The following is a 114481-nucleotide window of genomic DNA, read 5'->3' on the forward strand; positions in this document are numbered from 1 at the left end:
TAGGACAATCCGCCTAGCGACTCCGAGCGATGGCCGGAGCCGGTGGAGGGCCGGGTCATGGAGCGCGCCCGGCCAACCTCGGGCCAGGTGGCCCGCTTGTCGGTCTGGCCAGGCGCGTTTTTGCAGGTCAGTGGCTTGCAGCTGTGACACCTGGACCGGTCTTGAAAACCGTCGTGGCGCGAGTCACCGTGGGTTCAAATCCCACACCCACCGCAGCGCGCAGAGTCCCCTGACCAGGCGATACGGTCGGGGGACTTCGCCATTCCCGGCCCTGCCCCGGCCCCTGGCTCGCCGCCCCACCGGACACGGAAGGGGCACGCGGCTAGATGCTGAGCGGTCCCCAGCTCGCTGCGACGCAACGGCCGGCCTGGTCTTCGCCCACCCGTCCGCTCCTTGACCGGAGCCGGCATGGTCGTGCCCGGCACGGGGCAGTTCGTCTTGTCCGTAGCGCTGCCGCATCGTCAGCGAGCCGTTCCGTGACTACCCATGTACGCGTCGGGACGGGCGGGTTGCGGTCTCGCTGTATGGATGTCAGAGCCTTGCAACAGGGAGGGAGGAGTGCCTCGTGGCTGGCCTACTGTGCACAGCAGTCCCACCAGCAACAAACAGGAGATGTCGAGTGCGAAACTCTTCGCGTGCGAAGCGGTTCATAGCCGTCGGAGTCACCGGTGCCGCCCTGCTGGCCATGAGCGGTACGGCCCACGCCGCGTCCACCGGCGGCGTCCAGGCGAGTGCCGCGGCCCCCACGTGCGTCAAGGTCAACGTCGACACGGGAACCATCTCGAAGACGGCCTATGTGACGAACAAGTGCTCCACGACGAAGCGGGTCAAGGTCGTGTGGTCCTTCGCCCCCGATTCCGACTGCAACACCCTCAAGCCTGGTCAGAAGTTCAAGACCAAGCGTGGTCTCGCGCCGCAGTTCGACGGGTTGGCCCTGTGCTGAGCGTTTCCTGCCCGATGCCGGCTCTCTGCGAGCAGCTGGGGGTCGTTCCTTCCGCCTCGGTGCGGTGAGGGAAAACAGCGCTCAGGGCGGCAGGGGGAGTCCGTAGGATGACGGCGGGCAGAGCTGTAGCGCAGAGGTCGTCGCGCGCGGTCTCCAAAACCGCGAGGACGCCGGTTCGAATCCGGCCGGTTCTGCCTTCCCGCCCGCGGCGGCCCCGGCAGGGGCCTCGGATAGCCCGTCCCGGCGGGCCGCCCGGTGCTGTCAGTCCTCGCGCCAGACATCGTCGAGCGCTTCCCTGACCTCCTCGGTGCGGGTGACCCGGAAGCGGGAGACCAGCAGGTTCTCCCCGGCGTAGACGGAGTGCAATCCGCCGGCGAGGGGGTCCAGTGTCTCGGCGTCGATGTAGGGGTCGTCGTCCTCGTCGCTGTCGGGGGATGCGAGGCCGGCGGCCCGGAGGAGTTCCGAGAGGCTGCCGGTGGTGTCCTGGTCGTCCCAGCCGTCCGCGGAGAGGCGGGGCAGGCCCGGGACCTGGGCGAGGTACTTGCCGTAGCTCTCCGCCGAGTACATCTCGCAGACCGCGGTGATACGGGCCTCGGGGTGGGCGGCGACCTGGGCCGTGAAGGCCGCGTCGAGGTTCGAGGAGAGGACGCCGTCCTCGCCGAAGGCCGGGTCGCTGATCTGCACGATGCCGCCCCAGCATCCGACGGTGACGAGGTCGAGCTCGTCCGTGTACCGCGGGCCGGTGTCGTCCCGGCGCAGCACGGGTTCGAGTTCCTCGGCGACGGACGCGACCGTGGAGAGTCCGGCGACGACCGCGCGGGCGCGGACCGGGTCGTGCGCCGGTGCGGCATGGACCGTGTGCTGGTCGTAGGGGGCGGGGACGGGCGGGTGGACGCGGATGATCCGGAGGGTGGACTGCCGCCAGGCGACGCGCAGGCGAGGGCTCATGGGGGGAGCCTAGGGTCTCCCGGGCAGGACACCATCAGGAAACATTCGGCGTGTCGCGCCCCAAAAGGCTTGCTGCGCAACGGAGTTGCCGCCCTAGTGTGAGTTGTTGGCGGTGTCATGTCACGGGGGCTCACACCGCCCCGCTCCTGTCCCCAGCCCCCCATGAGCAGGGACGACAACCGTGAAAGCGATACGTTTACGTGTGAGGGCGCGGCTGGCTTCGGCCGCTGCCGTCCTCACGGCGGCGGGCCTCCTCCTCGGCGGCCTGCCCGGTCTGGCCGGTTCCGCCGGCGCGGCTCCCGCGCCGGCGCAGAAGCTGGATCCCGGCATTCCGTGCAAGGACCTGTACGACCTCGCGGACGACCTCGAGGCCATCCTCGAACTCCCGGATGCCGACGCCTCCCGGGCCAAGGCCTACTGGGACACGTACGAGTACGAGAACCCGGCCAAGCAGTGGGACGGACTCCCCAGGCCGAGTGACGCGGACATCGACCGGCTGATGGACCTGGAGAAGCAGCCGCCGAAGTCCAAGCCGGTCGACCGCATCTACTGGACCTGGCTGCGGGCACGCGAGTCCAATCCGAGCGGGACGTGGGACGACTGGACCCACTGGCGCGACGTCCGTCTGATCCGTAACGCGGGCAACGACCCGCGCGGCAAGGCGTTCGAGAAGAAGGTCATCAAGGACCACGCGCTGACCGGGCCGGACTGGATGTGCCAGAAGGAGGTGGAGTTCAAGGACCCGGACACCGGCAAGAAGTACCGGAGGAAGCTCGACGCGTACAACACGCGGACCGGGCAGATCCTGGAGATCAAGTCCAACGGGCAGCCCGACCCCAAGCAGGTCCCCAAGGACAGGGCGTGGTCCAAGGACCCGAAGTGGAAGAACACTTCGATGAAGTACGTCTACGGGGAGCAGCAGAAGCAGTCGGCGGTCAATCTCAAGAACGAGCTGAGCAAGAACGCGCCGGGACGGGTCACTGAGTACAACTACCGGTCGGACAAGGTCGAGAAGGCCCCCAGCGGCGGTGTACGCGCCAAGTCGACCGCCCTGCAGGCACCGGGCAGGCCCGCCGTCACGGGCGGTGGGGCGAACGACCTGATCCGCGAGTCCCGTCCGACGCCCAAGACCATGGGCGACTTCCTGAACCGGAAGAACGCGGCGGACCCCAGCCGGCTCTCCCCGCGCAGCCTCGGTGGCGTGGACTTCACGACGCTGGAACTGCGCTACGTCGGCAAGCCGGTCAAGGGCAAGGGGCTGGACTACGGATTCTCCGCCGAGGAGGACCCCGAGGAGCAGTCCGGCTGGGGCGGTAAGGAGAAGGCACAGCTGATCTCGGACGCCTTCCTGACGTGGCTGGCGCTCACCCCGGACAAGTTCTGGGTGAACCTCAACCCGGACGAGCCCGACCGGGTCATGGACGAGCAGTTCGGGAAGACCGATGCCGGCCGGATCCTCCTGGAGGCCGATCTGCAGATGAAGCACGACTTCTTCAAGGCGATGGACCCGAAGACCGACCTCGGCGAGCGGTTCTGGGACGCGCTGCCGAAGGTGGACGGCCGGCCGTGCTTCGCGGGGATCCGCAACTGGATCGAGCCGGAGACCGCGTCGGTGCGCGAGCAGGACGGCGGGATCTACATCCTCGACGCCCCCCTGCAGCTCAAGTCCACCCCGCAGGACTTCGACACGAACCCCGGCGGCGAGCAGATCTGCGATCCGTCGGAGGCCGAGCGCGACCAGGCGCAGCAGGCGATCGACCGGTTGATCGTTCCCGAGGTCGAGAAGACGATCAACACCGCCCCGCAGTACGCGGACCTACGCCGCGTCTACACCGCCCGCGTGGCGGCGGAGTGGGTCCGTCTCCAGGACGCGAAGGAGGCCACCGACTACCGCAAGGTCATCAACAGCAACGACGTGAAGGCGTGGCCGCTGCGGGCGCCGAACCAGGACTGGGACAAGAACGAGCTGTTCCAGAAGTACCGCGACGTCTTCCTCAACGGGGAGTTCCAGTACGACGTGGACACGGCCGAAGGCGTGATGGTCTACATCGTCGGCGGCGTCGACTTCTCCAAGCAGCCCAAGCGGAACATCAGCGGGACCCGGTTCACCGCCGAGCACCCGAACCTTCCGGTGCAGACGCAGACGTCGGTGAAGACCCTGACCGACAACGCCCGGGACGACGACGGCAATGTGCTGCTCCTGGGCGGCAACACCGAGTCGACCGATGTCGGTGGCGGCGGTGACGAACCGGAGCCGGACCCGACTCCGTCCCCGACCGGTCCGGGCAAGCCGACCGAGAAGCCGACCGGGAAGCCGACCACCCCGGGGCCCGCCCCGTCCACCCCGCCGGCCACGGGCGGCGGCACCGGCGGGGGCACCGGTCCGGGCCGGGGCGGTGACCTCGCCCACACCGGCTCCGACACCCCCGTCGGCCTGATCGCGGGCATCGCGGCCGCGCTGATGGCTCTGGGCGGCGGGCTGGTCCTCTGGAAGCGGCGCCGGACGGTCGCCCAGGACCAGTAGGGCGTCTCCGGACCGCAGCAACGCCCCCGGGATCTTCCGGGGTCAGGCCCCGCACCTGTCGACAGGTGCGGGGCCGCTCGCGCTCCTGGCCGCCGCCGGGCGCGCCGTGGTGATGCGGCCGTCAGAGGTTCCGCCGCGGGGACGTCAGTCGTGCGGCCGAGGCGATCGCGGCGCGGGCCTCCTGTTCGGTGAGGCCGGTGCCGATCGCCGCGTCGGTGAGGGCGTCCGCGAGGTCGTCGCCGAAGCCGTGTTCGTACGCGCGGCAGGCCGCCCAGAACAGCCGGGTGTTGCGCTGGCCCTCGTGGGCGGCGCGTACGAACTGGACCAGGCCCTCTCCCTGTCGGCCGGGTGAGAGCCGGCCGGTGGTGCGGTGGGGGCGTGGTGGGGGCGTGAGCAGGCGCAGGAGGGCGCGGGGGCAGGGGGCGGGTGCGAGGTGGGCGGTGCCGGGGGCGAGCCGGTATCTGCCGTGGGTCGTGACCGAGCCCGGGCCGACCAGGTAGCCGCCCGCTCCGCGTACGTCGATACCGGGCGCGAGGCGGCCCGCGGAGTTGGGCACGGAGACGCCGGACGGGCCCGTGAGCCAGAGGTGGCGGCCACCGCTGGGGGTGAGCACCGTGACGGTGGCCGGGATGGTGAACAGATGCTGGAGGGCCAGTTGCTGGAGCGCGGCGACGGAGTCGTTGCCGTGGGTGGTGTCGATGTCGAGGTCGATGCCGATGAGCCGGTGCGGCATCCGCCCGCAGGCGATCCCGTACCCGGTGGCCCTGGGCGCCGCGGCGAAGAGGGCGCGGACGGCGGCCGGGTCGGTGGTCGCGTCGTGCACCCCGTGTCCGGGCAGCCCGCAGGCGCCCCGGCAGTGCACGGGAGTGGCCTCGTCGCGGTGCGGTGAGCGCAGGGCGGGGAGCTTGGTGGCGGACAGCGGGAAGACGGGTAGCCCGCGCTCGGCGGCGGAGAGCGCGTGGGCCAGGGCCAGGGTGGCGGTCTGCCGGTCGGTGGTGGCCATGGAGTTATTTTCGTACAAGCGTTCGAAGAAGGGAAGGGGGGCAGGTCCGCCCGAGGCGGAACGCCTTTCCTCGTGCGGGAGGTTTATCGGGTCTTCGTCATACGTGCGGGGGAATCGCGCGTCATGGGCGGTTCGCCGGGGACGCGGTGGGCAGTTCTGCTTCCGCGACGTCGTGACCAGCACCGAGGCGGTCGGCCAACTGCTTCGGACACAGCCGTATCAAGCAGCCGTATCAAGCGGTCGTTTCAAGCAGCGTTCCCGGTTCCTGGAGGAATTGACATGGCAAGTATCCGTACCGCTCGCGCCCTCGCCGTCGTCGCCGCCCTGCCCCTCGCCGCCGTCCTGTTCGGCGGGGTGGCGGTGGCCGACAACGGTGCGTTCGCGAGTGACGGATCGAACGCGGGGGTGGCGACCGTGGGGAACGGAGGCGTCGGCGGGGACAACTCCGGTAATTCGTCCACCTCGCAGCAGCAGGCCGTCGGCGCCGGTGCCTCCAACCACAGCAATACGGTGCAGGTCAGCCAATCGCCCTTCGCGTACATCGACCAGTCCACCTACAACGTCTATGTGACCTTCACGCCGCTCTGGGTGAACTGACCGAGGGGCCCGTGCGGCCGCGACGCCGCCGCTGCCGCACGGGCCGCCCGGGGTGCGGGCGGGGGGCGTACCCCGGGGTGGGGACCCTGACGCAATGTGGCCCCGCCCTCCACCTTCAGGAGGTGGGGCCCGTCCGGCCCCTACAACCTGAGGCGGACGTGGCTTCGGGACCTGGGGCCGATCCCCTCGACCGTGCCCGCTCCTAGCGTGGAGTTATGACCACGCCAGTCTGCACCGGGGCCTCCAGGGCGGTCGCCGCCTCCGCCGGACACCGCCGATATCCGTCGTTCTCCTCGTACGTGCGGGCCAGAGGCCCCGTGCTGCTGCGCACCGCCCGTTCCCTCACCGCTAACCCGAGCGATGCCGAGGACCTGCTGCAGACCGCGCTCACCAAGACGTATGTCGCCTGGGAGCGGATCGAGGACCACCGGGCCCTCGACGGATACGTCCGCCGGGCCCTGGTGAACACCCGGACCTCGCAGTGGCGCAAGCGCAAGGTCGACGAGTTCGCCTGCGAGGAACTGCCCGAGAAGGAGACCGCGCCCGCGCCGGACCCCGCGGAGCAGCAGTCGCTGCACGACGCGATGTGGCGTGCCGTCCTCAAGCTGCCCGACCGCCAGCGCGCCATGGTCGTCCTGAGGTATTACGAGGACCTCAGCGAGGTCCAGACGGCCGAGGTGCTCGGCGTGTCCGTCGGCACGGTCAAGAGTGCCGTGTCGCGGGCCCTCGGGAAGCTCCGTGAGGATCCGGAGCTCACCCCGGTCCGCTGACCGGCAGGCCACGCCGGCGGCACGTGCCCTTCGCGCAGGCCCTCGCACGGCCCCCTCCTGCGGGCCGACACCGATTCGTACTCCCGGAAGTAGTGACATACCGCGTGGTATGTGAGCAGAATCAGCGCACCCTTACCGCCGCGTAGCGCCCACCGGGAGGACGCCGTGCTGAGCACCATGCAGGACGTACCGCTGACTGTGACCCGCATCCTGACCCATGGGATGACCATCCACGGGAAGTCGCAGGTGACGACCTGGACCGGCGACCCGGAGCCGCACCGGCGGAGTTTCGCCGAGATCGGCAGGCGGGCCGCGCAACTGGCGCACGCCCTGCGGGACGACCTGGGGGTCGACGGCGACCAGCGCGTCGCGACCCTGATGTGGAACAACTCCGAGCATGTCGAGGCATATCTGGCGATTCCCTCGATGGGCGCCGTCCTCCACACGCTCAACCTGCGGCTCCCCGCCGAGCAGCTGATCTGGGTCGTCGGGCACGCCGACGACAAGGTGATCCTCGTCAACGGTTCGCTGCTGCCGCTGCTCGCACCGCTGCTCCCCCACCTGCCCTCCGTCGAGCAGGTGGTGGTGTCGGGGCCCGGCGACCGCTCGGTGCTCGACGGTGCCACGGCCCGGGTGCACGAGTACGAGCAGTTGATCGCCGGCCGTCCGGTCTCCTACGACTGGCCCGAGCTCGACGAACGCCAGGCCGCCGCCATGTGCTACACCTCCGGCACCACGGGGGACCCCAAGGGCGTCGTCTACTCCCACCGTTCGATCTACCTGCACTCCATGCAGATCAACATGGCCGAGTCGATGGGGCTGACCGACAAGGACACGACACTGGTCGTCGTGCCGCAGTTCCACGTGAACGCCTGGGGGCTCCCGCACGCGACGTTCATGACCGGCGTCAACATGCTCATGCCTGACCGCTTCCTCCAGCCGGCTCCGCTCGCCGACATGATCGAGCAGGAGCGTCCGTCGCACGCGGCGGCCGTCCCCACCATCTGGCAGGGGCTGCTGGCCGAGGTCACCGCCAAGCCGCGCGACCTCTCCTCCATGGCCCGCGTCACCATCGGCGGCGCCGCGTGTCCGCCTTCCCTGATGGAGGCGTACGACAAGCTCGGCGTCCGCCTCTGCCACGCCTGGGGCATGACGGAGACCTCCCCGCTCGGGACCATGTCCAACCCGCCCGCCGGTCTGACCGAGGAACAGGAGTGGCCGTACCGCATCACCCAGGGCCGGTTCCCGGCCGGGGTCGAGGCGCGGCTGACCGGTCCTGGAGGGGAACACCTGCCGTGGGACGGGGAGTCCGCGGGCGAGCTGGAGGTGCGCGGCCCGTGGATCGCGGCCGCGTACTACGGCGGCACGGACGGCGGGGCACTGCGCCCCGAGGACAAGTTCAGCGAGGACGGCTGGCTGAAGACCGGAGACGTCGGCGTGATCAGCGACGAGGGCTACCTCACGCTGACCGACCGGGCCAAGGACGTCATCAAGTCCGGCGGGGAGTGGATCTCCAGCGTCGACCTGGAGAACGCGATCATGGCGCACCCTGATGTGGCCGAGGCAGCGGTCGTCGCCGTACCCGACGAGAAGTGGGGCGAGCGTCCCCTCGCGACCGTCGTCCTCAAGGAGGGCGCCACCGTCGACTACGCGGAGCTCAGGACCTTCCTCGCCCAGTCCGTCGCCAAGTGGCAGCTGCCCGAGCGCTGGACGATCGTCCCGGCGGTGCCCAAGACGAGCGTGGGCAAGTTCGACAAGAAGGTGATCCGCAGGCAGTACGCGGACGGCGAGCTGGACGTCACGCAGCTCTGATCCGGGCCGACAGCCCGGAGCACGGCGTACGGCGAGGGCGGTACGGGTCTTCCCGTACCGCCCTCGCCGTAACCGCCCTCTTCCTGCGCGCCCTCTTCGTACGCGCCCGGTGACCTCCGGGCGTCAGTTCGTCCCTATCTTCGCCAGCAGATCCACGATCCTGGACTGCACCTCGTCGCTCGTGGAGCGCTCGGCGAGGAAGAGCACCGTCTCACCGGAGGCGAGCCGCGGCAGGTCCGCCTCCTCCATACCGGCCGAGGTGTAGACGACCAGCGGGGTGTGGTTCAGCGAGCCGTTCGCGCGGAGCCAGTCGATGATCCCGGCGCGCCGGCGGCGTACCTGCATCAGGTCCATCACCACCAGGTTCGGCCGCATCCGCGTGGCGATGTCGACCGCCTCGCTGTCGCCCGACGCCCGGGCGACCTGCATGCCGCGCCGCTCCAGCGTCTCCGTCAGCGCCAGCGCGATCTCCTCGTGCTCCTCGATCACCAGGACCCGCGGCGGATGCTGGTCGCTGTCGCGCGGGGCGAGCGCCTTGAGGAGGACGGCCGGGTCGGCACCGTACGCCGCTTCTCTGGTCGCCTGCCCCAGGCCGGCCGTCACCAGCACCGGGACCTCCGCCGCTACGGCCGCCTGACGCAGCGACTGCAGGGCCGTACGGGTGATCGGGCCGGTCAGCGGGTCGACGAACAGCGCGGCGGGGAATGCCGCGATCTGGGCGTCCACCTCCTCGCGGGAGTGCACGATCACCGGACGGTAGCCACGGTCGCTGAGGGCCTGCTGGGTGGAGACGTCCGGGGCGGGCCAGACGAGCAGCCGCCGCGGGTTGTCCAGCGGCTCCGGGGGCAGCTCGTCGTCGACGGGCTGCGGCTGCGGACGGTTCGCCACCTCGACGGCGCCACCGGGGCCGTCCAGCGGCTCCGGCCCCTCGGCCCCCGCGTCCGGGGCCCCTATCGCGTACGCGCGCCCCTCGGACGCCGGTGTGGACAGCAGCCGGCCGGAACCGGAGCCCTGCACGGTGCTGCCCTGCGCACCGCCGGGCTGCGGCGGTACGGGGGCCGGGGCGGGCTGCGGCGGTACGGGAGCCACGGCGGGCGGGGCGGGCCGCTCCGCCTCCGGCGGGGCGGCGAGCTTACGGCGTCGCCCGGCCCCGCCCAGCGTCTGGTTCTGCTGGTGCGCGAGGTGCTGCGCGAAGGGCACGCCCTGCCCCAGCGTCCGCACGCTGAAGGCGCGGCCCTGGGTCGAGTCCGAGGACGCCGGCATGGGCGCCTCGGCGGGCAGCGGCTGGCGCCGCGCGTCCGGTACGGGGGCCGGCGCGTCGCTGTCCGCCGGGTGCGGCCCGCTCTCGGGAGCGGGTTCCGCCGCGGGGGCGGCCGGGGCGGCGACGGTACCCGTGGTGTGGGTGGTGCTGCCGGGGCCTGTCCAGGCCTCGTCCCCGTCCGGGTTCGCGTCGTCCTCGTGCGCCGACGTGACCGGACCCTGCACCGGGGCGCCGCCCTGCGCCCAGTCGGGCTGCGGAGGAACGGCGGGCAGCGGCTGTCCCGGAACGGGATGACCCGGCCGTGCCTGCGTCTCCGGTGTCTCGGCGGGCCGTGCCCTCCGGCGGCCGGACGGGACGGGGTGGGGCTGCGGCGGGGTGTGGTCCGCGTCGGGAGCGTGCCGTACGGCGTCGTGGCGCTCGGGCAGCGGACCCTCCCCGGCCGGGACCGGCTGAGCACCGGCCGGGGTGGACTGAGCACCGGACGGGGCGGGCGAGGGCGGTTGCGGGGCGGGCGAGCCCGGGGCCGGGGCAGGGGCGGGCGGTGCCGCGACCGGCGTGCCAGGCGCCACGGGCGGGACGCGGTCCGCATCGGCGGGCGGCAGGGCGAACGCGGTGCGCGGCCCGGAGGGTTCGGCCGCGGCGGCGCGTTCCTGTGCCGCGGCGAGAGCCCGGCGGGCCCGTCGCCCTCCGGGCTGCTGCGCCGGCTGGTCCGGCCGCGACCGGTCCTGCTGTGCGGGGGCCTCGGGCGAGGCGAGGGCGGGCAGCGCCGCCCGGCCGCCGCCCTGGCGTCCGGAGGCGTTCTGCGGCACTCCCTGGGGCGGCACCGTCTGCCCCCGCTGCGGGCGTCCGCCACCGCCCTGCGCGCCCTCGGCGGCCGTGACCACGGAACCCTCCGAGGGGGCGGAGGCCGCCGCCGGGAGGGCCAGCGCCTGCCGGGGCTCGCCACCCGTCTCCGCGGGGCTGGGGCGGCCGCGCCTGCGCCCCGAGCCCTCGTTCAGCCGATGCGGGGTCATGTCCTGTTCCTGCTGCGGCTCCTGCGCGGCCGGGGGCTCGCGGCGGGCCCTGCGTCGGCCGGTCGGCTCCGCCGCCGCGGTGTCACCGGACTCCGTACCAACCGGACCCGCGTCCACGGGGCTGTCCAGGAACGCGTCCGTCGACGCCCTGCGCGCCCGGCGCCGACCGCCCTGCGGGGCGGGCTCCGGGGCGGATTCCGGGGCGGGTTCCGGTACGGCGGCCGCCTCGGGCACGGGGAGCGGCTCGGGTACGACGGTCCCGGCGCCCGTGCCGAGCGGCACTTCGAGGACGTACGCGCTGCCGCTCATCCCGGCCATCTCGTGCGTCTGGAGCACACCGCCGTGCGCACGCACGATCCCGCGCACGATCGGCACGTGCACCGGGTCACCCCCGGCGAACGGCCCGCGCACCTCGATCCGTACGACCTCACCGCGCTGCGCCGCGGCCACGACGACCGTCGAGTCGACGTAGCCGCCGCCCGGCACCGGCCGGGCCTTGCCGGTCGAGTCGACACCGGCCACGTCGGCGACGAGATGGGCGAGCGCCGTGACCAGCCGGCCGGCGTCCACCTCGGCCTCGATCGGCGGGGCGTGCACGGCGAACTGGGCGCGTCCGGGACCGATCAGCTCGACGGCGCCGTCGATGCCCGCGGTCACCACGGCGTCGAGCAGCACCGTCTGCTTGACGAGCTCCTCGGCGCCGGTGTCCAGGCGCTGATAGCTCAGCACGTTGTCGACGAGCGTCGTCATGCGCGCGTAGCCCGCTGCGAGGTGATGCAAAATCTGGTTGGCCTCGGGCCAGAGCTGGCCGGCCGGATCGGCGGCGAGGGCCGAGAGCTCGCCGCGCAGCTCCTCCAGCGGACCCCGCAGGGACTCGCCCAGCACGGCGGTCAACTGGGTGTGCCGCGCTTCGAGTCCGGTGAGACGCTCCGTCTGCTCCTCCAGCTCGGAGGCGTACCGCTCGGTCCGGTCGGCGGACTCCGCCGCGTGCCGTTCGGTGAGCTCGGCGATTGTGGCCCGATGGCTCTCGGTGAGCTCGGCGATCTCGGCCCGGTGGCTCTCGGTGAGCCGGGCGATCTCGGCGGCGTGCCGGTCGGTCAGGCCGGAGACCTCGTCGGTGTGCTGCTGCGACAGTTCCTCGTAGGGCCTGCGGTCGGTGAACGTCATCACGGCGCCGACGAGCTGGTCCCCGTCGCGCACGGGGGCGGTCGTCAGGTCCACCGGGACCTGACCGCCGCTCTTGGACCAGAGCACCTGCCCGCGTACGCGGTGCTTGCGGCCGGACCGCAGGGTGTCGGCGAGCGGCGACTCCTCGTACGGGAACGGGCCGCCCTCCGCGCGTGAGTGCAGGATCAGCGGGTGGAGTTCCTGTCCGCCGAGGTCGCTGGCCCGGAAGCCGAGGATCTGGGCGGCGGCGGGGTTGACGAGGACGACCCGGCCGTCCGTGTCCGTTCCGACGACACCCTCGGAGGCGGCCCGCAGGATCATCTCGGTCTGGCGCTGCGAACGGGCCAGCTCGGCCTCGGTGTCGACGGTGCCGGAGAGGTCCCGCACGACGAGCATGAGCAACTCGTCGCCGGTGAAGTTGGAGTGGATGTCGTTGTATCCGGCCTGGCCGCTGTCCAGGGAGGCACTGGTGACCTCGACCGGGTACTCGGTGCCGTCGGTCCGGCGCGCGGTCATCCGCGTCGGCTTGGTCCTGCCCTGCTCGTCCGCAGCGTCCGGCCTGCGCATCGACCCCGGGATCAGCCTGGAGTCGAACTCCGGAAGCAGATCGAGCAGTCCGCGGCCCACGAGCGCGGTGCCCGGGGTCTCGAACATTTCGAGGGCGATGGTGTTGGCGTTGACGACCGTGCCGTTGCAGTTGACGAGCAGGAGCCCGTCCGGGAGGGCGTCGAGTATGGCTGCGAGGCGAGCAGCGCCTCGGGATGGCCTGCTGCTCACGAGACGCTTCCTCCCTGAATACCGCACCTTGCCGACAGCGGGCCCCATCCTGCCCCTCGGGCCTCAGGCTGTCACTGGAGGAGTCTAAAGGCAGGGAGCGCATGGCGGGCGGCGGATGAGGGGGAGCTCTCACCAAGGTTCTGTGCACACGGTGTACGCCGGTGTCCCGCGGTGTGACGGCGAGCGCCCCCTCTGACATGCGCCTATGAGTTCCGGTATGCGCCCGGAGACTGCCTGGAACGCCCCCGGAACCCGGCCTGCAGGGCGTCCGGGGCGGCCTGTGCGCGCCCCGGTGTGCGCCGTCCGACCGGCTGAAGTCCCCGGCGCACGCCCCGCCGAACCAGCTACCTCGCGGAGGGGAGCACCGGCACGAGGTTGTTCCAGCGGGAGATCTCGCAGCCGTTGGCCCGGCTGAAGCGCGCGTCGACGTCCTCGCCCTGCCAGGTGCCCTGCACACGGGCGGCGGCCGGTCCGCCGGCCTGCTGGGTGCACATGGCGTTGCGGTCCGTGGCGACGAAGGGGTTGTCCCCCGACTCGGCGGCCTCATCCAGCAGGTCGCAGGCGCGCTGCGCCTCGGGGTGACTGCCGCCCGCCGGGCCGCACTCCAGCTCGAAGACTCCGTCGGCAGCCGGGTTGCCGGACTCGGAGACGGTCACGGTGAGCCGGGTCTCCGCGTCGTCCTGCGCCGTCGGCCAGTCGCCCTGGAGCACGGGGAGTGGAGGCAGCGGTACGAGGGGGGACACCGCCGTGGCGGCGGGCGCGGCGGCGGTGAGCACGGCGAGGGACGCGACGGCGGTGAGGGTGAGACGGCGCAGCATGCGGGGCTCCTGTTGTTCTGGCGCGCCCAGGGGCGCGCCGGCCTGCTCCGGTACGCGCCGGATGATGGAGGCGCGCGCCCGGACACACGGGGGTGACGGACGGAGGGCGGAGCCCTCGTCCTCTCTAACGCTCCTTACGCCCGCACGTTGCGCAACTCATGGGGGGCCGACCGGAACAGCCGCGCATCCTCGAACACCCGAACGGTCGCACCAGGGGTATACGGGACCGGCACACCCACCGCAGGGCGCTTTGCCTCGCCGCCCACCCGCCTAGTACCGTGGGCGGCGATTGGTGACAGCGCGCTCGACTGTGTCATCATCTGCACGCACCATCCGCGCTCGCGCGGAGTGTGCTGGAGGCGTCGCCTAGTCCGGTCTATGGCGCCGCACTGCTAATGCGGTTTGGGTCTTAAAGCCCATCGAGGGTTCAAATCCCTCCGCCTCCGCAGGAACCCGAAGCCCCACGCCCCAGGCGTGGGGCTTCGGTCGTTCAGGGCCCTCGGAAACCTGTCCCAGAAGATCGTTTCTGCAGGTCAGGGACGGTCTGGCTAATGGATTTCGCGTCCCGGCGCAGGTCATGTAATGTTGTTCTCGCAACGCCGACGGGGCAGAAAAGCCCGGGAGGCGGGACCGAGGCTCAGGCCGAGGAAACGCACTCGTAGCTTAACGGATAGAGCATCTGACTACGGATCAGAAGGTTGCAGGTTCGAATCCTGCCGAGTGCACACACTGAGAGGCCCCCTGGACACCGTCCAGGGGGCCTCTAGCGTTCCCCGTACCTCCGGTCACTGGGAGAACACGGACTCAATGGCGGGCGTCATGCCCGGTTTTCGTGTCCGCAACTTCCCGCCGACTGCCCTGGAGCACACGGCGGCGGCGGACCGGCAGGCCGAAGGTCGGGTTGGCGACGCCCCAGGCCGCGCCCTTGCAGACCAGTTCCTTGTAGAGCGCGGCGAGCCGGCCGGTCAGGGCTGCCCGGACCGCCCGGTCGTCGGCGGTGACGTACTGGATCAGGCCTTCCCTGCGGCCCAGGGAGATGCACTGGTTGAAGTAGCGGAGCGGTGTGTTCGGGGGCTTGCCGCCGGTCAGGCCCGCCGCGATGGAGTCGGCGGCCTGCCATGCGGTGGGGATGCCCGAGGCGCAGGACATCCTCAGCGGGCTGTCGCCGGGGCCCTTCACCAGGGCCGCGTCCCCGATGGCGTACACGTTCGGGTGGGAGACCGAGCGCATGGCTCCGTCGACCACGATCTGACCGGAGTCGGAGACATCGAGGGCGGTGGCCCGCGCGATCGGGTGGACCGCGAAACCGGCGGTCCACACAGTGACCGCGGCCGGGACGGACGTGCCGTCGGCGGTGGTGACGTGGTCGGCCTCCACACCGGTGACGGCGGTGTGTTCGTGCACCGTGATGCCGAGCCTGTCGAAGACCTTCCGCAGGTGCTGCCTGCCCTTGGCCGAGAGGGTGTCGCCGAGTCCGCCCCGGGCGGCGAGCGCGACATCGAGGTCCGGGCGGGCCTCGGCGATCTCCGTCGCGGCCTCCAGGCCGGTGAGGCCGCCTCCGACGACGACCACGGGCTGGCCGGCGTCCAGGCGGGCCAGGCGCTCACGCAGCCGGAGCGCTCCGGGGCGGCCCGCGATCTCGTGGGCGTGTTCGGCGGTGCCGGGGACGCCCTGGGTGTTCCAGCCGCTGCCGAGGGCGTACGCGAGGCTGTCGTACTCCAGCTCCCCGGGGCCGTTCGCGTCGACGACGGCCACCGTCCCCCGGTCGACGTCCAGGCCGGTGACCTTCGCGAGCTTCAACTCGACGCCGGTGCCCGCGAACATCTGGCTGAAGGGCCGTGGCCTGAGCTCCTGGCCGGCCGCCAGCTGGTGCATCCGGACGCGCTCGACGAAGTCGGGCTCGGCGGTGACGAGGGTGATGGCGACGTCCTCGCGGCGCAGTCGCCTGGCGAGTCGGCCGGCGGCGCTGGCACCGGTGTATCCGGCTCCGAGAACGATGATGCGGTGCTTCATTTCCCTGCTCCTGTCTCGCGCGGGTCTGCCCCTTGAACCGGGCAGCCCGCCGTTTCCTGACAGGAGTGCGGTGTGAAGCAGATCACGTCGCGATCAGTAGAGGTGGAGCAGGGGCTCCCCGTGGTCGGAGGCCGCCCACCGCTGGGTCGCGCGTTCGAGCTTGTCGGGGTTGGCCTGGGCGCGGATCGCGGTGATGCCCTCGGAGGTGATCTCCAGGCACATGACGCCGATGACCCGGCCGTCGACGACCGCGACGAGGGCCGGGCCGTTGTTGGCGGTCGTGACGTAGACCCCGGGTGAGCCGCCGGCCAGGTCGCGCTTGGCCTTGCCGGGTGTGAACAGGCCCCGCAGGAACTTCGCGACCGCGACGGCGCCCTCGAACGGCCTGGTGCGGGCCGGGACCTTCCCGCCGCCGTCGCCGATCGAGACGGCGTCCGCGGTGAGCAGCCGCACGAGCGGCTCGGTCCGGCCACTGGTGGCGGCCTCGATGAACTCCTCGACGATCCGCCGGGCGGCGGCCTCGTCGACCTCGGCGCGGGTCCTGCCCTCCGCGATGTGCTTCCTGGCGCGGTGGAGGATCTGCTGTGCGGCGGACTCGGTGATGTCGAGGAGCTCCGCGATCTTCCGGTGCGGGTAGCCGAAGGCCTCCCGCAGTACGTACACCACGCGCTCGTCGGGGGAGAGACGCTCCATGAGAGCGAGGACGGCGTACGAGACGGACTCGCGCTGCTCGGCGGTCTCGGCGGGGCCGAGCATCGGGTCCCCCGGGAGCAGCGGCTCCGGCAGCCACTGGCCCACATAGGTCTCGCGCCGGGCGCGGGCCGAGGTGAGCTGGTTGAGGCACAGATTGGTGAGGACCTTCGTCAGCCAGGCCTCGGGGACCTCGATGCGGTCCGTGTCGGCGGCCTGCCAGCGCAGGAACGTGTCCTGCACGGCGTCCTCGGCGTCGCTCGCGGAGCCGAGGAGGCGGTAGGCGATGGCTTCGAGCCGGGGCATGAAGGACCTGAACCGGTCCACGTCCTCCACGGTCAGAGCCATGGCTCGGATCCTAGCCCCGCGCCGGCCCGTACAGCCCGTCCACCGGCGAAGTGCGGCAACGGTCCGGGTGTGAACGGGTGTGGCCGGTCGGCCGTGCGCGTGAAATTACCCTGGCGGTACACACCTCGATGAGAGCCCCGCCCCAGGAGGCTTTCACCACCTGTCCGGGAGGCGCCCATGAGCGGCTGGCGGTGCACGGGTCTGCGCTGGCCCCAGGGCGAGCCCGTGCTCGGCTGGGCGCGGAGCGACGGGCCCGGGCAGGGGCGGCAGAGCGTCCTGGCGTACGGGAAGGAGCTCGCCTTCCGTGCCGAGGGGGAGCGGCACTGCGTGGGGGCGCGCGGCAACCCGTGTCCGGTCGGGTCCGTGGTGCCCGTACGGAGCACGGGGGCGCGGTGCGCGGAGTGCGCACGGCTGGACCGGGCGCACTCGGTGGCGGCGGACACGATCGCCGACGACCCGCGCACGTACCGCGTCTATCTGGCCTGGTTCGGACCGGGCATGGTCAAGGTCGGGATCACGGGGGAGTCGCGGGACGCCGCTCGGCTGCGCGAGCAGGGGGCCGTGGTGTTCAGCTGGCTGGGACGCGGGCCGTTGATGGCCGCCCGGCGTACGGAGGAGTTGCTGCGCTCGGCGCTCGGGGTGCCCGACCGGATTCCGTACGCGCGCAAGCGTGCGGTGCGGGGCGGGCTGCCGGGGGTCGCGGAGCGGGCCGCCGAGGTCGAGGAGCTGTACGGGCGGGCCGCCGCCCTGGAGGGCGCCGGCTGGCCGGAGGCGCTGGAGCGGCTGCCGTGCGTGGCCGTCGACCACGCCGGGGCGTTCGGGCTCGACGGTGCGGGGGCGGCGACGCGGGTGGTGACCGGGCTGGTGGACGGCGGGGTGGTGGCCGGCCGGCTGGTGGCCGCGGCCGGGCCCGATCTGCACCTGGAGACGGTGGACGAGGGGATCGTCGTGCTGGACACGCGGCTCGTCACCGGCTGGGACCTGGTGGGCGCCGACGTGCGGGCGGGGACCGGTGTGCCGACCGTGGCCCTGGGGGGCGGTGGTGTGCAGGACGGGCTGTTCTGAGATCGTCGCCGGAGATCTTTCCCGGTGATGTGTCGAGGCAGGTGGGGCGGATGAACGGTGACGACCGTGACCGTGAGGACGTCGTGCGGTTCCGGCAGCGGCTCGGGCTGCCCGGGATCATCGACGTCCACACGCACTTCATGCCGGAGCGGGTGCTCAGCAAGGTGTGGGCCTACTTCGACTCGGCGGGCCCGCTGACCGGTCTCGAGTGGCCGATCACCTACCGGCGGGACGAGGACGAACGCCTCGCGCTGCTGCGCTCGTTCGGGGTGCTCCGGTTCACCTCGATGCTCTACCCGCACAAGGCCGGCATGGCGTCCTGGCTCAACGGCTGGGCGGCGGACTTCGCCGCGCGGGTGCCGGACTGTCTGCACACCGCCACGTTCTTCCCGGAGGACGATGCGGCAGCCTATGTGCGCGAGGCGGTCGAGGCGGGGGCGCGCGTCTTCAAGTCGCACCTCCAGGTCGGGGCCTACGATCCGAACGATCCGCTGCTGGAACCCGTGTGGGGGCTGCTGGCCGAGGCCGGGATCCCGGTGGTGACGCACTGCGGCTCCGGGCCGGCGCCCGGCGCGTACACGGGCCCCGAACCGATCGGGCGGCTGCTGTCCCGCCACCCCCGGCTGAAGCTGGTGGTGGCGCACATGGGCATGCCGGAGTACGCGGAGTTCCTGGCGCTGGCGGCGGCCTACCCGGGGGTGCGGCTCGACACGACCATGGCGTTCACGGACTTCACCGAGGACTTCACACCGTTCCCTCCCTCGGAACGCGGCCGCCTCGCCGATCTGGGGGACCGGATCCTGCTCGGCACGGACTTCCCGAACATCCCCTACCCGTACGCCCACCAGCTGCACGCCCTGGAGCGGCTGGAGCTGGGCGACGCCTGGCTGCGGGCGGTCTGCCACGGGAACGCGAGCGAGCTGTTCCGGTAGGCGGGGCGCGCCGTTTCTCAGGGAATTCACAGGTAGGCGAAAGGTCTCTCTCACGGCCGTCTCACAGGCTTGAGCCATGACGACGACCTCGCCCCAGGGGCGTACAGAACTGCTCAGGCCCGACCGCAATCCCATCCGTGTACTGGTCGTGGACGACGAGGCCCCGCTCGCCGAGCTGCTCTCCATGGCCCTGCGTTACGAGGGGTGGGAGGTGCGCAGCGCCGGGGACGGTGCGGGGGCCCTCCGTACGGCGCGCGACTTCCGCCCCGACGCGGTGATCCTCGATGTGATGCTCCCCGACATGGACGGTCTGGCGGTGCTCGGACGGCTGCGGCGCGAGCTCTCCGACGTGCCCGTGCTGTTCCTGACCGCACGGGACTCGGTGGAGGACCGGATCGCGGGGCTCACGGCGGGAGGCGACGACTACGTCACCAAGCCGTTCAGCCTGGAGGAGGTCGTGGCACGGCTGCGCGGGCTGATCCGCCGCTCCGGTACGGCCTCGGTCCGCAGCGATTCGACGCTCGTCGTGGGTGACCTGATGCTGGACGAGGACAGCCATGAGGTGAGCCGGGGCGACGCCTCGATCCATCTCACGGCGACCGAGTTCGAGCTGCTGCGCTTCCTGATGCGCAATCCGCGCCGGGTGCTGAGCAAGGCGCAGATCCTGGACCGGGTCTGGAACTACGACTTCGGCGGTCAGGCCAACGTCGTCGAGCTGTACATCTCCTACCTGCGCAAGAAGATCGACGCGGGGCGCACCCCGATGATCCACACCCGGCGCGGGGCTGGATACCTCATCAAGCCGGGTGACTGACCCCGTGAGCGGGAAGAGCACGCGCCGTCCCTGGACGCTCCGCACCCGGCTCGTCGTGTACGCGGTGACACTCATCGCGGTGGTCGCCGCCGTGATCGGTTCGGTCACCGCGATCGCCTTCCAGAGCTACATGGCCGGGAAGCTGGACGGCCAGCTGCACGACATCGCCAGAGTGGCCGAGCAGCCTCCGCCGGGCAGCGGCACGATCGACCGTGGTGGCCCGGAGAGCAACGCCGAGGAACCGCTGGCCTTCATCGGCAGGGGCACCCCCGACACCTTCGGTGCCGTGGTGTCCGGCGGTTCCGTCACCGCCTCGAAGGTCATCAAGGGCCCGGACGCCCGGGAGAGCGCCGAGGAGCTGACCGGCGCGCAGCAGGACGCCCTCGAAGCCGCCGACGTGGCCCCGGACGGCGAGGCCCATGACGTCGAGCTCCCCGGGCTCGGCGGCTACCGCGTGCAGGTCGTCCCGTCGGGCGGCGGTACCTCCGTCCTGGTCGGCATCCCCACGGCCGAGGTGGACAAGGCCGTCAACACCCTGATCGTCGTCGAGGTCTGTGTCACCGGTGCCGGGCTCATCGCCGCCGGTATCGCCGGGGCCGCGATGGTGGGTGTCGCCCTGCGCCCGCTGCGCAGGGTGGCCGCCACGGCGACCCGGGTCTCCGAACTCCCGCTGCACAGCGGAGAGGTAGCCCTCCTCGAACGGGTGCCGGGCGCGGAGGCCGATCCGCGCACCGAGGTGGGTCAGGTCGGCGCCGCCCTCAACAGGATGCTGGGGCACGTCGGTTCGGCCCTGGAGGCCCGGCAGAAGAGCGAGACGCGGGTGCGCCAGTTCGTCGCGGACGCCAGCCACGAGCTGCGCACACCGCTCGCCTCGATCCGCGGGTACGCCGAACTGACGCGCCGCGGACGGGAGAGCACCGGACCCGACACCCGGCACGCCCTGGGGCGGATCGAGTCCGAGGCGGAACGGATGACGGGCATGGTCGAGGACCTGCTGCTCCTGGCACGCCTCGACGCCGGACGGCCGCTCTCGTACGAGAGCACCGATCTCTCGCCGCTCGTCATCGACGCGGTGAGCGACGCCCGGGTCGCCGACCGGGCTCCTGACGGCTCCTCCGGCGCGACCCACCACTGGCGGCTCGAACTGCCCGAGGTGCCCGCGACGGTGTCGGCCGACCCGACCAGGATCCAGCAGGTGCTGGTCAACCTGCTCGCGAACGCGCGTACGCACACCCCGCCCGGGACCACGGTCACGGTCCGTCTGCGGCAGGCGCGCAGGGAGCTACCCTGGGTGACCCTGGAGGTCCAGGACAACGGGCCGGGCATCCCCGCCGAGCTGCAGCCGCGTGTCTTCGAACGGTTCGCGCGCGGCGACGCCTCGCGCTCCCGGCACGCCGGTTCGACGGGTCTCGGCCTCGCCATCGTGCAGGCCGTCGTCACCGCGCACGGCGGGCTGGCCGAGGTGCGGTCGGTGCCGGGCGACACGGTGTTCGCGGTCCATCTGCCGGCCGACGCGGTGTACGGGGGAGGCACGGACGGCTCCGCCCGCGCCCCCGAGCCCCGGCTGGCCGGTTTCGGCGTCGGCGAGGCTCTGACCTGGGAAAACAGTACGGCTGCAACCCCCGTGGCGCACTCACAGACGGACCACAGGCTCAGCACACGGATGTGACAGCGCGGTTGGCGAGTGTCGGTGTCATGCGAACCGACACTCCGTGGAGCACCCTGCCGGCCCGGGAACATCTCCTGGCCGCAGCGGTCGGCGCTCCCGTACTCGACGTAGTGATCCCCGTGTACAACGAGGAGAAGGACCTCGAAACGTGCGTGCTGCGCCTCCACGACCATCTGGCGCGGACCTTCCCCTACGGATTCCGGATCACCGTGGCGGACAACGCGAGCACCGACCGTACGCCCGAGGTGGCGGCCCGGCTCGCGGCCCTCATCCCCGAGGTGCGGTCGTGCCGGCTGGAGGAGAAGGGGCGGGGGCGGGCGCTGCGGACCGTCTGGTCCCGCTCGGACTCCCCGGTCCTCGCCTACATGGACGTCGACCTCTCGACCGACCTCAACGCCCTGCTGCCGCTGGTCGCCCCGCTGATCTCCGGCCACTCGGACCTGGCCATCGGCTCGCGGCTTGCCCGTAGTTCGCGGGTGGTGCGCGGATCGAAGCGTGAGTTCATCTCGCGTGCCTACAACCTCATCCTGCGCTCCTCGCTGGCCGCCAGGTTCAGCGACGCCCAGTGCGGCTTCAAGGCCATACGGCGCGAGGTCGCGCAGCGGCTGCTGCCGATGGTCGAGGACACCGGATGGTTCTTCGACACCGAGATGCTGGTGCTCGCCGAGCGGGCCGGGCTGCGCATCCACGAGGTACCGGTCGACTGGGTCGACGACCCGGACTCCACCGTGCACATCGTGAGGACCGCGACCGACGACCTCAAGGGGGTCTGGCGGGTGGGCCGGGCCCTGGCCACCGGGGCGCTTCCACTGGACCGCCTGGCGCGCCCGTTCGGGGACGACCCGCGCGACCGGGCCGTGCCGGGGGTGCCGCGCGGACTCGCCAGGCAGCTGGTCGGGTTCTGCGTCGTCGGCGCGCTCTCCACCCTGGTCTACCTCGTCCTGTACTCCCTCTTCCGGCTGGGCGTCGGCCCGCAGTTCGCCAACGCGGCCGCCCTCCTGGTGTCCGCCGTCGCCAACACGGCGGCGAACCGGAGACTCACCTTCGGTGTACGCGGCCGGGGCGGCGCCGTGCGCCACCAGGCGCAGGGGCTCGTCGTCTTCGCGATCGGGCTCGCCCTCACCAGCGGCTCGCTCGCCGCCCTGGGCACGGCCTCCGGATCGGCGTCGCACGGCACGGAACTCGCCGTGCTGATCGCGGCCAACCTCGCGGCGACGGTGCTGCGGTTTCTGCTCTTCCGTGCCTGGGTCTTCCCCGACCGGCGCACCGACCACCAGGACGCCCGCCAGGGTGCCGCACACGAACTGAGGGACGCCCGATGACCGCCGCCACCCACTCCGACCGTCTCCAGGCCCCGCCCGGCACTCCAGGGGCGCCCGCGCACGCCGCGGGCGGGCGGGAGCCGCTGTCGCGGCGCGTCCGCCGGGGCAGGCCCGAGGACCCGCGCTGGGCGAGGCCCGCCTTCCTCGGACTGCTGCTGGCCGTCGGGCTCGCGTACCTGTGGAACCTGAGCGCGTCCGGTTACGCCAACTCCTTCTACTCCGCCGCCGTGCAGGCCGGCAGCCAGAGCTGGAAGGCCTTCTTCTTCGGCTCGCTGGACTCGGCGAACGCGATCACCGTGGACAAGCCCCCGGCCACGCTCTGGCCGATGGCCCTCTCGGTCCGGATCTTCGGGCTGAACTCCTGGGCGATCCTCGCGCCCCAGGTGCTGATGGCCGTCGCCACCGCCGGTGTCCTTTACGGTGCCGTGCGCCGCCGCTTCAGCGCCGCCGCCGGGCTGATCACCATGGTGGTCTTCGCGCTGACGCCGGTCGCCGCGCTGATGTTCCGTTTCAACAACCCGGACGCGCTGCTCGCGCTCCTGATGACCGTCACCGTCTACTGCGTGCTGCGCGCGATGGAGGGCGGCCGGACGAAGTGGCTGGTCTGGGCGGGCGTCGCGGTGGGTCTCGCGTTCCTGTCGAAGACGCTGCAGGCCTTCCTGATCCTGCCGCCGCTCGCCGTGCTGTACGCGGTGTTCGCGCCGGTGTCCGTCCGGAAGCGGTTCGGGCAGCTCGGCCTGGCGGCGCTGGCGATGATCGTGTCCGGTGGCTGGTGGGTGGCGGTCGTCGAGCTGTGGCCGGCCTCCTCACGCCCGTACATCGGCGGCTCGCAGAACAACTCCTTTCTCGAACTCACCTTCGGCTACAACGGACTCGGCCGGATCAACGGCGAGGAGACCGGCAGCGTCGGCGGTGGCGGTGGTGGCGGGCAGGGCGGCGGCTGGGGCGAGACCGGCATCGGCCGTATGTTCAACTCCGAGATCGGCGGACAGATCTCCTGGCTGCTGCCCGCCGCGCTGATCCTGCTGGCCGCGGGTGTCTGGCTGACCTGGCGGGCGAAGCGGACCGACACGGCCCGTGCGGCGTTCCTCGCCTGGGGCGGCTCGCTGCTGATGACGGCCTTCGTCTTCAGCTTCATGGCCGGCATCTTCCACCAGTACTACACGGTGGCCCTGGCGCCCTACGTCGCGGCTCTCGTCGGCATGGGCGCCACGGTCCTCTGGGAGGAGCGGAGCAGGTGGTGGGCGGGCGCCGCGCTCGGTGTGACCGTCGCGGCGACGGCCGTCTGGGCGTACGTCCTGCTGGGGCGGACCCCGGACTACTTCCCGTGGCTGCGCTGGGCCGTCCTGATCGGTGGCCTCGTGGCCGCCGTGGGGCTGCTGTTCGCCGCACGGCTGGGCCGGGCGCTCGTGCTGGGCGTGGCGGGCCTGGGTCTGGCGGCGTCGCTGGCCGGGCCGACCGCGTACACGATCAGCACGCTCGGCACGGGGCACCAGGGCTCGATCGTCACGGCCGGTCCCTCGGGCGCGAGCATGGGCGGCCCCGGCGGCGGCCGGGGCGGCGGTCCCGGCGGCGGCGAGGGCGGTGGCATGCAGCCGCCCGGGCAGGGCACACAGCAGGGCGGCCGGGCACAGGGCAACGCGCAGGGCGGCCAGGCTCCCGGTAACGCGCCGGCGGGCGGCATGCCCGGCGGCGCCCCCGGTCAGGGGCAAGGCCAGGGGCAGGGGCAGGCTCCCGGTGGTCAGCAGGGCGGGATGCCCGGCGGCGGCCCGGGTGAAGGCGGCGCGGGCGGCGGCGGAGGCATGGGCGGTCTGCTCAACGGCGCCTCCGTCGACTCCGAGGCCACGACGCTCCTGAAGCAGAACGCGGACGCCTACACCTGGACCGCCGCGGCCGTCGGCTCGCAGAACGCCGCCAGCTACCAGCTCGCCACCGGCGACCCGGTGATGGCGATCGGCGGCTTCAACGGCAGCGACCCGTCCCCGACGCTCGCCCAGTTCAAGAAGTACGTGGAGGACGGCAGGATCCACTACTTGATCTCGAGCGGCTCGGGCGGCGGTGGCATGGGCGGCGGCGAAGGCTCCTCCTCCCGGATCACCACGTGGGTGGAGGAGAACTTCAAGGAGGTCACCGCGGGAAGCGCGACCTTCTACGACCTCACCCAGCCGAAGAGCTGAGACCGCGGTGACAGGGCGGTGGCCCCGGAGCACGGACTCCGGGGCCACCGCCCTGTCGCGTCCCGGGGCCGATCCCCTGCCGAGGCGGGCGGAGCGTACGGAGGAGGGCTGAGAACCCCAGGTGACGGGCATAGCATCGGACGGGGGCGCCGGTACGCAGGAGAGCCACCGCGAGTCGAGGAGTGTGCGCCATGGGGTCCGCGGCAGACCGTGCGAAGAGCCCTTCCAGGGTCAGCGTGTGGCTGGACCGGCGGACACCGGCGCGCACCCGCCGGGCGGATCAGCCGGCCGGCCTCGACCGGGACAGGATCACGGCGGCGAGCGTCCGGCTGCTGGACGCCGACGGCCTCGCGAAGTTCTCCATGCGGCGCCTCGCCGCCGAGCTCGACGTCACGGCGATGTCCCTCTACTGGTACGTCGACACCAAGGACGACCTGCTGGAACTCGCCCTGGACACCGTCTTCGGCGAGATCCCGGCCACGGCGGAGGACGTCGACTGGCGCGACCGCATGCGTGAACTGGCCACCAGCTACCGGAAGATGTTCGTCCGCCACCCCTGGGCGTCGGCTCTCATCGGCAGCTTCCTGAACATCGGCCCGCACTCGATGCTGTTCTCGTACGCCGTCCAGGACGTCGTACGGGCCACCGGGCTGCACCCGGAGCGGCAGACGGGCGCGATGGCGGCCGTCTTCCAGTTCGTCTACGGATTCGGCACCACCGAGGGGCATTTCGTGCAGCGCACGGTGGAGGCCGGGCTCACCCAGGACGAGTACGTCGAGCGGGCGATGGGGACGATCCGCGCGGACCCGGAGATCCGCGGGGCCGTGCGGCCCTCGGAGAACCTCATGGACGCGCGCGGCGGGGCAACGGTGGAGGAGACGCGCGAGCGGGACTTCACGGTCGCGCTGGACCTGCTGATCGCGGGCATCGAGACGACGTGCGAGCGGGCGGCGTGCCACCCGTAGGCGCGCCCGCCCCTCAGTAGCCGCAGCGGGTGTCCACGGCCAGGGCCGGTGTGCGGCCCTCGGCGACCGCCTGCCAGCAGGACTCGAAGTCGCCGACGACGTCCTCGTCGGCCGTGATGCCGGCCGAGTGAGACGTGATCACCGTGCGGGGCAGCCGCCAGACGCGGTCACCGGGAGCGGCGGGCTCGTCGGGCAGCACGTCGAGTACGGCGCGGCGGACCGTCCCGCCGTGCAGCGCGGCCTCCAGCGCCGCCATGTCCACGGTCGCGCCCCGGCCCACGTTGAGGAAGGTGGCGCCCCGCATCGCCGTGAATCTGGCGGCGTCGAAGAAGCGCTCCGTGGCACCGGTCAGGGGCAGGGCCGAGACGACCCATCTGGCCTCCGCCAGCGCCGCCGTCTCCTCCTCCGAGCCGGCCAGGACCACCCGGTCGAAACCCGGGGGCGTGGCGCGGGGAGTGCGGCTCACGCCCACCGTGCGTACGGAACAGGCACGCAGCAGGCCGGCGACGGCGGAGCCGATGTGGCCGGTGCCGTGGACGACGGCGGTCTGTCCTGCGGCGAGCTCGGACGGGAGGCGGCGCCACTCGGCCCTGGAGTGCTGCGCGGTGTGCTCCGGGACGGACTGGCACTCGGCGAGGACCCAGGCCAGCGTGTACTGGGCGATCCGCTCGCCCATCCGTCCCACGGTCCGCGTCAGCAGGGCCCCTTCGGGCCAGGCCCCGGAGGCGAGCAGCGCGTCGGTCCCGGCGTAGACGCTGTGGAACCACAGCAGGCCGGGGACCCGCAGCGCTTCGGGCAGCACGTCCCCCACGAACACGAAGGGGACGTCGGGCGCGGTGGCGTACACCGGCACGGCGGGCCGGCCGGTGATCCGTTCCAGCTCGCGGACCACGGCCGGTCCGACGGACGGGGAGGTCAGCAGGCGTGCCCGCGCGAGCGGGTCGGGGTGGGGCGGGGTCACTGTGATCGGCCGCCGGCCAGGTGGGCGGGGAAGCCGCCGGTGGCGACCGGGCTCCAGCGCTCCGGGGTGATCCGGATGATGGATTTCCCCTGCTTGATCATCGCCGCCCGGTACTCGTCCCAGTCGGGGTGCTCGCCGGAGATGTTGCGGAAGTACTCGACGAGGGGCTCGACCGAATCCGGTGAGTCGATCACCTCGGCCGAGCCGTCGACCTGCACCCAGGGCCCGTTCCACTCGTCCGACAGGACGATCACGCTGACCCGCTCGTCCCGCTTGGCGTTACGGGTCTTGGCCCGTTCGGGGTAGGTCGACACGACGATCCGCCCCGCGTCGTCCACGCCGCAGGTGAGCGGGGACCCCTGGGGGCGGCCGTCGGACCGGGTGGTCAGCAGGATCGCCCGGTGCCGGGGCCGCACGAAGTCCAGCAGCTCCCCGAGCTCCACGGAGGTGTTGGTCGCGATGTTGGGTGCCATACGGCCAACCCTAGGGCCTTCGGACCGTCCTATCCCGGGACGGAGTCGCCCTGGACCGCCTGGATGTCGAGTTCGACGCGCAGGGTCGTGCCGATCGCGGAGATGCCCGCCTGCAGCACCTGGTTGTAGTTCATGGCGAAGTCGTCGCGGCGCAGCTCCGCCGTGGCGTGGAAGGCCGCCCGCACCCCGCCCCACGGGTCGGGCCCGGTGCCGAGGTAGCTGAGGTCGAGGTCCACGTCCCGTGCGATGCCGTGCATCGTGAGCAGGCCGTGCACCGTCCAGCGGTCCGGCCCGGCCGGGGTCAGCGCACGGGAGCGGTAGGTGAGTTCCGGGAACGTCTCCACGTCCAGGAAGTCCGCCGAGCGCAGGTGCTTGTCGCGCATGGCGTTGCCCGTGTCGATGCTGCTGGAGGCGATGAAGGCCTCCACCCGGGAGTTCTGGACGTCCTCGGTGATCTCGATGCGGCCGCCGAACTCGGTGAACCGGCCGTGCACGCTGGAGATCCCCAGGTGCTGTGCGACCGCGGCCACCGAGGAGTGCACCGGGTCCAGCGACCAGATGCCCGGAGGCGGCAGTTCCACGCCGCCCTGCCGGGCCAGCACCACGGTCCCGGCTTCGACCCGGCCGCTGGCCGTGACGAGCGCGGTGGACGCGGCGGGGGCGTAACCCACCGCCGTGACGATCACCGTGTACGCGCCGGCCGGCAGGAGGTCCTCGGTGCGGACGGCCCCGTTCTCGTCGGCGGCGGCCCGGAGCACCTGGGTGCCCGTCATGTCGGTCACCGTCACGACCGCGTGCTGGACGGCCCAGCCGTCCCGCGTGCGTACCTGTGCGCGAAGTCCCATCCCGTGTTCTCTCCTTGCTCAAATCACTCGTGAAGCGGCGACCCGGACCGACCGGCACATGGGTGCGGTGTCCATGAGTCGGGCCCCGGGGCGGGATCGGCAGGCCGTCCCCTGCCTGCCGTTCCCGCCACGGGGCCCATTTCCACCGGCGGCCACAGCCTCTCCGCTCGAAGTGCTGTCCCGCCAGGGGTCTTTGTGGATCCTTCTTCTTACTCGCCCGGGTGGGCGAGCTCGATGTCGTGACCGTCGACTCCGCTGCCGCTCACGGTCAGCGAGCCCGCCACCGGCGGGTAGCCGGTCGCGATCACGGAGTACTCACCGGCGTCCAGGTCGGTGAAGGCGTACACGCCGTCCTCCCCGGTGGTCGAGGTGGCGACCACGTTGCCGGCCGCGTCGACCAGCGTGACCCGGGCGTCGTTCAGAGGAGCCCGGCGGGAGCCGGCCTTGATGACACCCCGCACCAGCGCGCCGGAGCGAAGGGCCACGTCGACCCGGGTGACACCCTGGCCGCCGACCTCCACCGGCAGGGCCAGCGGACGGAAGCCCGCGGCCGTCACGGCGACGGTCACCGAGCCGGGGATCAGCTCACCGAAGGTGAAGTCACCCGCGTCTCCCGAGACGCCCGTGGCCAGCACGTCGCCGCGCACGTCGGTCACGACGACCATGGCACCGTCGACCGGGGTGCCGCCCTCGGCGGTCCGAACGGTCCCGGAGAGGCCGCTCGTCCCGGCGAGCAGGATGTCGTAGGCCAGCGGCTCGTCGCCGACGACCACGGTGGACGCCTGCGGCTGGAAGCCGTCGGCTGAGGCGATCAGGACGTAACTGCCGGAGCCCGGAGCGTCCAGGACGTAACCGCCGTCGGCCTGGGCGACGGAACGCCCCAGCTGCCGGCCGCCCAGCGAGATCAGTGTGACGGCGGCGCGGGCCACGGGTGCGCCCTCGGCGCCCCGCACCACACCGCGTACGGGCGTTCCCTGAATGGTCAGCTCCTTCGTGGCAGCCGTCTTCTCCAGAAGGTCGACCGAGGTGGCCCCGGCAGTCCCCTCGGCGAGCAGCGCGGTGTCGGTGGTGGCCGGTCCGGCGGACTCCGCCTCGGTGGCCGCCTCGGCGGGGGTGTCGTTGCCCGCCCGGGTCTTCAGGGCGACCTCCTTGATGAAGATCGTCAGGAGGAACGCGACCAGCGCGGCAGGCGCGGCGAACAGGAAGACGTCGGCGACACCGTGACCGTAGGCGACCTCCATGACCGTACGGAGCGGGCCGGGGAGCGCGTCCAGGTCGGGGATGCCTCCGCCGCCCGTACCGCCGTGGCCCAGCGCGGCGCCCTCGGGGCCGAGGTCGGCGAGGCCGTCCTTGACGTAGTGGGTGACGCGGTTGCCCAGGACGGCACCCAGCGCCGAGACGCCGATCGCACCACCGAGGGAACGGAAGAACGTCACCACGGAGCTGGCCGCGCCCAGGTCGGCGGGGGCCACCTGGTTCTGCGTGGCGAGCACCAGGTTCTGCATCATCATGCCGATGCCGAGGCCCATCACGAACATGAAGATCGCGATCTGCCAGTAGTCGGTGTCGTAGCGGATGGTGCCGAGCATCCCGAGACCCGCGGTGAGCAGGAAGCCACCGGTGACCAGCCAGGCCTTCCAGCGGCCGGTCTTGGTGATGATCTGGCCCGACAGGGTCGAGGAGAGGAAGAGCCCCGCGATCATCGGGATCGTCATGACGCCGGACATCGTCGGCGACTTGTCCCGCGCCAGCTGGAAGTACTGGCTGAAGAAGACGGTGCCCGCGAACATCCCGATACCGACGAACAGCGAGGCCGCGGAGGCCAGCGTGATGGTGCGGTTACGGAAGAGGCGCAGCGGGATGATCGGCTCGCGGGCCCTGGACTCGGTGAACAGGAACAGCGCGCCGAGGACGACGGTGCCGGCCAGCATCGTCCAGGTCTGCCAGGAGACCCAGTCGTACTTGTCGCCCGCGAAGGTCACCCAGAGCAGCAGCAGCGAGACCGCGGCGCTGATGAAGAACGCGCCGGTCCAGTCGATCTTGACGCCCTCGCGCTTGATCACGGGGAGCTTCAGGGTCTTCTGGAGCACGATCAGGGCGATGACCGCGAACGGCACACCCACGTAGAAGCACCAGCGCCAGCCCATCCAGCTGGTGTCGGTGATGACACCGCCGAGGAGCGGGCCGCCCACGGTGGCGACGGCGAAGACCGCGCCGAGGTAGCCGCTGTAGCGGCCGCGCTCGCGCGGGGAGATCATCGCGGCCATCACGATCTGGGCGAGGGCGGAGAGACCGCCGACGCCGATGCCCTGCACCACACGGCAGATGATGAGCATGCCGCTGCTGGTCGAGAGACCGGCGACTATGGAGCCGCCCACGTAGATGAGCAGGGCGATCTGGACCAGCAGCTTCTTGCTGAACAGGTCCGCGAGCTTGCCCCACAGCGGGGTGGTGGCGGTCATGGCCAGCAGCGAGGCCGTCACGACCCAGGTGTAGGCGCTCTGGCCGCCGCCGAGGTCGGAAATGATCTCGGGCAGGGCGTTGGAGACGACCGTCGACGACAGAATCGCGACGAACATGCCGAGCAGCAGCCCGGTCAGCGCTTCCATGATCTGCCGGTGTGTCATCGGCGTGCCTTCGGGGGCTTCGGGAGCCCCGTGCTTGGCGTGGCCGCCCCGCACACCGGGTGGTGTGGTCGTAGCCATTTAATTCCTTCTCTTTGCTTCTGTTACACGGGTGTACGGGTGTGCGAATCGTCGGAGTGCCCGGCGCGGCAGTCGCCGCTGTGCCTTCCGGGGGCACACCCTCCGGAGCCGCGGCAGGAGAAGCTGTCGCGCAGCCGGGACAACAACGTGTTGAGTTGTCCGACTTCTTCGTCGGACCAGTCGGTGAGGTGGTCGGCGAACATCTCCGTCGTCCGTCGGCTCAGGTCGTCGATCAGTTCGTCGCCCGCGGGGGTCAGCCGCAGGATGCGGGACCGCTTGTCCGCCGGGTCCGGGGATCGTTCGATCCAGCCGCTCTCGACCGCGTGAGTCACATGGCGGCTGGTCACCGACATGTTCACGGCCAGGAGCTCGGCAAGGCGGGAGATCCGCATCTCCCCGTACTTGGCCAGCAGCGTCAGCACGGTGGCCGAGCCACCGGGACACTCGGCGGGCAGGATGCGGGCGAGTCCCCGTTTGACGGCTCCGACGGCGCTGAGCTGCCGGGCCAGTTCTTCGTACTGGCTCCGTGCTGCCACTGACCCTCCAGACATCTCGCGAGGTCATCTTGTTGCTTAGGGCAACGATAGAAGCGGTTGGTTGCCGCAGGCAAACGAAATGGGCCTTGCAGAAGTAAAGGAACCCAAAAGCCTGCGTAGGCGCCGGGTCAAGCGCGCAGACCACAGGGGTGCGCCACCGGTGGATGTGTTCCTCGCCACAGGTGGGGGTGGTGCGAGGGAGCACGTGGAGAGGGTGCGGAGCGCTCCGGCGGACGGGTGAAGAGGCCGTGTGCGCGGAGGGAGGGCATCGGCCCCTGGTGACCCGGGGGTTGGGCGGAGGGCTCGCATTCGCTAGTGTCCTGGCCCATGGCACACAACCCCCACGCCCCGCAGCCGGGCCCCGAGGGCACTCACGACCCGGCGGGCAGCACGCAGATGTTCCGCGCCTTCGTCGACGAGGGCGAGCCGCAGGGCAGGCAGCAGCCCGCCGCGGCCTCGTCCGGCTCGAAGACCGGGGTGATCGTGGCCGTCGTCGCGGTCATCGTCGTCCTCGGCGCGGTCGCCTGGCTCGCGCTCGGCTGACCACCGCCCGTCCCCTTCACGGCCGGCCCGTCGCCCCCTCCGGGGGCCCGGGGACCGGCCGGGCGCGCACGTGAGCGTGTACGCCGGCCTTCGTCATCCGCTCCCGCACCGCACGTCGGCGCGGGAGCGGTCCCGTTCGAGGCAGGGCGCGGCTCCGTGCCGCGCGGGAGGCCCGGACACGGCGAGGCCGCCGGGGCGGCGTGCGCGTGTGCCCCGGCGGCCGGTGAGCCGCTCCGTACGGACCCGTCAGGGGTCAGTCGGCGATGAGCCCCTCCCTGAGCTGGGTGAGCGTCCGGGTCAGCAGCCGCGAGACGTGCATCTGCGAGATGCCGACCTCCTCGCCGATCTGCGACTGGGTCATGTTGGCGAAGAAGCGCAGCATGATGATCTGCCGCTCGCGAGGGGCGAGCTTGGCCAGCAGCGGCTTCAGGGACTCGCGGTACTCGACGCCCTCCAGCGCCGCGTCCTCGTAACCGAGGCGGTCCGCCAGCGAGCCCTCGCCGCCGTCGTCCTCGGGGGACGGTGAGTCCAGGGAGGAGGCCGTGTAGGCGTTGCCCACGGCCAGGCCGTCGACCACGTCCTCCTCGGAGACCCCGAGCGCCTTGGCCAGCTCCGGCACCGTCGGCGAGCGGTCGAGCTTCTGGGCGAGCTCGTCGCTGGTCTTGGTGAGGGCGAGCCGCAGCTCCTGGAGCCGGCGCGGCACCCGCACCGACCAGGAGGTGTCGCGGAAGAAGCGCTTGATCTCCCCCACGACGGTGGGCATCGCGAACGTGGGGAACTCGACGCCCCGTTCGCAGTCGAATCGGTCGATCGCCTTGATCAGGCCGATCGTCCCGACCTGGACGATGTCCTCCATGGGTTCGTTACGGCTCCGGAACCGCGCCGCCGCGTACCGCACGAGCGGGAGGTTGAGCTCGATGAGTGTGTCCCGCACATAGGCCCGCTCGGGGCTGTCCGTTCCGTCGGGGCCCGAAGGCGGGCCCAGCGCGGCGAGCCGCAGGAACAGGGAGCGGGACAGGGTGCGGGTGTCGATGGCTTCCGGCGAGCTGGTGAGCACGGCTGGTGCCGGCACGCTCTTCGTGAGCGTTAGCACCTTCGAGCTGCCCTGTTCTGCGGACATGCCACCCCCTTGAGGTCGCGGACGGTCGCGGTGGCCACGACCATCGGAGGAACGCAGCCTCCACCTGAATACCGGAGGTAGGGCTGCGGCAAACGCGGTTCAAGCAGAATGTCACATGTCGGCAACACGCTGTAGTGACTTGTCGACAAGTCAGCGGCGAAACTGCGCAGGAAACAGGGGGTGTGCGGCTTTTACGCCCCCGGACACGGCCCTCCACGGGTCTACCCGTTCCGGTTACGCTTCGATCCTGTTTGCGGATCGCAGTCGGGCGAAACTTCTGGCCAGAAGCCTTGACACATGCATCTGGGAGACGCCCAGTTCGGCACTGATCTGCGACTGCGTCAGGTTGTTGTAGTAGCGCAGCAGCAGGATTCGCTGTTCGCGCTCGGGCAGCTGGACGAGCAGATGCCGGACCAGGTCGCGGTGTTCGACCCCGGCCAGCGCCGGGTCCTCGTAGCCGAGGCGGTCCAGGAGTCCGGGCAGCCCGTCACCTTCCTGGGCGGCCTCCAGCGAGGTCGCGTGGTAGGAGCGGCCCGCCTCGATGCAGGCGAGCACCTCGTCCTCGGAGATCTTCAGGCGCTCGGCGATCTCCGCGGTGGTCGGTGAGCGGCCGTGAGCGGTCGTCAGGTCCTCCGTCGCGCCGGTGACCTGGACCCAGAGCTCGTGCAGCCGCCGGGGCACGTGCACGGTCCGCACGTTGTCCCTGAAGTAGCGCTTGATCTCGCCGACCACGGTGGGCATGGCGAACGTGGGGAACTGGACGCCGCGTTCCGGGTCGAAGCGGTCGATGGCGTTGATCAGGCCGATGGTGCCGACCTGGACGACGTCCTCCATCGGCTCGTTGCGGCTGCGGAAGCGGGCCGCCGCGTAGCGCACGAGAGGCAGGTTCGCCTCGATCAGCGCGGTGCGCACCCTGTGGTGCTCCGGGGTGCCGGGTTCGAGGTCCTTGAGCCGCCCGAACAGCACCTGGGTCAGTGCCCTGGTGTCCGCCCCCCGGGTCCTCGCCGGTGCGGTGGGGTCGGGGGTCTCGGTCTGGATGTCGTCCGTCTGGACGTTCTGGGGCGGGACTTGAGGCGCTGTACTGGCCGGCACGGTGTCGCCACCCCTTTGCGGTCAACTACGGTCAACTCATCCGTCAAAAGCGGTCATAGCATCACAAGACATGTCCACTGTGTGCAAGCACCGCATAGAGTCGTGTTGAGGGTGTTTTGGTTTAAACATGCCGAAAAGCCCCTCTCCTGTAGGGGAGGGGCCGGCGGGACCGCGGATCCGAAGGGGTCAGAAGGGGTAGTCGGCGATCACCCAAGTGGCGAAAGCGCGCCACTGGCCGGCCGCGGCCTGGTGCTCGGGGTGCTCGATGTACCGCTTCAGCGCGTCCTCGTCGGCGACCGCCGAATTGATGGCGAAGTCGTACGCGATCGGCCGGTCGGTGATGTTCCAGGCGCACTCCCAGAACTGCAGCTCGGGGATCTTCCCGCCCAGCTCCCGGAAGGCCTCCGCCCCGGCGACGACCCGCGGGTCGTCCCGCTCGACGCCGTCGTTCAGCTTGAACAGGACCAGGTGGCGGATCATGGTGGGTCTCCTACTTCACGAGCTCGGACATGAAGTCTCCGACGCTCTGCGCGGCGCTCGAAATGCCCTCGAACCCTATTTGAACGAGGTCGGCGCTCCGCTCGGGAGAGGTGATGATCGTGTACAGCACGAAGACCACAATCATGTAGAGCGCGATCTTCCTCGCTTGCACCACAGCCCCGCCCCTCCCCTTCGATCACCTGTGCAGTCGCGTGATTCTAGCCGCACGTCCGGCCTAATCCCCGGGCCGTTTCCGATCACTGATGAGGCTTTTAGGGTCGAAGGACCCGTCGATTCGGGCCCTTTGTCGGCGGGCGCGGCTTACGGCAGGGAGGAGGATGGGGTAGGTCCCGCAGCACCCCCCCCAGGAATGCGCGGGCCGAGGAACGGGACCTCCACGAGGTCCCCACCGCGTGACTCCCCCCGACCGCGGCGAGGGCCTACGGTCCCCGTTCTCACCGGGGGAAGCGGCTTGTCCCCCCGATGCCGCTTCCCCCGACCTGACGCCCGAAGGGCCCGGCGCACCGCGCGCCGGGCCCTTCGTGTCGTCCGTACGGGTCAGTCCTTCTTCAGACCGACCTGGCCGGGGGCGGCGTCCTGGACGCCGGAGTCCGCACCGTCCCGGGGAGCCGGGACGGAGGCCGCGGTGACCACGGCGGCCTCCTCGGCGAGACGTTCCATGCCGCTCGTCGTCTTGAGGGGCTTCTCCTTGATGAAGAGCACCGAGAGCAGGGCGAGGAAGGCGAACGGGGTGGCGATGAGGAAGAGGTCGCCGGTCGCGACGCCGTACGCGTGCTCGACGATCTGCTTGAGCGGCTCGGGCAGCGTGGTCATGTCGGGCACGGCGCTGCTGTGGCCGCCGCCGGTCGTGGGGAGCCCGCTGTCCGCGAGGCCCTTGGTCATCTCGCTGGCGACCCGGTTGGCGAGGATCGCACCGAGCACGCTGGTGCCGATGGTGCCGCCGAGGCTGCGGAAGAAGGACAGCACGGAGGTCGCGGCGCCCAGTTCGTGCGCGGGCACGTCGTTCTGCGCGGCGAGCACCAGGTTCTGCATCAGCATGCCGACGCCGATGCCCATGAGCGCCATGTAGAGGCTGAGCAGGCCGAAGTGCGTGTCGGCGTCGATGGTCGAGAGCAGTCCGAGGCCGGCCATCATGACGACGGCGCCCGAGACGAGGTAGACCTTCCACTTGCCGGTCGCGGAGATGATCTGCCCGGCGACGGTCGAGGACACCAGCAGACCACCGATCATCGGGAGGCTCATGAGCCCCGCCACGGTCGGGGACTTGCCCAGCGAGATCTGGAAGTACTGGGACAGGAAGACGGTCCCGGCGAACATCGCGACACCGACGAAGAAGCTCGCCAGGGTCGTGAGCGACACCGTGCGGTTGCGGAAGATGTCCAGCGGGATGACCGGCTCGGCGGCCCTCCGCTCGACGAAGACCGCCGCCACCAGGAGCACCACACCGGTGGCCACCAGTGCGGCCGTCTGCCAGGACGCCCAGTCGAAGCTGTTGCCCGCGAGGGACGTCCAGATCAGCAGCGCGCAGACGCCGGCCACGATCAGGAAGGCGCCCAGCCAGTCGATCTTGACCTGTCGGCGTACGGTCGGCAGCTTCAGGGTGCGCTGGAGCAGCACGATCCCGGCCAGGGCGAACGGCACACCGATGAAGAAGCACCAGCGCCAGCCGAGCCAGGAGGTGTCCACCAGGACGCCACCGATCAGCGGACCGGCGACCGTGCCCACGGCGAAGACCGCGCCGAAGATGCCCGCGTACTTGCCGAGCCGGCGCGGCGGGATGACGGCGGCCATGACGATCTGGGCCAGCGCCGTCAGACCACCGGCGCCGATGCCCTGGATGACACGGCTGACGATCAGGGTGACGACGTCCTGGGAGAAGCCGGCCACGAGGGAACCGACCACGAACAGGCCCAGCGACAGCTGGAGCAGCAGCTTCTGGTTGAACAGGTCGGCGAGCTTGCCCCACAACGGCACGGTGGCCGTCATGGCGAGCAGCTCGGAGGTCACGACCCAGGTGTACGAGGACTGGCTCGCACCGAGGTCGGCGATGATCCGCGGCAGGGCGTTGGCGACGACCGTGCCCGCGAGGATGGCGACGAACATGCCTGCCATCAGGCCGGACATCGCCTGCAGTATCTGCTTGTTGGTCATGGAGGTGGGCGCCTGCTCGGGCGCCTCGGTTGCGGTCACGGTGTCCTTCTTCGGTACTTGAGCAGAACAGGTCGGTGGTGTGAGGGACTCCGGGCGCGGCGGGCGGAGTTACGCCGAGGGCCGCGGGAGGCCCTGCGCCAGCTGGGCGAAGGCGTCCCGGAAGATCTCCACGAGTGGGGTCTCGCCGGGGTGGTCGCACCAGTGCTCGACGGCGACCCGCAAGGCGGTCTGGGAGGCGGCCGCGAGGAGCCGGGGGAAGACGGCGGCACCGGACGGCCCGTCCGTGTCGCCCCGGGTGGCGTCGAGCCAGTCAGCGATGGCGACGGCGAGGGCCTTCTCCTCCGCCACGTGCGCCTTCAGCCCGCGGTGGACGAGGTGGGGCGACCGCTGGAGCACCTTGGACTGGAGGGTCCACAGCTCCTGGCGCGCCTCGAAACCGTCGAGTTCGGCGAGGAGGGCGTCGCGTACGACGTCGAGCGGGGGGCGTTCGGCGGGGGCGCGGCGTACGGACTCCCTGATGCGCTCACCCACCTCGTCGTCGACCAGGACGAACGCGTCGTCGTGGCTGGGGAAGTAGTTGAAGAACGTCCTGGGTGAGACGCCGGCGGCCTCACTGATGGCCTCGACGGTGACGTGCTCGACGCCGTGCTCCGCGGCGAGTCGCACGGCGGCCTCGGCGATGGCCCGGCGCGTGGCCTGCTTCTTGCGCTCCCGCAGCCCGGGTCCGGGCGTCGTCGTTTTCGGCACAACGTGCATAGTAGGCAAAGATGCACATCCTGCAAAATTATTATCCGGGCGTGACTCCAGGGCTCCGGTGGGGCTCCGTTGGCGCGGCTGCCGAGTAGCGCTCTCCACCCGCCCGACGGTCCGGCGGGCCCGCCGACCGGAACGGGAACCGAGACGGAACGCAGTGAAGGGACCGACCCGGACGGGTCGGTCCCTTCATCTCGCTGCGGTAGCGGAGGGATTTGAACCCTCGGTGAGTTTCCCCACACTCGCTTTCGAGGCGAGCTCCTTCGGCCGCTCGGACACGCTACCGAGAGAGAGCTTAGACCATGCCGGGGCCTGGTTCGAAATCGGATTCCCGGTGACGGGCCGCAGCGCCCGGGAGGCGGCCTCAGCGCTCCCGGAAGAACGCCGTCAGCAGGTCCGCGCAGCGGTCCTCCAGGACCCCGTGGATCACCTCGGGGCGGTGGTTGAGCCTGCGGTCGCGTACGACGTCCCAGAGCGAACCCACGGCGCCGGCCTTCTCGTCCCGCGCCCCGTAGACCACCCGGGCGATCCGGGACTGGACGAGTGCGCCCGCGCACATCGTGCAGGGCTCCAGCGTGACGACCAGCGTGCAGCCGGTCAGCCGCCAGGAGCCGAGGGCGGCGGCGCCCCGGCGCAACGCGAGCACCTCGGCGTGCGCCGTCGGGTCGCCGGCCACCTCGCGCTCGTTGTGGCCGGTGGCGAGCAGGGCGCCGTCCGGACCCAGGAGAACGGCGCCGACCGGCACATCGCCGGCCGACGCCGCCTGCGCGGCCTCGTCCAGGGCCTGGCGCATGGGTGCCTGCCACGGGTCCCTCACGGGATCGGCGGGAGGCGGTGAGGAGGGGGTGGGTGGTGGTGCGTTCACCCGCGGACCCTAGCGGACGGCCTCCAGGACGTCGGCCGCTCCCAGCGCGTCGGCGATCTCCGCCAGCGCGTCGGTGCGCAGGGTCAGCAGATCCTTCTCGGACAGGCCGAGGTCGGCGAGGACCCCGAGTTCGCCGAGCGGCCCCGCCGGTACGGCGTCGGGGTCCTCCTGGTCCAGGTCGGGTTCGGTGACGGCGGCGCCGCCGGCATCGGGCAGGGGGTCATCCGGCTCGCCGTCCTCCGTACCGTCGAGGTCGACGAGCTCCTCGAGTGCGGCGATCTCGTCCTCGGCCCCCGGTTCGCGGCCGAGCAGTTCATCGGTGAGCAGGATCTCCCCGTACGAGGAGCGGGCGGCGGCGGACGCGTCCGAGACGTAGATACGGGGGTCCTCCTCACCGTCCACCCGGACGACGCCGAACCAGGCGTCCTCCTGCTCGATGTAGACCAGGACCGTGTCCTCGTCCACCGAGGCATCCCGGGCCAGATCCGTCAGGTCGGACAGGGTTTCCACATCGTCGAGCTCTGTGTCGCTCGCTTCCCACCCGTCTTCGGTGCGCGCGAGCAGTGCGGCGAAGTACACCGTGACTCTCCCACTGGTCATAGGTGAATCGGTCCGACGGGAGGGCAGACGGTCATCCGGCTGCTCTGGGCCCCGCCCAATCGGCATCGTGGCAGAAACGAGCGCGATGCGAGACCTCTTCGACCGTTGCGTCGGCCATCAGTTGTTCCGGGCGCGTGTCCGCCGGCCGTGCTCCCGGGTCTCCTCCGGGGACGGCGCTGCTGCTCAGGCGACCGCCCTCACCAGCGGAACGTACGCATCCGCATCTGTTGGCGCATACGGGCCGCACGGGCGCGGCGAGGCTGGACCCGGTCGCGGAGCTGCTTCGCCTCGTGGAGTTCGCGGAGGAACTGCGCCCTGCGCCTCCGGCGCGCCGCGTCACTCTCCTGCGCGTCAGGCACGTTCTCCCGCGCGTCGGGCAGGTCGCGCGCGTCGCGTCCGGCCTGCCGCTGCTTCCACTGCTCCCCGTCGGGCACTCGACACACCACCCCAAGCCTGGGTCCGTATGGCACCACCTTCCCCCCGAACAGGTGCTTGATGCCAGCGCGGACTGGCGGGAAGCGGCTCCGGGGCCCGGTTACTGTTGACGGCATGCGGATCCACGTCGTCGACCACCCGCTGGTGGCGCACAAACTCACCACGCTGCGCGACAAGCGCACCGACTCCCCGACCTTCCGGCGGCTCGCCGACGAGCTGGTCACCCTCCTCGCGTACGAGGCCACCAGGGATGTGCGGACCGAGCAGGTCGACATCGAGACCCCGGTGACGCCCACGACCGGTGTGAAGCTGTCGCATCCGCGCCCCCTGGTCGTCCCGATCCTGCGCGCCGGTCTCGGCATGCTGGACGGCATGGTGCGGCTGCTCCCGACGGCCGAGGTCGGCTTCCTGGGCATGATCCGCAACGAGGAGACGCTCCAGGCGGAGACGTACGCCACGCGGATGCCCGAGGACCTCTCGGGTCGTCAGGTCTATGTTCTGGACCCGATGCTGGCCACCGGCGGCACCCTCGTCGCGGCCATCCGGGAGCTGATCAAGCGCGGTGCGGACGATGTCACCGCCGTCGTGCTGCTCGCGGCGCCCGAGGGCGTCGAGGTGATGGAGCGCGAGCTGGCCGGCACGCCGGTCACCGTGGTCACGGCCTCGGTCGACGAGCGGCTCAACGAGCACGGCTACATCGTGCCCGGCCTCGGCGACGCCGGGGACCGGATGTACGGCACCGCCGGCTGACCCGTCCGGTCCCGGCGGCCGGGACCGGACGCCTCAGCAGGAGGACGGTGCCGGGGACGGTGCGGTGAGGGCCGTGAGGGCCGTCGCCGCCGCCGCGGGCGTGCTGAACGCCTTGAACTTCGTGCCGATGATCAGGTCGATGTCCGCCGTCTTGCGGGTGTCGGTCTTCTGCGTCGCCCCCGGCAGCTGTGTGGCGAGCACCGGGAACGAGCCGTTCATCGCCTTCGGGCCGCCGAGCAGCATGCCGGTGCCGGGCACCTTCTTGTCGTACGCGGCCGGCGCGTTGTCCACCTTGCCGATGGCGAAGCCGCGCTTCTTGAGCTCGGCGGCGGCGGCCTTGGCCAGTCCGCTGCGGGGCGTCGCGTTGTAGATGTTGACCTTGATGACGGCCGGTTTCGGGAGCACCTTCGCGGACGTCGAAGCGCTGGTGGTGGGGCATGCCTTCGGCCGGGCGGCGGCGTTCGCCTGTCCGTCGCCGCCGGTGAAGACGTCGATGACCTGGAGCGTTCCCCAGCCGGCGAGGCCGAGGGCCACCACGGCGGCGGTCACCGAGAGGACCAGCTTGCGGCGATGACGGGGGCGGCGCATGCGGGGGTAGGTGTTACCCGTGATGCGGTACTTTCCGCCCATGCCGGGAGGGGTCAGCATGCTCATGGGCGCAGCGTAGTGCGACCTGGTGATGATGCCTACTAAACGATCAACCTATGGCACCCGTACGAGCATAAAAGCACCCGAAAGGCCCGAAATGCGCCATGGGTGGGAGTGGCGGGGTCAGCCCATTTCGAGCACGCGGGCGTGGAGCACCTGGCGCTGCTGCAGGGCGGCGCGCACGGCGCGGTGCAGCCCGTCCTCGAGGTAGAGGTCGCCCTGCCACTTCACGACGTGGGCGAACAGGTCGCCGTAGAACGTGGAGTCCTCGGCGAGCAGGGTCTCGAGGTCCAGCTGGCCCTTGGTGGTCACCAGCTGGTCCAGGCGGACCGGACGCGGCGCGACATCCGCCCACTGTCGGGTGCTTTCCCGGCCGTGGTCGGGATATGGCCGCCCATTTCCGATGCGCTTGAAGATCACACGGAAAGCCTACCGGGCAAGGGGCTCCGGGCGCAGCCGGGGAACGGGACTGCAAAGTCGGTCAAAACGTGATGAAACCTGGCATAGCGGCGCAGCGTCTGTGATGTTTGTGGGGCATGTTTGTGCGCGTGCCCCGGTGGCCGGGCGGTGACGGCCCGATGACGCACCGGGGCGGGCGGGGGCGCGTGGCTACTCGGTGACGCCGTGGGCGTGTCCCTTGCGCAGGCCGCCACCGCCGCGCTCCTCGCCGGTGGCGGACGCGGCCGGGGCCGGGCGGTCCAGGGAGCTCAGATCGTGGGCGTAGGTGCCGACCGCGTGGGCGATCACATCGATGTTGGTGTCGAAGTGCTCCATGTCGATGTTTCCCAGGTCGTCGCAGGCCCTGTGGTAACAGGGGTCGTACGCGACGCCTGCCTCCCCGCCGTACGTCTCGGCCTGGGCGGCCGTCTTGATGCCTTCGGCGCCCGTGTCCGTACCACCGGACGGGATGCCGGCCTCGATGAACGGCCCGTAGTCGGAGCGCCCGCTGAAGTCCGTGCCGGTGTGCGGCTTGCCCTCGCTGTCCAGGAACGCGTTGATGTCGCGCTCCAGTTGGGCGGACCCCTGGGGGCCCGGTCCGGCGCCCGTCCCGTCGGAGTCGTCGCCGTCGAAGACGAACTGCGCGCCGTTCGGGGAGGCGATCATGTCGAAGTTGAGGTAGAGCGCGATCCTGTCGCGCTGTGCCTCGGAGAGCTTCGCAACGTACGCCTCGGAGCCCAGCAGGCCGTTCTCCTCCGCCGACCACCAGGCGAACCGGACCTTGTTGGCGGGCTGCCGGTGCGACTGGGCCAGTGTCAGGGCGACTTCGAGGAGCCCGGCCGATCCGGACGCGTTGTCGTTGATGCCGGGGCCGTCGGTGACCGAGTCGAGGTGGGCGCCGAGCATGACCGTCCTCGCGGCGTTCCCGCCGGGGGTCTCGGCGACGACGTTGCGGGTGACGCGGTCCTCCCGGAACTCACGGATCTCCAGGGAGACCTTCACCTCACCCTTCGCCACCTCCGCGACCAGTTTCCTCCCCTCGTCCTGGGTGATTCCGCCGGTGGGGATCTTCCCCGCCTCCGCACCGCCCAGGGTGCCGGAGAGGGCGCCTTCGGTGTTGTTGTAGATCACCGCGCCGTCCGCGCCCGCCGCCGCGGCCGCCGCCTGCTTCTCCGCGAACGAGCAGCCGCCCCGCTCGATGAGGGCGATCCTGCCGTCGAAGCCGCCCGACGCGTAGTCGGCCGCCTCGCAGCCGGGGGTGGCGTCGGTGGGGACGGTGGCGAGGGCCGCCGTGATGCCCCCCTCCTCGGTGGAGGCGGTGTACGTCATCGCGCTGACCGGGATGTCACGCGGTGCGGGGGAGACCACGGAGAGCTTCTCCGCGAGCGTCTCGGTGTAGACGAAGTCGAACGCATGGTAGCCGACCTCGTAACCGGCCTTCCGGAGCAGTCGGTGGACGTAGGCGGCGGAGGCGTCGTAACCGGGGGAGCCGGCGGCGCGGTGGCCCTCCGCCGCGTCGGCCACGGCCTGGAAGCGCTCCAGGTGGCGGTGGGCGTCGTCGGCGGACGCGTCCCGGACCAGCCGTCGCGAGAGCTCCGCGGCCTCCTCGGCCGGACCGTCGTAAGCGTGCCCGCGGTCCGGGGAGGCGCCGAGGAGGAGCGGGGTGACCAGAGCCGCGGCGGCCACAAAGGCCATGGCTCTGTGACGTGTGGTGCGCACTGGAGTCCTTCCGGTGTGGACGGTCGTCGGGCGGGCTTCCGCGGTCACCGGGACCGGCCCGCCCTGGCCGCCGCCTTCGCCTGCTGCTTGTGCGCCCGCACCTCGGCGAGCGATTCGGGGCCGGTGATGTCGGCAACCGAGCGGTGCGAGCCCTCCTCGCCGTACGCCCCCGCGGCCTCCCGCCAGCCAGTCGGGCGTACGTCGAACTGCTTGCCCAGCAGCGCCAGGAAGATCTGCGCCTTCTGGGTGCCGAACCCGGGCAGCGCGTTGAGCCGTTTCAGCAGCTCGGCGCCGGTGGCGGCGCCCGCCCAGACCGCGTCCGCCCGTCCGTCGTACTCGGCCACCAGGTACTGGCAGAGCTGCTGGACCCGCTTGGCCATGGAGCCGGGATAGCGGTGCAGCGCGGGTTTCGTGGTGAACAGCTCGGTGAAGGCGTCCGGGTCGTACGCGGCGATCGTCCGGGCGTCCAGATCGTCCGACCCCATGCGCTGTGCCAGCGTGAACGGGCCGGTGAACGCCCATTCCATCGGTACCTGCTGGTCCAGCAGCATGCCGACGAGGGCGGCCAGCGGACTGCGGCCCAGCAATTCGTCCGCGTCGGGCTCCTGGGCGATCCGCACGGTGCGGGCGTTGCCACTGTCGCTCTTGGTCATGTATTCGATGATCGCGAGAGTGACCGGGATCGGCGACTCGGTGCGCGAGCGCGCGGGGTGCCTCGGCTACCCGGCGCTCCCGTCGGCCGGCGGCGCCGGCCGCGCCGCACGGAGGCGCAGATAGCGAGCCTCGGGTGCGCTGAGCGTGCGGTCGGCCGCCCTCAGATAGGCGGCGCGTGCCGCCTCCGGGTCACCGGCCCTCTCCAGCAGGTGCGCCCGTACGGCGTCCAGCCGGTGGTGGCCCGCCAACCGGTCCTCCAGGGCGGTCAGAGCCGCCAGCCCGGCGCGGGGCCCCCTGACCATGGCGAGCGCCACCGCCCGGCTGAGCTCCGCCATCGGGTCGGGGGCGCCCCGCACGAGGAGGTCGTACAGGGCGAGGATCTGGGGCCAGTCGGTGTCCTCGGCGCGGGCCGCCTCGTCGTGCAGCGCCGCGATTGCGGCCTGCAGCTGGTAGGCCCCGGCCGGGGCCTGGGACAGGGCCTCCTCCACCAGGGCGGTGCCCTCGCCGATGGCCGCCCCGTCCCAGCGGGTGCGGTCCTGCTCGTCGAGCGGGATCAGCTCACCGTGGGGCCCGGTGCGGGCGGCGCTGCGGGCCTCGGTGAGCAGCATCAGGGCCAGCAGTCCTGTCACCCGTCCGTCGTGGGGCAGCAGCCCGCGCACGGCACGGGTCAGCCGGATCGCCTCCCGGGCCAGGTCGCGGCGGTGGAGCTCGCGGCCGGACGTCGCCGTGTACCCCTCGTTGAAGATCAGGTAGAGCACCTGGAGCACGGCCGCCAGGCGGAGGTCGTGGTCGGCGGGGCCCGGCCGCCGGAACGGCACCCCCCGCACCTTCTTCTTGGCCCGGCTGATCCTCTGCGCCATCGTCGCCTCGGGCACCAGATGGGCCCGGGCGATCTCGGCCGTCGTCAGGCCGCCCACGGCGCGCAGGGTCAGCGCGATCTGGGCGGCGGGGGACAGCTCGGGGTGGCAGCAGAGGAAGAGCAGGGTGAGGGTGTCGTCGGCGGCCGGAGCGCGGCTCTCCCCGGGCGGCGGGGCCGTGAACGCGTCGCGGGGGATGAGCGCGGCGGCCCTCTCCTCGCGCCGCTGCCGCGCGGAGTCCGCCCGCAGCTGGTCCGTCAGCCGCCGTGAGGCGACCCTGATCAGCCAGCCGCGCGGATTGTCGGGCAGCCCGTGGGCCGGCCACTGCCGGGAGGCGGCGAACATCGCTTCCTGCACGGCGTCCTCCGCCGTGTCGAAGTGGCCGTAGCGGCGTACGAGCGCGCCGAGGACCTGCGGCGCGTGGTGGCGCAGCAGGTCCTCGATGCCGGTCGGTCTGTCGATCACACGGCTCCCGCCCGGAGCGCGGACGTCCTGTTCAGGAAGCGCCCGGGTCTCCGCCTTCGTCGATGGGACGGATCAGCACCGGGTAGACCGGCGCGCCCTCCGGCTGCGGACACTCCTGGATGCGCGCGGCGATCTCGGTGACCCTGTCCAGGCTCGCGCAGTCGAGCACCCAGTACCCGGCGAGCTGCTCCTTGGTCTCCCCGTAGGGGCCGTCCGTGATCACCGGCCGGCCGTCCGCGCCCGGCAGCACGGCACGGGTCCTGGCGGGTTCGGTCAGGCCCTGGCCGTCGACCATCTCGCCGGACTCGGCCAGGTCGTTGTTGAGGTTTCCCATGAAGGCGAACATCGCCTGCATGTCCTCCTTGCTCCAGGCCGGGCTCCCGGCCGACGGCTTGCCGTTCATGGCCTCGTAGTCGGCCTGCGAACCCTGAACCATCACGAGGTACTTCATGGTGTCGCTCCTCGGCTTCTCGGTCGCCGCCCCTTGTGGGCAACTCTCACAGGGGACGTCGGAGCCGGCGACCGGTTCTCGACACCACGCGGGAGGGATTTCCGGAATCACTCCGCCGCGCGGCTCCGGAAGCCGCCCCCGTAGAGTTCGGCTGCGTCGTCCCACCAACCCCGAGGTACCGGCTGTGTCACCCGTGTCACCCCCGCCCGCCGTCCCGGCCCCCGCGTCCGCCGTGAGCGTCGTGGGGATCGGCGCCGACGGCTGGGCCGGCCTTCCGGAGAGCGCCCGCGCGGTGCTCCTGGCCGCGGAGGTCCTGATCGGCGGTGAGCGCCAACTGGCTCTGCTCCCGCCGGAGTGCGCGGGCCGCCGGGTGGCCTGGCCGTCGCCTCTGCGGCCCGCCGTGCGAGGTCTGCTCGCCGCGCACACGGGGAGCAGGACAGCCGTCCTCGCCAGCGGCGACCCCATGTTCTACGGCATCGGCCGGGCCCTCACCGAGGAACTGGGCGCCGGGGCGCTCCGGGTGCTGCCGCACCCGTCCTCCGTGTCGTACGCCTGCGCCCGGCTCGGCTGGCCGGTGGAGGACACCGAGACCGTCACCCTCGTCGGCCGTCCCGCGGCCCGGCTGGCCGGTGCGCTGTACGACGGGCGCCGGCTGCTGGTGCTGTCCGCGGACGCGGCCACGCCCGCCGACGTGGCCGCCCTGCTGCGGGACCGCGGCTTCGGGCCCAGCCGGATGCGGGTGCTCGAACAGCTCGGCTCACCCGCCGAGGACTGCCTGGACGGCGTCGCCGACTCGTGGGAGCACCCGCCCGGGGACCCGCTCAACGTGATCGCGGTGGAGTGCCGGAGCGCCCCGGACACGCTGCGCCTCGGCGCCGTACCCGGGCTCCCCGACGAGGCGTACGAGCACGACGGCCAGCTCACCAAGCGGCATGTGCGGGCGGCCACCCTCGGCGTCCTCGCGCCCGCCCCCGGTGAGCTCCTGTGGGACATCGGCGGCGGCTCGGGGTCGATCGCCGCGGAGTGGATGCGCGCCCATCCGTCCTGCCGTGCCGTCACCGTGGAACGCGACCCGGTCCGGGCGGGGCGCATCACCCGTAACGCCGACCGGCTCGGCGTCCCCGGGCTGCGCGTGGTCACCGGCCGCGCACCGGACGCCCTGGCCGGACTGCCCGCGCCCCACGCCGTGTTCATCGGCGGCGGGCTGACCGCGCCGGGGCTGCTCGACGCCTGCTGGGACGCGCTGCCCCCGGGCGGCCGGCTGGTCGCCAACACGGTCACGCTGGAGTCGGAGGCGCTGCTCGCCGAGTGGTACCGGCGGCTCGGCGGTGACCTGGTCCGGCTCTCGGTGGCCCATGCCGTGCCGGTCGGCGGGTTCACCGGCTGGCGTCAGGCCATGCCCGTCACTCAGTGGTCCGTACAGAAATCCCCGCACGCCCCAGGAGACGACAGATGACCGTGTACTTCATCGGAGCGGGCCCCGGCGCCGCCGACCTGATCACGGTGCGCGGCGCCCGTGTCCTCGCCGCGAGCCCGGTCTGCCTGTACGCCGGCAGCCTGGTGCCGCGTGAACTCCTCGCCGAATGCCCGGCGGACGCCCGGCTGGTGGACACCGCCCAGCTCGACATCGACCAGATCACCGCCGAGCTGGTGCGGGCCCACGAGGAGGGTCACGACGTGGCCCGGCTGCACTCCGGCGACCCGTCGGTCTTCAGCGCCGTGAACGAGCAGATGCGACGGCTGGACGAGGCCGGCGTGCCGTACGAGGTGGTGCCCGGGGTGCCCGCGTTCGCCGCGGCCGCGGCGGCGCTCAAGCGGGAGCTGACGGTGCCCACGGTCGGCCAGACCGTGATCCTCACCCGGATCGCCCAGCGGGCGACCGCGATGCCCGAGGGCGAGGACCTGGCCACACTGGGCCGCAGCGGGGCGCTGATCGTGCTGCATCTCGCGGCGCGGTACGTGGACCGGGTGGTCGACGAGCTGCTGCCGCACTACGGCGCGGACTGCCCCACCGCCGTGGTCGCCATGGCCTCGCGCCCGGACGAGATCATCCTGCGCGGCACGCTGGACTCCATCGCGGAGCAGGTGAAGGAGGCCGGAGTGATCCGTACAGCAGTGATCATGGTCGGCCGGACCCTGGGCGCCGAGCAGTTCCGCGACAGCCACCTGTACTCCCCGGCGCGGGACCGCCACACCTGCTGACGGGCCGCGGGACGGCTGCCGTCCCGCCTCTCCGTGTCCCCGGGCCGCGCCCACCGGCGGTCAGTGTGCTTCGCTGTGCCCCACGACGGCCCCCGCCCGGTCGATGCAGATCACGTCCACCGCCACCGGCGCTCCCCGGAGCACCGACAGCGCCTCGTCCCGCGCGGCCACCGCGACCAGGTCGCCCAGCGGCACCCCGGCGGCCGTGCACAGCTGGAGCGCCGCCAGACCGGTGTTGGCGGTCTCGATCTCCGCCGCCAGCTCCTCGCTCGCCCCGCCCTGCCGCGCCAGTCGCGCCAGGAAGGGCTTGTCGACCTGCGAGCGGCCCGAGTGCAGGTCCAGATGCCCGGCGGCCAGCTTGGACAGCTTGGCGAACCCTCCGCAGATGGTCAGCCGCTCCACCGGATGCCGGCGTACGTACTTCAGCACCGCGCCCGCGAAGTCCCCCATGTCCAGCAGGGCGATCTCCGGCAGCCCGTACTCGGCCACCACCGTCTTCTCCGAGGTCGAGCCCGTGCACCCCGCGACGTGCCGGTGGCCGGCCGCGCGTGCCACGTCCACCCCGCGGCGGATCGAGTCGATCCAGGCCGAGCAGGAGTAGGGCACCACGATGCCTGTCGTGCCCAGGATCGAGATCCCGCCCAGGATGCCCAGGCGAATGTTCCACGTGAAACGTGCGATCTCCTCGCCGTCGTCCACCGCGACCGTGATCTCGACGTCGCCGGCGCCCCCGTGTTCCGCCGCCACCCGCGCGACGTGGTCGCGCATCATCTGGCGGGGGACGGGGTTGATCGCGGGCTCCCCGACGTCGAGCGGCAGCCCTGGGAGGGTCACCGTCCCCACGCCAGGCCCGGCCCGGAACACCACTCCGGACCCGGCGGGCAGCAGCCGGACGGTGGCCCGCACCAGCGCGCCGTGGGTGACGTCGGGGTCGTCACCCGCGTCCTTGACCACGCCTGCCGTGGCCTGCCCGCCGCCGAGCTCCTCCACCGCGAGAGCGAAGGCGGGGGTCTGGCCCCTGGGCAGGGTGATGGTCACCGGGTCGGGGAACTCGCCGGTCAGCAGGGCCGTGTACGCGGCCGTGGCCGCCGCCGTCGCACAGGCCCCGGTCGTCCATCCGGGCCGGAGACCGGTGTGCTTGAGTTGGGCGGTGCGCCCGCCCTGCGCCTCACTGCTCATGAATGACGTGCGCCTCACTGCTCATGGACGGACCGATCCGATGCCCTTGCACGTACTCGTACTCGGCGGCACCACGGAGGCCCGCCGGCTCGCGGAGTCCCTGGTGGCGGCGGACGGGATCCGGGTGACCAGCTCTCTCGCGGGGCGGGTCGCCCGGCCGAGGCTTCCGCCCGGTGAGGTACGCGTCGGCGGTTTCGGCGGGGCCGAGGGCCTGGCCGAGTGGCTCCGCGCACACCATGTGGATGCGGTCATCGACGCCACCCATCCCTTCGCAGGCACGATCAGTTTCAACGCGGCCTCGGCCGCCGCCGCTGTCCATGTTCCCCTGCTGGCACTCCGGCGGCCCGGCTGGGTGCCGGTGGAGGGCGACCGGTGGCACGTCACCGACTCCCTCGCCGGTGCGGCCGAGCTGCTGCCGGAGCTCGGGTCACGCGTCTTCCTCACCACGGGCCGCATGGGCCTGGCCGCTTTCGCGGGGCTCGACGCGCTGTGGTTCCTGATGCGCTCGGTGGACGCCCCCGACCCTCCGCACCCGGCGCGGATGGAGGTGCTGCTGGACCGGGGGCCGTTCACCCTGGAGGGCGAGCGGGAGCTGATCCGGCGCCATCGCGTGGACGTCCTCGTCACCAAGGACAGCGGCGGTGACGCCACCGCCCCCAAACTCGCCGCCGCCCGCGAGGCCGGAATCCCGGTGGTGGTCGTCGGACGGCCGCCGGTCCCCCCGGGTGTGCCGGTGGCCGGGACGCCGGAGGAGGCCGTCGCGCTGCTGCGGCGCCTCACCGGCCCGTGACCGGCCCGGGAGGCGTCCGCTGTCAGTCCTCCGGGTAGCGGCGCGGCGTCCAGACGATCTGCTGCCCGTCGCCCCGGCGCACCCAGCGGGTCTGCGAGGAACCGACGATGAGGATCGTGCGCATGTCCACCTCGTCCGGGTCCAGGTCGGCCAGCCGCACCGTCCGCACGCTCTCCGCCGGGCCCCCGACATCGCGGCCGAGCACGACGGGTGTGTCCGGGGAGCGGTGCTCCAGCAGCAGGTCGCGGGCCTTGCCGACCTGCCAGGTCCGGCTGCGGGAACCGGGGTTGTACAGCGCCATCACGAGGTCGGCCGTGGCCGCCGCGCGCAGCCGTCCGGCGATGACCTCCCACGGCTTGAGCCGGTCCGAGAGGGAGATGGTGGCGTAGTCGTGGCCCAGCGGCGCACCGGCCCTGGCGGCGGCGGCGTTGGCCGCCGTCACTCCGGGGAGCACCCGCACGGTGATGTCCGTGTACGCGTCCTGCGAGGCCACTTCCAGCACGGCCGTCGCCATGGCGAAGACCCCGGGGTCACCCCCGGACACCACGGCGACGCGGCGCCCGCGGCGGGCCAGGTCCAGGGCGAATTCGGCTCGCTCGGACTCGACCTTGTTGTCGGAGCCGTGGCGCTGCTGGCCCGGCCGCACCGGCACCCTGTCCAGGTACGTGGTGTAGCCGACCAGGTCGTCGGCGGCGGCCAGCGCGCCGCGTGTCTCGGGCGTCAGCCACAGCGGTCCGGCCGGCCCGGTGCCGACCACGACGACCTCGCCGCTGTCCGGGCCCGCCGCCGGTGAGGGCCGGGGGACGTCGATCCGGCTGGGCAGCACGGCGACCGCGAAGTACGGCACGGAGTCCGCGTCGGTCTCCGCCAGGGCGCCGGTCCGCTCCCCGGCCATGGTGGCGCGCTCGACGTACCGCGCCTCGGGCAGCCGGCCGGACGCCTCGAAGGCGCGGCGGACGGCGGGGAACGTCCGGCCGAGCTTCATCACCACGGCGGAGTCCGTGGCCGCCAGACGCGCTGTCAGCTCCTCCTCGGGAAGGGTGCCAGGCAGGATCGTCAGCACCTCCTCGGCCTCCACGAGCGGGGTGCCGAGACGGGCGGCGGCGGCGCTGACCGAGGTGACACCGGGGATGACCTCGGTGTCGTAACGGTCCGCGAGCCGCTTGTGCATGTGCTGGTACGAGCCGTAGAAGAGCGGGTCGCCCTCGGCGAGCACGGCCACGGTGCGCCCGGCGTCCAGGTGCGCCGCGAGACGGGCCGCGGCCTCGGTGTAGAACTCGTCCAACGCGCCCCGGTAGCCGCCCGGGTGGTCCGTGGTCTCCGTCGTGACGGGGTAGACCAGCGCCTCCTCGATGTGGTCGGCGCGGATGTGCTGCGCCGCGATCGAGCGGGCGATCGACCGGCCGTGCCGGGCGGAGTGGTACGCGACGACGTCGGCCTCGCCGATGATCTGCACGGCCTTCACGGTCATCAGGGCCGGGTCGCCCGGGCCGAGCCCGACGCCGTACAGCCGCCCTGTGCGGGCCGTCCGCTGCTGCTCGGACACGGTCACTCCTCCTCGCTGGCGATCGCGTTGAGGGCGGCGGCGGCGATGGCGCTGCCGCCACGCCTGCCGCGCACGACGAGGTGCTCGACGCCCGAGGGGTGGGCGGCCAGGGCCTCCTTGGACTCGGCGGCCCCGATGAATCCGACGGGCACACCGATGACGGCGGCGGGGCGCGGGGCGCCCTCCTCGATCATCTCCAGCAGCCGGAAGAGCGCGGTGGGCGCGTTGCCGACGGCGACGACCGCGCCCTCCATCCGGTCGCGCCACAGCTCCAGGGCGGCGGCGCTGCGCGTGGTGCCGAGCTTCGCGGCCAACGCGGGGACGGCGGGGTCGGACAGGGCGCAGATGACCTCGTTGTCCGCGGGCAGGCGCTTGCGGGTGACCCCGCTGGCGACCATGGCCACGTCGCACAGGATCGGCGCACCGGAGCGCAGGGCCGCGCGGGCGTCGGCCACCGCGTTCGGTGAGAAGGCGAGGTCGCGTACGAGGTCGACCATGCCGCACGCGTGGATCATCCGGACGGCGACCTGGCTCACGTCGGCGGGCAGCCCTGCCAGATCCGCCTCCGCACGGATGGTGGCGAAGGACTGGCGGTAGATCGCCGGTCCGTCCTTCTCGTACTGATGCACAGTGCTGTCGCTTTCTTCATCGAACAGGTCGAACAGGTCGGAAAACAGAGACTGGTGGTCAGGTGTGCGTGCCCCGCGCCGCCGCCACGGCGTCGGCGAGCGCGGCCGGGTCGTCCCGCACCGTCGCCGCCTCGGTGGTCCGGTCCCCCCGCACATGGGAGATCCGGTGTCCGCCCGGAGTGGCGACCACGTCGATCCACTCCCCCCGCGGATGGCCGCAGCGGCGTTCGCACCCGGACCAGTACACAGGGAGCCGCCCGGGCGCTCCGACGGCGGCCCCCGCATCGGCCCGCACGTCGGCCAGCGACTTCGCACATCCGGGGCGTCCGATACAGGCCCCGACGCCGGTCCAGGGGGAGCCGGGCCCGGTGATCAGGCCGGCCCCCGAGAGCTCGCTCAGCAGGCCGTCCGCACCGGGGGCCGCGACGCCGGTGACCACGATCCCGCGCCAGGGCGTGAGGCGGAGTCCGCCCCCGCCGGTCAGCAGCCGCCACTGCGTCAGGTCCAGCCGCCCCAGCGGTACGCCGACGGAGAGCGCGGCCTCACGGCCGCCGCCCGGGACGCGGCCGGGGGCCGGGGGCAGGGCTTCGAGGGGGCGGGGAAGGGCCCCCGGGGTGACGGTGACGCAGGCCGCCCCGAGCCGTCGTACGACCTCGGCGGGCAGCGCGGCGGCCGTGGCGTCCGGCAGGTCCTTGATCCGCCAGGCGCCGCTGGTCCGGGCGGAGTCGAGGAAGGCCTCGGCCGCGGTCAGCGCGGCCCGGGGGCCGTCGGCGGAGGGCACGCGGAGGACGGTGTCACCGGCCCCGACGCGCAGCAGCGCGCTGCCGTCGTCGTGGGCCCGCAGGGTCAGGTCCGCGCCGAGGGCGTCCACATCGCCGCGACCGTCGTCGAGCGCGAACAGGAAGCGTCCGGAGAGCGCCGTGGCCCGGTCGTTTCCGCAGAGGAGCCGGTCCAGCCCGGTCAGCCACGGACGGACGTCCAAGGCCCCGAGACCGTCCAGCCCGGAGAGCGGGGACGCGATCACGTTGCGCACGCGCTCATGGCGTTCGGAGGGCAGCAGTCCGGCCCGGCTCAGCAGCAGCGCCAGCTCCGCGCCGCAGTCCGGCGCGAGCCCGCGCAGCTGCACGTTTCCGCGTGAGGTGAGATGCAGCTCACCGTCACCGAGGCGCTCGGCAGCCTGCCCGAGAACCGCTGCCTGGTGGGGTGTCAGCACCCCGCCGGGTATGCGTATCCGCGCCAGCGCACCGTCGTCCGCCCGGTGCAGACGCAGCGCGCCGGGGCAGGCGTCGCCGCTGCTCCGGGCACACGCGTCGCCCGGGGACGAGGTCGTAACGGGGGTGGCGGACATGGCGGCGAGCATACCGACCGTGACCGTGACGCACCCCTACGGTCACTGTGACCTGCGGGACACCCGCCCCCGCCCCGGTCAGGGTGGGGGGCCGTCTGGTCAGGACCCCCCACCCGCCGCCTACTATGCCTAGCGGCGGTCCGTTCGGCCCGCCATCGCCAGACGGCGACACGGAGGAAGCCCGGTGAGAATCCGGCGCGGTCCCGCCACTGTGAGCCCGGCCCCACCCAGGGGTCGCGCGAGTCAGGAACTCCATTCCCCAAGCTCTCGGCTCGCTCGAGCAGGGGAGACCCCAATCCGACACCGCCCGGGGCGTGGACACCCCGAGGAAGGGCTGACGCCGCATGATCCTGCTCCTGTCGACGTCCGACACCGACCTGCTGAGCGCCCGCGCCTCGCAGGGCCCGGTCAGCTACCGCTACGCCAACCCTTCCCGGCTCCCCCTCGACGAGCTCCCGCAGCTGCTGGAGGGCACCGACCTCGTCGTCGTACGTCTCCTCGGCGGCGTACGCGCCTGGCAGGACGGGCTCGACCAGGTGCTCGCCACCGGCCGCCCCGTCGTCGTGCTGACCGGTGAACAGGCCCCCGACGCCCAGCTGATGGCCGCCTCCACCGTGCCCATCGGCATCGCGGCGGAAGCCCACGCCTACCTCGCGCACGGCGGCCCCGCCAACCTGGAGCAGCTCGCCCGCTTCCTCTCCGACACCGTGCTGCTCACCGGTCACGGCTTCGAGCCCCCCGCCCCGGCCCCCGCGTGGGGCCCGCTGGAGCGGACCGCTCGCGACGTCACAGGACCGACCGTCGCGGTGCTCTACTACCGCGCCCACCACATGAGCGGGAACACCGCGTTCATCGAGGCGCTCTGCACCGCCGTGGAGGACGCGGGCGCCCGCCCCCTCCCGCTGTACGTCGCCTCGCTGCGCACGCCGGAGCCCGAGCTCATCGACGAACTCCGCGCCGCCGACGCCATCGTGACCACCGTCCTCGCGGCGGGCGGCACCAAGCCGGCCACCGCCTCGGCGGGCGGCGACGACGAGTCCTGGGACGCGGGCGCCCTCACCGGCCTCGACGTACCCGTCCTCCAGGCGCTCTGCCTCACCAGCCCGCGTGCGGCCTGGGAGGAGAACGACGAGGGCGTCTCCCCGCTGGACGCCGCGACACAGATCGCCGTGCCCGAGTTCGACGGCCGCCTGATCACCGTCCCGTTCTCCTTCAAGGAGATCGACGAGGACGGTCTGCCCGCCTACGTCGCCGACCCCGAGCGGGCCGCCCGCGTCGCCGGGATCGCCGTACGGCACGCCAGGCTCCGGCACATCCCGGCCGCCGAGAAGCGGATCGCGCTCGTCCTGTCCGCGTACCCGACGAAGCACTCCCGCATCGGCAACGCCGTGGGCCTCGACACCCCCGCGAGCGCCGTGGCGCTGCTGCGCCGGCTGCGCGCCGAGGGTTACGACTTCGGCCCCGAGGAGGACATCCCGGGCCTGGTCTCAGGCGACGGCGACGAGCTGATCTACGCGCTCATCGAGGCGGGCGGCCACGACCAGGAGTGGCTGACCGAGGAGCAGCTGGCACGCAACCCGGTCCGCATCCCCGCCGCCGACTACCGCCGCTGGTTCGCCACCCTGCCCGCCGAGCTCCGCGAGGCGGTGGAGGAGCACTGGGGCCCGGCGCCCGGCGAGATGTTCCTGGACCGGTCCCGCAATCCCGAGGGCGACATCGTGCTGGCGGCCCTGCGCCGCGGCAACCTGCTGATCCTGATCCAGCCGCCGCGCGGCTTCGGCGAGAACCCGATCGCGATCTACCACGACCCCGATCTCCCGCCTTCGCACCACTACCTGGCCGCGTACCGCTGGATCGCCGCGTCCGCCGACGACAACGGCTTCGGCGCCGACGCGATGATCCACCTCGGCAAGCACGGCAACCTGGAGTGGCTGCCCGGCAAGAACGCCGGCCTGTCCGCCGCCTGCGGCCCCGACGCCGCGCTGGGCGATCTGCCGCTCGTCTATCCGTTCCTGGTCAACGACCCCGGCGAGGGCACCCAGGCCAAGCGCCGTGTGCACGCCACCCTGGTCGACCACCTCGTGCCGCCGATGGCCCGCGCCGACAGCTACGGCGACATCGCCCGCCTCGAACAGCTCCTCGACGAGCACGCCCAGATCGCCGCGATGGACCCGGCCAAGCTCCCGGCCGTCCGCGCCCAGATCTGGACCCTCATCCAGGCCGCGAAGCTCGACCACGACCTGGGGCTCGAGGACCGGCCCGAGGACGAGGGCTTCGACGAGTTCATCATGCATCTCGACGGCTGGCTCTGTGAGATCAAGGACGTCCAGATCCGCGACGGCCTGCACGTCCTGGGCGCCGCCCCGGCCGGGAAGGACCGCGTCAACCTGGTCCTCGCCGTCCTGCGCGCCCGCCAGATCTGGGGCGGTACGGCGTCCCTGCCCGGCCTGCGTGAGGCGCTCGGCCTGGACGAGTCGGCGGCCACCCGCACCGCCGCCGACGCGACCGAGGAGCAGGCCCGTGCGCTCGTCCAGGCCATGGACGACGCGGACTGGGACCCCGCCGCCGTCGCCGGTGTGGCCGCCGGACATCCCCGGGCCGTCGCCGACATCCTGGACTTCGCGGCCCGCGAGGTCGTGCCCCGCCTCGCCGCGACGACCGACGAACTCGACCACGCGGTCCACGCGCTGAACGGCGGCTTCGTCCCCGCCGGCCCGTCGGGCTCCCCGCTCCGGGGCCTGGTCAACGTCCTGCCGACCGGCCGCAACTTCTACTCCGTCGACCCGAAGGCCGTGCCCTCCCGCCTCGCCTGGGAGACCGGCCAGGCCCTCGCCGACTCGCTCCTGGAGCGCTACCGCGCCGACAACGGCGACTGGCCCACCTCGGTCGGCCTCTCCCTGTGGGGCACCAGCGCGATGCGCACGGCGGGCGACGACATCGCGGAGGCGTTCGCCCTGCTCGGCGTCCGCCCCGTCTGGGACGACGCCTCGCGCCGCGTGACCGGCCTGGAGCCGATCCCGTACGAGGAGCTGGGCCGCCCGCGTATCGACGTCACGCTGCGCATCTCCGGCTTCTTCCGCGACGCGTTCCCGCACACCATCGGCCTGCTCGACGACGCCGTGCGCCTGGCCGCCTCCCTCGACGAGCCCGCCGAGCAGAACTTCGTACGCGCCCACACCCAGGCCGACCTGGCCGAACACGGGGACGAGCGGCGCGCCACCACCCGTATCTTCGGCTCCCGGCCGGGGACGTACGGCGCCGGGCTGCTCCAGCTCATCGACTCCCGCGACTGGCGTACGGACGCCGACCTCGCCGAGGTGTACACGGTGTGGGGCGGCTACGCCTACGGCCGTGAGCTGGACGGCCGCCCGGCCCGGGACGAGATGGAGACCGCGTACAAGCGGATTGCGGTGGCGGCGAAGAACACCGACACCCGTGAGCACGACATCGCGGACTCGGACGACTACTTCCAGTACCACGGCGGCATGGTCGCGACCGTACGCGCGCTGAAGGGCACCGCCCCCGAGGCGTACATCGGCGACTCGACCCGCCCCGAGACGGTCCGCACCCGCACCCTGGTCGAGGAGACGTCCCGGGTGTTCCGCGCCAGGGTGGTCAACCCGAAGTGGATCGAGGCGATGCGCCGCCACGGCTACAAGGGCGCCTTCGAGCTCGCCGCGACGGTCGACTACCTCTTCGGCTACGACGCGACGACGGGCGTGGTCGCGGACTGGATGTACGACAAGCTGACCGAGACGTACGTCCTGGACCCGACGAACCGCGAGTTCCTCCAGCAGGCCAACCCCTGGGCCCTCCACGGGATCGCGGAGCGTCTTCTGGAGGCGGAGTCCCGCGGCATGTGGGCGAAGCCCGACCCGGCGGTCCTCGAAGCGCTGCGCCAGGTGTTCCTGGAGACCGAGGGCGACCTGGAGGGCGAGGACTGAGCGGCCCGCCGGCCGGTGGGTCCTCCCCGGCCGGTGAGTCCCGTCCTGCCTTGCTGCCTCCCGCCCGCGGGTCCAAGCTTGGGGGATGGGTGACCGAGCGGGCCACACACAGATCCCTTCTGTCCAGCGCGCGTTCCGCTTGATGGAAGCCGTGGCGGCACACGACGGCGGGGCGCCCGCGAACGAGCTGGCGCGGCGGGCGGAGCTCGCCCCGGACACCGCCCTGGAGCTGCTGCGGGACCTCACGCGGGACGGCTACCTCCGCAGGCTCGACGACGGTTCCTTCGTCCTGGGCGACATGCCCCACGGTGACCACTTCGCCCACGGTCTGGCCGGCCTCGTCCGCCCCGCCCTCGCCTCGTTGCGGGACGACCTGTCGGCCGCCGCCTATCTCACCTTCTACGAGGACGGTGAGATCAGGATCGCCGAGATCGTCGACAGCCCGCAGACCCCCAGGGTCGACCTCTGGGTGGGCTTCCAGGATGCCGGGCACGCCACGGCGCTCGGCAAGTGCGTCCTGCGTGAACTGGACGACGAGGCCCGGGTCGAATACCTCACGCGGCACACGCTCGCCGACCTCACCCCCCGCACCGTCACGCACCGGGAGGAGCTGATCCGGCAGCTCGAGTCGTCGCGTCCCGCACCGGCGGTGATGGACCGGGAGGAGTACGACCTCGGCACGGTGTGCATCGCGGTACCGGTGTACGGCGGCGGCACGGTCGGCTCGCTCGGCGTCTCCTTCCGGGCGGACCGGATGTACCGCACCAGTCGGGTCCGCCAGAGCCTGCTGGCGTCGGCGGACCGGGTGAGCCGGGACGTCACCTTCGGCGCCTGATCCACCGCTGCGGCTCTCCTACGAGCCGTGTCCGCCCGCCGCCACGGCCTTGAACTCGTCCAGCAGCTCCCGCATCACCGGTGCCATGGCGCGGTCCTCGGACGCCGCGATCCACCGCTCGAAGCCGACTCTGAACACGGCGATCCCCGCCTCGGCGGTCAGGCTCGCGGCCGGTTCCGGGACGCCGCGTGCGCGCAGGGCCTCGGCGAGCGCCGCCGACAGCGAGGCGAGCTTGATCAGTTCACGCTCCTGGAGTTCCGCGTTCGCCGCGATCACGGCCTGCCGCTTCCGCGCCTGCTCGCGGCGGTCGTCGAAGACCTCCGAGAACGTGTCGAGGACCACCGGCAGCACGTCGATCGGCGCGGTGGACTCCGGAACGCCGGCGACCACCTCGACCAGCATGTCGCGCAGCTCGGAACCGCCGAACAGCACCTCGCGCTTGTCGGCGTAGTGCCTGAAGTAGGTCCGCTCCGTGAGGCCGGCCCGCTTGGCGATCTCCGCCACGGTGGTCTGCTCGAAGCCTCGCTCGCTGTAGAGCTCCAACGCCGCTTCCGCCAGGCGCCCGCGCGCGTTCGGCTCCCATCTGCCCATGAGCCGATCCTACGTGATGGCAGTGACTGCCGTCGGCTGTTCCGGCGCCGCCGGGCTCATCCCCGGGCGGGTTGCGACCGAGCGGTACGTGCCCGCGATCGACGGCTCGCCGTCGTCCACCGCGTCCTCCGGCACCCCGCCCCCGCCGGGATGCCGGAGGCCGTCCCTAGGAGGCGGACCCGGCCGGCCCGCGCCGGCGTACGACGAAGACGGCACCGGCGCCCAGGGCGACGGCGGCCGCACCGAGAGCGGCGGTGGTCGCTACCGTGCCCGACGAGCCGGTCTCCGCGAGCTTGCCGCTGACCGGTATCTCGCCGAGTTCGCCCTGGGGTGCGGGCTTGTTCCCGCCGTGCGCACCGGCGGGAACCCCGGCCCCGGCCTCGTCCACCGCGCCGGGCTTGCCCTCGGAGTCCTCCACCGCGCCGGGCTCACTGCCGGGAGCGAGGACCGTGAAGTCGAACTGGCTGATGTCGTCGAACCCGCACTGGCCGTCCTCGCCGTACGAGTGGCCGATGGTGAAGAAGTAGCCGTCCCCCGCCTTGGCGCTCGCACCGACCTTGATACGCATCCTGGCGTCCGCGTACTCGCCGGGACCGAGGGTCTTCACGGTGGCGAACTCGTCGTTGTCGAGGACACCGGCGCCCTCGCCCTCGATGGGCTTCCACGTGTCGGTGGCCGGATTGAACCACTCGACCGTGACCGCCAGTTCGGCGATGTCGTCGAGGTCCGGGTCGGCGGTACCGAGGTAGAGGGAGACGTCGGTCTCCATGACCTTGGTGGTGGACACGTTGGTCACGCGGTACGTGAAGTCGTGCCAGCCGGACCCGGCGACGATCTTGCTCGGGAGCCCCCGCAGCGACGTCTTGCCGCGCTCCTCGTCGGGGATGCCGGAGCAGAAGGCGGGGCGCGTGTACGTCGGCGACGGCTCGGCGGTGCCCGGCTTGGCCGACTCCGTGGCGGCGGTCGGATCCGCCACCGTGCCTGTGGCCGGCTTCTCGTCGGCACTCGTCTCGCCGGCACTCGTCTCGCCGGCACCCGTACCGACGGTGGCGGTGGCGGTGGGGGTGGCGGTGGTGGGGGACGGTTCCGGGACCGTCGTAAGAGAGGACGACACGGAGGGGGACGGGTCTTCCCCGGCCGCGTACGCGCCCTGAGCCGTGAAAAGGGCTACAGGGCCGATGACAGCCGTGACGGCTGCGGTTGCCAGGACGCGGTGGAACTGTTTCATGAGACCCCTTTGTCGGAACGCGGCTCACCGTGGCCTTCGCGGGAGGACGGGTGGCCGTGCGGGTGTACAAGAAGGGGATCGGTGGCACCGCCGAAAAGTTGCGCGACGGACGGAGCCGCCCCCTGTGATCTTCCCCACGGCTGGTGCGAAACCGGAGGAGGGGAGCCGTCCAAGCCCCGAAACCGGGCCCCGGCCGGCCTCCGACCGGACCGGTCAGGAATCGAGAAGCGCGCGGCGCGGAGCGGCCATAGCTTCGTTGCATGGCTTCCATCGCATCCGTCACCCTCGAGGTGGCCGACCCCACCGCCGCCGAACACTTCTACTCCGCCGCCTTCGGTCTCGGCCCCGAGCTGCGCCTGCGGTCCTCCGAGGCGCCGACGGCCGGCTTCCGCGGCTTCACGCTGTCCCTCACGGTCTCCCAGCCGTCCACCGTCGACAGTCTGGTCGGCTCCGCACTCGACGCCGGCGCCTCGGCGGTGAAGCCGGCCACGAAGTCGCTCTGGGGCTACGGCGGCGTCGTACGGGCCCCCGACGGGACGCTCTGGAAGATCGCCACCTCCGCGAAGAAGGACAAGGGCCCGGCCACCCGGCAGATCGACCGCTTCGTGCTGCTGCTGGGAGCCGAGGACGTGCTCGCGAGCAAGCGGTTCTACGTCGGCCACGGCCTCACCGTGGGGAAGAGCTTCGGCCGCAAGTACGTCGAGTTCGACACCCCCACGAGCCCCGTCACGCTGGCGCTCTACGGGCGCCGGGCCCTGGCGAAGGACGCCGGGGTGACGCCGGACGGCACCGGATCGCACCGGATCGCGCTGGGCAGTGACATCGGCCCCTTCACCGACCCGGACGGCTTCGAGTGGGAGAAGGAGACCCACTGAGTCATGCCCAACGCCTCTGCCCGTCCCCCCGTTGCGCCGAACGCGATGCGCGGCTCCGGCCGGGCGTGGCACGATCGCGGACGTGACGAACAGACCCACCGAGGCGCAGTACCTGCGTGACCTGGCACTGCTGCGCCGCGTCCGCGACCGGATGGACCGGGAGTACGCGCAGCCGCTGGACGTCGAGGCGCTCGCCCGGGGCGTGAACATGTCGGCCGGGCACCTCAGCCGTCAGTTCCGGCGGGCGTACGGCGAATCGCCGTACGGCTATCTGATGACGCGGCGCATCGAGCGGGCGATGGCGCTGCTGCGTCGGGGGGACCTCAGCGTCACCGAGGTCTGCTTCGAGGTCGGCTGCTCGTCGCTGGGCACCTTCAGCACGCGCTTCACGGAACTGGTCGGCATGCCGCCCAGCGTCTACCGGCGCCAGGCGGAGAGCGACGCGGCGGGAGTGCCGCCGTGCGTGGCCAAGCAGGTGACCAGACCGATCAGGAACCGGTCAGGAATCGAGAAGCCCGCGCCCCCGGGCCCCCGCTAGCGTGACCGCCATGGACATCACCATTCGTACGAGCGTCCTCCCGCACGACGACCCGGACGCAGCCCTGGCCTTCTACCGCGACACCCTCGGTTTCGAGGTGCGCAGCGACGTCGGGACCGGCACGATGCGCTGGATCACCGTCGGCCCCGTCGGCCGGCCCGACACGTCCGTCCTGCTGGCACCGCCGGCCGCCGACCCGGGTATCACCGAGGACGAGCGCCGCACCGTCGTCGAGATGATGGCCAAGGGCACCTACGGCTGGATCCTCCTGGCCACCGAGGACCTCGACGCCACCTTCGAGAAGCTGCAGGCCGGCGACGCCGAGGTCATCCAGGAGCCGACCGAGCAGCCGTACGGCGTCCGCGACTGCGCCTTCCGCGACCCTGCGGGCAACCAGATCCGCATCCAGGAAGTGCGCTGATTCCCGGCTGCCCGCAGCGGTGACCGCCTCGTGTCACCTCCGCCAGAAGAGGTGGTGCGTCACGCCGCTCGGGCTGGGGACGACCTCGAGGTGGTACCGGTCGACCAGCTCGTCGGGCGACTCCCAGAGGCGTACCCCGGCACCGATCTTCACCGGGGCGACGACCACGTGCAGGGTGTCGACGAGGCCGGCGTCGAGGAACTGCCTGACGGTGGTGGCCCCGCCACCGAGCCGGACGTCCTGGCCCCGCGCGGCCTCCCGCGCCTGTTCGAGGACGTGGGCGGGGTCGCCGTCGACGAAGTGGAACGTGGTGTCGGAGAGGGTGAACGAGGGCCGCGCGTGGTGGGTCATGACGAACACCGGGGTGTGGAAGGGGGGTTCGTCACCCCACCAGCCACGCCACTCCTCGTTCTCCCAGGGCCCGCGCTGAGGCCCGAACTTGTTGCGGCCCATGATCTCGGCACCGATGCCGTGCGCGAAGTCCCGGGTGAAGTAGTCGTCGAGGCCCCGAGTGCCCCCGGGGTCCATGCGATTGGGCCAGCTCGCCGTGGCGCCGGCCCAGGACATCAGGGCCCCGGGATCGGCGTCGCCGAACGGCTTTTCGAGGCTCTGGTGCTCACCGGCACCGAATCCGTCGCTCGAGACGGTGAAGTTCTGGACCCGCAGCAGCTGTCCCACGTGCTTCCTCCTGAGTCGGATGTCAGTGATGAGACCGCACGCACCGGGAGAACTCATCGGCTGACGTGCCACCGGGTGCGTGAGAGGCACCGTAACCGCAGGGGACGGGGAGGCGCCGTGACACCCGCGCGTGCAGGGCATCGACGCGCCCTCCGACTGACGTGCTACGGGTGAACAAGCGGGCATCGCGATACGCCGGGGGCCGGGCACCGGCACTCTGCTGAGTGTGGATGAGCGGGGGGACGCGCAGGCCGGTGGCCCGCTGCCTCCGCCCTCCGGGACGGCATGACGGTCCCGGCGAAGTCCGGCGGACGCGAGTCGAAGGGGGCGCTTCAGTGACGTTCGGTGCAGCAGGGCCACCACCCGGCGGAGCGCATGGCGCGGGCAGGCCGGCCGAGGACGCCGGTGTGCGGCCGGCCTCCGCCGTGCCGGCCGTTCCGGTACAGCCGTGCGGCCCGCCGGGCGAGGAAGGCCGGCGCCCGGTGCCTCGCCATGTGGCGTGCGTGATGGACGGGAACGGCCGCTGGGCGCAGCAGCGCTCCCTGCCGCGCACGTCCGGGCACAGGGCGGCCGAGGCGACGGTGATCGACGTCATCGAGGCGGCGCGCTCGGCGGGCGTCGAATGGCTCAGCCTCTACGCCTTCTCCACCGAGAACTGGCGGCGCCCGGGCGAGGAGATCGACTTCCTCATGCGCCTGGTACGCCGCGTGGTGCGCAAGCACGCGCTGCTGCTGCACGCGCGCGGCATCCGGTGCCGGGTCCTGGGAGCCGAGGATCCGCGGATTCCCGCCCCTCTGGCCCAGGACTTCGCCGACCTGGCGACACTCACCGAGGGCAACCGGGGCATGACGCTGACCGTGGCGTTCGACCACGGCGGGCGCCAGGACATCGTCGCCGCGGCGCGGTCACTCATCCGCGCCGGGGTGCCCGCCGACGCCGTCGACCAGGCCCGCTTCGCCGCGCATCTGCCTGTCCCCGACATGCCGGACGTGGACCTTGTCATCCGTACCTCCGGCGAACAGCGCATCTCCAACTTCATGCTCTGGCAGGTGGCCTACGCCGAGTGGGTCTTCCCTCCGGTGCTCTGGCCCGACTTCCGTGCGCCGCACCTTCTGGAGTGCCTGCACGAATACCGGCGACGCGACCGCCGCTTCGGGGGCGTGGCGCCGCAAGCGAATGGAGGACCTGAACGGTGAACGACACGGACAGCAGCCGCTTCACGCCATCCGGCGCCGGGGGACCGTACGAGCGCCCGGGCCGGGAGGCCGACGGATCACCGGACGACTCCCTGTTCGGCCCCGGATCGCAGTTCCACCGCTTCTTCAACGATCCCCGCTGGGCACTGGCCGTCGTCAGAGCCACGGTGCTGGAAGCCGCCCACCCGCAGATCGGCGCGGCACTGGCCGACAACTCGTCCTTCGTGGTGCACCCGTGGCGACGGCTGCGCAACACCCTCGTGAGCCTGCAGCGCATGTTCGGAGCCGACGAACACACCAGGCAGCGGGAGGCGGCGCGGCTCAACCGCCTGCACACACGGCTGAGCGGTACGGACGCCAGGAACCAGCCCTACGACGCGATGGACCCCGAGGTGCGGGCGTGGGTGGTCGCGACGCTCTTCGAGAGCTCCGTCACCATGTGCCGGCTGAGCGGACAGCCCCTGGACCAGGACACGATGGAACGGCTCTACGCCGAGTTCCAGGCGTTCCTGGCGGCCCTGGGGGACGAGGCGGGCCACCTTCCGCCCACGCTGCCCGAGTTCTGGCAGTACTACGACCGGATGGTCGCGGAGGAGCTGCAGAACACGGAGGCGCTGCGCATCATCCTCTACAGGCTCTTCGAACATCTGCCGGCACCACCGCTGTTCGCGGGACTGCCCACGCTGTGGGCGACCGGTCGGGCGCTGGCGGGGCCGGTCATCGGCACCATCACCGTGGCGTCCCTCCCCGAGGTCTTCCGCCGACGGGCGGGACTGCCGGAGGTCCCCGGCGCGCAGACCCTCATGCAGAGCGCGTACATGGCCGCCCGTCTGGCCCGCGCGCTGCCCGACAACTGGGTCCAGACGGAGAACGTCGTGAGCCTGCTCAACCTGTCGCCCGACAGCGACGGCCCCTGGGCCGAGACGCTCACCACGCTGCGCACCCGGACGAAACGTGCCGGCGCGCTGTTCCGGCTGATCACACCGGTGCCGGCCCAACCGGGCGCCCCGCAGGGCCCGGGCGGGGACGAGAACCGGCGCGATGCCCGCGAGTTCTTCAGCGAGGTACTGGACCAGACCGGGGACGGCATCCTGGACTGGCCCGATCTCGCCGCCATGGCGAGGGAGCTCTGCTCCCGTCTCGACCTGGACGAGCCGGAGGAGACCCGCCTGTACGACGCGTTCGCCGCCTGGTGGAGGGAGCTCCAGGCGGCCCTGGACAGCGACGGGGACGGCCGGGTGAGCGAGGAGGAGTACACGGCCGCGTCCCCGTCCCTGGCAGGACCGGCGCTGATCAGGGTCGCCGAGGTCCTTTTCGACGTCACGGACGCGGACGGCGATCAGTTCGTCGACGCGGAGGAGTACCGGGCCCTGTTCAGGAGAGGCTTCGGGCGAACAGTCGTGGACGCCGAGGGACGCTACTCCCGGAGCGCGTTCGTGCGGGACTTCCTCTCCTTCATGTCGGGCCGCCAACGCTCGACGCCGTACGATCCGCTGCTCTCGGACGCGTAGGACCCACGTCGAAGGCCCCCGCAGCACGCTGCGGGGGCCTTCGGCGTACGGCCTGGTGGGGGCAATCCAAATGTTCGCCCGCGGGCCCGGGGAAGACGGTTCCGGACGTAGCGATTGAGACCAGGACTGAGACCACGGAACTGAGCCTCCTTGCCGGGTCATTGGACCGATTTTCGACCGGTCACGGGTCTGCGGTGATCAGATCGGCGGTCCTCGGCTCGCACAGGTCTTCTCACTGACAGTGCGGCGTTTTGCGGATCTCCCCAGGGCATAGGGACATGCGAAGGGGCTGCGCCCCGAGATGCTCTGGAGGGGAATTACATGTCGAAAACTGAGCTCTGGGCGCTCGTCTTCGCTGCTTGGACGATGTCGTTATGGGCCCTGACCATGACGGCTACGTCACAGCGTCGAGGTAACAGGACGCTCTTGGAACGGATGTGCTGGGCACGCGGACGGGCACATGCAAGACGGCGCCGCGCTCATCTGGTGCGTCAGGTCCGCGACAGCTCCTTGGCGACTCGCCCAGACCGTCCGACGCTGGACTACTTGCAGCGCGAAGATGTCCTGTACCAGGCGTCAAGGAGGGCACTCGCCCTCAAGATGATCGTTCCCATCGCAACATCGGTCTCAGCGGGTGGCGCCCTCGCAAAAGCCATCGAACGCACAACCTGGCACGTCTGGCGAGACGTCCTCGTTGTGGGGGCCCTGGTGGCACCTATGTTGGTCACTGCTGTGATCGCCTCGCTTGTCACGAACCAAGGTATGCAACGGTGGACGACCGAGGCCGTAACGGTCACGGTACGGAGGGCCTACGAAGCACTCCTGAAGCCTCTGGAAGTGGAGGGGCAGGAACCACCGAAGGCATCGCCCTTCAACGCCCCACACGTTGCGGCAGTCCGAGCGTTGGAAGACTTCGCCATCGCGCTGGAGAGGTATGCCGTGCAGCGCGCGCTTCCTGACGGCCGCAACCCCATGCCCCAGGTCGTCGCCCGGTTCGCCACAGCTGCTGCCCTCGTGCGCGAGCTTCGGGACGGGGTTGAGCTTGATCGGATCGACGGTGCGAAGCGTGCCCTGCTCGAAGTGGAGCGAATCCTGAAAGTGCTGGCCAGTGGCCGGCTGCAGGATCTCGCATCTGGGGGCGAATCCGCCGATGGGCTGTTGCACAGTCACCGCGAGCGCAGAGCCTGGCGGCAGCAAGTGCTGCGGGGATCTGCGTTCACCTTGTGTCTCGCCGGCATCGTCTTTGCCCTGGCTTCGTCAGCCGTGGGCGTGGCCCTGGCCGCGGCCGCCGCGGCGGGGCTAGTGGTCACCTGGGACAAGATCCTTCGTCTCTCCACCAGCTCGGACGCGAGTAGGGGAGCAAGTACCTGACCGCTGATGGCCGACGCGGATCGGGAGCCCGCCTGAGCGCCCACTTCGCCTGTCACTCGGCGCGGTGAACGCCCTGGGAAGGGCAAGCAGCAGCACCGGGAGCACTGGACAGAGACCTACGATTCGGGGGTGCCCCTTGGTGGACGTAGCGGCTGGCCGTCGGCCGTCTTGATACCAGCCTGTGCCAGCTGCTCTCGATCACGGCGAGAGGCGGGGGCGGGGCGAGCCCCGCCCCCGACCTGGTGGTCAGCTGCTGTAGTACCCGGCCAGGTCGGCGATGACCTGGACCGAACCGGTGTGGTTGGCGAAGGTGACCCGTCCGTCAACCACCGGAACCACGACCATGTTGGAAATGGTCTGCCCCGCAACGAAGTTGAGGTTCGAGACCCTGGGCTCCGGCTGACCGTGCGGGTGCACCGTCAGATATCCCCCGGCCGAAGGCGCCGTGACCGTCACGTTGAGCACCACTGCCGTGACCCCGGAGGAGGGGACGCCGGCCGTACCGGTGACCGGGAGGCTGACCAGACCGTCCGGGGCGACGGCTCCGGACCGGGCACCCAGTCCGTTGCGTGTGTCCAGTAGCCGCAGCGGGCCCGCCGGGGTGAAGGTCGAACCGGTGGCGGAGAAGTACCCCGTGACATCGGCGAGGAGGTCGACGGAGCCCGCACTGTTGCGCAGGTTCACCGAACCGTTCACTACCGGGACGACGACCATGTTGGGGATCGTCCGGCCGGTGGCGAAGTTGATGTTGGATACGGCCGGCAGCGACTGGCCGTCGGGGTACACGGTGATGTAGCCCCCGGTGGTGGGCCGGACGGCGGTGACGTTCATGACGACGGCGGTGACCCCGGTGGCGGGGATGCCGTGCGTCCCGGCGACCTTGAGCTTGAGGGTTCCGCCCGCGCCGACCCGTGCCTTGGGGGCGCCGGTGCCGTTGCGGGTGTCCAGGAAGCGCGTCGGAGAGACCGGCGTAAAGGCTGAACCTGAACTCCCCTCCGAGTAGTAGCCCGTGACGTCGGCGAGGAGGTCGACGGAGCCCGCACTGTTGCGCAGGTTCACCGATCCGTTCCGTACGGGAACCGTCACCAGGTTGGCGATGGTCTGCGGCGCCGTGTAGTTGACGCTGGAGACGGTCGGCAGCGGCTGACCGTCGGGGTACACGTCGACGTGGCCGTTGCCGGTGGGCCGGACGGCGGTGACGTTCATGACGACGGCGGTGACCCCGGTGGCGGGGATGCCGTGCGTCCCGGCGACCTTGAGCTTGACGGTTCCGCCCGCGCCGACCCGTGCCTTGGGGGCGCCGGTGCCGTTGCGGGTGTCCAGGAAGCGCGTCGGCGAGACCGGGACGAGGCGGTTGTGGGTCGCCGCCGGTGCGGCGGTGACGGTGTAGGCGCCCGGCAGGTAGCCAGGGGACGGGGTGCCGGATGTGTACCCGACGTTGCCGATCACCAGGTCGTACGCGCCCGGAGGGAGGTTGTACGTACCGAGCCGCACGGTGAGCGTGGTGCCATCGGCGTTGACGGAGACGGGCTCGGCAGTGCGGGAGTCGTCGTCGGACCGGAGTACCACCCGGGTGCCGAGGGTCAGGTTCGTGCCGTGCAGCACAACCTGGTTGGACGTCCCGGCAGGTCCGCTCGTCGGGCTCAGCGAGGTGACGTCGGCCGACTTCGGCTGAGTGGTGCAGCCGCTCTCGCAGACACCCTGCATGGAGTACTCGACGGGAGTGTCCGCCTGGTACGGGCTCACCAGCATCAGGTAGTCGCCCGCGGGGGCGCTGGAGGTGGTGAGGCAGGAGTAGCGGAAGTCACCGGCGTTGTCCCCGAAGCACTGGTAGGCGTAGTCGGTGCTCGTGCCGGCGAAGCGGGTGGTGCTCAGCAGGCTCACCCACGGGGTGCCCGTGCTGCTGCTCTGGGTGCCGTACACGTGGAAGCGCTGCGACGGCTGCATGGGGATCACGGCGCAGTACGCGGTCGCGGACTCGGTGAACGTGCCGCTCCGCACGGAAAAGCCCTGCGGGGAGACCTTGTTCGCCGTGCACTGCGGGGCCCAGCCCGAGGCCGTGCCGACGCGCCAGGTGTCGACGTGTGCGGAAATGGGGGTCTCGTCGTACCCCGAGGCCAGGACGATGACGACGTACGAGGTCGAGCCGGTGACGCGGCAGGAGACGCCCCCCTGCCGGCACACGCTCGTGCCCGAGGCGTCGACCACCTTCAGCACCACGCCCGTGTTCCGGGCGGCCGTCGGGGTCCGCGCGGACATCCAGAGCTTGTCCGTGGCCGCCGCCGTGACACGCAGACACCGGCTGTCCAGTGCGGAGTCGAGGGTGAAGGACGTGGAGGCTCCACCGACGGTGAGCGAGGCCGGAGCGGCACACTTCGCCGTCGAAGAGATGTCCCGGCGGACCAGCTTGTACGTGTCCGAGGCGCCGGTGCCCGTCAGCAGGGCCGTGTAGCCGACACCGGCCGTGAACCGGCAGGTGGTCGTGGAGCCGCCGACGGTGCTGCACAGCTCGTTGCCGGCACCGTCAAACACCCGCAACGCGGCGTTGACCCTGTTGCTGTTGTTCGTGTAGTCGAACATCTCGGCGGTGGAGTGCTGGCCGGCGGCGATGCCCAGACACACGGCCTGGGTCGTGCTGGTGAGCGGAACCGACACCCCCCAGGTGCCGTCGAACGCCGACTGCGGCCAGGCCGTGCAGCCCGCGGTCTTCCCGGTGTCCTGGACGGCGAGTTGGTACGCACCTGCGGCGGAGCCCGAGAGCACCGCGTGGAACGGGGCGGTCCCGGTCAGCTTGCAGACCACCGGGGAGTCGTCGTTGCCGCACTGCGCGATGCCCTTGGCGTCGAACACCCGGTAGCTCGGGTGGACCCCGCCGTCCGGTGTCCGGTCGATCAGGTAGAGGCCGTGGCCGGTGGCCGTCGGGAGGGACAGACACTGCTGCTCGCCCGGTCCGCCGAAAGCGCCCTTCACCGAGCCGGAGGCGAAGCCGTCGTCGCGTACAGCGGTGCAGCCCTGCGTCAGGTTCGTCGCGTACAGCCGGACCCCGAAGGCGGCCGGGTCGCTGCTGCGCCCGTCGCGCGCCCAGGTGTAATCACCTGCGGTCAGGGTGCAGGGGGCGAGCAGCGTGGGGGTGCAGCGGGATGTGCCGTCGGCGGCGTAGAGGCTCCCGGAGACGCTGTCGCCGACGGTGTCGAAGAGATAGGGCCCGGAGGCGGGTACATGCAGGACGCGGCAGCGTGCGGTGGACGTGGCGTCCGGGACCGCGCCGTAGGCCAGCGGCTGGACGGTGGGGCAGCCGGCGGGAGCGGAGAGGCGGGCCGCCGTGAGGCTGTAGTCCATGCTCGCCGCGTACGACTGGTTCGTCAGCACACGGAACGGTGCTTTGCCCTTGAGGGTGCAGTCGAAGTCCGTGGCGTTGTCCTCACGGGTCGTGCAGACCTCCGTGCCGGTGGCGTCGTAGACGGTCCCGGTCACCTGCCACGCGGACAGGTGGCTGCGCAGAACGTCCCCGGCGGCGGACGGCAGGCCGAAGCAGTGGCCGGCGGACCCGGCTGTAAGCGTGTCGGCGAGGGACTTCGGCGCCCCGAGGGCGGTGTGGTCCTCGGAGACCGCGGTGCAGGAAGTACCGGACAGCAGAGCCGTGTACGACACCGAGAAGCCACTCGGCGAGGCCCAGGCCTGCACGGTGTACGTACCTGCCTGACCCGTCGGACACCGTACGGCCCCGTACGCGCCGTCGGGCCGGTCGCAGGTGACCGTCGAACCGTCCGGTGCGGTGAGCGTCGGGTACTGGGGCTGGTCGTCGGTGGAGACGACCTGGAGGAACACCAGGTCGTCCGGGTTCGGCAGGGCGAAGGTGAAGCTCGCGCCGCCCTCGGGCCCGGCGGAGCAGGTGTAGACCGTTCCCGACTCGATCGCCCCGGAGCAGGTGTCGGCCGCGTCGCTACGGCCGATCTCGCGCGCGGCGGTGGCGTGCAGCGGCTCGGGAGCCGCGTTCTTCTCCGTGGACTTCGGCGACTTCGGTGTCGCGGGCCCGGAGGCCGTGGCCGTGGCCGTGGTCTTCGGGGACGGCACGGCCGCGGCGGAAGCCGTGGCCATGCCGGTCTGCGCGGCGAGCAAGGCCAGGACGGCGACGATCAGCGCGAGAAGCGAAGCTGCCCCCCTGGACGCGTCTCGTCTTCGGCGATGTTCCCTGATGGACAGTTGAAGCATGCGTTCCCCCCTGGAAAGCGCAGGCCCCGTCCCTGTGGTGCTCACGAGGGCTCTTGGGGCGAGTGGATTCTAACGAGGAGCAAGGACGGATGTTCGAATTGTGCTGTGGCGCGGATCACGCTTTCCCGACTGCTGTATTCGCGCCCTCGGTCCAGGTTGTACAGGCAGCACCGCCACGCCGCGGACGGACGGAAACGCGGCCCTGACCGAACCCGTGAAGGGCCCCGCGAGCTACTTCCCCTCGATCGAGAAGTAGGACGGCCGACCGATCGCGGAGTGGAAGGACTTCATCCGTGCCTCGCCAAGTGAAGTTCGGCCGTTCGGCAGCAGTCGCGGGTGTCCGGACCTGTGGCTGAGCCGGTGATTACGGGCTCGGTGCACTGCGGTGAAACCTGCGAATGAGACCGGAACTGAGACCAGGCACTCGTTCACTTACCGGACACCGGGCCGTACCACTGCATAGCTTGACCGGTGATCGCGGCGATGCATTCGAAGTCGTGGTCACGATGCAGGAGGGTCAGTCCCTGGAGTTCCGCTGTGGCGGCGACGACGAGGTCAACAGCTCCCGCACTGCGGTGCTGACCGCGTTGGGTCAGCAGCTCCTGAACCTGCCAGGCGCGGTCGTACGCGCGGTCATCGACGGGCACCCAGCCGAACAGCAGCCGGATGTCCTCGATGCCGCGCGCGCGGTCTGCGGAGGAGCGGGCGCTGTAGAAGAACTCCAGCTCGGTGACGGGGCAGGTCGCGATGAGCCCTGCCGTGGCGGCCTGATCCCATCCGTACTGTTCGGCGTCGTCGCGGAAGAACCGGGCGAGCGCGCTGGTGTCGATCAGGAACTGTGCCGCGCTCACCGCCGATAGTCCGTCTTGTCCTCGAAGACATCTAGATCGAACGCGCCCTTGCCCGCTGCAGCCCGCAGCCGAGTGAGAGCGAGAGCCCGTCGGCGGTTGTCGAGCACCTCGCGCAGGGCAGTGTTGACCGTCTCCTTCTTGGTGCCGGTCCCCAGCGCCTGAGCCACGTCGGCCAGCAGCTCGTCGTCGAGATCGATCACTGTGCGACTCATAGGGCACCTCCGGATATATCAGCTGGTACCTCAAGTATATCTCTGGATGCATCAAGGCGTCTCCCTGCCTGACAGTGCCGACAGGCGTCGGTGAAGATCACAAATGCCTCTTCTCTGGTGCAGACGAGGGTCTTGTCGGCGGTTGAGCATGGTGATGCAGGGAGTTGGAGTGCGTCACGCCGTGGAGGAGACAGTCCGCGCGTGCGTCGCCTGCCCCCTCGTGCCCAGCGCGCTGCCGCGCCCTCGCGGGCCTCGATGGCAATAGAGAACTGAGGCCGAAGGCCGGTCATACCTTCTTGACGACGATCGACTCCGGAACCAACCTCTCCAGGTCGTCCACATCCGAGGTGAAGACGGTGACCTGCCCCTTCTGCTGGCGCGCGATGACGGCGAGTATCGCGTCGATCGCGTACTTGTGGCCGTGCAGATTGGCATCCGCCAGCAGGCGGCGGGCCTGGCGGGCCTCGTCCTTCCCGATGTCAGCGACTTCGAGCCGGGAGAGTACCCAGTCCCAGCGCTGCTCCGTGGTTCTGCCGTCGTACGCCTCGACCAGCGACATCGGAGACGTGACGACCTCGGCTTCACCCCGGGCTGCGAGGTCGAGCCACGCGATCATCTTCCGGTCGCCGCGTACGGCCAGGGACAGGGCTTCGCAGTCGAGTACGAAGACGCGCAGCGGTCGCTGCCCTGGTTCGCCGGACCGCTTCCTCACGCGGCTTCTCCGGCGCCGTGCGTTCCGGTGGCGCGCCGGCGCTCATGCTCGGCGTCGAGGCCCTCCAACTCCTCGAACGCTGTGGTGCGCTCTTCCTCGGTGAGCGGACCGTGTTCCTCCTGCAGCCAGTCCGACAGCTCCCGCAGCCGGTCCCGGTCGCGCTTGAAGCGCAGCGCCTCGGCGACGTACGCCGACATCCCCCGTTCTGCCGCCTCCGCACGGATCTCGTCCAGGAGATCCTCGGGAATCGTCACCGTTACCTTCTTCGTCGCCATACAAGCGACCATACTCATGGTATCGCGCTCCTTACCAGTGCAATTCTCGTGACCGCCAGGTCGTCGGTCAGGCGGTCGTGGCGGGACGTGGGCTGCCGTGGAAGACCTGGCTGGTGTGCCAGGAACGGTGGGCGGCGGCGATGGGGCGGACGCCCGGCTGGGGGCCGATGAGCGGACGGCCGGCGAGCGTGATGACGTGCTCGCGGGCGGCGGTGCTGTGGCCGACGAAGCTCTGCGAGACCAGGATGCGGTGGCCCTTGCCATGGCCTTCGCCGAGACCGAGTGCGCCTTTGTCGAACAGCTTGTGGTGCAGCGAGCACAGGCACAGCCCGTTCTCGACGTCGTCCGGTCCGTCGAACGCCCACCAGCGCACATGGGCGGCCTCAAGCCCGACCGGCATCGCGCCGATCCTGCCGTCGTACCCGCAGAAGGCGCACTGGTACTCGTACGCCGTCAGGACCATCTCCCGCATCCGCCGGTCCCGCTGCCTGCGCGCGGCCGAGAGCAGTGCGGTCTCGGCCTCCTCCAGCTCCAGGCCGACGGCTTCGCACAGCTCGCCGTGGAGGGAGGGCGGGAAGTTCAGATCGAGCAGCACCCGTGTCATCCGGCCGAGAAGAGACGGCTCCCGCCGCAGCGCCGCCCTCAGCTCCGGCGTCAGCCGCCCAGCGGCGCCGGTTGCGCGCAGTTCCCTGACCCCGGTCCCGGGGCTGCCCGGCCCGCGCTCGGTGCGCACCTCCCACACGCCGTCACTCACCAAGTGATGGAAGGGATAAGCGGGCGTCGTCCGGTTACCAGGACCGTATTCGGCGAGCAGTCCCCGCAGGTCCTCCTCCACGGCGCTGTACCGCAGCTCGTCATCGGCGTCCTGCTGGAACCGGCTGAGCGCGTACAGGAACAGCAACGGCTTGTGCGGAGCCCGCGTCCCGCTCCTCGTCCACTGCCTCAACTGTGCGGTGCGCTCGACCCAGTCCATGGTCGGCGATCGTAGTGGCGGCTCGTCGCAGCGCTTGGTCGTGGGGCATCGCCGCAGTGGCCGGCCGAAACACCGAACCACGACGCGGATCCCGGCTACCCGGGCATGACGCCGTGGATGCGGGAGAGGCACTGAGGCCATCAACGTCGAAGGCCCCCGCAGCGAGCTGCGGGGGCCTTCGACGTATTGCCCGGTGAGAGCAATGGCGGAGGATACGAGATTCGAACTCGTGAGGGGTTGCCCCCAACACGCTTTCCAAGCGTGCGCCCTAGGCCACTAGGCGAATCCTCCGCGGCAAACAATACAAGACGTTGGAGGGTGCTCGCGAACACGTTCCCCGGAGATCGTTCCGGACCGTCCTCCGGAGGTCCGTCCGGAGGGGTGGGGTCGGGGAGCGGGTGGACGGCGGGGGGTCGGGATCGGTTAAGGTGGGCGTCAGCCCCTCACGTGGCGCTATCTGACTGAACTCCCCCAGGGCCGGAAGGCAGCAAGGGTAGGTTGGCTCTGGCGGGTGCGTGGGGGGCCCTTGTGTGTCCGGGTGTGTGATGTCCGCCGGGTGCTCGGTCAGGCGGGACCGGTTGTCAGTCCGTCCCCTTAACCTCGTATGTGTGTCGTCCCTTGCGCTGTACCGCCGCTATCGCCCCGAGTCCTTCGCCGAGGTCATCGGTCAGGAGCATGTCACTGACCCGTTGCAGCAGGCCCTGAGGAACAACCGGGTCAATCACGCGTACCTGTTCAGCGGGCCGCGTGGCTGCGGAAAGACGACCAGCGCGCGCATCCTGGCCCGCTGTCTGAACTGCGAGCAGGGGCCTACGCCGACTCCCTGCGGGGAGTGCCAGTCCTGCCGGGACCTCGCGCGCAACGGGCCGGGTTCGATCGATGTCATCGAGATCGACGCCGCATCGCACGGTGGCGTGGACGACGCCCGCGACCTGCGGGAGAAGGCGTTCTTCGGGCCCGCGTCGAGCCGGTACAAGATCTACATCATCGACGAGGCGCACATGGTCACCCCGGCCGGGTTCAACGCCCTGCTGAAGGTGGTCGAGGAGCCGCCGGAGCACCTCAAGTTCATCTTCGCGACCACCGAGCCCGAGAAGGTCATCGGCACGATCAGGTCGCGTACGCACCACTACCCCTTCCGGCTCGTGCCGCCCGGGACGCTGCGCGGCTATCTCGCGGAGGTGTGCGGCAAGGAGAACAGCTCCGTCGAGGACGGTGTGCTGCCGCTCGTGGTGCGGGCCGGCGCGGGATCCGTGCGTGACTCGATGTCCGTCATGGACCAGCTGCTGGCCTCCGCCGCCGACGACGGTGTGACATACGCCATGGCGACCTCGCTCCTCGGCTACACGGACGGGACCCTGCTCGACTCGATCGTGGACGCTTTCGCTGCGGGCGACGGGGCTGCTGCCTTCGAGGTCGTGGACCAGGTGATCGAGGGCGGCAACGACCCCCGGCGCTTCGTCGCGGACCTGCTGGAGCGGCTGCGCGACCTGGTGATCCTGGCCGCCGTGCCGGATGCCGGGGACAAGGGGCTCATCGACGCCCCCGCCGATGTGGTGGAGCGGATGCAGGCCCAGGCGTCCGTCTTCGGCGCCGCCGAGCTGAGCCGCGCCGCCGACCTGGTCAACGAAGGGCTCACCGAGATGCGCGGGGCGACCTCGCCCCGGCTCCAGGTGGAGCTGATCTGCGCCCGGGTGCTGCTGCCCGCCGCCTTCGACGACGAGCGTTCGCTCCAGGCGCGGCTGGACAAGCTGGAGCGCGGCGCGTCCTTCGCCTCGGCCGGGGCCGGCCCGGCCATGGGGTACGTGCCGGGGCCTGAGGCCCATGGGGCCGGTGTCGGGCTGCCCGCAGGAGGTGGCCCTGCCGCGGCCCGCGCGGCTGCCCGGGGCGAGGCTCCGGGGGCCCCCGTCGATGTTCCCCGGGCCGCGCCCGCACCCGTCGAACCGGTCGCTCCTCCGGCGCCCCCGCAGGAAGCCCCTCCGGCCCACCAGCCCCCCGCCCAGCAGCCTCCGGCCCCCGCGCCCGCCGGTCAGCGTCCCGGCGCCTGGCCCGCGGCGGCCGGAGCCGGCAGCGGCGGGGGTGGTGCGGAAGCGGCGCGCCGGCCCGGTGGCTGGCCGACCGCCTCCGCGCCCGGAAGCGGCGTACCGCAGGCGCAGGCCCCGGCGCCCGCCCGGCCGCCCGCGGCACCGGCCCAGGCCCCGGCGGCCCAGGCGCCCGCGTCCGGCGGCGGTCAGGACATGGCGCAGGGCGCGGCCCAGGTGCGGAACATGTGGCCGGACATCCTGGAGGCCGTGAAGAACCGCCGCCGCTTCACCTGGATCCTGCTCAGCCAGAACGCCCAGGTCACCGGCTTCGACGGCGCCACCCTGCAGATCGGCTTCCTCAACGCCGGCGCCCGCGACACCTTCTCGAGCAGCGGCAGCGAAGAGGTGCTCAAGCAGGCCCTCGCCGAGCAGTTCAACGCCAAGTGGAAGGTCGACGCGGTCGTCGACCCGTCGGGCGGTGGCGGCCAGTCCCCGCAGAGCGGTGGCGGCGGCAGGCCTCCGGCCGCCCCGTATCAGCCGCCGCCCGCGCCGCCGGCTCCGTCGTACGAGTCCCGGCCGGCCGCACCCGTCCAGCAGGCCCCCCCGCCAACCGCCCAGCAGCCCCCGGCGCAGCAGCAAGGGCGCCCCGAGCAGTCCTCCTACGACCGCACGGCCCCCGAGCCGCCGCGGTCGGTCGCGCCCGAGGACGACACCGCCGAGGCGGACGATCCCGACCTGGTCGACTCGGCGCTCTCCGGGCACGACCTGATCGTCCGCGAGCTGGGTGCCACGGTCGTCGAGGAGTTCACCAACGAGTAAGGGCGCCCCCCACGGCCCGGCCCCCACGGCCCGGTGCCCCCATGGCCCGCCCCCCACGGTCCGGTGCCCCCACGGCCCGGCGCGCACCTCACGGGCGGGCCCGGTCCGCACCCCCACTCCGGCCCCGGTCTGTCCACGGAGCGGCGCCCGTCGAGGCGGCCGGTCCCCGGCGGCTAGGCTGCACCCCGTGAAGGTCCTCGTCATCGGCGGCGGCGCCCGCGAACACGCCCTGTGCCGCTCTCTCTCCCTCGACCCCGATGTCACCGCTCTGTACTGCGCCCCCGGCAACGCCGGAATCGCAGAGGTGGCCGAACTGCACCCGGTCGACGCACTCGACGGCGACGCCGTCGCGCGCCTCGCCACCGAGCTGGGCGCCGAGCTGGTGGTCGTCGGTCCGGAGGCACCGCTTGTCGCCGGTGTCGCCGACGCCGTGCGCGCGGCCGGCATCCCCTGCTTCGGCCCCTCGGGCGAGGCTGCCCGGCTGGAGGGCTCCAAGGCGTTCGCCAAGGACGTCATGGCCGGGGCCAACGTCCCGACCGCCCGCAGCTACGTCTGCACCACGCCCGCCGAGATCGACGAGGCACTGGACGCCTTCGGTGCCCCGTACGTCGTGAAGGACGACGGTCTCGCGGCCGGCAAGGGCGTTGTCGTCACGGACGACGTCGAAGCCGCGCGTGCCCACGCCCTGGCCTGCGACCGTGTGGTCATCGAGGAGTTCCTCGACGGCCCCGAGGTCAGCCTCTTCGCGATCACCGACGGCACCACGGTGCTGCCGCTCCAGCCGGCCCAGGACTTCAAGCGGGCCCTGGACGGCGACGAGGGCCCGAACACCGGCGGCATGGGCGCGTACTCCCCGCTCCCGTGGGCCGACCCGAAGCTGGTCGACGAGGTCATGCAGACCGTCCTGCAGCCGACCGTCGACGAGCTGCGCCGCCGCGGTACGCCCTTCTCAGGGCTGCTGTACGCGGGCCTCGCGATCACCTCGCGCGGTGTGCGGGTCATCGAGTTCAACGCCCGCTTCGGCGACCCGGAGACCCAGGTGGTCCTGGCCCGCCTGAAGACGCCGCTCGCGGGGCTCCTGCTCGGCTCGGCCAACGGCACCCTGGACGTCGTACCCGCGCTGAAGTGGCACGACGACGCCGCCGTGACCGTGGTGATCGCCTCGCACAACTACCCGGGTACGCCCCGCACGGGAGACCCGATCGAGGGCCTCGCCGACGTGGTGGCGCAGGATGCGCCGCATGCGTTCGTCCTGCACGCCGGCACCCGGCAGGAAGGCGACGCGGTCGTCAGTGCCGGAGGGCGCGTGCTGTCCGTGACGGCGACCGGCAAGGACCTCACACAGGCACGGGAGCGTGCCTACGCCGCCGTGGGCCGGATTCGGCTCGACGGCTCACAGCACCGCACGGACATCGCCCGTAAGGCCGCCGAAGAGGCCTGAGACCCGTTCGTACCCGTGCCCGGCCCTCCACGGAGGCGCCGGGCACAGGTGTGTGAGGAGCCGCTCCGGCGAGGCCGCCGTATCACCGGACGGCCGGGCGCCGGCACGTCAGCAGCTTTACCCAAAGCCATTCCATCGGGTGACGGCTCGGCCATCCGGATGACGCCCGCCGAGGCCCCAACTAGGGTGCGGCGCAAGCGTTCCGGCACTTGGCCCACCGGCATTGCGATGTCGGTGACGGGTGCCACAGTGGGGGAGTGACCAACACCGTCGCGGGGGCAGAGGGGGTGACGTCCAGTCGTGTCCGGTACCGGTTCGGTTGAGGAGCTGGGTGCGCACGCAGCGCGGGCCAGGGCCGTGGCTCTGCTGCGCATCCGCAGCAGAGCCACGGCCCTGGCGATCCTGCCCGCGGCCGCGGCCGTCGTGCTGCTCGTCGCGGTCGCCCAGGGGCGCATCGGCCCGGGCGTGTGGTCCACGGTCAGCTGGGTGGTGGCGGCCTGTGCCGTCGTGGTCCTGCTGACCGCCGCGGCGGTCGCCGTCGCGGTGGCGCGTGCCAGGCCGGCGGTCAGCCCGACCGTGCCTCTCACCGAGGCGGCGGCCCCCGATCTCTACCGGCTGGTCAGGGACCTGGCCGACCGGCTCGACGTCCCGGCACCGTCGGCCGTAGCGCTGACCCCGGACTGCGACAGCTGGCTGGAGGACCGCACGCACCCCGCCGCGCAGCCGAAGGGACCGGCGGGATCCCGGCGTGGCCGGAGGGTTCCGGCGGCGCCCGTGCTGGTGATCGGCTCCCCGTTCCTGTGGTGGATGAGGGTGGCCGAGCTCCGGGCGGTTCTCGCCCCGGTCGTCGCGGGCACCGGGCCGTCCGCCCACCCCGACATAGCCGCCGCCCGCCGTTTCGTCCGCGGCCTGGACGCCGCGGTGGCGGACGCCGCGGCGCCCGGTCAGGGGCGCGTACGGAGGATTCCCGCGGTCTTCGTGGGGTGGATCGCCAGGGTGCTGCTGCGCGGCTGCCGCGGTCACGCGGCGGAGATGGAGCGCTGCGTCGCCGCCGCGGCGTCGGGCCGCGCCCAGGAGGTGGACTACGGGCTGCGGATCGTCGCCCAGGAACAGGTGGGCCTGGCCTACGCGGGCTGGGACCGGCTGCTGACCCGGGTCGCGCTGCCCGCCTGGCGGATGGGGCGCTGGCCCTCCCGGCTCGACGCCGGAGTCGTCTCCGCGCTCACCGAGCTCTCCCGGCGTGACCGGCTGGCGGAGGGCTTCACCTCCCGGCTGGGGGAGCGCCCCGCCTGTGACCTCATCGAGGAGCCCGGCGCGGCCGACGAGGCGGCCTCGCTGCTGGCCGCCAGGCTCTTCCACGGGGGGCCTGCCGAGCCCGGCCCCGGCTGGTCCCCGGTCGACTGGCAGCAGTATCCGGACGAGGTCGTGGACCGGAAGTGGCGTACGGAGGCAGCCCGCCTGCACCGGGTGCTCGACGCCATGGGAGTGGCCACCAGCGTCTCCGTGGGGGCGCCGGACGCGACGGCCCACGGCTCGGCGGGCCCCACGCTGGCGCGTGTGATCGACCACCTCGCCACACCCGGCGCGGACAGCGAGGCCCTCGCGGCCGGGATCGGCGCCGCGGTCGCCCGCGACGAGGAGAAGTCGGCCCCGTACCCCAGGACCGGCGGCGGCGCCCCGGCGGACGGCACGCAGGCCGGCGCGGACACCGGCTCGCTCGACCTCTGGGGGCCCGTCCCGCTCCCGCTCTTCCCCCTCCAGCCGCCCCGTACGGGCACGGAGCTGCTCGCCGACCACGTCGTGGCGATGGTCTGCTGCGCCGCCGTGGACACGGCGGGGGCCGCGCCCGGACTCGACTGGCTCGACGGCCCCGCGCTGCTGGTCGACGGCGGCCGCAGGTCGGACCTCGGCGCCCCGGTCTCCAGCCTCGTCGAGGACGGGGACGCGGAACCGCTGCTCTCCTGGCTCACGGCGGTAGGGGTGCGCACCGACAAACCCGTACGGCTGGGCTGAGAGGTGCGCCTGAGCCGACGGGGCACCCGAGTTGAACGGACGTCCGTCCACTTAGGTGGCGAAATGCCCGAAGTATCCCACCGATACCCGGAAGATCGGACTTCAGTCCCGTCAATTCGCGACGAACGGTAACGGAGTGCGTGCGTAATGTGATGTGCTGGGGGAGGGCGCCGGGACCCGGCGCGGCAGACATGTCGGGGGACGAGGGAGGGGTGCGGGATGGGGGCGGAGCAGATCCGGCGATGGGAATCGGGTGCCCTCGCGCATGCCGTGAGCGACCCCTTCGGGCAGGGCCCGCTGCCCTGGCTGCGAGGCAGCGAGAACTACTTCGACGACACCGGCCAGGTCGTCCCCTGGTACGCCGACCCCGACCTCGGCCGCGGCGGCGCCGGCGGCGGCACGCGGACGGCCGACGACGTGCACCAGCAGATCAAGGGGTTCGTGTCGCCCGGCGCCGCGGCACCCGGTGAGGCGATCGACTTCCACATCACGGTGGACCCGCCCCAGCAGTTCTCCGTCGACATCTACCGCATCGGGCACTACGCGGGTGACGGCGCCGCCAAGATCACCACCAGCCCGCGTCTCTCCGGCATCGTCCAGCCGGCACCGCTGACCGCCGAGCGGACGGTCTCCTGCCATCACTGGTGGCTCTCCTGGCGGCTGCAGATCCCCAGCTACTGGTCGGTCGGGGCGTACGTCGCCGTCCTCACCACTGCCGACGGCCACCGCTCGCACGTCCCCTTCACGGTCCGCGACGACCACCCCGCCGACCTGCTGCTCCTGCTCCCGGACGTCACCTGGCAGGCCTACAACCTCTACCCGGAGGACGGCCGCACGGGCGCGAGCCTGTACCACGCGTGGGACGAGCGGGGCCGGCTGCTCGGCGAGGAGGACGCCGCGGCCACCATCTCCTTCGACCGCCCCTACGCGGGCGCCGGGCTGCCTCTCCACGTCGGTCACGCCTACGACTTCATCCGCTGGGCCGAGCGGTACGGCTACGACCTCGCGTACGCCGACGCCCGCGACCTGCACGCCGGCCGTGTGGACCCCAGCCGCTACCGCGGCCTGGTCTTCCCCGGCCACGACGAGTACTGGTCGGTGCCGATGCGCCGCACCGCCGAGCTGGCCAGGGACACCGGCACCTCGCTCGTCTTCCTCTCGGCCAACACCATGTACTGGCAGGTCGGCCTCGGCCCGTCCCCCTCCGGCGTTCCCGACCGCCTCCTCACCTGCCGCAAGCGCCGCGGCCCGGGAAAGCCCGCACTGTGGCGTGAGGTCGACCGCCCCGAGCAGCAGCTGCTCGGCATCCAGTACGCGGGCCGGGTCCCCGATCCGCACCCGCTGGTCGTGCGGAACGCGAGCCACTGGCTCTGGGAGGCCACCGGCGCGGCCGAGGGCGACGAGATCGACGGGCTGGTCGCCGGGGAGGCCGACCGCTACTTCCCGCGCACGGCGCTGCCCGAGCACGAGAGCCGCATGCTGCTCGCGCATTCCCCGTATGCGGACAGCGAGGGGGCCACCCGTCACCAGGAGACCTCGCTGTACCGCGCCCCGTCGGGTGCGCTCGTCTTCGCCTCGGGCACCTTCGCCTGGTCACCGGCGCTGGACCGGCCGGGCCATGTCGACTCCCGCATCCAGCGGGCCACGGCCAATCTGCTCGACCGGATCTGCAAGCGGGACTGAGAAGCGGAGCCCATCCGCCGCGCGCCCCGTGGGCTCCCGTCCCGGCCCCGCCCTGTCCACGGTGCGACCCCTGGCGGCGTGGCTCCCCGGCATGCGGGACAATCGGAACGACTCCTGGATCAACCTACGCGGAGGCAGCGTGTCCGGTTTCGTAGAAAAGCCCGAGCCCGTGCAGGTGCCGGGGCTCACCCACCTGCACACCGGCAAGGTGCGCGACCTGTACCGGAACGAGGCGGGTGACCTCGTGATGGTCGCCAGCGACCGTATGTCCGCGTACGACTGGGTCCTGCCCACCGAGATCCCCGACAAGGGCCGTGTGCTCACTCAGCTGTCGCTGTGGTGGTTCGACCAGCTCGCCGATCTCGTCCCCAACCACGTGCTGTCCACGGAGCTGCCGCCCGGCGCCCCCGCCGACTGGGCCGGCCGGACCCTGGTCTGCCGCTCGCTGCGGATGGTTCCGGTCGAGTGCGTGGCGCGCGGTTATCTGACGGGCTCCGGTCTGACGGAGTACGACGCCACGCGGACCGTCTGCGGTCTCGGTCTGCCCGAGGGCCTGGTCGACGGCTCCGAACTCCCGGGGCCGATCTTCACCCCGGCCACGAAGGCCGCGGTCGGCGATCACGACGAGAACGTCTCGTACGAGGAGGTCGCCCACGAGGTCGGCCCCGAGACGGCGGCCGTGCTGCGCCGGACGACGCTGGACGTCTACGGCCGTGCCCGGGACATCGCCCGTGAGCGCGGGATCATCCTCGCCGACACGAAGTTCGAGTTCGGCTTCGCGCCGACCGCGGACGGTGGCGAGGAGCTGATCCTCGCGGACGAGGTCCTGACGCCCGACTCCTCCCGCTTCTGGCCGGCCGAGAGCTGGGAGCCGGGCAAGGCGCAGCCTTCGTACGACAAGCAGTTCGTCCGCGACTGGCTGACCTCACCGGCCTCCGGCTGGGACCGCCACGGCGAGCAGCCGCCCCCGCCGCTGCCGCAGGAGATCGTCGACGCGACCCGGGCCAAGTACATCGACGCGTACGAGCTTCTGACCGGCATGAGCTGGCCGGCCCAGGGGGTGTGACAGCAGAAGGCCCCGGTCACGATGACCGGGGCCTTCTCATGTGGAGCGGACGACCAGGTTCGAACTGGCGACCTCAACCTTGGCAAGGTTGCGCTCTACCAACTGAGCTACGTCCGCGTGCGCCGAAGTGCGGTGCCTACTATACCCAACCTCTCCGGCGTGCGAGACGCACTGCCGCATGACGGTTCTCGGCCCCGAGTTTGGAGACGGCCGCCGACAGGTAGTTGCGCACGGTGCCCTGCGACAGCGACGCCCGCTCCGCGATCTCCGCGACCGGCGCACCGTCCGCCGCCAGCTCCAGCACCTCCGCCTCACGAGCGGTCAGCGGTGAGTCCCCGGCGGAGATCGCGTCGGCCGCCAACTCCGGGTCCACATAACGGTTTCCGGCGTGCACCGTGCGGATGATCTCGGCCAGCCGCCGGGCGCTGACCGTCTTCGGGACGAACGCCCGGACGCCCGCCTCCAGAGCGCGTTTCAGGTGCCCGGGCCGGCCGTGGCTCGTCACGATCATGGTCTTGCAGCCGGGCAGCCCGGTCCGCAGCGATGTGGCGACCTTCACACCGTCGGCGCCCGGCATCTCCAGGTCCAGGACCGCCACATCGGGCCGGTGGGCCATCGCCATCGCGAGCGCCTCCGGCCCGGTCGCCGCCTCGGCGACCAGGACGATGTCGTCCTCCAGGGCGAGGAGGGCGGCCAGCGCGCCCCGGATCAGGTGCTCGTCGTCGGCGAGCAGGACACGGACGGGGCCCGGTGCGGATGTCATCTCTTCTCCTGCGGGGAGGGTGCGGTGTTCCGTGGTGAGGGCAGCGGGACGGCCGCGGTCAGATGGAACCGTCCGTCGTCCGTCGGTCCCGCCTCCAGCGAACCGCCGACCGCGGCCAGCCGTTCCCGGAGTCCGTGGAGCCCTGAGCCGCCCCCGGGGACGACGGTCCCGCCCGGTGTCACGCCGTCGTTCTCCACCACCAGACGGACCCCGTCCCGTGCGGTCTCCAGCCGGATGTCGCACCGCTGCGGATCGCCGTGCCGCAGCACGTTGGTGGCCGCCTCACGTACGGCCCAGCCGAGCGCCGACTGCACGGGGGAGGGGAGCTGCCCGCCGTCACCGTGGACGGCGCACTCGATCCCCGCCGCCCGCAGGACCCCCTGGGCTCCCAGCAGTTCCGTACGCAGATCGGCCTCGCGGTATCCCCGTACGACATCCCGGACCTCCTGCTGGGAGGCGCGGGCGATGCGCTGCACCTCCACCATCTGGTCCTTCGCCGCGGGCTTTCCGCGCTGCGCCAGTTCGACCGCGAGCTCGCTCTTCAGCGCGATCACCGCCAGGTTCCGGCCCAGCACGTCATGCATGTCCCGCCCGAACCGCAGCCGCTCCTCGGCGACCGCCAGCCGGGTCTCGACGTCCCGGGCGTCGCGGAGCTTCTGCATGATGCCGAGCGTCCAGGCGGAGAGCCGCACGGTGGTGAGGAGCAGCACACCACCGAAGCCCACCCCGGTCAGGGTGGTCAGGGCGAAGGACCCGGTGGCCCCGGCCAGCAGTGTGCCGCCGCTGGTGCCGCCCGCGGCCACGGCGATGCACACACCGGATACCCATACCGGCACGGCGAGGACGAAGGGCGTCAGGAACGGCCACGCCACGGCCCCCAGGGCCAGCCGCAGCTCGGGAAACGTCTCGGTGCCGGCGTACCCGCCGAGTGTCAGCAGGCCGGCGGTGTTCGCGAGGAACAGGACAGCCGAGAGGGCGACCAGCCGCCGTTCGACGACCCCTCGGCCCAGGTAGCTGTCGAGAGCCCGGGAGACGAACGGCACCGAGCAGACGCCCTGCGCGATCACGGTCAGGACCGTGGCGGCGATCAGGGCGGCGGGTGCGTCGGAGTGCCGGACCGGGCGCGTCACCGACAGGAGCGCCACGCACACGACCATTCCCCAGACCATGGAGTGCAGGCTGCCGCGCGTGTAGAGATCGATCTTGTCGAAGCCCTCACGCCGCTGCCAGCTGCGCACCTGCGTCCGTACCCACACGGTTTCCGCTCCCCCTTGTCCCCGTGGACCCCTCGCTCAAGCCTTCCGCAGGATCATGGCCGCGAGCAGTGCGCATTGTCACCGCTGCTCATGACAAACGTCATGAGCCGATATCCGGAAACACCAAAGGCCCCGGTCGATATCGACCGGGGCCTTTGGAACAAGAGCGGACGACCAGGTTCGAACTGGCGACCTCAACCTTGGCAAGGTTGCGCTCTACCAACTGAGCTACGTCCGCATTGCCACCACTCGGCTTTCACCGGTGGAGCGCTCACTACTCTACCTGATCCACTCAGTGGTCCGGTAAGGCAGTGCAGAGCGGGTGACAGGAATTGCACACTGCGCCTTCCCCCTGGAAGGGGGATGTTCTACTACTGAACTACACCCGCACGCTGCGTCGGACCCGGCCCTTCGGCCTTGCCCTTTGGCGTGCTCCAGACTCTAGCCGACCTGCAGGGGTGTTGTGCAAGTCGGCTCCCCGAGGTGGCGCCACGGGGTCCGGCGGAGGCCGGAGCGGAATGGAGCATTCCGGGCGCCGCCCTCAACTCGCCGCGTTGAACGCCTCGTAGACCCTCTTGGGGATCCGGCCACGGGCCGGCACCTCCATCCGGTGCGAGCGGGCCCAGGCGCGCACAGCCGCGGGGTCCGGCGCGAGCGAGGTGTGGTGGTACGACACCGGCGCCTTGCCGCGCTTGCCGGTGTTTGTCTGCTTTCGGCCGGCCGCTACGTACGGGGCCAGCGACTTACGCAGTTTCTTGGCATTGGTGGGATTGAGGTCGATCTCGTACGACTTCCCGTCCAGGGCGAAGGTGACCGTTTCCGCCGCTTCTCCCCCGTCGATGTCGTCGGAGAGTGTGACCACGACGCGCTGAGCCACGGATATCGGTCCTTTCCTACGGCATCGTCGCGCCTGACATGCGCTGATGCCGGCCTTCCGGCGGCTGGGCGGATACGGATCGACTGCTGTCGACTGTTCCGGGGCAATCGTGCTTTCCCCGGTATTCATTTGTACAGCGGTGGGAGCCGCATTGTGAAGCCCGGCCAATTGCATCCGCGTGTTGCCGACGTGTGTCCCCGTGCAATCCGGGTGAAGATTTTTTCCAGGATTTTTCCCGCCCGTTGTCGCTTCCGATATCCCGCCGTGATCAGGTCCGTCCGATATCTACCCGCGTAGAATTTTGGGCCAGGTAGGCTGAGAGGACCCGCGGGGATCTGGGGAACCCCTCGGAGACACAGCCGCACCACACCACCGGGAGTGCCAGTGGCACGCGTCGTAGTCGACGTCATGCTCAAGCCGGAGATCCTCGACCCGCAGGGACAGGCTGTGCAGCGCGCACTGCCCCGTCTCGGCTTCGACGGAATCGCGGACGTTCGTCAGGGAAAGCGTTTCGAGCTCGAGGTCGAGGGGCCGGTCGACGATGCCGCCCTCGCCCGTATTAACGAGATGGCCGAGACCTTCCTCGCCAACACCGTCATCGAGGACTTCACCGTCAAGGTGGAGGAGGAGAAGTGACCACCCGTATCGGCGTCGTCACTTTTCCCGGCACGCTCGACGACCAGGACAGCCTGCGGGCCGTGCGGATCGCGGGTGGAGAACCCGTATCCCTCTGGCACCGCGACAAGGACCTCCACCAGGTCGACGCGGTCATCCTGGCGGGCGGATTCAGTTACGGCGACTATCTGCGCGCCGGCGCCATCTCGCGTTTCTCGCCGGTGATGGAGACCGTGATCGAGCAGGCGAAGGCCGGCATGCCGGTCCTCGGCATCTGCAACGGCTTCCAGATCCTGACCGAGGCACACCTGCTGCCCGGCGCGATGCTGCGCAACAACCACCTCCACTTCATCTGCCGCGACCAGAAGCTGCGGGTGGAGAACGCGGAGACCGCCTGGACCGCGGACTACGAGGCGGGCCAGGAGATCTCCGTACCGCTGAAGAACGTGGACGGCCGGTACACCGCCGACGAGCGCACGCTCGACGAGCTGGAGGCCGAGGGCCGCGTCGCCTTCCGTTACGCCGACGTCAACCCGAACGGCTCGCTGCGCGACATCGCCGGCGTCACCAACGCCGCGGGCAACGTCGTCGGTCTGATGCCGCACCCGGAGCACGCCGTCGAGCCGCTGATCGGTACCGGTCGCACCGACGGTCTGGGTTTCTTCACCTCGATCATCAAGAAGCTGGTCAACGCATGAGCCTGGACACGGTCAAGCACGCGGCCGACACCCCGGACGCCGGGCAGCCCTGGAAGGAGCTCGGCCTCAAGGAGGACGAGTACGCCCGGATCCGCGAGATCCTGGGCCGCCGTCCCACCGGCGCCGAGCTCGCCATGTACTCCGTGATGTGGTCCGAGCACTGCTCGTACAAGAGCAGCAAGGTCCACCTCAAGCAGTTCGGCGAGAAGGTCCCCGCCAACGACGCGATGCTCGTCGGCATCGGCGAGAACGCCGGTGTGGTCGACGTCGGCCAGGGCTACGCGGTCACCTTCAAGGTCGAGTCGCACAACCACCCCTCGTACATCGAGCCCTACCAGGGCGCGGCCACCGGCGTCGGCGGCATCGTCCGCGACATCCTGGCCATGGGTGCCCGTCCGGTCGCGGTCGTCGACCCGCTGCGCTTCGGCGCGGCCGACCACCCCGACACCCGCCGGGTGCTGCCGGGCATCGTCGCGGGCATCGGCGGATACGGGAACTGTCTCGGCCTGCCGAACATCGGCGGCGAGGTCGTCTTCGACGCCTGCTACCAGGGCAACCCGCTCGTCAACGCCGGCTGCATCGGCGTGATGAAGCACGAGGACATCCACCTCGCCCAGGCCTCCGGCCCCGGCAACAAGGTGATCCTCTACGGCGCCCGCACCGGCGGCGACGGCATCGGCGGCGTCTCCGTGCTGGCCTCGGAGACCTTCGACGACACCAAGCCCACCAAGCGGCCCGCCGTCCAGGTCGGCGACCCGTTCCAGGAGAAGCTCCTCATCGAGTGCACCCTGGAGATCTTCAAGGAGAAGCTCGTCGCGGGCATCCAGGACCTCGGCGGCGCCGGGCTCTCCTGCGCCACGAGCGAGCTGGCCTCCGCGGGCTCCGGCGGTATGCGCGTCGAGCTGGACACCGTGCCGCTGCGCGACTCCTCCCTCTCGCCCGAGGAAATCCTCATGAGCGAGTCGCAGGAGCGCATGTGCGCGATCGTCGAGCCGCAGCACGTGGACCGCTTCATGGAGATCTGCGAGAAGTGGGACGTCATCGCCACCGTCATCGGTGAGGTGACCGAGGGCTCGCAGCTGGAGATCTTCTGGCACGGCGAGCAGATCGTGGACGTACCGCCGCGGTCCGTGGCCCACGAGGGCCCCACCTACCACCGGCCGTTCGCCCGCCCCTCCTGGCAGGACGCGCTGCAGGCCGACGACGCCGGCAAGCTGGCCCGTCCGGCGAACGGCGCGGAGCTGCGCGAGCAGGTCCTCAAGCTGGTCGGCTCCCCGAACCAGGCGTCCAAGTCCTGGATCACCGATCAGTACGACCGCTTCGTGCAGGGCAACACCGTGCTGGCGATGCCCGAGGACGCCGGCATGGTCCGGATCGACGAGGAGTCGAATCTGGGCGTGGCCATGGCGACCGACGGCAACGGCCGTTACGCCAAGCTCGACCCGTACACGGGCGCGCAGCTCGCGCTGGCCGAGTCCTACCGCAACGTCGCCGCGTCCGGCGCCAAGCCGCTCGCCATCTCGGACTGCCTGAACTTCGGTTCGCCCGAGGACCCGGACGTCATGTGGCAGTTCGCCGAGGCCACGCGGGGTCTCGCGGACGGCTGCCTGGAGCTGGGCACCCCGGTCACCGGCGGCAACGTCTCGCTGTACAACCAGACCGGTGAGACGGCGATCCACCCGACGCCGGTCGTGGCCGTCCTCGGCGTGATCGACGACGTGACCCGGCGTACGCCGGTCGCCTTCGCCGAAGAGGGCCAGCTGCTCTACCTCCTGGGCGACACCCGCGAGGAGTTCGGCGGCTCGGCCTGGTCCGAGGTCATCCACCAGCACCTCGGCGGGATGCCGCCGAAGGTCGACCTGGGCCGCGAGAAGCTGCTCGGCGAGATTCTGATCTCCGCTTCGCGCGACGGCATGATCGACGCCGCGCACGACCTCTCCGACGGCGGTCTGATCCAGGCGGTCACCGAGTCCTGCCTGCGGGGCGGGAAGGGTGCCCGGCTGGTCGTCCCGGACGGTCTGGACGCGTTCACCTTCCTGTTCTCGGAGTCGGCCGGCCGCGCGGTCGTCTCGGTCCCGCGCAGCGAGGAGCTCCGCTTCAACGACATGTGCGGGGCGCGGGGACTGCCCGTCGCCCGCATCGGTGTCGTGGACGGCGAGGAGATCGAGATCCAGGGTGAGTTCAGCATCCCCCTGAGCGAGCTGCGCACGGCGCACGAGGGGACCCTCGAGGGCCTGTTCGCCTAAGTTCAGCCCGTACCGAAGCCCCCGTCCGGGTCGACCGGACGGGGGCTTCGGCATTCCTGCCGTATCTGTTGATTGAGATTACGTAATTACGTAAGGTGGAAACCATGGAGCTCGAGGAGCGCGTCGCCGAACTGGAGCGCCGACTCGCGGCGCTGGAGTCGGCTGCCGGGAGCGAGAAGCCGGAGCTGGGCGTCGGGGACTTCTGGGCGCTGGACGGGCTGAAGGAACAGCTCGGCCAGGTCGGGGACGCGGCGGCCGACGGCGGGGTGCTGTTCACGGGGGCGGTGAAGCTGCCGGCCGGCGAGCGGTACGAGTGGCAGTACGGCGCGCTCACGGTGGGGCTCCTGGGGAACGCGGACGAGGACCGTCCCGACTGGGCGGAGGCCGCCGAGCCCCTGGCGGCGCTGGGCCACCCGGTCCGGCTGCGGCTGCTCCGCGAGATCCTCGGCGGCCGTCGCACGGCCGCCGAGCTGGCCGAGCTCGACGACACGGGCACGACCGGCCAGATCTACCACCATCTGCGCCTGCTGACCGGCGGGGGCTGGCTGCACACGACGGGCCGCGGGCGGTACGAGGTGCCCGGTGCCCGGGTGGTGCCGCTGCTGGTGGTGCTCACGGCCGCCCGGCCCTGAGACCTGTACGCCGAGACCGAGGGGGACCCATGTCCGTACGCAAGGCCGCGATGGTCACGTACCGCTGCTGCTGGCTCGTGTTCGTCGCGCTGGTGCTGGCCGGCCTCCTCGCCGAGGCGCTGGTGCCCTTCGGGCTGACCTTCGTGCCCGCGGGGGCCGCGATCCTCATCGGGCTCCTGATGGGCCGCCGCAGCCGTGACGACCTGGCGAAGGACCGGCCGGCCGTCGAGGTGGGGCCGCCGGTGACCGGGCGCTGGATCGCGGTCAACAGCCCGGCCGACAAGGTCCCCAGCCACGGCACCCACGGTTACGGGCAGACGTACGCGATCGATGTCGTCGCCGAGCCGGAGGAGGGCGGCCGGCCCCCCTTCCGGTGGCTGTGGCCGGTCGCCAGGCCCAACCGCGACTTCCCGGCCTTCGGCGCCCCGCTCCTCGCGGTGGCGGACGGCACGGTCGTGCACGCGAGCGACGGCCGGCGCGACCACCTCAGCCGGAACTCCGGCCCGGCCCTGGCGTATCTGATGCTGGTGGAGGCTTCCGTACGCGACATGACCGGCGCCCACGGGATCGTCGGCAACCACGTCGTGCTCGACCTCGGCGACGGGACGTACGCCGCGTACGCGCACGTCCGGAAGGGCTCCCTCCAGGTGAAGGCGGGGGACACGGTCCGGGAGGGGCAGGTGATCGCTCGCTGCGGGAACTCCGGCAACTCGACCGAACCGCATGTGCACTTCCAGCTGATGGACCACCCGGATCTCGACGTGGCACGGGGGATCCCCTTCACCTGGCGGGGCGTCGGCGTCCCGGCCAACGGTGAGGCGTTCACGGCCGAGGGGGCTGTCAGCGCCGGCTGATAGCTTGCGTGCGTCACGTGTCGTTGCGGTACGGGGGGACGATCATGGACGGTATGCGCGCTGCCAGGCCACCTGGGTCCGATGCGGAGCCGACCGGGCGCGTACGAAAGGCCGTGAACGCGGTGTTCTGTGTCGTCGCCGTGGTGGGAATCGGCCTGAGCGTCTGGGCCGTGGTCATGCAGGTGATCGACCTCCGCGCCCGGTCCGAGAGCCGTGGGCGCATAGAGGCGGGGTGCGGTGGCCTCGTCGACTCCGACCGGGTACTCGCGCTGCACGGTGGCATCGACCGGGTGGAGATGTCCGACCGCTACCGCATCACCACCGGTCGGAGGGACAGCAGTTGCGTGGTCTACCGGGTGGGTGACCCCGGGACGACGTACGGGCACTTCTCGCTCGACCTCACCCTGTCCCCGTCGAATCCGAACGCCGACGAACGCCTGGTGAAGGTCGATCACGAGCCCTTCGACTACTTCACCAGTGAGAACAGGGACGACGTCACCGCCGTGGCGCAGTACTCGCCCCCGTACCCACTGGGCGACGGCACGCTGGGGGAGTACGACGCCGACACGGTGACGGCCAGGGCCGTCTGCGAGGACGGGGGCCGGATCTCCTCCGTCGAGGCCGAGGTCGCGGCCTGGCACGATGGCCCCCTCACGTCCGAGGACCGCCGTGAGCTCTCCGGCCTGGCCCGCCAGGCGGCGGAGCGGGCCGCGGCGAAGAACGGCTGCCGGGCCCGGCTTCCCGAGGTGCCCTCCGCACTCCCCCGGCCGAGGACGGCACTCGGCCCCGCCGCCGAAGCGGGCGGCACCTGCGCCTGGTACCGGCGTCACGCAGCCGTCCAGGGCCGAGGGGAGCTTCCCGACCGGGCGCTTGCCGCACCGGCCGGGAAGGCGAGTGCCCATGACTCCTGCCTGCTGGCGATGAGCCCGGAGGGGACCGAGAGGATCTGGCCCGCGTACGAGAAGAGATCGTCCCGGCCCAAGGATCTCGACGAGGCACTGACCCTGCGCCCGCTATGGCTGCAGACGGACACGCTGGTGGGCGACGTCACCAGAGGACTGCGGACCGGTGCGGCGAACAGGAAGCCGGTCAGTTCCGGGACGGCAGGATCGGCCGACGGCACCTGGTGGGCGTCCTCCGTCTGTGTTGGCAAGCCCGCCCTGCACCTGATGCAGGTGTCCTTCTCGTACGGCGACATACTCCGTGACCGGCTGGAACCCCTGTTCCGGGCGTACGTCGAGGACGCCACCGAGCGCCGCGGCTGCACCGGGGTCACCTTCCCCGAGGCCTCGGACTTCGCCGGGAGGTGAACGACCGCGCGAAGGGAGCACGCTGTCACGGGCCGCGGTTAGTCTCGCCCCTATGCCCCCGGCCAAGAAGCGCCCCCGCGCCTACGACATGCCCCGGACCAGGAGCGCGGTCCTGGCCCAGTTCGCCCACGTCCAGGACGCCGTCCGCACGCTGACGCCCGAGCAGTTGGCCCTGCCAGGGCCGGGGGAGTGGACCGTGCGCGAGCTCGTGGCGCACATGACGATGGCGCTGGAGCGCGTCAGCCGGTCCATGGAGCTGCCCGAGCCGGACGGTGGGCCCAAGCCGGAGATCGTCCTGCTGGAGTGGCCCTTCTCCACCGCCCCGAACGTCACGGGAATCGCCGACCACACCAGGGACCTCGCCGAGGCCCGTCCCGACCTCGGCACGCTGTACGAGGAGACGGCCACCCGGTTCGCCGAGCTGGTGCCCGCCGACGCCGACGCCGGCCGGCTGGTGACGACCCGGGCGGGCACGATGCGGCTGGGCGACTTCCTGGTGACCCGCACCGTCGAACTCGTCGTCCACACCGACGATCTCCACCGGGCGACCGGCGTCGAGATTCCGTACGACCGGCAGGCGCTCGCCGCCTGCACCCGGCTGCTCGCCGACGCGCTCGCGGACAAGGCGCCCGGCGGCTCCGTCGAGGTGCGCGTCCCGCCCTTCGCCGTCGTCCAATGCATCGGCGGCCCCAAGCACACCCGGGGCACGCCGCCCAACGTCGTGGAGACGGACCCGCTCACCTGGATCCGGCTGGCCACCGGACGTACGCGGTGGGCGGACGCGCTCGAAGAGGCGCAGGTCAGTGCCAGTGGCGAGCGGGCCGACCTCGCCCCGCTGCTTCCGCTGATGGGCTGAGGGGGAACCGGATCGACCGGTCGATCCGTCCCATGGCCATGCGCAAACAACGTATGGCTGTCAGCGCCGTTGCCGTCCTGGCCACCTTCGCCCTTGCCGCCTGCGGTACGGAGACGGGCTCCGGAGCGGGGGCCGGGGACTCCGGGAACTCCGGGGGCGGCAGCGGCACGGTGCGGCCGGGCCCATCCCTGACCGGTGTCCACTGGAACGTGTCCTCCCTGACCGTCGGCGGTAAGAAGACCACCGCCCCCGCCGGTGCCCATGTCGAGATCGGTCCCGAGGGCAAGGCCACCGGCAATCTGGGCTGCAACCGCTTCACCGCCGAGGTCCGGGTCGAGGGCGACACGGTGACCGTCGGGCCGGCCACGACCACGGAGATGGGGTGCGAGGAGGATGTCCAGCAGTTCGAGAAGGCGATGGGCCGCGCCTTCAGCGGCGAACTCGAGGCAGCGGTGGCGGACCGGAGCGGCGGGAAGACCCTGACCCTGACCACCGCGCGGGGCGACTCCATCGCCCTCACCTCCGAGCCGCCGGCCCCGCTCACCGGCACCACCTGGAAGGTCACCGCACTCGTGTCCGGCAGTGCCGCCACGTCCCTGCCCGCCGGCACGGAGAAGAAGGCGCATCTCACCTTCGGCGAGGACGGCTCGGTGGAGGGGAATCTCGGCTGCAACTCCTTCCACGGCAAGGCGGCGGTCGCCGGCACCACCCTCACCTTCGGCCCGCTCGCATCCACCCGGAAGATGTGCGCGGACCCGGAGATGGAATTGGAGCGCGCGCTGCAGGCTGTGCTGGAGGGGAGGACGACGTACGAGATCGATCACCGCTCCCTGTCGATCGAGGGCAAGGGCGGCAAGGGACTCGCCGCGGCCGCCCCGGCGGCCGGGGGGTGACCGGCCGGGGCGGATCCCGCCGGGCCGGTTCTCAGGAACCGGTCGGATACGGGAGCAGGCCGGAGTCCGTCCTCTCCCACGACGCCCGCAGCGCGGCCAGCCGCTCCGGCTCGGCCGCCGCGCGGTCGGCCTGTTCGCGCTGGTCGGCGGCCAGGTTGAACAACTGGTCGGTCCCGCTCTTCCCCCTGTAGTACTTCCAGTCCCCGCGCCGCAGCGCCCGCTCACCGCGCACCCGCCAGAACAGGTCGCGCTCCTTCGGCGTCTCGCCGCGCAGCAGATAGCCGGCGAGGCTGACGCCGTCCAGCGGGTGGGCGGGGTCCGGCCGTGCTCCGCCGAGCTCCAGCAGGGTCGCCGTCCAGTCGGGCGAGAACACCGGGAGAGCGCTGACCTGGTGACCGTCGATCCGGGCGGGCCAGCGCAGCACCGAGGGAACGCGGATGCCACCCTCCTGGAGGGAGCTCTTGCTGCCGGACAGCGGCCAGTTGTAGGAGAACCGCTCGCCCCCGTTGTCGCTGGCGAAGAAGACCAGGGTGTCCTCCTCCTGACCCGACCGCTTCAGTGCCTTCAGCACCTCGCCGACGGAGCGGTCCAGGTCCTCGACCATCTCCGTGTACTTCTCGACCGAGCCGCCGTCGGCGTTCCGTAGCGCGCCCCGGTCGCCGGCCTTGATCCGGCGGACGATCCCTGCGGAGGTCTCCGTGTCGCCGTCGGCGATCCACGGCCAGTGCGGAGTGGTGAAGTTCAGGTTGAGGAGCCACGGCTTGTCGTGATCACGCTGCACGTACTCGCTCGCGCGCTCGGTGAGGATCCGGGTGTAGTAGCGCAGGTCCTTGTATGCGGCGTCGCCCTCGTACAGGTCGTACTCGCCGGCCAGACCGAGCTTCGAGTAGTACTCCAGGGCACCCCCGAAGTTGCCGAAGAACTCGTCCCAGCCCGACCTGGTGGGGCTGTGGTCCGGGAGGTATCCGCAGTGCCACTTGCCGATCAGGGCGGTCGAATAGCCGACGCCACGCAGCAGGGAGGCCAGGGTCGGATGGGTGGGCTCCAGCCCCACGGACCTGTCGGCTATGGGTTCTGCGAGTCCGCCTTTCGTACGCCCCGGATAGCGCCCCGTGTAGAGGCTGAACCGGGTGGGCGAGCAGGTGGCGGAGCCGGAGTAGGAGTCGGTGAAGCGCACGCCCTGCCGTCCGAGTTCGTCCAGGTGGGGGGTGCGGATGTGCGGAGCACCGTACGAGGAGAGGTCGGCCCAGCCGAGGTCGTCGCCGAGGATGAACAGGATGTTGGGCCGGCGCGCGTGCCTGCCGCGTGCGGCGCGGAACGGCCGCTCCCGCGTCTCGCCGTCGGAGGCGGCGGCCTGCGGCCCGATGGCGGCGGTCGCGGCGGTCGCGCCCACGGCGGTGGTGAAGGCACGTCGGCTCAGCGGTGAGCCGGAACGCCGACTCGTACTTGAATTCGAATTGTGTGAGGTCATGAGGGCTCCAGGGCCGGCCCCGCGCGCCGCCGAGGGAGGGCGGGGCGCGCGAGGGTGTGGGTGCGGTGACCCGTCGGAGAGGGAGCGCGGGCGGGCACACCCGGGCATGACGGGGCAGTGCGGGAGAGTGGAAATGCGTCAGGGCCCCGGATCTCGGGCCGGAAGCCCTGCGAGGGAAATGCCTACGGAAGCCCTACGGAAGCCCTGTGAACGGCCCCGGGGCGCGGCAGGCTCAGGCGCAGCGACAGATGGCGCTCGCGACACGTCCCAGATCGACGTGGCGGCGCTCCACGAGCGTGACCGACTGATCACCGAGGGGCTGCATGAGGAAGGAGCCTGCCCAACGGGCCATGAGCCTGTCAACGGGAGTCTCGTCCTGCGGACACCTGTCCGACGGGCCGCAGCACGCGGTCGGCGGGCGCTGACCGGGGCCGCCCGGTGTGAGGCTCGCCACGAAACGCGCGTTCGGCCACCGTCTGCTCCACCGGGCCTCCCGGTTCACCGAGCGCCACGAAGGAGGTGACGTCGGCGCGGAACGGCCGGGGCGGCCGACCCGCCGGTAACAGCCGTCCATCCCGGTCGTCGGCGGGCTCCGGGCCCTTCGGGACCGGAGCGGAGACGGAAGGCCGACATGGTCGCAATCACCCTCGGTGACCGTGCCATGCCTGCCCGGGCGCCTGCGGGAAGGCCCCCGCCACCCCGCCCGTGGCTCCGGCCGGACGGCCACCCAATTCGGACCGGTGGTCGATCTCGCCTACACTCGGTGGCGTGCCTCGTGGTGATGGACGACTCAACCACGACCTGCTCCCCGGAGAGAAAGGCCCCCAGGACGCTTGCGGCGTCTTCGGTGTCTGGGCTCCGGGCGAAGAGGTCGCCAAGCTCACCTATTTCGGACTGTATGCCCTGCAGCACCGTGGACAGGAGTCCGCGGGCATCGCAGTGAGCAACGGGTCCCAGATCCTGGTCTTCAAGGACATGGGACTGGTCTCGCAGGTCTTCGACGAAACGTCTCTGGGATCGCTCCAGGGCCATATCGCGGTCGGTCATGCCCGCTACTCCACCACCGGTGCCTCGGTGTGGGAGAACGCGCAGCCGACGTTCCGTGCCACCGCGCACGGCTCGATCGCCCTGGGGCACAACGGCAACCTGGTCAACACGGCCCAGCTCGCGGAGATGGTCGCCGACCTCCCCCGCAAGGACGGCCGCGCCACCCAGGTCGCCGCGACCAACGACACCGATCTGGTGACCGCGCTGCTCGCCGGCCAGAGAGATGACGACGACAAGCCGCTCACCATCGAGGAGGCCGCCGCAAAGGTGCTCCCCGAGGTCAAGGGCGCCTTCTCGCTCGTCTACATGGACGAGCACACGCTCTACGCGGCCCGCGACCCGCAGGGCATCCGCCCCCTGGTCCTCGGCCGGCTCGAGCGTGGCTGGGTGGTGGCCTCCGAGTCCGCCGCCCTCGACATCTGCGGTGCCAGTTACGTCCGCGAGATCGAGCCGGGTGAGCTCGTCGCCATCGACGAGAACGGCCTCCGCAGCACCCGCTTCGCAGAAGCGAAGCCCAAGGGCTGTGTCTTCGAGTACGTCTACCTGGCCCGCCCCGACACCGACATCGCCGGGCGGAACGTCTACCTCTCCCGGGTCGAGATGGGCCGGAAGCTGGCGGCCGAGGCCCCCGTCGAGGCCGATCTGGTCATAGCGACGCCCGAATCCGGAACCCCCGCGGCCATCGGCTACGCCGAGGCGAGCGGAATTCCGTTCGGATCCGGTCTGGTCAAGAACGCCTACGTCGGCCGGACCTTCATCCAGCCTTCACAGACCATCCGCCAGTTGGGCATCAGGCTCAAGCTCAACCCGCTCAAGGAAGTCATCAAGGGCAAGCGCCTGGTGGTCGTCGACGACTCGATCGTCCGCGGCAACACCCAGCGCGCCCTGGTGAGGATGCTCCGCGAGGCGGGCGCCGCCGAGATCCACATCCGGATCTCCTCCCCGCCCGTGAAGTGGCCGTGCTTCTTCGGCATCGACTTCGCGACGCGCGCCGAGCTGATCGCCAACGGCATGTCCGTGGACGAGATCGCCACCTCCATGGGTGCCGACTCCCTCTCGTACATCTCGCTCGACGCGATGGTCGAGGCCACGACGATCGCCAAGCCGAACCTCTGCCGCGCCTGCTTCGACGGCGAATACCCGATGGAGCTTCCGGACCCGGAGCTGCTCGGCAAGCAGCTGCTGGAGACCGAGCTGGCGGCCGGTCCCGCCGCGACCGCCGCGGCCGACGCCCTGCGTCGTCCGTGACCCGGACCGACCGGCTGCCTCCCCACCAGCCCCGTATTCCCACACGAAAGATCCCGGGCCATGTCTGAGACAACAGGTGCTTCCTACGCCGCGGCGGGCGTCGACATCGAAGCCGGTGACCGCGCCGTCGAGCTGATGAAGAAGTGGGTGAAGAAGACGCAGCGCCCCGAGGTCGCGGGCCTCGGCGGCCTCGGCGGATTCGCCGGCCTCTTCGACGCCTCGGCGCTCAAGCGTTACGAGCGCCCGCTGCTCGCCTCCGCCACCGACGGCGTCGGCACGAAGGTCGACCTGGCCCGGCAGATGGGCGTGTACGACACCATCGGCCACGACCTCGTCGGCATGGTCGTCGACGACCTGGTCGTCTGCGGCGCCGAGCCGCTCTTCATGACCGACTACATCTGTGTCGGCAAGGTGCATCCCGAGCGTGTCGCGGCCATCGTGAAGGGCATCGCCGAAGGCTGTGTCCTGGCCGGCTGCGCCCTGGTCGGAGGCGAGACGGCCGAGCACCCGGGCCTGCTGGGCCCCGACGACTTCGACGTCGCCGGTGCCGGGACGGGCGTGGTCGAGGCCGACAGGCTGCTGGGCCCTGACCGTATCCGTAAGGGTGACGCCGTGATCGCGATGGCCTCGTCCGGTCTTCACTCGAACGGGTACTCGCTCGTGCGCCACGTGGTCTTCGACCGGGCGGGCTGGACCCTGGACCGTGAGGTCGAGGAGTTCGGCAGGACGCTCGGTGAGGAGCTCCTGGAGCCCACCAGGATCTACTCCCTGGACTGCCTGGCGCTGACCCGCACGACCGAGGTCCACGGCTTCAGCCACGTCACCGGGGGCGGTCTGGCCAACAACCTGGCCCGGGTGATCCCGGACGGGCTGCACGCCACGGTCGACCGGTCCACCTGGGCGCCCGGTGCGGTCTTCGACCTGGTCGGCAAGGCCGGGAAGGTCGAGCAGCTGGAGCTGGAGAAGACGCTCAACATGGGCGTCGGCATGATCGCGGTCGTCCCCGCCGACTCGGTGGACGCGGCGCTGACGACGCTGGCCGACCGGGGTGTCGACTCCTGGGTCGCCGGTGAGATCACCGAGCGCGGCGACCACGCGACGGGCGCCGAGCTCACCGGAAGCTACGCACGGTAGTACGCGCCCTCACCGCCGGTCCGGCACACCACCGGACCGGCGGGGCCGCGGCGAGCCGGTCACAGGAACTCCGCGCCGCACCGATCCGTGCCGGGACAGCACAGAACCCGGTCCGGGCAGGCCCGGACCGGGTTGATGTGTCAGCGCGAGGTCAAGCGCCGCGGCGCTGTGACGACGGACCGGACTGGTCGTCCTCGTCCGCGTCCTCGTCGTCGTTGTACAGATCCGCGTACTGTGCGTACGGGTCATCTTCCTCGTCGTCGTCCTCGAACGGCTCGGCGTTCGGTGGCTGACTCGAAGGCGATGCGCCCAGCTCATTGGCCAGACGCGACAGGTCTGTCCCGCCGCTGCTGTACTTCAGCTGGCGGGCGACCTTGGTCTGCTTGGCCTTTGCCCGGCCGCGCCCCATGGCTCGACCCCCTCGGTGACGGGGCTCGACGGCCCCAGAGTCTTGACACGCGTTCATGTTTCAGGACGGACTCTCAGCAGAGAGACCGCGCCCGTGGCTTTAACGGTACCTGCTTCCTCGGCCATACGGTACGCCGCCCGCATCAAGCACCTCGGTGCAGGACCGCAGAGGAGCCCGTCCTCGCTGGTCAACCCCGATTTTAACCTCTTGTGGACGGCCGACCCGCCGACCGGAGTGAGTCTTGTCTCCCCGGGCCCGGCCGACGGTTCCCCCGTCCGTGGGGCGCCTCCGTCACCGGACCTTCCGCACTGTCCGGTGACGGCTGCTCGACTCCGTGGTCACGGGTCAGCGACGCCGGGCGTCCGCCATCCGCTGTTCGGCGATCCGGTCGGCCGCCGCGGCCGGCGGAATCCCGTCCGCCTTCGCACGTGCGAATATGGCCAACGTGGTGTCGAAGATCTTCGTGGCTTTCGCCTTGCACCGGTCGAAGTCGAAACCGTGGAGCTCGTCGGCGACCTGGATCACGCCGCCGGCGTTCACCACGTAGTCCGGTGCGTACAGAACCGATCGGTCGGCAAGGTCCTTCTCGACGCCCGGGTGCGCGAGCTGGTTGTTGGCCGCGCCGCACACCACCTTGGCGGTGAGCACGGGAACGGTGTGGTCGTCGAGCGCGCCGCCGAGCGCGCAGGGGGCGTAGATGTCGAGCCCCTCCGTGCGGATCAGCGCGTCCGTGTCCACGGCCACGGCGACCTCGGGGTGCAGGTCGGTGATCCGGCGTACGGACTCCTCGCGCACATCGGTCACGACGACCTCGGCGCCGTCGCTCAGCAGGTGCTCCACCAGGTGGCGGCCGACCTTGCCGACGCCCGCGACACCCACCTTGCGGCCGCGCAGCGTGGGGTCTCCCCAGAGGTGCTGCGCGGAGGCCCGCATGCCCTGGAAGACGCCGAACGCGGTGAGGACGGAGGAGTCGCCCGCGCCGCCGTTCTCCGGGGAGCGGCCGGTGGTCCAGCGGCACTCCCGTGCGACGACGTCCATGTCGGCGACGTACGTGCCGACATCACAGGCGGTCACGTAGCGCCCGCCGAGCGAGGCCACGAACCGTCCGTAGGCCAGGAGCAGTTCCTCGGACTTGATCCGGTCGGGATCGCCGATGATGACGGCCTTGCCGCCGCCGTGGTCGAGGCCGGCCATGGCGTTCTTGTACGACATGCCGCGCGACAGGTTCAGCGCGTCGGCGACGGCCTCCGCCTCGGAGGCGTACGGGTAGAAGCGGGTCCCGCCGAGGGCCGGGCCCAGGGCGGTGGAGTGGAGGGCGATGACGGCCTTGAGGCCGCTGGCACGGTCCTGGCAGATGACGACCTGCTCATGACCCCCCTGGTCCGAGTGGAACAGGGTCTGCAGCACGTCGACAGGCACGCCGGTCACATCGGTCACTGTGGTGACTCCCAAGTACGAAGCGGCGGAAGACCCTCCTGAAGGTGGGGAGGGCCCCGGACCGACCGCGACGGGACGGTCCGGCTGGGCAAGAGCGTAAGTCCTCGTGACGCGTAGATCTGTTCCCGTGCCCGGGATCACCCCCCGGTGGAGTACCGGCGTGACACGATTTACCGCATGTCGGTGGTGTCTTCGGTGCTCATCCCATACGCGTCCTACCTGCGGGTGTACGAACCGCTCGCCGCCTTCCGCGAACCCGAACGGGGCCACTGGACGCGCTACGCGCAGCGCTCCGAGCTCCCCACGGCCCAGGACGAACTGCGCCGCTCGCTCGCCGACTTGGTTCCCACCCCTCCCGTGGCCGTCCCGGTGCACGAGAGCGCGGACGCCTTCGTCGCGCTGGTCGACGGCGTGGTCTGTGTCTGTCCGTGGCGGACGCGGATGCGCGGCTGGATGGCGATGAGCGAACTGGGAGGTCTGTTTCCGGCCACGGTGCTGGACGCGGTCCTGCCCCCGGTGGTGCGGGGGCAGGCGGCGGCGGACTACGAGCGGTGGGCCGAGCGGAATCCCGACGCCCGCCCCTGGATCCGGACCACGGTGTGGCACGTCCCGGTGCGCTGGTTCGTGCTGTTCGACGACGAGGAGCGGGAGTACCTGACGGCGGGCGCGGCCGGGGACCGGCTGCTGCGGTACAGGACCCCGATGGTGCAGGCGCGCCGCCGGCTGGCGAGGGCGCTGCGGACGCTGCGGGAGACCGTCGACGACGGGCCGCTGACCGAGGGGCTGGTGGAGGTGGGGCGCTGGCTGGAGGAGTTCCATCCGCGCGCCATGGTCGAGCTGGACTACGGGGGTCTGGTCCACGCGCTGAGCGGAGAGCAGCTCGCCGCGGACCGGTCGGCCGCTGATGTGGCCGAGGGCATCGCGGCGCTGCGCTCCGGGGACAGCGACGCGGCGGGCGTCGCGTACGGACGTCTCGCCGACCGCTGGCGGGCGGTGCGTGACCTACAATCCTCCAACTAGCCCGAAGCGGTGTGAATGGGATCGCACCGTCGCATAGAGGGGCTATCCGCAGGGAAGAGACATCCTGTGAGGTGTCCGACATCCGTCGGCGCCGAGGGAGCCCGGCGGAGGTGAACGGAGATGTCCTGAGGGGAACTGACGGGCCGTGAACCGGCCCTGGGTGTGACGCGTGCGACAGGTGGGGCGGGAGACCGCTCGCCGAGTCCGGGACCTACGTCCCGAACCGGGCCTTTGCCTCAAGCGTGATGGATAGCACTTACGGGGCCCTTGCGCCCTTCCCTACTCCTCATGCCAAAATAGGACAAGGAGTCCGGGGAGGACTCTGTCCGCCCAACTATGGGCGGAATGCTCAGCATTGCACGCTATGGGGGGTCTGACGACTTCTGACGACTCCTGGTTGTCCTGTGACTGATCGTTACTGGGGCGTGACTGTCCGCTATGGCATGGTCCATCGGCTTCCGTCGCTGATGAACACCTGGGAGGGCAATTCCATCGGTTTGGCCGACGTGGCTGGACGGATGGTGTAGTTGTAGTGCCGAAGACAAGCCGTTCGTCCTATAACCGACTCGGCCCGCGTCCGCCATTTCGGGCAACGCGGGTCAAGGTGCAGAATTTAGAGGAAAGAACCGAGATGGTTCGGTTCTCCCGAGGAGGCCGCTCATGACCGCTCGCACCCCTGATGCCGAGCCGCTGCTGACCCCGGCTGAGGTTGCCACGATGTTCCGCGTGGACCCGAAGACGGTCACCCGTTGGGCAAAGGCTGGCAAGCTCACGTCCATCCGCACGCTCGGTGGGCATCGCCGGTACCGCGAGGCAGAGGTCCGCGCACTGCTTGCGGGTATCCCGCAGCAGCGCAGCGAGGCCTGACACACCCCTGTCGCCGCAGCCACAACAGGGCGCTGAGGGGTCCCCCAACCCCCGGTGTTCCCACTCATAGCTCCACACGACGGGCGCCCGCCCCAACGGGCGCCATCCCGGCGAGATGCGGGTACGTCGTCCGATCGCGCTGGACTCCGCCGGGTCCAGCGCGATCTTTTTTGTGCCCCGAGCGGTGCGCGCGGGCTGCCCGGGTGGACTCCCGCCGACGCGGGGAGGGTGCTCGAAGGGTGTCCGAACGGTCCTGCAGGGCGCCCGAACCTGCCGACGGGTCGGTTTGCGGGGCGGCTGTGTGCGACTCCGGTCGGGGGTGTTCGGGACTGTTCGCCCGGGTCCCTGGCGTCGTGGGGCAGCTCGGGTGGAACGGTCCGGGATGTACTTCCAGGGCAGTGCAATTGCACATATTAAATTCGCCAGTTGTAGGAAGTGCGTAAAGTACCCCCCGCGCAAAACTGATTCGGTGACTCCCGTCACACCTTCGCGGTCTTGCCAACTACGAGCCTGCCACTGTGGGAGGGCGTCCGGCTGCGGCAGATGGTCATGTCGTGGGAGGACTTTCGTCCACAGGGTGGCGCGGGCGGGTTCCCGTAGCGGCCGTCTCGTCCTCCGTCGCGGCCGCCCCGGCGGAGGCCCCCCGCACGAGGGCACCGGTGGCGTCCTCCGGGGGCGGTGAAGGCTCGGCCGCGTTGTCGGCCTGCCGCGCCGTACGCGGCTCCTGTGGGGCCGTCAGTGGCTCCATGGCGAGCCGCAGCAGGCGGTGGCAGATCGGGCAGTGCCGGGTGAGGTGGCGGTAGCCGGTGGCGGCCGCCAGATGGGCGCGCAGCAGCGCGCGGGTCTCGTGCCTTTCCGTGGGCGCAGACATGCGTGCGGCCTCCCGGTGGACCCGGCCGCCCCCGCGTCGAGGAAAAGAGGGACGGACTCCGTCCTACGGGGTTACCCGCGGCGGGAGCCGGCGTCAAGAAGCACGGAAGCCCGGATCCAGAGGATCCGGGCTTCCGTCTACTGCGGTCCTGACGGGATTTGAACCCGCGGCCTCCACCTTGACAGGGTGGCGAGCACTCCAAACTGCTCCACAGGACCAGGTTTTCGCTGCCGTTCTTTCGTCCGGCTGCGAAGACAGACTGTACAGGAGGTCCGCGGGCCAGGTCGAACTCACCCACAGTGGCGGAGTCGTTACGGCCCCGGGGCGGTCCGGGTCATGGAGCCGCGGCGTCGATCGCCTTCACGATCCGCTTGTCGGAGACCGGCTGTGCGGTGCCCAGGGCATGCGCGAAATAGCTCACCCGCAGCTCCTCGATCATCCAGCGGATGTCCAGGACCTCCTGCGGCACGGGCCGTCCCTGCGGCAGTTGTTCGAGCAGCCAGGCGTACTCGTCCTGCATCTCGTGGACCTTCTCCATGCGCGTGGTGTCGCGCTGGACGTTCGTCGGCATCTGCTGCAGCCGGCGGTCCTCGGCGACCAGGTAGCGCATCAGGTCGGGCAGCCTGCGCAGCCCGGTCATGGTCACGAACCCCGACGGCACGAGGCGGGCGAGGTGGTCCCGTACGTCCGTGACGTTGTTGATCAGGACCAGGCTGTTCGTGGACTTCAGCCGGCGCTCGCAGGCCTGCCAGGCGGCCAGGATCTGCTGCACCTGTCCGATCGTGCGGACGGTGAGGTCCACGAGGTCGGCGCGCACCTTGTCGTACAGCTTCCGGAACGACGCCTCGTCCCAGGCCGGGCCGCCGTGCGCGGCGATGAGGCGGTCGGCCGCCGCCGTCGCGCAGTCGTCGAAGAGCGCCTGGATCGAGCCGTGCGGATTGCGCGACAGAGCCAGCTTCTGCTGGTTGGTGAGCTTGTCCGAGGCGAACTTCGCGGGGTTCACCGGGATGTTCAGCAGGATCAGCTTCCGGGTGCCGCGCCACATCGCCTGCTGCTGCTCGGCCTCCGTGTCGAAGAGCCGTACGGCGACGGTCCCGCCCTGGTCGACGAGCGCCGGATACGCCTTGACCGGCTGGCCCGCGCGACGGGTCTCGAAGACCTTGTCCAGGGTGCCGATCGTCCAGTCCGTGAGCCCCGAACGCTCGATGGACTCCCCGGAGGGCCCCGCGGTGGCCGCGGCGGCCTTGGAGAGGGCCTGACGGGCCTTGGGGCGCAGCTGGACCTTCAGCGCCTCCAGGTCCTTGTCCTCGGCGACCTTGCGCCGCCGCTCGTCGGTGATCCGGAAGGTGATCTTCAGATGGTCCGGGACCCGGGACAGGTCGAAGTCGTCGGCCGTGACCGGGACGCCCACCATCCGCTGGAGCTCACGGGCGAGCGTCAGCGGCAGCGGCTCCTGGAGCGGCACCGCGCGCTCCAGGAACTTCGTCGCGTAGTTCGGGGCGGGGACGTAGTGCCGGCGGATCGGCTTGGGCAGCGAGCGGATCAGCTCGGTGACCACCTCTTCGCGCAGGCCCGGGATCTGCCAGTCGAAGCCCTCGGGGGTGACCTGGTTGAGCACCTGGAGCGGGATGTGGACGGTCACGCCGTCGGCGTCCGCGCCGGGCTCGAACTGGTACGTCACCCGGAACTTGAGCTTCCCCTGCCGCCAGGAGTCCGGGTAGTCGTCCTTGGTGACGGCCCCGGCCTTCTCGTTGATGAGCATCGAGCGTTCGAAGTCGAGCGCGTCCGGCTCGTCACGGCGCTTGTGCTTCCACCAGGAGTCGAAGTGGGCCCCGGAGACGATGTGCTCCGGAATCCGCCGGTCGTAGAAGTCGAAGAGCGTCTCGTCGTCCACGAGGATGTCGCGGCGCCGCGCACGGTGCTCCAACTCCTCGACCTCGCCGAGGAGTTTGCGATTGTCATGGAAGAACTGGTGGTGGGTCCGCCAGTCGCCCTCGACCAGGGCGTTGCGGATGAACAGATCCCGCGACGCCTCCTGGTCGATACGGCCGAAATTGATCTTGCGCTGGGCGACGATCGGTACCCCGTAGAGCGTGACCCGCTCGTACGCCATCACCGCCGCCTGGTCCTTCTCCCAGTGCGGTTCGCTGTACGTGCGCTTCAGCAGGTGCTGGGCGAGTGGCTCGATCCACTCCGGCTCGACCTTGGCGTTGACCCGCGCCCACAGCCGGGACGTCTCGACCAGCTCCGCGGACATCACGAACCGCGGCTGCTTCTTGAACAGCGCGGAGCCCGGGAAGATCGCGAACTTGGCGCTGCGGGCGCCCACGTACTCGTTCTTCTCGGTGTCCTTCAGCCCGATGTGCGACAGCAGACCGGCCAGCAGCGAGGTGTGCACCGCCTGTTCCGGGATGCCCTCGTCGCCCTTGGGCTCCTCGACGGCGATGCCCATCTGCTTGGCCACCGTGCGCAGCTGCGCGTAGATGTCCTGCCACTCGCGGATCCGCAGGAAGTTCAGGTACTCCTGCTTGCACATCCGGCGGAAGCTGGAGGAGCCCCGCTCCTTCTGCTGCTCCCGGATGTAGCGCCACAGATTGAGGTACGCCAGGAAGTCGGACGTCTCGTCCTTGAAGCGGGCGTGGTTCTGATCGGCCTGGGTCTGCTTCTCCGCGGGCCGCTCACGCGGGTCCTGGATGGAGAGCGCCGCGGCGATGACCATGACCTCGCGGGCACAGCCGTTCTTCTCCGCCTCGATGACCATGCGGGCCAGGCGCGGGTCGACGGGCAGCTGGGAGAGCTTCCGGCCGAGCGGGGTGAGCCGCTTCTTCGGATCCTTCTCGGCCGGGTCGAGCGCGCCCAGCTCCTGGAGCAGCTGGATGCCGTCGCGGATGTTGCGGTGGTCCGGCGGGTCGATGAAGGGGAACTTCTCGATGTCGCCCAGGCCGGCCGCGGTCATCTGGAGGATGACGGAGGCCAGGTTGGTCCGCAGGATCTCCGGGTCGGTGAACTCCGGACGCGTGACGAAGTCGTCCTCGGAGTACAGCCGGATGCAGATGCCGTCCGACGTGCGGCCGCAGCGGCCCTTGCGCTGGTTGGCGCTTGCCTGGGAGATCCGCTCGATCGGCAACCGCTGGACCTTGGTGCGGTGGCTGTAGCGGGAGATGCGGGCGTTGCCCGGGTCGATCACGTACTTGATGCCGGGGACGGTCAGCGACGTCTCGGCGACGTTCGTCGCCAGAACGATCCTGCGCCCCGTGTGGCGCTGGAACACCCGGTGCTGCTCGGCGTGCGAGAGGCGGGCGTAGAGGGGGAGCACCTCGGTGTGTCTGAGGTTGCGTTTGTTCAGCGCGTCCGCGGTGTCGCGGATCTCCCGCTCCCCGGAGAGGAAGACCAGGACGTCGCCGGGGGCCTCGTGGTCCAGCTCGTCGACGGCGTCGCAGATCGCGGTGATCTGGTCGCGGTCGGAGTCGTCGGAATCATCCTCCAGGAGAGGGCGGTAGCGCACCTCCACCGGATACGTCCGTCCGCTGACCTCCACGATGGGCGCCTCGCCGAAGTGCTTGGCGAAGCGCTCCGGGTCGATGGTCGCCGAGGTGATGACGACCTTCAGATCGGGGCGCTTGGGCAGCAGCCGGGCCAGATAGCCGAGCAGGAAGTCGATGTTCAGGGACCGCTCGTGGGCCTCGTCGATGATGATCGTGTCGTACGCGAGGAGCTCGCGGTCCGTCTGGATCTCGGCCAGCAGGATGCCGTCCGTCATCAGCTTCACGAAGGTCGCGTCGGGGTTCACCTGGTCGGTGAAGCGCACTTTCCAGCCGACGGCCTCGCCGAGCGGGGTGTCCAGCTCGTCCGCGACGCGCTCGGCGACCGTGCGTGCCGCGATCCGGCGGGGCTGGGTGTGCCCGATCATGCCCCGGACGCCGCGTCCCAGCTCCATGCAGATCTTCGGGATCTGCGTGGTCTTGCCGGAGCCGGTCTCACCCGCGACGATCACGACCTGGTGGTCGCGTATCGCCTCCAGGATCTCGTCCTTCTTCTGGCTGACCGGTAGCTGTTCCGGGTACGACAGGGCGGGCATCCGCGCGGCGCGTCCCGCGAGCCGTTCGGCTGCCTTCCCGGCTTCGGCCGCGATCTCGTCCACCACGGACTGGCGGGCCTCGGGCTTGCGGATGCGGCGGGCACCCTCGAGACGGCGGCCGAGCCGGTGCGCGTCGCGGAGCGAGAGCTGACCGAGCTGGGACTGGAGATCGGCGAAGGAAGTAGACATACGGATCCCAGGATCTCACCCGGGCGCGAGGACTGGCGAACCTATTTCGTCCGGGCCGTGTCACACCTCTCCCGGGAGGGCCCCGCGACGCCCTCCGGTGACCGAGCGGGACAGCGGCGTCACAGCACGTACCATTTCGGGCAACTGATCATCCGTTCCCCTCGCAGGGCGACTCGCGCTCCTCCCGCGGACCCCGCTCGCCCTCCCCGCACCGCACCCGCACGGAGCGCCGTATGCCCACGCCAGCCCGCCCCTCGCCCGCGAAGAAGCCGTCCTCCGCCAAGAAGCCGGTGCTCTTCGGCCTCGTCGTCGTGCTGGCCGCCGGGCTGCTCGGGTTCGTCTCCTACCGGGCGACCGCCCCGGACTCACCCCCCTCCGACACCCCGGCAGCCGCCACGACCGCGGGACCGGACCCCGAGGTCCACGAGGAGCTCGCGGGACTGGCCCGGCGCGACGCCGGCGACAAGCTCGCCCTGGGCCGCCCCGACGCCCCCGTCGTCCTCATCGAGTACGCCGACTTCCAGTGCGGCTACTGCGGGAAGTTCGCCCGGGACACCGAACCGGAGCTGATCAAGAGGTACGTCGAGGACGGGACCCTGCGCATCGAGTGGCGCAACTTCCCGATCTTCGGTGAGGCGTCCGAGGCCGCCGCCCGCGCCTCCTGGGCGGCCGGCCGGCAGGACCGCTTCTGGGCCTTCCACCGGGCGGCCTACGCCGAGGACGCCAAGGAGAAGGGCTTCGGCAAGGACCGCCTCAGGGCCCTCGCCCAGCAGGCCGGCGTGAAGGACCTCGACCGGTTCGCGCGCGACACCGACAGCGCGGCCGCCACCGAGGCGGTCCGCGAGGACCAGGAGCAGGCCTACGGGATCGGCGCCACGTCCACCCCGTCCTTCCTCATCAACGGCCGCCCCCTGGCCGGTGCCCAGCCCATGGCCGTCTTCACCGAGGCCATCGAGGACGCGGCGGCGGAGGAAGCCAACGTCGGCAGCGCCGGGGACCCGGCGAAGTGACTCCGGACATCGGCTACTTCGCCGCCCTGCTCGGAGGCCTCCTGGCACTCGTCAGCCCGTGCAGCGCCCTGCTGCTGCCGGCCTTCTTCGCGTACTCCGTCGACACCGCCTCGCGGCTCCTGGCGCGTACGGGCATCTTCTACGCCGGTCTCGCCACCACCCTCGTCCCGCTGGGCGCCGCCGGCTCGTACGCCGGACGGCTCTTCTACGGGCACCGCGACGCGCTCGTCCTCGGAGCGGGCTGGCTGATCATCGGGCTCGGCCTCGCCCAGATCGTCGGGCTGGGCTTCGCCTCCCGGCGGATCGCGGCCATCAGTGGCCGGATCCGGCCCACCACCGCCCTCTCCGTCTACGCCCTGGGCGCGGTCTACGGGCTGGCCGGCTTCTGCGCGGGCCCCATCCTCGGCAGCGTCCTCACGGTGGCCGCCGTCAGCGGCAGCCCCGTCTACGGCGGGATGCTGCTCGCCGTCTACGCACTGGGCATGGCCGTTCCGCTGTTCGTGCTCGCCCTGCTCTGGGAACGCTTCGACCTCGGCCGCCGTGCCTGGCTGCGCGGCAGGCCGCTGCGGGCCGGCCGCTTCGAGCTGCACAGCACCACGCTGCTCTCCGGCCTCTTCTTCGTCGGGCTCGGTGTGCTCTTCCTCGTGTACGACGGGACGACCGCGCTCCCCGGACTCCTGGACGTGGACGACTCGTTCGCCGTCGAGCAGTGGGCCCAGCGCCTCGGCGAACGGGTGCCGGACGGGGCGGCGCTCACCGCCGTGGCGGCCGTGGTGCTGCTCGGACTGACCGTGCAGGCGGTGCGGCGGCGGCGTGACGCCGAGTGACAACGGCGAAAGCCCCGTCCGGGGGACGGGGCTTTCGGGTGGTGGCTGGGGCCGGGATCGAACCGGCGACCTATCGCTTTTCAGGCGATCGCTCGTACCAACTGAGCTACCCAGCCACGCAGCTCATTACGGGCTGCAGCGGTCCTGACGGGATTTGAACCCGCGGCCTCCACCTTGACAGGGTGGCGAGCACTCCAAACTGCTCCACAGGACCTAGCTAATGTGCGAGACAAGTCTCGCACACTGTAAAGCGTGCCCCCAACGGGATTCGAACCCGTGCTACCGCCTTGAAAGGGCGGCGTCCTGGGCCACTAGACGATGAGGGCTAAGGGCCCACCTGCGCGCTTTCCAGCGCGTCGGGGACGTGAGAAGCATACGGGGTGCGGGGAGGTATCGCCAAAACGGTTTATGAGGAGGGTGCCGGGACGCTCGGGGAGGGGGCCGGGCTCTTCAGGTTCTCCTCCGGGAGATGGCGGCTGACCTCGGCCGTCGTCAGGCCCAGACCGCCCAGGGTGATCTCGTCCCAGGCCTGCAGATGCTTGGTGGGGCGGTCCAGGTAGAGCACCGAGGCGCGCACCTTCTCGGGCTTCTGGTTCTGCACGGCGCGCAGGCCGCCGCCGCCCGTGGAGCCCTCGACCTTCAGCCGCGTACCCAGGGGCAGAAGTTCGTTGACCCGGTGGTGCACATGGCCGGCCAGGACCAGCGGGACCGTGCCGTCCGTCTCCCGCGCCGCGTTCGGGTCGTGCGCCACCGCGATGTCCACCGGGGTGCCCGCCCGCTTCTGGTCGCGGATCGCCGAGGCGAGGCGCATGCCCGCGAGCTGCTCGGAGGCCTTGCCGCCGGTGGGGCGTGAGCGGTCGGGGGTGAACTGGGGGTCGCCGGTGCCGGCGATCCGGACCCCGGCCACGCTCACGGCGTGCCCCTCGTCCAGTACGTACGCGTTCCTGGTCTTCCGCAGATAGTCCTGGGTCTGCCGGGAGTCGTGGTTGCCCCTCACCCACACGTAGGGGGCGCCGAGGTCGCGGACGGGGTCGAGGAAGCCGTTCTCGGCGGTTGTGCCGTGGTCCATAGTGTCGCCCGAGTCGATGATCACGTCGATCTCGTACTGCTCGACGAGCGATCCGATGATGTGCCAGGCGGCGGGGTTGAGGTGGATGTCGGAGACGTGCAGAACCCGGATGGTCGCCGGGTCCGGCTGGTACACGGGGAGCGTGGAGGTGGCGTCGTACAGCTTGGTGACGTTGGTGACGAGCCGGGCCAGTTCCTGCTGGTAGACGTCGAACTCGGTGACGATCGAGCGGGCGTCGCCGACGACCGAGGGGGCGCTGGAGAGCAGTCCGGAGAATTTCGGCTCCAGGACGGACTTCGGGTTCCAGGTGGCGTAGGCGCTGACGCCCGAGGCGGCCAGCAGCGCCAGCGCGAGACCTCCGGCGGCCAGGGCGCGTCGCGGTCGCCGGTAGACGACGAGGCCGAGGGCGGTGGCGCCGGAGACCACGGCCACGCAGGAGCGGACCGCGAGCTCCCGGGTGCCGGAGGCGACGTCGTCGGTGACCTCGTCCTGGAGGCCCGAGAGGCGCTCGGGGTGCTTGACCAGGGCCTGTGAGCGTTCCGGGTCGAGCTGGTCGACGTCCACGTCCAGGCGGACCGGGGCGTGGTGGGAGTCCAGCTCCAGGGCGCCGAGCGGCGACACGTTGATCTTGGTGCCGCCGACCGCCGAGGGACGCAGCGTCATGGTGGTGTCCATGGGCCCCACCGGCGTACGCACGCTGCCGACGACCAGCAGTCCGAGCCAGGCGCCCAGCACGACCACGGCCAGCAGGCCGAAGGCCCGTTTCCAGGGGTGCGCGGCGGGGGCGAGTCCGCCGGCGGGGGCGGTGGCGCGCGAGCGGGAGCGGAAGAGGCGGCGGACACGGACGGCTGCGGCGTGGAACGGGCGTGCCATTGGGCGCGTATGCCCCGATCGGACGGCGGACATGCGGGAGGGCGGGGTGGCGTGGGCCGGGCGGGTGGCCACCGGGGCGGGTGCGGCCCGCCCGTTCCCGCCCGGCGTACGTGACAATGGCGGGGTGCTGGAGATGACGCGCGAGGAGTTCGAAGAGCTGGTGAGCCTGGCTCTTGACCGGGTCCCGCCGGAGCTGATGCGGCTGATGGACAACGTCGCGGTGTTCGTGGAGGAGGAGCCGGAGGACCCGGAGGACCGGGAGCTGCTCGGACTCTACGAGGGCACGCCGCTCACCGAGCGTGGCGAGTGGTACGCGGGGGTGCTGCCGGACCGGATCACCATCTACCGGGGGCCGACGCTGCGGATGTGCGAGACCCGCGAGGACGTGGTCGCCGAGACGGAGATCACCGTGGTCCACGAGATCGCCCACCACTTCGGCATCGACGACGAGCGGCTGCACGAGCTGGGGTACGGGTGAGCACTCAGGACCCACCGCCCGAGCCGCCCGAGCCGCCCGTCGTCGACCCGGACGTCGACCTCTCCGTGCCCGCGCAGCGCGCCGAGACCGCGGGCGCGGGCAAGTGGCGGGTCCTGGCGGTGATCGCGGCGGGCGGCGCTGCCGGGGCCACGGCGCGGTACGCGGCGTCCCTGGCCTGGCCCACCGCCGGTGACGGCTTCCCGTGGGCGGTCTTCGCGGTCAATGTGGCGGGCTGCGCCCTGATCGGTGTGCTGATGGTGCTGACCGCCGAGCGGGGAAGGATCACGCACCCGCTCGTGCGGCCGTTCCTGGGAGTCGGAGTGCTCGGCGGGTTCACCACGTTCTCCACGTACGCGGCCGATGTGTCGAAGCTGCTGGCCCGTCAGGAGGCGGTGACGGCGATGGCGTACGCGGCGGGGACGGCCGTGGCGGCGCTCGGCGCGGTGTGGGGGGCGGTCGTGATCACCCGGGTGCTGGTGGACGGACGGGAGCGGCCGGCGTGAACTGGCTGCTGGTCGCCCTCGGCGGCGCCGTCGGCGCACCGCTGCGCTATCTGACGGACCGTGCGGTGCAGGCGCGGCACGGCGCGGGCACGCCGTACGTCTTTCCCTGGGGGACCTTCACGGTGAACGCGGCGGGCAGCCTGCTGCTCGGCGTACTCACGGGAGCCACGGTGTCCACACCGGTGTACGCGCTGCTGGGTACGGGGCTGTGCGGGGCGCTGACGACGTATTCGACGTTCTCGTACGAGACTCTGCGGCTGGCCGAGACGGGCCGCGGTTTCCTGGCCGGCGCCAATCTTCTGGCGTCCCTGCTGGTGGGGCTCGGGGCCGTGTTCCTGGGGGCGGAGCTCGCGGGCGGCTTCGGGGGTCCTGGCGGGTGACACACGCCGGCCGGCGTGTGTGCGGGTGTTGTGGCGGGGCGTGTCCCCGGCGGGTGCGGGGGAGTTGGACACATCGCTCTTCCCTTCCCGCCGTCTCCCCTCCCCGGAGGTGCCATCCCGTGCGCCAGTTGTCCGCCCGAGTCCGCTGGGCAGCCGTCACCGTGCTGACGATCGCCGCGTCCACAGGCTGTGTGAGCGTCGGCGACGACGCCGGGAAGCCGGCCCCTCCGCGCACCGCCGGCGAGAAGGGTGCGCCGGACCGTCCGGACGGCGGCACCGTGTCCGGCACCGGGCGGTCCGGACCGGGCGGCGGCCGTGCCGAGGCGCAGTCCGACCGGGGCGCCTCCCGTAAGCCGGACGCCGAGGCGTCGGGGCGCGCCCCCTCGGCCGGACCGAAGGGCACCCGCCCGGAGGCGGTCGGCCCCGGCACCCCGGAGCCGACCCGGGGCGGCCCGCTGCCCACCCCGGAGCCCAGCGAGCCGGGTCCGGGCGAGCCGCCGCCCGTGCCGGTCACTCCCGAGGAGCCCCCGCCCTCGCCCGAGCCGGAACCCTCGTCGCAGCCGGAGCAGCCTTCGGCCTCTCCGGCCGCGCAGTCCCGTACGGATGCGATGGGGGCGCCGGGGCGGATCGAGGTGTGGCCCACTCCCCGGGTATCACCGCAGGTCGCGCCGGTGTGAGTGGGCTCTGGAGGGGCCCGGTTTGCACGAATGGGGGGAGGGTGCGTATGGTAATAGATCGTTTGATCCTATGCCCGGCGCCGACACAGAAGAGCGCCGTGTGGCGCGTACTCTCCCTTGCCGTGGCTGGACCGCATTGAGGCGGTCGAAATTGCGAAAACACGGAGTTACGGGCGCGTGCCGAGACTCCGGAAGGTTTCGCATTTCGCATGTCAATTTCCAGTTCTGACAACACCGTCATGTCCGAGAACGTCGTCGAGAGCATCGAGGTCGTGGAGGCCGCCGAGGCCGTAGTGGCTGCTCAGGCACCCGAGGCGACCGACGAGGCCCCCGTGACGGAGGCTCCTGCGACGGAGGCCCCGACCGCGGAGAGCCCGGCTGCGGAGCGCGCCGACGAGGCAGTGTCCGAGCAGTCCGCCTCCGAGAAGTCCGACGAGGCAGCCTCCGAGAAGTCTGACGAGGCCGTGTCCGAGAAGGACGCCGAGCCGAGCATCACCTTCGCCTCGCTCGGACTGCCCGACGGCATCGTCCGCAAGCTCGCGCAGAACGGCGTGACGGCCCCCTTCCCGATCCAGGCCGCGACCATCCCGGACGCCCTGGCCGGCAAGGACATCCTCGGCCGTGGCCGTACCGGCTCCGGCAAGACCCTCTCCTTCGGTCTGCCCACCCTGGCCGCGCTGTCCGGCGGACACACCGAGAAGAAGAAGCCCCGCGCGATCATCCTCACGCCGACCCGTGAGCTCGCGATGCAGGTCGCGGACGCGCTGCAGCCCTACGGCGACGTGCTCGGCCTGAAGATGAAGGTCGTCTGCGGCGGTACGTCGATGGGCAACCAGATCTACGCGCTGGAGCGCGGTGTCGACGTCCTCGTCGCCACCCCGGGCCGTCTGCGCGACATCATCAACCGTGGCGCCTGCTCCCTGGAGAACGTCCAGGTCGCGGTCCTCGACGAGGCCGACCAGATGTCCGACCTGGGCTTCCTGCCCGAGGTCACCGAGCTGCTCGACCAGATCCCCGGCGGCGGCCAGCGCATGCTCTTCTCCGCCACCATGGAGAACGAGATCGGCACGCTGGTCAAGCGCTACCTGAGCAACCCGGTCACCCACGAGGTCGACTCCGCCCAGGGCAACGTCTCGACCATGTCGCACCACGTCCTCGTCGTGAAGCCGAAGGACAAGGCGCCCGTCACGGCCGCGATCGCCGCCCGCAAGGGCCGCACGATCATCTTCGTCCGCACCCAGCTGGGCGCCGACCGCATCGCCGAGCAGCTCATCGAGTCCGGTGTGAAGGCCGACGCGCTGCACGGCGGCATGACGCAGGGCGCTCGTACCCGCGTCCTCGAGGACTTCAAGAAGGGCTACGTCAACGCCCTCGTCGCCACCGACGTCGCCGCCCGCGGCATCCACGTCGACGGCATCGACCTCGTCCTCAACGTGGACCCGGCCGGCGACCACAAGGACTACCTGCACCGCTCGGGCCGTACCGCCCGCGCCGGCAAGTCCGGCGTCGTCGTCTCGCTGGCGCTTCCGCACCAGCGCCG

At 71.4% G+C, this 114481-nt stretch carries 98 protein-coding genes, 12 tRNA genes, 1 other RNA gene and 1 riboswitch (1 of these 112 cut by a window edge); of the genes, 53 read left to right on the plus strand and 58 right to left on the minus strand.

The features are described 5' to 3' along the window. Nucleotides 1-619 precede the first annotated feature (619 nt). Nucleotides 620-943, plus strand: coding sequence for a hypothetical protein (locus AB0P41_RS09200; RefSeq protein WP_365931070.1), 324 nt, complete (start codon nucleotides 620-622; stop codon nucleotides 941-943). Nucleotides 944-1062: 119 nt separating this feature from the next. Continuing rightward, nucleotides 1063-1137 (plus strand) — tRNA-Trp (locus AB0P41_RS09205). Nucleotides 1138-1204: 67 nt separating this feature from the next. On the opposite strand, the gene AB0P41_RS09210 is transcribed toward AB0P41_RS09205, so the two are convergent. Then, entirely contained in the window at nucleotides 1205-1891 is a 687-nt protein-coding gene (locus AB0P41_RS09210) for a DUF6333 family protein (protein ID WP_365931072.1), read from the minus strand. Nucleotides 1892-2093: 202 nt separating this feature from the next. On the opposite strand from AB0P41_RS09210, the gene AB0P41_RS09215 reads away from it, so the two are divergent. Next, nucleotides 2094-4415: an LAETG motif-containing sortase-dependent surface protein gene (locus tag AB0P41_RS09215; protein ID WP_356708915.1), complete on the plus strand. Its 2322-nt coding sequence runs from the start codon at nucleotides 2094-2096 to the stop codon at nucleotides 4413-4415. 121 nt (nucleotides 4416-4536) lie between these two features. Here AB0P41_RS09215 and AB0P41_RS09220 read toward each other — a convergent pair whose 3' ends face one another. Further along, nucleotides 4537-5418 (minus strand): bifunctional DNA primase/polymerase, encoded by an 882-nt coding sequence (locus tag AB0P41_RS09220; RefSeq protein WP_365931074.1) that lies wholly within the window; start codon nucleotides 5416-5418, stop codon nucleotides 4537-4539. A 279-nt stretch (nucleotides 5419-5697) separates the two neighbouring features. Here AB0P41_RS09220 and AB0P41_RS09225 point away from each other — a divergent pair, with 279 nt between their 5' ends. The 3 genes from AB0P41_RS09225 (at nucleotide 5698) to AB0P41_RS09235 (ending at nucleotide 8597) form a co-directional block, all read left to right on the plus strand. After that, entirely contained in the window at nucleotides 5698-6015 is a 318-nt protein-coding gene (locus AB0P41_RS09225; protein ID WP_356708912.1) for a hypothetical protein, read from the plus strand. A gap of 215 nt (nucleotides 6016-6230) precedes the next feature. Further along, nucleotides 6231-6785, plus strand: coding sequence for a SigE family RNA polymerase sigma factor (locus AB0P41_RS09230; RefSeq protein WP_356708910.1), 555 nt, complete (start codon nucleotides 6231-6233; stop codon nucleotides 6783-6785). 165 nt (nucleotides 6786-6950) lie between these two features. Beyond that, nucleotides 6951-8597, plus strand: coding sequence for a long-chain fatty acid--CoA ligase (locus tag AB0P41_RS09235; protein WP_365931077.1), 1647 nt, complete (start codon nucleotides 6951-6953; stop codon nucleotides 8595-8597). Between the two features lie 123 nt (nucleotides 8598-8720). On the opposite strand, the gene AB0P41_RS09240 is transcribed toward AB0P41_RS09235, so the two are convergent. Both AB0P41_RS09240 and AB0P41_RS09245 read right to left on the minus strand, forming a co-directional pair. Then, a complete protein-coding gene (locus tag AB0P41_RS09240) occupies nucleotides 8721-12815 on the minus strand; it encodes a PAS domain-containing protein (protein WP_365931079.1) in 4095 nt (1364 codons plus the stop codon). A gap of 344 nt (nucleotides 12816-13159) precedes the next feature. After that, entirely contained in the window at nucleotides 13160-13633 is a 474-nt protein-coding gene (locus AB0P41_RS09245; RefSeq protein WP_356708904.1) for an SSI family serine proteinase inhibitor, read from the minus strand. Between the two features lie 355 nt (nucleotides 13634-13988). Between AB0P41_RS09245 and AB0P41_RS09250 the strand changes: the two genes are divergently transcribed. Then, nucleotides 13989-14079, plus strand: a tRNA-Ser gene (locus tag AB0P41_RS09250). 206 nt (nucleotides 14080-14285) lie between these two features. Next, nucleotides 14286-14358: transfer RNA gene (locus tag AB0P41_RS09255), tRNA-Arg, on the plus strand. Nucleotides 14359-14437: 79 nt separating this feature from the next. Here AB0P41_RS09255 and AB0P41_RS09260 read toward each other — a convergent pair. Together AB0P41_RS09260 and AB0P41_RS09265 are read right to left on the minus strand one after the other, a co-directional pair. After that, nucleotides 14438-15646 (minus strand): FAD-dependent oxidoreductase, encoded by a 1209-nt coding sequence (locus AB0P41_RS09260; protein WP_365931081.1) that lies wholly within the window; start codon nucleotides 15644-15646, stop codon nucleotides 14438-14440. Nucleotides 15647-15739: 93 nt separating this feature from the next. Beyond that, entirely contained in the window at nucleotides 15740-16684 is a 945-nt protein-coding gene (locus AB0P41_RS09265) for an RNA polymerase sigma-70 factor (RefSeq protein ID WP_365931083.1), read from the minus strand. A gap of 177 nt (nucleotides 16685-16861) precedes the next feature. Here AB0P41_RS09265 and AB0P41_RS09270 point away from each other — a divergent pair, with 177 nt between their 5' ends. From AB0P41_RS09270 to AB0P41_RS09300, 7 genes are all read left to right on the plus strand, one after another. Then, nucleotides 16862-17749: a DUF2797 domain-containing protein gene (locus AB0P41_RS09270; RefSeq protein ID WP_356708898.1), complete on the plus strand. Its 888-nt coding sequence runs from the start codon at nucleotides 16862-16864 to the stop codon at nucleotides 17747-17749. 50 nt (nucleotides 17750-17799) lie between these two features. Then, on the plus strand, nucleotides 17800-18681 hold the full coding sequence (locus tag AB0P41_RS09275; protein WP_365931086.1) for an amidohydrolase family protein: 882 nt from the start codon (nucleotides 17800-17802) through the stop codon (nucleotides 18679-18681). A 76-nt stretch (nucleotides 18682-18757) separates the two neighbouring features. After that, on the plus strand, nucleotides 18758-19495 hold the full coding sequence (locus tag AB0P41_RS09280; RefSeq protein ID WP_365931087.1) for a response regulator transcription factor: 738 nt from the start codon (nucleotides 18758-18760) through the stop codon (nucleotides 19493-19495). A gap of 4 nt (nucleotides 19496-19499) precedes the next feature. Next, a complete protein-coding gene (locus tag AB0P41_RS09285; RefSeq protein ID WP_365931089.1) occupies nucleotides 19500-21164 on the plus strand; it encodes a HAMP domain-containing sensor histidine kinase in 1665 nt (554 codons plus the stop codon). Between the two features lie 26 nt (nucleotides 21165-21190). Then, nucleotides 21191-22486, plus strand: a complete 1296-nt coding sequence (locus AB0P41_RS09290) for a bifunctional glycosyltransferase family 2/GtrA family protein (RefSeq protein ID WP_356708890.1) — start codon at nucleotides 21191-21193, stop codon at nucleotides 22484-22486. Further along, on the plus strand, nucleotides 22483-24663 hold the full coding sequence (locus AB0P41_RS09295) for a glycosyltransferase family 39 protein (RefSeq protein WP_365931092.1): 2181 nt from the start codon (nucleotides 22483-22485) through the stop codon (nucleotides 24661-24663). Before AB0P41_RS09290 ends, AB0P41_RS09295 begins: the two co-directional genes overlap by 4 nt. A 191-nt stretch (nucleotides 24664-24854) precedes the next feature. Continuing rightward, nucleotides 24855-25628 (plus strand): TetR/AcrR family transcriptional regulator, encoded by a 774-nt coding sequence (locus tag AB0P41_RS09300; protein WP_365931094.1) that lies wholly within the window; start codon nucleotides 24855-24857, stop codon nucleotides 25626-25628. A gap of 13 nt (nucleotides 25629-25641) precedes the next feature. Here AB0P41_RS09300 and AB0P41_RS09305 read toward each other — a convergent pair whose 3' ends face one another. The 5 genes from AB0P41_RS09305 to AB0P41_RS09325 all read right to left on the minus strand — a co-directional run bounded on the left by AB0P41_RS09305 (nucleotide 25642) and on the right by AB0P41_RS09325 (nucleotide 31148). Then, on the minus strand, nucleotides 25642-26589 hold the full coding sequence (locus tag AB0P41_RS09305; RefSeq protein ID WP_365931096.1) for an NAD(P)-dependent oxidoreductase: 948 nt from the start codon (nucleotides 26587-26589) through the stop codon (nucleotides 25642-25644). Continuing rightward, the gene (locus AB0P41_RS09310; protein ID WP_365931098.1) at nucleotides 26586-27062 is read right to left on the minus strand and encodes a PPOX class F420-dependent oxidoreductase; all 477 of its coding nucleotides are present in this window, start codon (nucleotides 27060-27062) and stop codon (nucleotides 26586-26588) included. Before AB0P41_RS09310 ends, AB0P41_RS09305 begins: the two co-directional genes overlap by 4 nt. A gap of 29 nt (nucleotides 27063-27091) precedes the next feature. After that, a complete protein-coding gene (locus AB0P41_RS09315; protein ID WP_356708883.1) occupies nucleotides 27092-27907 on the minus strand; it encodes a YceI family protein in 816 nt (271 codons plus the stop codon). A 209-nt stretch (nucleotides 27908-28116) separates the two neighbouring features. Then, nucleotides 28117-30612 (minus strand): MFS transporter, encoded by a 2496-nt coding sequence (locus tag AB0P41_RS09320; RefSeq protein ID WP_356708881.1) that lies wholly within the window; start codon nucleotides 30610-30612, stop codon nucleotides 28117-28119. Nucleotides 30613-30635: 23 nt separating this feature from the next. Next, nucleotides 30636-31148: a MarR family winged helix-turn-helix transcriptional regulator gene (locus tag AB0P41_RS09325; protein WP_356708879.1), complete on the minus strand. Its 513-nt coding sequence runs from the start codon at nucleotides 31146-31148 to the stop codon at nucleotides 30636-30638. 327 nt (nucleotides 31149-31475) lie between these two features. Here AB0P41_RS09325 and AB0P41_RS09330 point away from each other — a divergent pair, with 327 nt between their 5' ends. After that, nucleotides 31476-31691, plus strand: a complete 216-nt coding sequence (locus AB0P41_RS09330) for a hypothetical protein (RefSeq protein WP_356708877.1) — start codon at nucleotides 31476-31478, stop codon at nucleotides 31689-31691. A 253-nt stretch (nucleotides 31692-31944) separates the two neighbouring features. On the opposite strand, the gene AB0P41_RS09335 is transcribed toward AB0P41_RS09330, so the two are convergent. The 10 genes from AB0P41_RS09335 to AB0P41_RS09380 form a co-directional block, all read right to left on the minus strand. Further along, on the minus strand, nucleotides 31945-32811 hold the full coding sequence (locus AB0P41_RS09335; RefSeq protein WP_356708875.1) for an RNA polymerase sigma factor SigF: 867 nt from the start codon (nucleotides 32809-32811) through the stop codon (nucleotides 31945-31947). A 234-nt stretch (nucleotides 32812-33045) separates the two neighbouring features. Continuing rightward, nucleotides 33046-33903, minus strand: a complete 858-nt coding sequence (locus tag AB0P41_RS09340; protein WP_356708873.1) for an RNA polymerase sigma factor SigF — start codon at nucleotides 33901-33903, stop codon at nucleotides 33046-33048. Nucleotides 33904-34089: 186 nt separating this feature from the next. After that, nucleotides 34090-34383, minus strand: coding sequence for a Dabb family protein (locus AB0P41_RS09345; RefSeq protein WP_365931102.1), 294 nt, complete (start codon nucleotides 34381-34383; stop codon nucleotides 34090-34092). A 10-nt stretch (nucleotides 34384-34393) separates the two neighbouring features. Then, a complete protein-coding gene (locus AB0P41_RS09350) occupies nucleotides 34394-34558 on the minus strand; it encodes a hypothetical protein (RefSeq protein WP_356708869.1) in 165 nt (54 codons plus the stop codon). A gap of 383 nt (nucleotides 34559-34941) precedes the next feature. Beyond that, the gene (locus AB0P41_RS09355; protein ID WP_356709437.1) at nucleotides 34942-36555 is read right to left on the minus strand and encodes an MDR family MFS transporter; all 1614 of its coding nucleotides are present in this window, start codon (nucleotides 36553-36555) and stop codon (nucleotides 34942-34944) included. 108 nt (nucleotides 36556-36663) lie between these two features. Then, a complete protein-coding gene (locus AB0P41_RS09360) occupies nucleotides 36664-37311 on the minus strand; it encodes a TetR family transcriptional regulator (protein WP_356708867.1) in 648 nt (215 codons plus the stop codon). 197 nt (nucleotides 37312-37508) lie between these two features. Then, nucleotides 37509-37593 (minus strand) — tRNA-Ser (locus AB0P41_RS09365). Nucleotides 37594-37672: 79 nt separating this feature from the next. Further along, the gene (gene tadA / locus AB0P41_RS09370; RefSeq protein WP_365931195.1) at nucleotides 37673-38101 is read right to left on the minus strand and encodes a tRNA adenosine(34) deaminase TadA; all 429 of its coding nucleotides are present in this window, start codon (nucleotides 38099-38101) and stop codon (nucleotides 37673-37675) included. Nucleotides 38102-38182: 81 nt separating this feature from the next. Next, a complete protein-coding gene (locus tag AB0P41_RS09375; RefSeq protein ID WP_356709433.1) occupies nucleotides 38183-38752 on the minus strand; it encodes a hypothetical protein in 570 nt (189 codons plus the stop codon). A gap of 218 nt (nucleotides 38753-38970) precedes the next feature. After that, complete coding sequence (locus tag AB0P41_RS09380) at nucleotides 38971-39207, minus strand: hypothetical protein (protein WP_356708865.1); 237 nt, start codon at nucleotides 39205-39207, stop codon at nucleotides 38971-38973. Nucleotides 39208-39322: 115 nt separating this feature from the next. Here AB0P41_RS09380 and upp point away from each other — a divergent pair, with 115 nt between their 5' ends. Beyond that, complete coding sequence (upp, locus tag AB0P41_RS09385; protein ID WP_325748007.1) at nucleotides 39323-39958, plus strand: uracil phosphoribosyltransferase; 636 nt, start codon at nucleotides 39323-39325, stop codon at nucleotides 39956-39958. Nucleotides 39959-39991: 33 nt separating this feature from the next. On the opposite strand, the gene AB0P41_RS09390 is transcribed toward upp, so the two are convergent. The 6 genes from AB0P41_RS09390 to AB0P41_RS09415 form a co-directional block, all read right to left on the minus strand. After that, complete coding sequence (locus tag AB0P41_RS09390) at nucleotides 39992-40588, minus strand: LytR C-terminal domain-containing protein (RefSeq protein WP_365931197.1); 597 nt, start codon at nucleotides 40586-40588, stop codon at nucleotides 39992-39994. Between the two features lie 141 nt (nucleotides 40589-40729). Then, nucleotides 40730-41026 carry a type II toxin-antitoxin system VapB family antitoxin gene (locus AB0P41_RS09395; RefSeq protein WP_014155093.1) on the minus strand — a complete coding sequence of 99 codons (297 nt, stop codon included), beginning with the start codon at nucleotides 41024-41026 and terminating at the stop codon, nucleotides 40730-40732. A gap of 189 nt (nucleotides 41027-41215) precedes the next feature. Beyond that, nucleotides 41216-42739 (minus strand): M20/M25/M40 family metallo-hydrolase, encoded by a 1524-nt coding sequence (locus AB0P41_RS09400; protein WP_365931104.1) that lies wholly within the window; start codon nucleotides 42737-42739, stop codon nucleotides 41216-41218. A 68-nt stretch (nucleotides 42740-42807) separates the two neighbouring features. Further along, the gene (locus tag AB0P41_RS09405; RefSeq protein ID WP_365931106.1) at nucleotides 42808-43416 is read right to left on the minus strand and encodes an HhH-GPD-type base excision DNA repair protein; all 609 of its coding nucleotides are present in this window, start codon (nucleotides 43414-43416) and stop codon (nucleotides 42808-42810) included. Between the two features lie 66 nt (nucleotides 43417-43482). Next, nucleotides 43483-44736, minus strand: a complete 1254-nt coding sequence (locus tag AB0P41_RS09410) for a sigma-70 family RNA polymerase sigma factor (RefSeq protein ID WP_365931199.1) — start codon at nucleotides 44734-44736, stop codon at nucleotides 43483-43485. A gap of 34 nt (nucleotides 44737-44770) precedes the next feature. Next, a complete protein-coding gene (locus AB0P41_RS09415) occupies nucleotides 44771-45190 on the minus strand; it encodes a YciI family protein (RefSeq protein ID WP_356708861.1) in 420 nt (139 codons plus the stop codon). A gap of 184 nt (nucleotides 45191-45374) precedes the next feature. Between AB0P41_RS09415 and cbiE the strand changes: the two genes are divergently transcribed. Together cbiE and cobM are read left to right on the plus strand one after the other, a co-directional pair. Further along, nucleotides 45375-46646 (plus strand): precorrin-6y C5,15-methyltransferase (decarboxylating) subunit CbiE, encoded by a 1272-nt coding sequence (gene cbiE / locus AB0P41_RS09420; protein ID WP_365931107.1) that lies wholly within the window; start codon nucleotides 45375-45377, stop codon nucleotides 46644-46646. Beyond that, nucleotides 46643-47392, plus strand: coding sequence for a precorrin-4 C(11)-methyltransferase (gene cobM, locus AB0P41_RS09425; RefSeq protein ID WP_365931109.1), 750 nt, complete (start codon nucleotides 46643-46645; stop codon nucleotides 47390-47392). The genes cbiE and cobM overlap by 4 nt, the downstream gene beginning before the upstream one ends. A 60-nt stretch (nucleotides 47393-47452) precedes the next feature. Here the strand turns inward: cobM and AB0P41_RS09430 are convergent, their stop codons facing one another. Continuing rightward, nucleotides 47453-48571, minus strand: a complete 1119-nt coding sequence (locus tag AB0P41_RS09430) for a cobalt-precorrin-5B (C(1))-methyltransferase (RefSeq protein WP_365931110.1) — start codon at nucleotides 48569-48571, stop codon at nucleotides 47453-47455. 40 nt (nucleotides 48572-48611) lie between these two features. On the opposite strand from AB0P41_RS09430, the gene AB0P41_RS09435 reads away from it, so the two are divergent. Then, entirely contained in the window at nucleotides 48612-49361 is a 750-nt protein-coding gene (locus AB0P41_RS09435; protein WP_365931111.1) for a cobalt-precorrin-6A reductase, read from the plus strand. A gap of 22 nt (nucleotides 49362-49383) precedes the next feature. Here the strand turns inward: AB0P41_RS09435 and AB0P41_RS09440 are convergent, their stop codons facing one another. Genes AB0P41_RS09440 through cobG form a run of 3 tightly spaced genes read right to left on the minus strand, consistent with a single transcriptional unit; the run spans nucleotide 49384 to nucleotide 52896 of the window. Further along, nucleotides 49384-50913 (minus strand): precorrin-2 C(20)-methyltransferase, encoded by a 1530-nt coding sequence (locus AB0P41_RS09440; RefSeq protein WP_365931112.1) that lies wholly within the window; start codon nucleotides 50911-50913, stop codon nucleotides 49384-49386. After that, complete coding sequence (locus tag AB0P41_RS09445) at nucleotides 50910-51536, minus strand: precorrin-8X methylmutase (protein WP_365931114.1); 627 nt, start codon at nucleotides 51534-51536, stop codon at nucleotides 50910-50912. Before AB0P41_RS09445 ends, AB0P41_RS09440 begins: the two co-directional genes overlap by 4 nt. A gap of 58 nt (nucleotides 51537-51594) precedes the next feature. Continuing rightward, complete coding sequence (gene cobG, locus AB0P41_RS09450) at nucleotides 51595-52896, minus strand: precorrin-3B synthase (RefSeq protein ID WP_365931116.1); 1302 nt, start codon at nucleotides 52894-52896, stop codon at nucleotides 51595-51597. Between the two features lie 161 nt (nucleotides 52897-53057). After that, nucleotides 53058-53137: riboswitch (cobalamin riboswitch) on the plus strand. 91 nt (nucleotides 53138-53228) lie between these two features. On the opposite strand from cobG, the gene cobN reads away from it, so the two are divergent. After that, the gene (gene cobN / locus AB0P41_RS09455; protein ID WP_365931118.1) at nucleotides 53229-56828 is read left to right on the plus strand and encodes a cobaltochelatase subunit CobN; all 3600 of its coding nucleotides are present in this window, start codon (nucleotides 53229-53231) and stop codon (nucleotides 56826-56828) included. 85 nt (nucleotides 56829-56913) lie between these two features. Continuing rightward, nucleotides 56914-57663 (plus strand): IclR family transcriptional regulator C-terminal domain-containing protein, encoded by a 750-nt coding sequence (locus AB0P41_RS09460; RefSeq protein WP_365931120.1) that lies wholly within the window; start codon nucleotides 56914-56916, stop codon nucleotides 57661-57663. Between the two features lie 18 nt (nucleotides 57664-57681). Here the strand turns inward: AB0P41_RS09460 and AB0P41_RS09465 are convergent, their stop codons facing one another. Both AB0P41_RS09465 and AB0P41_RS09470 read right to left on the minus strand, forming a co-directional pair. Next, nucleotides 57682-58254, minus strand: coding sequence for a helix-turn-helix domain-containing protein (locus tag AB0P41_RS09465; protein WP_365931122.1), 573 nt, complete (start codon nucleotides 58252-58254; stop codon nucleotides 57682-57684). A gap of 166 nt (nucleotides 58255-58420) precedes the next feature. Continuing rightward, nucleotides 58421-59482, minus strand: coding sequence for a hypothetical protein (locus AB0P41_RS09470; protein ID WP_365931123.1), 1062 nt, complete (start codon nucleotides 59480-59482; stop codon nucleotides 58421-58423). Between the two features lie 260 nt (nucleotides 59483-59742). Here AB0P41_RS09470 and AB0P41_RS09475 point away from each other — a divergent pair, with 260 nt between their 5' ends. The 3 genes from AB0P41_RS09475 to AB0P41_RS09485 all read left to right on the plus strand — a co-directional run bounded on the left by AB0P41_RS09475 (nucleotide 59743) and on the right by AB0P41_RS09485 (nucleotide 61316). Then, nucleotides 59743-60357, plus strand: coding sequence for a glyoxalase (locus AB0P41_RS09475; protein WP_356708837.1), 615 nt, complete (start codon nucleotides 59743-59745; stop codon nucleotides 60355-60357). 82 nt (nucleotides 60358-60439) lie between these two features. Next, nucleotides 60440-60895, plus strand: a complete 456-nt coding sequence (locus tag AB0P41_RS09480; RefSeq protein WP_365931125.1) for a helix-turn-helix transcriptional regulator — start codon at nucleotides 60440-60442, stop codon at nucleotides 60893-60895. 10 nt (nucleotides 60896-60905) lie between these two features. Next, a complete protein-coding gene (locus AB0P41_RS09485; RefSeq protein WP_356708833.1) occupies nucleotides 60906-61316 on the plus strand; it encodes a VOC family protein in 411 nt (136 codons plus the stop codon). A gap of 33 nt (nucleotides 61317-61349) precedes the next feature. Here AB0P41_RS09485 and AB0P41_RS09490 read toward each other — a convergent pair whose 3' ends face one another. Beyond that, the gene (locus AB0P41_RS09490; protein ID WP_365931127.1) at nucleotides 61350-61994 is read right to left on the minus strand and encodes a dihydrofolate reductase family protein; all 645 of its coding nucleotides are present in this window, start codon (nucleotides 61992-61994) and stop codon (nucleotides 61350-61352) included. A gap of 506 nt (nucleotides 61995-62500) precedes the next feature. On the opposite strand from AB0P41_RS09490, the gene uppS reads away from it, so the two are divergent. From uppS to AB0P41_RS09505, 3 genes are all read left to right on the plus strand, one after another. Next, complete coding sequence (gene uppS, locus AB0P41_RS09495; protein WP_365931201.1) at nucleotides 62501-63190, plus strand: polyprenyl diphosphate synthase; 690 nt, start codon at nucleotides 62501-62503, stop codon at nucleotides 63188-63190. Nucleotides 63191-63282: 92 nt separating this feature from the next. Continuing rightward, on the plus strand, nucleotides 63283-64701 hold the full coding sequence (locus AB0P41_RS09500) for an oxygenase MpaB family protein (protein ID WP_356709423.1): 1419 nt from the start codon (nucleotides 63283-63285) through the stop codon (nucleotides 64699-64701). 546 nt (nucleotides 64702-65247) lie between these two features. Next, on the plus strand, nucleotides 65248-66072 hold the full coding sequence (locus tag AB0P41_RS09505) for a hypothetical protein (RefSeq protein WP_365931129.1): 825 nt from the start codon (nucleotides 65248-65250) through the stop codon (nucleotides 66070-66072). 246 nt (nucleotides 66073-66318) lie between these two features. On the opposite strand, the gene AB0P41_RS09510 is transcribed toward AB0P41_RS09505, so the two are convergent. From AB0P41_RS09510 to AB0P41_RS09540, 7 genes are all read right to left on the minus strand, one after another. Then, complete coding sequence (locus AB0P41_RS09510; RefSeq protein ID WP_365931130.1) at nucleotides 66319-70284, minus strand: hypothetical protein; 3966 nt, start codon at nucleotides 70282-70284, stop codon at nucleotides 66319-66321. A 428-nt stretch (nucleotides 70285-70712) separates the two neighbouring features. Beyond that, the gene (locus tag AB0P41_RS09515; protein WP_356714898.1) at nucleotides 70713-71135 is read right to left on the minus strand and encodes a PIN domain nuclease; all 423 of its coding nucleotides are present in this window, start codon (nucleotides 71133-71135) and stop codon (nucleotides 70713-70715) included. After that, entirely contained in the window at nucleotides 71132-71347 is a 216-nt protein-coding gene (locus AB0P41_RS09520; RefSeq protein WP_356714896.1) for a type II toxin-antitoxin system VapB family antitoxin, read from the minus strand. Before AB0P41_RS09520 ends, AB0P41_RS09515 begins: the two co-directional genes overlap by 4 nt. Before the next feature lie 286 nt (nucleotides 71348-71633). Then, entirely contained in the window at nucleotides 71634-72059 is a 426-nt protein-coding gene (locus tag AB0P41_RS09525) for a PIN domain-containing protein (RefSeq protein ID WP_365931132.1), read from the minus strand. Next, nucleotides 72056-72334 (minus strand): CopG family transcriptional regulator, encoded by a 279-nt coding sequence (locus AB0P41_RS09530; RefSeq protein ID WP_173314244.1) that lies wholly within the window; start codon nucleotides 72332-72334, stop codon nucleotides 72056-72058. Before AB0P41_RS09530 ends, AB0P41_RS09525 begins: the two co-directional genes overlap by 4 nt. Nucleotides 72335-72401: 67 nt before the next feature. Then, nucleotides 72402-73307: a phosphorothioated DNA-binding restriction endonuclease gene (locus tag AB0P41_RS09535; RefSeq protein ID WP_365931134.1), complete on the minus strand. Its 906-nt coding sequence runs from the start codon at nucleotides 73305-73307 to the stop codon at nucleotides 72402-72404. Nucleotides 73308-73510: 203 nt separating this feature from the next. Continuing rightward, nucleotides 73511-73598: transfer RNA gene (locus AB0P41_RS09540), tRNA-Ser, on the minus strand. A 143-nt stretch (nucleotides 73599-73741) separates the two neighbouring features. On the opposite strand from AB0P41_RS09540, the gene ffs reads away from it, so the two are divergent. The 6 genes from ffs to AB0P41_RS09570 all read left to right on the plus strand — a co-directional run bounded on the left by ffs (nucleotide 73742) and on the right by AB0P41_RS09570 (nucleotide 82353). After that, an RNA gene (gene ffs, locus AB0P41_RS09545) (signal recognition particle sRNA small type) lies at nucleotides 73742-73838 on the plus strand. Between the two features lie 77 nt (nucleotides 73839-73915). Further along, a complete protein-coding gene (locus AB0P41_RS09550) occupies nucleotides 73916-76150 on the plus strand; it encodes a DNA polymerase III subunit gamma and tau (protein WP_365931136.1) in 2235 nt (744 codons plus the stop codon). Nucleotides 76151-76337: 187 nt separating this feature from the next. Further along, nucleotides 76338-77591, plus strand: coding sequence for a phosphoribosylamine--glycine ligase (gene purD, locus AB0P41_RS09555; RefSeq protein ID WP_356714883.1), 1254 nt, complete (start codon nucleotides 76338-76340; stop codon nucleotides 77589-77591). Nucleotides 77592-77891: 300 nt separating this feature from the next. Then, nucleotides 77892-79604, plus strand: coding sequence for a hypothetical protein (locus AB0P41_RS09560; protein ID WP_365931138.1), 1713 nt, complete (start codon nucleotides 77892-77894; stop codon nucleotides 79602-79604). A 219-nt stretch (nucleotides 79605-79823) separates the two neighbouring features. Next, the gene (locus AB0P41_RS09565; RefSeq protein WP_356714881.1) at nucleotides 79824-81287 is read left to right on the plus strand and encodes a N,N-dimethylformamidase beta subunit family domain-containing protein; all 1464 of its coding nucleotides are present in this window, start codon (nucleotides 79824-79826) and stop codon (nucleotides 81285-81287) included. A 139-nt stretch (nucleotides 81288-81426) separates the two neighbouring features. After that, nucleotides 81427-82353 (plus strand): phosphoribosylaminoimidazolesuccinocarboxamide synthase, encoded by a 927-nt coding sequence (locus AB0P41_RS09570; protein ID WP_356714879.1) that lies wholly within the window; start codon nucleotides 81427-81429, stop codon nucleotides 82351-82353. Nucleotides 82354-82394: 41 nt separating this feature from the next. Here AB0P41_RS09570 and AB0P41_RS09575 read toward each other — a convergent pair. The 6 genes from AB0P41_RS09575 to AB0P41_RS09600 form a co-directional block, all read right to left on the minus strand. Beyond that, a tRNA-Gly gene (locus AB0P41_RS09575) sits at nucleotides 82395-82470 on the minus strand. Between the two features lie 22 nt (nucleotides 82471-82492). After that, nucleotides 82493-83116 carry a response regulator transcription factor gene (locus AB0P41_RS09580; protein WP_356714877.1) on the minus strand — a complete coding sequence of 208 codons (624 nt, stop codon included), beginning with the start codon at nucleotides 83114-83116 and terminating at the stop codon, nucleotides 82493-82495. Beyond that, entirely contained in the window at nucleotides 83113-84372 is a 1260-nt protein-coding gene (locus tag AB0P41_RS09585) for a histidine kinase (protein WP_356714875.1), read from the minus strand. Before AB0P41_RS09585 ends, AB0P41_RS09580 begins: the two co-directional genes overlap by 4 nt. Before the next feature lie 165 nt (nucleotides 84373-84537). After that, a tRNA-Gly gene (locus AB0P41_RS09590) sits at nucleotides 84538-84610 on the minus strand. Between the two features lie 79 nt (nucleotides 84611-84689). Continuing rightward, a tRNA-Gly gene (locus tag AB0P41_RS09595) sits at nucleotides 84690-84761 on the minus strand. Nucleotides 84762-84913: 152 nt separating this feature from the next. Then, nucleotides 84914-85249: an Lsr2 family protein gene (locus AB0P41_RS09600; RefSeq protein ID WP_365931142.1), complete on the minus strand. Its 336-nt coding sequence runs from the start codon at nucleotides 85247-85249 to the stop codon at nucleotides 84914-84916. A 384-nt stretch (nucleotides 85250-85633) separates the two neighbouring features. On the opposite strand from AB0P41_RS09600, the gene purS reads away from it, so the two are divergent. The 8 genes from purS to AB0P41_RS09640 all read left to right on the plus strand — a co-directional run bounded on the left by purS (nucleotide 85634) and on the right by AB0P41_RS09640 (nucleotide 93353). Further along, a complete protein-coding gene (purS, locus tag AB0P41_RS09605) occupies nucleotides 85634-85885 on the plus strand; it encodes a phosphoribosylformylglycinamidine synthase subunit PurS (protein WP_033296931.1) in 252 nt (83 codons plus the stop codon). Then, nucleotides 85882-86562 carry a phosphoribosylformylglycinamidine synthase subunit PurQ gene (gene purQ / locus AB0P41_RS09610; RefSeq protein ID WP_365931144.1) on the plus strand — a complete coding sequence of 227 codons (681 nt, stop codon included), beginning with the start codon at nucleotides 85882-85884 and terminating at the stop codon, nucleotides 86560-86562. The genes purS and purQ overlap by 4 nt, the downstream gene beginning before the upstream one ends. After that, nucleotides 86559-88808 (plus strand): phosphoribosylformylglycinamidine synthase subunit PurL, encoded by a 2250-nt coding sequence (purL, locus tag AB0P41_RS09615; RefSeq protein ID WP_365931146.1) that lies wholly within the window; start codon nucleotides 86559-86561, stop codon nucleotides 88806-88808. Before purQ ends, purL begins: the two co-directional genes overlap by 4 nt. Before the next feature lie 104 nt (nucleotides 88809-88912). Next, a complete protein-coding gene (locus AB0P41_RS09620; protein ID WP_356714868.1) occupies nucleotides 88913-89440 on the plus strand; it encodes a helix-turn-helix domain-containing protein in 528 nt (175 codons plus the stop codon). A 29-nt stretch (nucleotides 89441-89469) separates the two neighbouring features. Beyond that, complete coding sequence (locus tag AB0P41_RS09625) at nucleotides 89470-90294, plus strand: M23 family metallopeptidase (RefSeq protein ID WP_365931148.1); 825 nt, start codon at nucleotides 89470-89472, stop codon at nucleotides 90292-90294. Nucleotides 90295-90407: 113 nt separating this feature from the next. After that, nucleotides 90408-91604 (plus strand): hypothetical protein, encoded by a 1197-nt coding sequence (locus AB0P41_RS09630; protein WP_365931150.1) that lies wholly within the window; start codon nucleotides 90408-90410, stop codon nucleotides 91602-91604. A 52-nt stretch (nucleotides 91605-91656) separates the two neighbouring features. Next, nucleotides 91657-92460 carry a sterol carrier family protein gene (locus tag AB0P41_RS09635; protein ID WP_356714863.1) on the plus strand — a complete coding sequence of 268 codons (804 nt, stop codon included), beginning with the start codon at nucleotides 91657-91659 and terminating at the stop codon, nucleotides 92458-92460. Between the two features lie 38 nt (nucleotides 92461-92498). Next, nucleotides 92499-93353: an META domain-containing protein gene (locus AB0P41_RS09640; RefSeq protein ID WP_365931152.1), complete on the plus strand. Its 855-nt coding sequence runs from the start codon at nucleotides 92499-92501 to the stop codon at nucleotides 93351-93353. A gap of 31 nt (nucleotides 93354-93384) precedes the next feature. Here AB0P41_RS09640 and AB0P41_RS09645 read toward each other — a convergent pair whose 3' ends face one another. After that, the gene (locus AB0P41_RS09645; RefSeq protein WP_365931154.1) at nucleotides 93385-94824 is read right to left on the minus strand and encodes a sulfatase-like hydrolase/transferase; all 1440 of its coding nucleotides are present in this window, start codon (nucleotides 94822-94824) and stop codon (nucleotides 93385-93387) included. A gap of 232 nt (nucleotides 94825-95056) precedes the next feature. After that, nucleotides 95057-95398: a putative leader peptide gene (locus AB0P41_RS09650; RefSeq protein ID WP_365931155.1), complete on the minus strand. Its 342-nt coding sequence runs from the start codon at nucleotides 95396-95398 to the stop codon at nucleotides 95057-95059. A gap of 194 nt (nucleotides 95399-95592) precedes the next feature. On the opposite strand from AB0P41_RS09650, the gene purF reads away from it, so the two are divergent. Both purF and purM read left to right on the plus strand, forming a co-directional pair. Then, the gene (gene purF / locus AB0P41_RS09655) at nucleotides 95593-97119 is read left to right on the plus strand and encodes an amidophosphoribosyltransferase (RefSeq protein ID WP_356714856.1); all 1527 of its coding nucleotides are present in this window, start codon (nucleotides 95593-95595) and stop codon (nucleotides 97117-97119) included. A 60-nt stretch (nucleotides 97120-97179) separates the two neighbouring features. Then, complete coding sequence (gene purM / locus AB0P41_RS09660) at nucleotides 97180-98253, plus strand: phosphoribosylformylglycinamidine cyclo-ligase (RefSeq protein WP_365931156.1); 1074 nt, start codon at nucleotides 97180-97182, stop codon at nucleotides 98251-98253. Between the two features lie 151 nt (nucleotides 98254-98404). Here purM and AB0P41_RS09665 read toward each other — a convergent pair whose 3' ends face one another. Together AB0P41_RS09665 and AB0P41_RS09670 are read right to left on the minus strand one after the other, a co-directional pair. Then, a complete protein-coding gene (locus AB0P41_RS09665) occupies nucleotides 98405-98662 on the minus strand; it encodes a DUF3073 domain-containing protein (protein ID WP_014155056.1) in 258 nt (85 codons plus the stop codon). A 345-nt stretch (nucleotides 98663-99007) separates the two neighbouring features. After that, on the minus strand, nucleotides 99008-100099 hold the full coding sequence (locus AB0P41_RS09670; protein WP_365931158.1) for a Glu/Leu/Phe/Val dehydrogenase dimerization domain-containing protein: 1092 nt from the start codon (nucleotides 100097-100099) through the stop codon (nucleotides 99008-99010). A gap of 177 nt (nucleotides 100100-100276) precedes the next feature. Here AB0P41_RS09670 and AB0P41_RS09675 point away from each other — a divergent pair, with 177 nt between their 5' ends. Next, entirely contained in the window at nucleotides 100277-101119 is an 843-nt protein-coding gene (locus AB0P41_RS09675) for a hypothetical protein (protein ID WP_356714850.1), read from the plus strand. 660 nt (nucleotides 101120-101779) lie between these two features. Further along, nucleotides 101780-101986, plus strand: a complete 207-nt coding sequence (gene bldC / locus AB0P41_RS09680) for a developmental transcriptional regulator BldC (RefSeq protein ID WP_003949541.1) — start codon at nucleotides 101780-101782, stop codon at nucleotides 101984-101986. A gap of 547 nt (nucleotides 101987-102533) precedes the next feature. Here the strand turns inward: bldC and AB0P41_RS09685 are convergent. The 3 genes from AB0P41_RS09685 to hrpA form a co-directional block, all read right to left on the minus strand. After that, complete coding sequence (locus AB0P41_RS09685) at nucleotides 102534-102857, minus strand: DUF6274 family protein (RefSeq protein WP_356714848.1); 324 nt, start codon at nucleotides 102855-102857, stop codon at nucleotides 102534-102536. 143 nt (nucleotides 102858-103000) lie between these two features. Further along, nucleotides 103001-103075, minus strand: a tRNA-Asp gene (locus AB0P41_RS09690). A gap of 116 nt (nucleotides 103076-103191) precedes the next feature. Beyond that, nucleotides 103192-107124, minus strand: coding sequence for an ATP-dependent RNA helicase HrpA (gene hrpA, locus AB0P41_RS09695; RefSeq protein ID WP_365931160.1), 3933 nt, complete (start codon nucleotides 107122-107124; stop codon nucleotides 103192-103194). Nucleotides 107125-107357: 233 nt separating this feature from the next. On the opposite strand from hrpA, the gene AB0P41_RS09700 reads away from it, so the two are divergent. Next, entirely contained in the window at nucleotides 107358-108134 is a 777-nt protein-coding gene (locus tag AB0P41_RS09700) for a thioredoxin domain-containing protein (RefSeq protein ID WP_365931161.1), read from the plus strand. After that, entirely contained in the window at nucleotides 108131-108961 is an 831-nt protein-coding gene (locus AB0P41_RS09705) for a cytochrome c biogenesis CcdA family protein (protein ID WP_365931163.1), read from the plus strand. Before AB0P41_RS09700 ends, AB0P41_RS09705 begins: the two co-directional genes overlap by 4 nt. 39 nt (nucleotides 108962-109000) lie before the next feature. On the opposite strand, the gene AB0P41_RS09710 is transcribed toward AB0P41_RS09705, so the two are convergent. The 4 genes from AB0P41_RS09710 to AB0P41_RS09725 form a co-directional block, all read right to left on the minus strand. Next, nucleotides 109001-109077: transfer RNA gene (locus AB0P41_RS09710), tRNA-Phe, on the minus strand. 23 nt (nucleotides 109078-109100) lie between these two features. Continuing rightward, nucleotides 109101-109175: transfer RNA gene (locus AB0P41_RS09715), tRNA-Asp, on the minus strand. A gap of 39 nt (nucleotides 109176-109214) precedes the next feature. After that, a tRNA-Glu gene (locus tag AB0P41_RS09720) sits at nucleotides 109215-109287 on the minus strand. A gap of 80 nt (nucleotides 109288-109367) precedes the next feature. Beyond that, nucleotides 109368-110903 carry a metallophosphoesterase gene (locus tag AB0P41_RS09725; protein ID WP_356714840.1) on the minus strand — a complete coding sequence of 512 codons (1536 nt, stop codon included), beginning with the start codon at nucleotides 110901-110903 and terminating at the stop codon, nucleotides 109368-109370. A 124-nt stretch (nucleotides 110904-111027) separates the two neighbouring features. Here AB0P41_RS09725 and AB0P41_RS09730 point away from each other — a divergent pair, with 124 nt between their 5' ends. The 5 genes from AB0P41_RS09730 to AB0P41_RS09750 all read left to right on the plus strand — a co-directional run. Further along, the gene (locus tag AB0P41_RS09730; RefSeq protein ID WP_015578045.1) at nucleotides 111028-111381 is read left to right on the plus strand and encodes a metallopeptidase family protein; all 354 of its coding nucleotides are present in this window, start codon (nucleotides 111028-111030) and stop codon (nucleotides 111379-111381) included. A gap of 65 nt (nucleotides 111382-111446) precedes the next feature. Continuing rightward, a complete protein-coding gene (locus tag AB0P41_RS09735; protein ID WP_365931204.1) occupies nucleotides 111447-111884 on the plus strand; it encodes a CrcB family protein in 438 nt (145 codons plus the stop codon). Beyond that, nucleotides 111881-112264 carry a CrcB family protein gene (locus AB0P41_RS09740; protein ID WP_365931164.1) on the plus strand — a complete coding sequence of 128 codons (384 nt, stop codon included), beginning with the start codon at nucleotides 111881-111883 and terminating at the stop codon, nucleotides 112262-112264. Before AB0P41_RS09735 ends, AB0P41_RS09740 begins: the two co-directional genes overlap by 4 nt. A 119-nt stretch (nucleotides 112265-112383) precedes the next feature. Beyond that, nucleotides 112384-112941, plus strand: a complete 558-nt coding sequence (locus AB0P41_RS09745) for a hypothetical protein (protein ID WP_365931166.1) — start codon at nucleotides 112384-112386, stop codon at nucleotides 112939-112941. A gap of 209 nt (nucleotides 112942-113150) precedes the next feature. Then, nucleotides 113151-114481, plus strand: part of the annotated coding region (locus AB0P41_RS09750; RefSeq protein ID WP_365931168.1) for a DEAD/DEAH box helicase (this coding region is incomplete at its 3' end). The annotated region continues 763 nt past the right edge of the window; 1331 of its 2094 annotated nt are in view.

The organism is Streptomyces sp. NPDC079167 (assembly GCF_040686735.1).
Classification (GTDB): domain Bacteria; phylum Actinomycetota; class Actinomycetes; order Streptomycetales; family Streptomycetaceae; genus Streptomyces.

Excerpts from the sequence above, each read along its gene's own strand:
- AB0P41_RS09405 (WP_365931106.1), bottom strand. The coding sequence starts at position 43,416 with ATGACCAAGAGCGACAGTGGCAACGCCCGCACCGTGCGGATCGCCCAG.
- AB0P41_RS09390 (WP_365931197.1), bottom strand. The coding sequence starts at position 40,588 with ATGGGCGGAAAGTACCGCATCACGGGTAACACCTACCCCCGCATGCGC.
- AB0P41_RS09465 (WP_365931122.1), bottom strand. The coding sequence starts at position 58,254 with ATGGGCAGATGGGAGCCGAACGCGCGCGGGCGCCTGGCGGAAGCGGCG.
- AB0P41_RS09510 (WP_365931130.1), bottom strand. The coding sequence starts at position 70,284 with ATGCTTCAACTGTCCATCAGGGAACATCGCCGAAGACGAGACGCGTCC.
- uppS (WP_365931201.1), top strand. The coding sequence starts at position 62,501 with ATGGACGGGAACGGCCGCTGGGCGCAGCAGCGCTCCCTGCCGCGCACG.
- AB0P41_RS09315 (WP_356708883.1), bottom strand. The coding sequence starts at position 27,907 with ATGGGACTTCGCGCACAGGTACGCACGCGGGACGGCTGGGCCGTCCAG.
- AB0P41_RS09265 (WP_365931083.1), bottom strand. The coding sequence starts at position 16,684 with ATGGCTCTGACCGTGGAGGACGTGGACCGGTTCAGGTCCTTCATGCCC.
- AB0P41_RS09415 (WP_356708861.1), bottom strand. The coding sequence starts at position 45,190 with ATGAAGTACCTCGTGATGGTTCAGGGTTCGCAGGCCGACTACGAGGCC.
- AB0P41_RS09210 (WP_365931072.1), bottom strand. The coding sequence starts at position 1,891 with ATGAGCCCTCGCCTGCGCGTCGCCTGGCGGCAGTCCACCCTCCGGATC.
- AB0P41_RS09535 (WP_365931134.1), bottom strand. The coding sequence starts at position 73,307 with ATGGACTGGGTCGAGCGCACCGCACAGTTGAGGCAGTGGACGAGGAGC.
- bldC (WP_003949541.1), top strand. The coding sequence starts at position 101,780 with ATGACCGCTCGCACCCCTGATGCCGAGCCGCTGCTGACCCCGGCTGAG.
- AB0P41_RS09520 (WP_356714896.1), bottom strand. The coding sequence starts at position 71,347 with ATGAGTCGCACAGTGATCGATCTCGACGACGAGCTGCTGGCCGACGTG.
- AB0P41_RS09530 (WP_173314244.1), bottom strand. The coding sequence starts at position 72,334 with ATGGCGACGAAGAAGGTAACGGTGACGATTCCCGAGGATCTCCTGGAC.
- AB0P41_RS09330 (WP_356708877.1), top strand. The coding sequence starts at position 31,476 with ATGGCACACAACCCCCACGCCCCGCAGCCGGGCCCCGAGGGCACTCAC.
- cobN (WP_365931118.1), top strand. The coding sequence starts at position 53,229 with ATGATCCTGCTCCTGTCGACGTCCGACACCGACCTGCTGAGCGCCCGC.
- purL (WP_365931146.1), top strand. The coding sequence starts at position 86,559 with ATGAGCCTGGACACGGTCAAGCACGCGGCCGACACCCCGGACGCCGGG.
- AB0P41_RS09225 (WP_356708912.1), top strand. The coding sequence starts at position 5,698 with ATGGCAAGTATCCGTACCGCTCGCGCCCTCGCCGTCGTCGCCGCCCTG.
- AB0P41_RS09295 (WP_365931092.1), top strand. The coding sequence starts at position 22,483 with ATGACCGCCGCCACCCACTCCGACCGTCTCCAGGCCCCGCCCGGCACT.
- AB0P41_RS09675 (WP_356714850.1), top strand. The coding sequence starts at position 100,277 with ATGTCGGTGGTGTCTTCGGTGCTCATCCCATACGCGTCCTACCTGCGG.
- AB0P41_RS09580 (WP_356714877.1), bottom strand. The coding sequence starts at position 83,116 with ATGACATCCGCACCGGGCCCCGTCCGTGTCCTGCTCGCCGACGACGAG.
- AB0P41_RS09625 (WP_365931148.1), top strand. The coding sequence starts at position 89,470 with ATGTCCGTACGCAAGGCCGCGATGGTCACGTACCGCTGCTGCTGGCTC.
- AB0P41_RS09435 (WP_365931111.1), top strand. The coding sequence starts at position 48,612 with ATGCCCTTGCACGTACTCGTACTCGGCGGCACCACGGAGGCCCGCCGG.
- AB0P41_RS09430 (WP_365931110.1), bottom strand. The coding sequence starts at position 48,571 with ATGAGCAGTGAGGCGCAGGGCGGGCGCACCGCCCAACTCAAGCACACC.
- AB0P41_RS09300 (WP_365931094.1), top strand. The coding sequence starts at position 24,855 with ATGGGGTCCGCGGCAGACCGTGCGAAGAGCCCTTCCAGGGTCAGCGTG.
- AB0P41_RS09360 (WP_356708867.1), bottom strand. The coding sequence starts at position 37,311 with ATGCACGTTGTGCCGAAAACGACGACGCCCGGACCCGGGCTGCGGGAG.
- AB0P41_RS09400 (WP_365931104.1), bottom strand. The coding sequence starts at position 42,739 with ATGGCCTTTGTGGCCGCCGCGGCTCTGGTCACCCCGCTCCTCCTCGGC.
- AB0P41_RS09645 (WP_365931154.1), bottom strand. The coding sequence starts at position 94,824 with ATGACCTCACACAATTCGAATTCAAGTACGAGTCGGCGTTCCGGCTCA.
- AB0P41_RS09270 (WP_356708898.1), top strand. The coding sequence starts at position 16,862 with ATGAGCGGCTGGCGGTGCACGGGTCTGCGCTGGCCCCAGGGCGAGCCC.
- AB0P41_RS09355 (WP_356709437.1), bottom strand. The coding sequence starts at position 36,555 with ATGACCAACAAGCAGATACTGCAGGCGATGTCCGGCCTGATGGCAGGC.
- AB0P41_RS09650 (WP_365931155.1), bottom strand. The coding sequence starts at position 95,398 with ATGGACGGCTGTTACCGGCGGGTCGGCCGCCCCGGCCGTTCCGCGCCG.
- AB0P41_RS09640 (WP_365931152.1), top strand. The coding sequence starts at position 92,499 with ATGCGCAAACAACGTATGGCTGTCAGCGCCGTTGCCGTCCTGGCCACC.
- AB0P41_RS09320 (WP_356708881.1), bottom strand. The coding sequence starts at position 30,612 with ATGGCTACGACCACACCACCCGGTGTGCGGGGCGGCCACGCCAAGCAC.
- AB0P41_RS09685 (WP_356714848.1), bottom strand. The coding sequence starts at position 102,857 with ATGTCTGCGCCCACGGAAAGGCACGAGACCCGCGCGCTGCTGCGCGCC.
- AB0P41_RS09725 (WP_356714840.1), bottom strand. The coding sequence starts at position 110,903 with ATGGCACGCCCGTTCCACGCCGCAGCCGTCCGTGTCCGCCGCCTCTTC.
- cobG (WP_365931116.1), bottom strand. The coding sequence starts at position 52,896 with ATGCTCGCCGCCATGTCCGCCACCCCCGTTACGACCTCGTCCCCGGGC.
- AB0P41_RS09280 (WP_365931087.1), top strand. The coding sequence starts at position 18,758 with ATGACGACGACCTCGCCCCAGGGGCGTACAGAACTGCTCAGGCCCGAC.
- AB0P41_RS09345 (WP_365931102.1), bottom strand. The coding sequence starts at position 34,383 with ATGATCCGCCACCTGGTCCTGTTCAAGCTGAACGACGGCGTCGAGCGG.
- AB0P41_RS09620 (WP_356714868.1), top strand. The coding sequence starts at position 88,913 with ATGGAGCTCGAGGAGCGCGTCGCCGAACTGGAGCGCCGACTCGCGGCG.
- cobM (WP_365931109.1), top strand. The coding sequence starts at position 46,643 with ATGACCGTGTACTTCATCGGAGCGGGCCCCGGCGCCGCCGACCTGATC.
- AB0P41_RS09220 (WP_365931074.1), bottom strand. The coding sequence starts at position 5,418 with ATGGCCACCACCGACCGGCAGACCGCCACCCTGGCCCTGGCCCACGCG.
- hrpA (WP_365931160.1), bottom strand. The coding sequence starts at position 107,124 with ATGTCTACTTCCTTCGCCGATCTCCAGTCCCAGCTCGGTCAGCTCTCG.
- AB0P41_RS09470 (WP_365931123.1), bottom strand. The coding sequence starts at position 59,482 with ATGAAACAGTTCCACCGCGTCCTGGCAACCGCAGCCGTCACGGCTGTC.
- AB0P41_RS09335 (WP_356708875.1), bottom strand. The coding sequence starts at position 32,811 with ATGTCCGCAGAACAGGGCAGCTCGAAGGTGCTAACGCTCACGAAGAGC.
- purM (WP_365931156.1), top strand. The coding sequence starts at position 97,180 with ATGTCTGAGACAACAGGTGCTTCCTACGCCGCGGCGGGCGTCGACATC.
- AB0P41_RS09230 (WP_356708910.1), top strand. The coding sequence starts at position 6,231 with ATGACCACGCCAGTCTGCACCGGGGCCTCCAGGGCGGTCGCCGCCTCC.
- AB0P41_RS09310 (WP_365931098.1), bottom strand. The coding sequence starts at position 27,062 with ATGGCACCCAACATCGCGACCAACACCTCCGTGGAGCTCGGGGAGCTG.
- AB0P41_RS09635 (WP_356714863.1), top strand. The coding sequence starts at position 91,657 with ATGCCCCCGGCCAAGAAGCGCCCCCGCGCCTACGACATGCCCCGGACC.
- AB0P41_RS09460 (WP_365931120.1), top strand. The coding sequence starts at position 56,914 with ATGGGTGACCGAGCGGGCCACACACAGATCCCTTCTGTCCAGCGCGCG.
- AB0P41_RS09275 (WP_365931086.1), top strand. The coding sequence starts at position 17,800 with ATGAACGGTGACGACCGTGACCGTGAGGACGTCGTGCGGTTCCGGCAG.
- upp (WP_325748007.1), top strand. The coding sequence starts at position 39,323 with ATGCGGATCCACGTCGTCGACCACCCGCTGGTGGCGCACAAACTCACC.
- tadA (WP_365931195.1), bottom strand. The coding sequence starts at position 38,101 with ATGCGCCAGGCCCTGGACGAGGCCGCGCAGGCGGCGTCGGCCGGCGAT.
- AB0P41_RS09290 (WP_356708890.1), top strand. The coding sequence starts at position 21,191 with ATGCGAACCGACACTCCGTGGAGCACCCTGCCGGCCCGGGAACATCTC.
- AB0P41_RS09665 (WP_014155056.1), bottom strand. The coding sequence starts at position 98,662 with ATGGGGCGCGGCCGGGCAAAGGCCAAGCAGACCAAGGTCGCCCGCCAG.
- AB0P41_RS09260 (WP_365931081.1), bottom strand. The coding sequence starts at position 15,646 with ATGAAGCACCGCATCATCGTTCTCGGAGCCGGATACACCGGTGCCAGC.
- AB0P41_RS09565 (WP_356714881.1), top strand. The coding sequence starts at position 79,824 with ATGGGGGCGGAGCAGATCCGGCGATGGGAATCGGGTGCCCTCGCGCAT.
- AB0P41_RS09245 (WP_356708904.1), bottom strand. The coding sequence starts at position 13,633 with ATGCTGCGCCGTCTCACCCTCACCGCCGTCGCGTCCCTCGCCGTGCTC.
- AB0P41_RS09700 (WP_365931161.1), top strand. The coding sequence starts at position 107,358 with ATGCCCACGCCAGCCCGCCCCTCGCCCGCGAAGAAGCCGTCCTCCGCC.
- AB0P41_RS09485 (WP_356708833.1), top strand. The coding sequence starts at position 60,906 with ATGGACATCACCATTCGTACGAGCGTCCTCCCGCACGACGACCCGGAC.
- AB0P41_RS09475 (WP_356708837.1), top strand. The coding sequence starts at position 59,743 with ATGGCTTCCATCGCATCCGTCACCCTCGAGGTGGCCGACCCCACCGCC.